Source organism: Pacificoceanicola niger, from assembly GCF_048553275.1.
Lineage (GTDB): Bacteria > Pseudomonadota > Alphaproteobacteria > Rhodobacterales > Rhodobacteraceae > Pacificoceanicola.
In genome coordinates this window covers 55,638-139,479 of sequence record NZ_JBLZMW010000016.1, presented here as the reverse complement: position 1 = coordinate 139,479, position 83,842 = coordinate 55,638, and the positions used below count along the sequence as shown (strand labels likewise).

The window sequence follows — 83,842 nt, the reverse complement described above, 5'->3', positions numbered from 1 at the left end:
AAGGTCGCTCATGTCACCGCTCCGTTTTTAGAGCCGTGAATCACGCAGCGCTTCGAAAATCAATGCATCCTGACCCTGGAGATGGCCGCATCAATTCTACGACAAGGCCCCCGCAAAAACAGGGGGTTACCATACGGGTCGGCAAAAATTCAAAGCCGCGCCATCAACTGGCTTACCATTCTATGAACGACAAGGCACGAGGTCCGCTCTTACGTGACATCGCTCCTGACGAGTCAGCCCGCTTCCAGACAAGGCTGACTATTCCGCACCGGCATTGCCAGCGTAATGTAGAAGTCGAGTTTGCGCGTGGTCCCTCGGACCACTTCCGCGCGCGCTGACTTTCGCGAAACGCGAAAGCGACCGATCGCAGAGCAGGATCAGCACGAGTTGCATGCGCCAGCCCCCTTCGCCACGGCGCGAGGCCGCCTTGCTACGTCGTTGAGCGAGCAGGTTGCCTGACCTCGGAAAATTTCCGTTCAACAGGCAAGGCAATGCAATGCGGTCGTCCTGCTCAAGGACAGGCGCGGAGCGCGGCTCCTCAATGCGATCCGCCGCGGCATGGACCAGTCCGGGCCGATCACGCGTGTCCTCCGGCACCTCCTTCTCCAACTGCGTGCGATTCTGCTCCTCGAGTGGGCCTATGAGTGGGGAACGAGGAAAGTTTCGCCCTGCTCTAACCGGAGGACCCGATCGTGCCCGAGTTCTGCATGCTCACTGACGGCCTCGATTATTTGCGGGTCCAACTTTAACCGAAGTGCAGAAAATATGTCTTGATGGCCTCGGCGCTCTCTCCTGCACCCAGCAGGGCAGACAGCAGCAGCCGCGATTTATAGGCAGATAGCGAGCCGCCAAGGATGCAACCCGCGTCTTCCAGCGTCGTCGCCCCGGAGTCATTGCCGTAGACCGCCATGGTCCGCCCTTCGGTGCAACGCGTGGCGATCACGACCGGAATCCCCATGCCAATCAGGCGTTCGGCTGCGTCGGCGAAGCCCATGGGGGCATTGCCCCGGCCGAAGGCAGAGATGACAACGCCGGTGACGCCACTCTCGGCACAGAAATCCAGCAGGCGCGGGGTGGTGCCGAGACCAGGTGCGATGAGTTCGACATCCGGATCAAGCCGCGGCGCGTCGATACGGACCCGCACAGCCGGTTTGCGGGTGACGTAGACCTTGCCCGCGTCCACATCCCCCAGCTTGCCGACACCCGGCGAGCGGAAGGTGTCGACGCGGGAGGCATGGACCTTGCTCACATCGCGCGCCGCGTGGATTTCGCCTTCGAAAAGGATGACCGGGCCAAGCCCGACAAGCGCCTCGGACGCCGCACATGTGAGTGCATCGCCCAGGTTTCGCGGCCCGTCCGTATCGGCCACCCCCGCATGGCGCTGCGCCCCGGTGAAGACCACCGGCTTGTCGGAGGCGACCAGCAGATCCGCGAGGAAGACGCTTTCCTCCATGGTGTCCGTGCCGTGGGTGACAACGACGCCCGCCACATCGCCATCGGCCAGCGTCTCGGTGATCTTTGCACAGAGCGCATGCACCGTCGCGAGATCGAGCGCATAGCTGCCGCGGGCCGGGAAATCCACGACCCTGACCGCGATGCCTTCCGGCCTTGCGTGCAGCGAGCCAAGCAGTCGTTCGCCCGCAAGGGCGGCATTGACCGGGCCGCCCGCATGGTCAGCGACCGACGCGATGGTCCCGCCGGTGGAGATGAGTACGACGTTTTTCATGAGTTTATCCTGCCCTGCGTCCCCGTGCGTCGCGGCCGCGGGCGGCTTTGGTCAGCTCTCCCCAGCGGCGTACAAGGAAATTGTGTTCGTCCATTGTCGTGTTCCAGACGGCGATGCGGCTGGCCCGGTCGCCGAAGGCGCCGCCGGAGCGGATTTCGCCGGCCCGGATGGCAGGCCGGCCCCGCGGGTCCGGCAGATCGCGGGCCGCAGGCTTGCCGCCGTACCAGTAGTCCCATTCGTCGGGATCGAGAACCGTACGCACCCGGTCGGGCACGGACATGTAATAGCCCTGCCGGGCCATGGTCGCCCCTGCCCATCCGGACAGGAACCAGTTCATCCAGGCATAGGCCATGTCGAGCTTTTGCCCCGACAACCGCGCCGAAAGGCACATGCCGCCATGCCAGGCGCGGTAACCTTCGACGGGCGTGGCCTGCCGTATCTTCAGGCCGCGCCCCTTCATCTCGACCACGGCGGGCGACCAGATCGAGGAAATCGCCAGTTCGCCGCTGGCGAAGCGATCGACCGGCTCCGTCGCCTGCCGCCAGAACGGCGCGAGGTGGCCGGACCGGGCCAGGTCCATGCCGTGGGTGAACATCTCTTCGATCTCTGCCACGGTCATGTTGCCGATGTCACGCACCTGCATCCGCCCGGCCGCCATCAGCGCCATGGTCAGGTCGAACGCCCCGATGGCCGGTTCATCAACCAGCGAGACGCGGCCGAACCAGCGGTCTTCCAGAAGCTCTGCCCAGCTGGTGATATCGCGGTCCACGTCGAGGTTTCCGACTTCGCTGTTAACCGCGAAACTGTCAAAGTTGTACACCGTGGGCAGCATGGAGATCCGCCCCGTCGGCGTATCGCCCAACGTTGCGTCGGATTGCACGTAAAGCCGCGAGGACGGCCTGTCCCCCGCACCGTTGAACGCCCCCTGCAAGGGGCTCTGGTCTATGCGGGCAAGGCCGTTCATTTCGTCCCATGTCTCGATACGGGCCACGTCGATCGGCTGGATCGCGCGCCAGTGCCAGACGATGTCGAGATTGTGAAAGCACTGGTCGTAGACATCGTAGCTGTCCGGGGACATCGCCGCCGTGCGCTGCGCGCCCACGAAATCCTGTTCCAGGAACTCCAGCTCGAATCCCAGGTCTTCCTCGGCCTGCGCTTTCAGGAGTCGCCAGGGCAGGATCTCGGTACACAGGATGCACAATTTTTCCATTCAGGCGGCCTCTTCCCCTTTGGCCGCTTGGGCCCCACGCGCGTCGTTCAACCGTATGAAGGCATGGAACGAGCGGCGGATCAACGCCGGGTCGAGCCCTTCGAGGATGAAAACCAGGCGCGAGTGCCGCGGCCCGTCCGGCCAGTGCTCCATGTGCACGGGCGCATGAACAAGGTGCTGCACGCCGTGGATGGCGACGGGACGCGTTTCGCCTGCAAGGGCGAGGATGCCCTTGACGCGGAAGATCCGGTCGCCGTGGCGATGCAGCAGCAGCGTCATCCAGATGCCGAAGTCCGTCCAGTCGAGCGGCTGTTCCACGGTCAGCGAAAAGGTCACGACACCAAGGGTTTCGTCGTGATGGTGATGCCCGTGGTGATCCCGGTGGTCATGATCGTGACCGTGCGGGTGATGCGCGCCGGGGGCATGGTCGTGTCCGCAGGTGCCGCAGGTCTCGGTTTCAGTCTCGGGCTCGATCAGGTCGCGCGTCGTGTCGAGATCGCCAAGGATCTCGGCCGCGCCCTGGTCGGAGGTCAGGACCCGCGCCACCGGGTTCACCCGTGCCAGCGCGGCGCGCAGATCGGTGACATCGCCGGACAGGTCGGTCTTTGTCAGCACGATGCGGTCGGCGGCAGCGATCTGGCGCACGGCCTCGGCGCGGTGGTCCATCTGGGCCGAGGCGTTCACCGCGTCCACCGTCGTCAGCACCCCACCCGACCGGAAGTGGCTGCGCAGCACGGGATGCGCCTGCAGGGTCTGCAACACCGGGTAGGGATCGGCCAGGCCCGTGGTCTCGATCACCACGCGGTCAAAGTCGATCTCGCCGCTTGCGCGCATCTCGTCGAGGTTGATCAGCGCGTCGGCCACCTCGCCGCGCACGGTGCAGCAAATGCAGCCGGACTTCATCAGCACGACGTTGTCGTCGATCCGGTCGAGCAACTGGTGATCCAGCCCGATCTCGCCGAATTCGTTGATCAACACGGCGGCGCGCGCCATGCCGGGATCGGTCAACAGCTTTTGCAGCAATGTCGTCTTGCCGGAACCGAGAAAGCCGGTCAGTAGCGTGACGGGTGTCAGGGCGGGCGTGGTCATTGGCGCTCCATGAAGGCGATCAGGTCTTCGTCCAGCGGATCGAAGCCACGCGGGGCAAGGGCCTCTGCCTCGGGCCAGAGGTGCGACAGCGCGTCGAACACCCGCGCCGCGCCGGTGGGGCTCTTGAGGACGTAGGACGTGCCGTGGAACTCGGCCATCTTGAGGCGGCGAAAGTCGAGCACGCGGTTCGCGGCCTTCAGCCGCCGGGCGCCTTCGCTGCGCCGGGAATGGCGATCGGTGTTGCGCGAGTAGACGCCTGGGCGGTCCACGGCGCTGGTCCAATGGTCGTCGCATCCGAGGATGCCGCAAAGCGAGCACATGCTGCCTACCTCCTGGAAGATCGGGGGAGCGTGGGCTGCTCCCCCGGGTTTGGCTCAGCGCGGGAAGCGCTTGTCGAAGTCGTCGGCCATTTCGTTCATGGTGACGAAACGCACGCCTTCCTTGCCCTTCATGTACTTGATCAGCCGTTCCAGCATCAAAAGAACCTGCGGGCGGCCGGACACGTCGGGGTGGATGGTGATCGGGAAAACGGCGTAGTCCATGTTCTCGTAGACCCAATCGAACTGGTCCTGCCACATCTGCTCGATGTCGCGCGGGTTCACGAAGCCATGGCTGTTCGGCGCGGCCTTGATGAACATCATCGGCGGCAGGTCGTCGAGATACCAGTTCGCCGGGATCTCGATCAGGTCGGTTTCCTCGCCACGCTCCAGCGGCTTCATCCAGTCCTCGGGCTTGCCGGAATAGTCGATCTTGGTCCATTTGTCGCCGACGCGCACGCGGTAGGGCGTAAAGTCGTTGTGCATCAGCGAGTGATCGTACTTGATGCCGCGTTCCAGCAGCAGCTCGTTGGTCACGTTGGAGAATTCCCACCACGGCGCAACATAGCCCGTAGGGCGCTTGCCGGAAATCTCGGTGATCAGCTCGATGCTCTTGTCGAGAACTGCCATTTCCTGCTCGCGGGTCATGGCGATCGGGTTCTCGTGGCTGTAGCCGTGAATGCCGATTTCATGGCCACGCGCCGCGACGTCCTTCATCTGCTCCGGGAACGTCTCGGCGGAGTGGCCGGGGATGAACCAGGTGGTCTTCAGCCCGGTCTTGTCGAAGAGATCGAGCAGACGCGGCGAGCCGACTTCGCCGGCGAACATGCCGCGCGAGATGTCATCGGGGCTGTCTTCGCCGCCGTAAGAGCCGAGCCAGCCGGCGACGGCGTCCACGTCGATGCCGAAGCCTACGAGAATATCCTTGGTCATTGGGTTTTCCTTCTTGGTCAATTGAGGTCAGGTGTTTCAGGATTGGATGAGCGTGACCGCCGAGGGATCGACGCCCAGCGTGATGGGTTGGCCCAGGGTCAGGGCCTGGGCGGCCGGGGTGGCGGCGTGGGTTTCGACGCTGATCTCGCGCTGATCCGCCAGGCGCACTCTCAGATGCCCCACCGAGCCGACCAGCGACTTGCCCGTGAGCGTGCCGTCCAGGAGGATCTCGTCGGGGATCCCTGCGGGCGTGATGCGGAAGGCCTCGGCCGGGATCACCGCCAGGTCACCTGCGCCATGCCCGTTCAGCAGGCCAAGCGGCGTGTCGATCCGGCCGGCACCTACGGCCCGCCCCGCGATCATCGTGTTGGAACCGATGAAGTCCGCGACGAAGCGGCTTGCCGGGCGGCGGTACAGCTCCTTGGGCGGAGAGACCTGCTCCACCACGCCGTTCGACATCACGACGACGCGGTCCGACAGGCCAAGCGCCTCGGACTGGGCGTGGGTGACGAAGATGAAGGTAATGCCCAGCTCGCGTTGCAGCAGCTTCAGCTCGTTCTGGATGATACGGCGCAGGTTCGCGTCCAGCGCGCCCAGCGGCTCGTCAAGCAGCAGGATTTCGGGCTCCACCACCAGCCCGCGCGCCAGCGCGATCCGCTGACGTTGCCCGCCCGAAAGCTTGTCCGCGCGGCGGTCCGCGAAATCGTTGAGGTCGAACATGTCGAGGATGCGGTCGACCTTGTCGTCCTTTTCGCGTTGCGGCATCTTCTTCAGATCGAGGCCAAAGGCCACGTTCTGCCGCACGGTCATATGCGGAAACAGCGCGTAGTTCTGAAAGATCATTGAGGTCGGGCGACGTTCCGGCGGCATCGTGGACACGTTGTGTCCCTTGATGAGGATCTCGCCGTTGGTGATGTCCTCGAAGCCCGCGATCATGCGCAGCGTGGTGGACTTGCCGCAGCCGGACGGCCCGAGGAAGGCGACGAATTCGCCCTTCTCCACCTTCAGGTCGAAATCCGACACCGCCACCGTGCCGTCGGGATAGGTCTTGCCGACCTGGATCAGTTCGAGATCGTGAAGCATCTTGGCCCCTCGTTGGATGGTGTGGGGGAAGGCACGCGCCCTCCCCCTTGTGTGCTCAGGCGTTGAGGAACTCGTCCCACTTCTGGATGAGGTGGTCGTATTCGTCGGGCCACTGGTGCCAGTAGGCGACGTTGGAGGAGCGTTCCTCGAGTGAGCCGCCGTCCCGAAGGTCGCCGGGGTTGATGCCGCGCTCGGGCTCGCCTTCCCAGGGCGCGCCCTCGTACCAGAAGGCGTATTTCTTGGGGTCCATGGCATCCTTGATCGAGGTCGAAGGCGAATAGTAGCCCTGCTCGGTCACGGTGATGCCCGGCTCGCCGGACAGCCAGTAATCGGCATAGGCGATGACCGCTTCGCGGTTCGGCGTGCCCTTGAGCATGGACGGGCCGATGGCCCAGCCGCGCGTGCCTTCCTTGGGTGTCGCATAGCGCGCGGGCTTGCCCTGTGCTTTGACGGCCATGACAGCGGGCTGCCACGCGTCGCAGACGACCATCTCGCCGGAAGCCATCAGGTTCACCAGCTCGCCGAAATCGCCCCAAAGTGCGCGAAACTGGCCGTCTTTCTTTTTCGAGATCAGGAACTTCGCCGCCTCGTCGATCTCTGCCATGGTCGGGTTGCCGGGGTTCTTGGCTTCCAGCATACCCAAGGCGTTCAGCGCCAGAATGGCCTGCCCGATGGCAATCAGCGGATCGACGTTAAGTCCCGAACGGCCCTTCCACTTTTCGTCAAAGAGCGCGGTCCATGTGTTGGCCTCTTCGTCGGACAGCACCTCGGGGTTGTAGCCGATGGAATCGAAATTGTAGACGGCCGGCACCATGTAAAGCTCAGTCTGGGCTTCATCGGCCCAGATCTGGCCAGCGATCTGCGCCTGCGGGGCCCACTTTGGGTCCGGCGTGGTGAAGGTGTCGCGGATCGAGTTCCAGTTCGACAGTGCCGAGGTCGGGATGGTCTCGACATTGTTCGTGGCGATCAGCGCCGGAAGACGCTCACCGATGATTTCCCAGCAGTCGTAATCCGCCGAACCGGAAAGGATCTTGGTCTGTGCGTCGGGGTAGGTTGCCGGGGTGCCTGAGACGGAGCTTACGCCGCTGGCCGCCTGAAAGGCGTTCAGGATACGGTCCTGAACGGTGGTCGACAGACCGGTGGTGCGCAGTTCCTGCGCCGAAAGGTTCTGCGCATAGGCCATGCGCGCCCAGGGGTGCAGCCCGGTGCCAAGTGCGGCGGCGCCGGCGGCGGCGCCATACTTGAGAAAGCTGCGGCGGTTCGTGGTCAGTGTCATGGTTGGTTATTTCCCTGTCGTTGTGCGTTGAGTCAGTAGCGGCCCGGAAGCAGGCCGCCATCGACCGTCACCACCTGACCGGTCAGGTAGGAGGCGTCGGAGGATGCGAGGAACCCGATGACCGAGGCGATCTCTTCCGGCTCGCCAAGGCGGCCCATCGGGATGTAGGGGGAGGCGATCTCGGCCGCCTTCGGGCCGAGGCTGTTCTGTTCGCTGAGCAGCTGGGCGGTGCGGATGTAACCCGGCGCGACGCCGTTCACCCGGATACCGCGCGGGGCCAGTTCCACCGCAAGGCCGCGCACGAAGCCCACGACCCCCGCCTTGGCGGAGGAGTAATGCACGTGTTCGTCCCAGCCATAGGCCACGCCCATGATGGAGCTCAGGCAGATGATGGACGCGCCTTCCTTCATCGCAGGCAGCGCCGGGCGCACGACGCGCAGCATCCCTTTCAGGTCGATGTCGAAGGTCTCGTCCCACTTCTCGTCCGTCATCTCGGACATGGGCACGCGGTGCGCGATGCCGGCGTTGGCCACGATCACGTCGATCCCGCCGTGCCGCGCCACCACGTCGGCGACCAGCGCATTGGCGGCCTCCGTGTCGCGCACGTTCAGCGGCTGGAACTCGGCGCTGCCGCCCTTGGCGACGATGGCATCCACCACCGCCCGGCCTTCTTCGGGCAGCACGTCGGTCACGACAACATGCGCGCCCTCACCGCCAAAACGCTCGGCCACGGCCTTGCCGATCCCGATGCCGGCACCGGTCACGAGTACGATTTTCTTGCTCATAGCATCACATCCCCGGAATTCGGGCCAAGTGTCTGGCCCACAAAAAGCGCCGCGTCGTCCGAACACAGGAAGGAGACGACGCCCGCAACCTCGGACGGCTCGCCGAAGCGGCCGAGCGGCAGTTCTGATTTCTTGACGGTCTTCCAGTCCTCGGAGAGGGCTTCGACCAGCGGTGTATTGATGGGTCCGGGTGCCACGGCGTTAACCCGCACGCCCTTGGCGGAAACCTCCCGCGCCAGCGATTTCGTCATGCCGATGATCGCCGCCTTGGCCCCGGCGTAGTGGGTCAGCTCGACCCCGCCGACCTGCCCCAGCTGGGAGGCGATGTTGACCACGATCCCCTGCCCCGCCTCGAGCATGGCAGGCAGGCAGGCGCGGGTGACAAGGAATGTGCCCCGTACATGCACCGCGAAGATGCGGTCGAACATCTCTGGCGCGATGTCCAGAAACAGCGCCTGGTGGCCGAAGCCCGCGTTGTTCACCACGATCTGAGGAGCGCCGAAGGTGGCGCGGATGTCCTCGACCATGGCGTTGACCGCCGCCTCGTCGCTGACATCCGCGGCAAAGCCCTTGGCCGTGCCGCCCGCCGCGGTGATCCGATACGCCACGGCCTGCGCCGCTTCGAGGTGAAGATCGTTTACGGCGACGCTGTGCCCGTCAGCGGCAAGGCGTTCCGCGATGGCCGCCCCGATGCCGGAGCCTGCGCCGGTGACCAGGGCGATCATGCCGCGTCCTCCTGGCCCTTGTAGCTGCCCGATTTCACGGCGGTGAACCGTTTCATCAACAGGCCGTAGACCACCAGCAATGTGAAGCTGAACAGCGTGGTCAGAACCCCGAAGGCGAAGAGGTTGGGATAGATCTCGACCGAGAAGGTGCCGTAGATCGACAGCGGAAGTGTCAATTCCCGCCCGGTTGTGAACAACGTCCGGGAGAATTCGTCATAGCTGAGCGTGAAGCTGAACAGCATGGCCGACAGGACACCCGGGAAGATGATCGGAAAGGTCACCCGGCGGAAGGTCTGCGCCGGAGAGACACCGAGCGAGAGGGAGGCTTCCTCCACCGTGCGGTCGAAGCGGTTGAAGATCGCCAGCATCACAAGGAACGCGAAGGGGTAGGTATAGACCACGTGCAGGACAAAGGCCGTGCCCCACCATGCCCGCGACACGCCGACGTAGTTCGACAGAAGCGCCATGCCGAGGCCCACAAGAACGCCCGGCACCATCATGCCGAGGATGATCAGGTAGAAGGCCGGGCCGGAGCCCTTGAACCGGGTGCGGAAGGCCTCGGCGCTCATCACGCCCAGGATGGTAGACACGACGGTGGTCATGAAGGCCAGCATGAGCGAGCGCAGCAGGCTTTCCCCCACGGGCAGCTGCGACACGCGGCTGGTTTCCGTGGCGCCGAACAGGTGCTGGTACCAGTAGGTGGACCATTCCTGGATCGGGAACTGCGGGCCGCCGTTCGGCCCCTGGAAGCTCAGGATCGCCAGCACGATCAGCGGCCCGTAGAGGAACAGAAGGAACAGCCCGGTGTAGGCGGCCAATGTCGGTTTGAGGAAGTTGGCGTTCATTGGATCACATCTCCTTGCGCAGATCCACGACCCGCAGGGCGAGCGCGATGGCAGCAGTGATGATGACGGTCAGGACGACGCCCGCGACCGCGGCAAAAGCCCATTTCAAAGAGCCGACCTGGCTGACGATGATGTTGCCCAGCAGGTTGACCTTGCGACCCGACAGCGAGGCTGCCGTGGCGAATTCACCCAGAACCATGACCGAGACGAAGATCGCACCCACGATCACGCCCGGCATGGACAGCGGCAGCACGATGCGGCGGAAGATCGTTCCGAAGGAGGCGCCAAGGTCGCGGGCCGCCTCGATGATGCTCTCGTCGATGCGTGAGATCATGAAGGTGATCGGACCGACCATGAACACGCAGTAGATCTGCGTCATGCCGACAAGCACCGAGAACTCCGAGAACAGAAGGAAGGTGAGCGGCTCCGAAATGATGCCGAGCTTCAGCAGGATCGTGTTGATCGCGCCCTCGGTGCCCAGCATCGGGCGCCATGCGATGACCCGGATCAGGAAGGAGGTCCAGAACGGGATGACGCAGGCCACCAGAAGCGCCGTCTGCACCGTCTGGTTTTTCACGAAGAGGCCGATGAACAGCGCCACCGGATAACCCACCAGCAGTGTCGCCACGAGCACGATCGCCCAGATCCGCAGTGTCGTGCCGATGGCACCGAGGTAGGTGGAGGACGACAGGAAACGCTCCCAGCTTTCCGTGGTCAGCGTGTCGTTCACGGCGAAGGTCGTCTGCGTCCAGAAGGAGACGTAGATCACCATCACCATGGGCAGAACCATGAAGAGGATCATCCACAGCAGGCCGGGCGACAGGAGCGTCAATGCACGGCGCCGGTCCTTGGCCTCGCGCTGTGTGGCGGGGCTGATCTCGGAAGTGTCGGTCATGTCTGTTGTCACCGTTGTCATGTAGCGGCCCCCTCGAACAGCAGCGCATCCTCGGGCGCATAGTGCAGCGCGTAGGTGCGGCCCTCGGTCAGCTCCGGCAGGCGCGGTTCCCCAAGATGGTCGACCACCTGGATCAGCGCGCCGTCAGGGGCCCGGAAAAAGGCAAGCGCGGTCGGGCCATTGAATTCACCCGTAACGTAACGGGCAGTGAAGTGGCTATGGCCACCGGGCACGGAGTCGGGGTCGGAAACGCCAAGCTGGTCAAAGCGCAGGGCGATCTGCCCCTGCGTCCCGTCGGCCAGGGTGCGCGGCAGCTGAAAGGACCCGGCGGGGGTTTCAAGCGCGCCGCCCCTGGCGGTACCGCCCAGCAGGTTCCACGCATTGAGATGGCGCGCCGCCGCGGCGTTCTGCGGGCGGGTGAACAACTTGGTCGACCCGTCCGCCTGCGCGATCTTGCCATCGGACAGCACCGCGACGGTATCGCCCATGGTCAGCGCCTCGGTTTCCGATCCGGTCACATGCAGGAAGCTGACCTTGAGCCGCTCGCGGATGGCGCGCAGCTCGTCGCACATCCGGTTGCGCAGGTTGGCGTCGAGCGCGCCCAGCGGCTCGTCGAGCAGGACGATGCGCGGCTCGGTCACCAGGGTGCGCGCCAACGCCACCCGCTGTTTCTGACCGCCGGAGATTTCACCCACACCGCGATGCCCGAAGCCATCAAGGCCGACGAGTTGCAGCGCCTCGGCGGCGCGGTCTGCCAGCTCCCTGGGATCGGTGCAGGCCGCGGTTTCGCGGTGCTTCAGCCCAAACTCGACGTTTTCCTGCACGCTGAGGTGCGGAAAGAGCGCGAAGTTCTGAAACACGAAGCCGATGTCGCGCTTGTGCGGCGCCTTGCCGTCAAGCCTTTCGCCATCCAGCCAAAGCTGGCCGGCGTCCGGCTCTTCAAAGCCGGCGATGAGCCGCAGCAGCGTCGTCTTGCCCGAGCCGGAGGCCCCGAGCAGCGACATGTAAGTGTCTTCCGGCACGATGAGGTTGAGGTCTTTTAACGCGACGGTATCGCCGTATCGCCGCGTGACCCCGCTGAGATTAAGCACGCTTCACTCCCGGTTTGGTGTTTTTTGCACACAAACATCGTTTTAGTTTTCAGGCAAGACATAAATGATCTTCGTGTGCAAAATTCATATTTTGCCAAAAAATTGCTCGCTTTGACCTGTGTAAAAGCGATAAAAGCAGCTTTTGATCTGCACCAACCTGCGTCTGATCTGTTTTCGGTAGATCACTGTCATGATCTTTGCACACAAAAATACATTCCAAAATCCGCCTTGGATCCGGTAAAACGTCCGTGCCCGACTCAACCGACCGTTAGTAAAGGACCCCCAGATGCCAGAGGATGCATTCGGCGCCCGTCGCAGCCCCTTGTTCGAGAGCACCGCCGACATCCTGCGCAGCAACATCGACAGCGGCACCCTGAAGCCCGGTCTCGTGGTGCAGGAAAGCGCCCTGTCCGAACGGCTTTCCGTGTCCCGTGCGACGGTCAAACGCGCGCTGACCCTCCTGGCCGAAGAAGGACGGTTGTGCCGTTTCGACGGACGCGGCTACCTTGTCGCCGGATCGGATCAGCCCCTGCGGCACGACCTGCGCGCCATTGACCTGGACCTTGACCAGTTCGAGGAGAGCGCAGGCAAGCCCAACTGGCTGCGGATCCAGGAAGAGATGGAGGCCGATCTCGCCCGCTGCCTCATCTTCGGTCGCTATCGGATCATCGAATCCCTCGTCGCCGAGCGCTTTGGCGTGAGCCGCACCGTTGTCCGAGACGTCCTGGGCCGCCTCCAGGAGCGTGGCCTCGTCACGAAGAGCAGCACCTCCCGCTGGGTGGTGGAGCCCCTGACCGCGCATCGTTTCCGCAACAAGTTCGAATTGGCCGCGGTCCTCGAAGTTGCGGCACTGGAAAGCGCCCAACCGAATTTCGAGGCGCTTGCCCGGCTGAGCGCCGACATCCGCTGCTTGCCCCAGGATGGCCCCGCTGACCCGGAAATTTGGTTCGAACTCGAGGGGCGCTTTTACGATCTCGCCATCCTGTCGACCGCGAACGACGATCTTGCCGAGTACGTGCGATCGAACCGCGCGGCATTGCGCTCATCACAGCGGGTCCTGTTTTCGCTCGGGTTGCCACCGGATCGACAGACGCTCACAGAGCAAGGCATGATCGTGGACCTGATTCTGGCGCGCACACGCCCTGCGGCGGCAAGCATGCTGTCGACGCATTTGGGCAACGCGTTGAAACGGACCATTGCCCAACTCAAAATCGTGTCCGTGATCGATCCGCCCGAAGACCTTGCCCCTTACCTGCAAGCAGGCTGAGACCCCGCCGGGCAGTTGGGCACGGGCCAGATCACCCGGCCCGTGCCCGTTTCCCAGTGAACGGGCACGCAAGATTGGCTCTGACTCAGTGTCGATGAACCTTTGCGACTATGATGCCGCGACAAGCCGAGCCTTGAGCAGGTCGGTATTCGCGCGACCATACATTTGGTGTAAATCGGCATGCCAAAATGGGTCGTGTCGCGGAAATGGTGGAAATTTGAGTATGGCGCAATCTCCGGATGGTCCAAAACTCACCCGAACCGGCGGATGCAACCGCCAGGGAGATTACACCATGAACCAGATTACCGAGCTCGCGAGCGTTTCGTCGCTCTCAGACGGGGCCAGCGTCGACCCTATCGAGGATCGCCTGCGTGCGGACGTCCGAGCCACCGTCGAAGCAATGTTCGAGGAGGAGATGGGATCGTCCGGCTTGCCGGCAAAATCCCATCCCTCATGCGAACAGTATTGTCTGCCCCTGTTCTTGTAATGACTGCAGTCTTTGGGCGGCGACCGAAGAGCTAAAGCCATCTTCAATGCCCGGATCGCCAGGTCCCGCTTCATCAAAGGCGCGGTATGTCTCTTGATCGCTGGTCAAATGCGATTTCTGCGCCTGACACCAATGTGCGGGGCCCGATAGGCCCGAACCGTAGGGCGTCGCCCCATTGAAGACCCTATAAATCCGCACGATGGACGCGTTGTGTTGCCAAAAAATTACGGCATGATCCCCGATTTTTCAGCAAATTTGCCCTCAAAACTTGATGTATGCCATTCTTGAATTGATCGCTTCTATTAATTTACGAAGCCTCGTCTCATGACCCCCAAAGACCTCGCCACCTTCCTGAAAGTTGCCGAAACCGGCTCCGACAGCTTGGTGGCGGACATGCTCGGCCGGTCCCAGCCCTCGGTCACGCGCTGCCTGAAGGACCTCGAGGAGACCCTCGGATTTCCTTTGGTCCAGCGTGTCGGCCGACGGATCCAGCTGACCGCCGAGGGCGTCGCCTTCGAGGAAGAGGCGGGTCGCCTTCTGTCCATGTTTCAGGACCTGCGCGCCCGCACCCTGGCCCGTGCCTCGGGAGGCGAGCAGCCATTGTCGATCTCGGCGACCTATGCGCTTGGCGCCGGGCTGGTGCCACATGCGCTGGCGCGCTGGCCCGAGACGGACCGACCGCGCGAAGTGCGTCTGATGCAGGCCGCACCCAACGCGGTCGCCCATGACCTGTTGAGCGGCAATGCAAGGGTCGGCTTTGCGTCGCTGCCGCTGGACGTGCCGGGCATCATCGCCAAACGCGTCTTTTCGGCCCCGCTGGTCGCCGCCCTGCCCGAAAGCCGGTCCGCGGAATTCCCAGAGGGCCAGCCGGTTTCCCTGGCTCAGGTCGCCACGGACACGGTGGTGACAATGCTGGACCAGACCCGTCTGCAGGGCCGCATCCGTCAGGCGCTGGAAACCGCGGGGGTACATCCTGCCCGCGCGATACGGGCCAATTCCTCGGTCTCTGCGCTGCAGTTCGCCCGGCTGACCGGGGCCACCGCCATCGTCGAGCCGGTGACAGCTTATGGCACTTGTTCCAACGGGGTCATCCTGCGGCCGCGGACCGAAAAGGTGGATTTCACCTTCGGATTCTTCTTCGCTGCCGGGGGCAATGCCGCCCGCGCGACGAAGGACTTCTTCGACCTGTGCGAAGCGGCCCTGTTCGACCTGACCCCCAGGTCCGCCGCCTCGACGAAACGCCTTCTCCCAAATCAGAGATTGACCATGACTGACACACGCAGCGGCCTATCGGCCCTGCTCGCCATTCCGTTCTACATCCTTGCGGGGAACCTGATGAACGCGGTCGGAATGACCGACAATTCTCCAACATTGCGCTCGCCCTGATCGGCAGCGTGCGCGCCGGCCTTGCCTATGTGAACGTCATCGCCTCGCTGATCTTCGCAGGCGTGTCGGGCGCGGCCACCGCCGATATCGCGGGGCCGGGCCAGATCGAGGTGCGCGCCATGCGCGAACGCGGATATTCGCATGAATTCGCCGCCGCGCTGACCGTCGCCACCTCGCTGGTCCGGCCCATCGTGCCGCCGTCAATCAGCCTGATCGTCTAAGCCTGGCTGGCCAATGAATCCGTCGCGCGCCTGTTCATTGCCGGGATCGTGCCAGGGCTTCTCGGGGCGATCTCCTTCATCGCCTACATCAGCGTGATGTGCGTCTTCCAGGAGATGCCGCGCGAAGCACCCCGAGTATGGCCTCGGTCAAGCGCGCAATCCGCGAAGGCGTCCCCGCCCTTGTCGCCCCCGCCATCATCCTCGGCGCCATCGTCTTCGGCTTTGCCACCGCCTCCGAGGCCGGCGTCATCGCCTGTGTCTACACCCTGCTGATCGGCCTGGCCTACCGCGTGCTGACGATTCAGATGCTGTGGCACCCGCTGAAGGAAAGCGCGCTGCTCTGAGCCCTGATCATGATGATCATCGGCGCGTCGCAGACCACGGGCTGAGGCCCTCGCGACGCATGATGTGTCACACCATGTGTCATACCCTGTGTCACAGGGCGGGTTACGGCATCTGGCTCGGGATGGCATGAACCCTAAAAGCCCTTGTTTTCAAGGGCCTCACGGCAGTGTTCTTCAATTTTTGGTAGCATTTGGCTGGGGTGGTAGGATTCGAACCTACGGTACACGGTACCAAAAACCGCTGCCTTACCACTTGGCTACACCCCAACTGTGGAGCGCTATCTACTTTGCGAATTGGCGGGGATCAAGCCCTTAAACCGGAAAAAATTCATTCTCCCGCCAGCATCGCGCCGCCCCCGGAATCTCCATCGTCCTGACGCGGATCATGGAACGAATATTGTGCCCGTCCGCCGCGTTTGGAGGCGTAAAGCGCCTGGTCAGCCAGCTCCAAAACGACACCGGGTAAAATCTCCTCGCTTCGTACGATCGTGATCCCGATACTCGCCGAAACATGGCAGGCCCGCCCGTCGTGAATCACTGGCCGTTCGATTCTCTCTATCAATCGTTCCGCAATCGCCGCGAGGCGCTCCCGGTTGGTCAATTCGGGAAAAATCAGAACGAATTCATCGCCACCGATGCGCGCGGCGGTATCGTCCTTGCGCGTCACATCCCGCATAATCTGGGCAACTTGCCGCAGCACCATGTCGCCCGCCGCATGACCGTAGGTGTCATTGACCTGCTTGAAGAAATCGAGATCCATATGCATGAGCGCAAAGGGCTGCCCCCCCCGGCACAGGCGCTCCAGCACCTGATCCAGCGCCGTGCGATTGACCAGGCCGGTGAGCCCATCGGTCGCAGCGCGCCGTTCTGCCTCCGTCTTGGCGCCCTGCAGCCGGGTATTCAGATGCAGTGACGAATTCATCGCAGCCGTTTTCGCCTCAACGAGGTAAAGCATCTCCACCGCCAGATCCGTCGCCGCGAAATCGGTGCTGGTGAGGGAATAGTCGCGCACCGCGTCGATCACCGATATGCCAAAAGACATGTTGACCACTGCGCCCCCCGCACCATCGGCGGCCACGACCCCCTTGAGCTGGGTGCGTTTCTGATTGCGCAAACGGATATGAAGTTTCCGGCCGCGCGCCGACAGGAGGTGCTCCATCGAAGCGATCCCGCGCGGACGGTACAGGTCAAAGGCTTCGAGGAAATACGCCCCTTTCAGCGGCGGCATTTGCAGCTTGGCAAGCGTCGCCCCCGAGCCGATGATCCGCCCCATCGGGTCAAGTGCGACATGCATCGGACAGAGCGCACTGAGAACATTTCTGCTGATGGTCATACCGACGTCCCCTGCGCCGCGCTCAGCTCGAAATTGCGGCCCTCCGCAAAGGCGGTCTCGACCACCGTGATCTCGATCCGCTGCAGGTTACTCGACTCGCACCCCTTGTGATCAAGAAGAACAAGCGCACCATAGTCGTCCGCCATCGCCCGCATGACGCCGACCATGACATAGGAAAAGGACTTCATGTTCCCGACCACGTTGAGCACGAAATGCGTCGGGTCCGCTTCGATCAGCTCCATCTCCGGCAACATGAGGTTGGGCACCGCCAGCCGCGCACGCCCCGGCAGATCGTCCAGCGAATGCAGGAACTCGATGAAATCGTCGCCACCAAACCGCAACAGTCGCCGCAGCCCCTCGCGGTTTGGATGCGACACAAGATAGGTGCCGATGTCTTCGAGAAATTGCACGCCAACCTTGCCAAGCACCTGCTCCGTCGAGCGAACCAGGGTCGCCAGGAGCTTGTGCTCGTAGCTCAGCATGGCCTCGAACTCCGACGGATCGAGATCAGCCGCTTCGGCGATCGCAATCCAGGTGTCCAAGCCATACGTGTCCTCGATAAACACCTGGAATGTCTTGAATATAAGCCCATGCATCATGGCGGCGCAAAAACCCTCTAATACCGGGCCTTTGTGCGCTGACGACTCTTAACATCGGCGTAACAGCGAAAATTGCAAGGAAATTTCGCCTTATTCCGGCAGGCGACCGCCACGCAGGCGCAGGAACAGGCTGGCTTCGTCGTTGTTGCGGAAGAAGGGCACCGAATCCGGCGGGCCCGGCTCATGCAACCGCGCCGCGACCTCGGCCAGCACCACCTCGGTGATGAACGGCAGATCAAAGCTGCGCACCTCATCAAGCGGGATCCATTGCAGATGCGACAGCTCGTCCGCCGCAGCGTCGAAATCGTCCAGATCCGACTGCAACGCCTCCGCATCCACGAGGAAGAACCGTGCGTCGAAGCGCCGGGGCCGGCCCGGTGGGGTGATGGCACGAAACACGAATTGCAGCGCGTCCGCAGCCGGGCGATGGCCGGTTCCGGCAAAGGTCAGCCAATCTTCGGGAATATCCGACGGCCAAGGCGCCGGAGCGCCAAGGATCTGCCCGGTTTCTTCCCAAAGCTCCCGCACGGCGGCCACGGCAAGCGCGGCGGCCCTTGCGCCGGGCGCCTCTTCCTGGAGCCGGCTTGCACAGAGCGGCGGCAACGGCCGCGCCAGCGCGACCTGCGCATCGCCGCTGTCCACGGCGCCGCCGGGGAAGACGAATTTATTCGGCATGAACGCGGCATTCGCGCCGCGCTGGCCCATCAACACGCTTGGACGCGCGCCACGATCGCGCACCACGATCACCGTCGCGGCATCACGGATGGCGGTCTTGTCGACCGGGTTCGCGGTTTCGGTGTCTGTGCTACTCATGGGCCCCCGGCGTCACGATGCTGGGGGTGCAAATCCATGCATGCCGCGCGCCCACTGGAAAGCCACGATCGCCCCTTTCAATCGTGGCAGAAGATAAAGCGACAATCCGACAGAGCCAACCGCAAAGATCGTGAACAGGATCAGCGGTTCGGGCCGAAACCGCGTGAAGACCATCAGCAGCAGCGGCGCCATCAGATGCCCCACGATGAGAATCGTAAGATAGGCCGGCCCGTCATCCGCGCGGTGGTGATGCAGATCTTCCCGGCAGACCGGACAATGATCGCGCACCTTGAGATACCCGGTCAGCAAGGGACCCGAGCCACATTTCGGACAACGGCGGCGCCAGCCCTTGTAAAGGGTCGGCCAGAACGGCCGCTCGGCATTCAATTCTTCTTCTGTCATGCGGTCCTCATCGGTCCAAGTTTACAAGTATGGGCAAACGTCCGCGTGAAAAGAAGGGTTCAAAATGTCCTTGCGGCGGGATGTCACACAGGCCCGTGATCCCTGCACCGAAGGCCTTTTGCAAAAAACTTTGCGCCGGAGCGACGGAACCTGCGGGCTGGCGCGTGTAAGCCTGCATGGACGCCCGAACGGGATGTCTTTCAATCCGCGAAAACGCGAGCAGGAAGGAACCTGAAAGATGACGATGAAGACCGCAAAGACTGTAGTGACCGGTGCGCTGGTCCTGATCCTGGGCACGGCTGGCATGGCACAGGCCCGTGGCGGCGACATGGAGCGCGGCTCCGGCATGCGCGGCGCCATGATGGAAACATGGTTCGCACAGGTCGATACCGACGGCGACGGCAAGATCACACCTGCGGAAATCGACGCCTTCAAGCAGGCCCGCTTCACCGCGGCCGATACCGACAAGGACGGCTTTCTCTCCGCCGAAGAAATGAGCGCCTATGCAGACAAGGCCCGCGCCGAGCGCGAAGCCGCCCGCAAGGCTGCCCGCGCCGATGCCATGCTCAAGCGCATGGACACCGACCAGGACGGCAAGATCAGCGCAGAAGAAGCGGCGGCGATGGGCCCGGGCCAGGACCGTATGCTCAAGAAGCTCGACGCCGATGAAGACGGTGCCGTGAGCCTCGAAGAAATCCAGTCCGCGCAATCGAAAATGCGCCACTGGGGCGGAAAGCGCGGCGATGGCGGAGAGCGTCAGCACAGCCGCTGGAACGGCCACGACAAAGACCATGGCGGCGAGCGCGGCCATGGCCGTATGGGCGGGGGCGACCGCGCGCCCTGGTGGATGCAGTAACCGCCCGCAGGGCCGGACCGCCCGCCCGTTCCCGCCGATGCCACCCATGCACCGGCGCGGCGGGCGCGTCCGGCCGGCGCAAAGCCAATCTTGCGCCGCGCCTCCGGGCGCGGTAGCGCGATGGAATGGACCCGATGCCCTATGACGCCATGAGCGATCTGAGCGACGACGCGCTGCTCGCGGCCTATGCGGCGGGCGATGCCATGGCGGCCCGCGCCTTGACTGCGCGTCTCGGCCCCCGGGTTTTTGCCCATGCGCTGCGGATGCTTGGCGGCGACCGCGCCGAGGCCGAGGACGTGGCCCAGGACGCATTGCTCAAGCTCTGGCGCATCGCGCCGGACTGGCGCGCGGGCGAGGCGCAGGTGACCACCTGGCTCTACCGGGTCACCGCCAACCTGTGCATCGACCGCCTGCGCAGGCGGCACGGCGGACCGGCGCTCGACGCCATTCCCGAGCCGGTGGACGAAACACCCTCGGCGGCAGCGGCCATGCAGAGCCGCGCCCGCGCGCAGGCGCTGCAAGGCGCGCTCGATCAGCTGCCGGACCGCCAGCGCCAGGCGGTCATCCTGCGTCACATCGAGGGGCTTTCGAACCCCGAGATCGCGCAGATCATGGACATAGGCCCGCGCGCGGTGGAAAGTCTCACCGCGCGCGGCAAACGGATGCTGGAGGCGCTGCTCTCGGGGCGGCGCGATGAATTGGGGTTTGAGGACGATGACGAAGCGCAAGGATGACAAGCTGTGGAGCGATGCTGCCGGGCTCGATGATTTCTTCGAGGCCGCGAAGGCCGACGCCCCTTTGCCGTCCGGTGATTTCATGGCCCGGATCGAGGCGCAGGCCGTGGCAGTCATGCCCGCGCCCCGCCGCGCGCCGCCCGCCCCCGCGCCCGGGCTGCTGCGCCAGCTTCTGCATACCTTCGGCGGCTGGCCCGGTGCCGCGGGCCTGGTCAGCGCCTGCGCGGTGGGTCTCTGGATCGGCATCAGCCCACCGGCGAGCCTCAGCGGCTATCTCGGTCTGGATGCGGCCGGGCTTGACAGCTACGGCGTCGAACCGATGTCAGGCTTTGACCTTGCGATGATGGAAGGCTGATCACATGATGGATGATCCAAAGCAGCCCGCCGATGGCGGCACCGGACCGGACAGGCCGACGGGCAAACGCCGCTGGCTGCGGGCGCTGCTTTTCGTGTCGCTCGCCCTCAATCTCGCGGTCATCGGCCTTGCCGTCGGCCTCATGCTGCGGGGCGCGCCCCCGCGTGGCCCCGAACGCGGCGGCGCAGATTATGTCATGCCCTACACCCGGGCGCTCGACGCAGATCAGCGGCGCGCGGTCTGGCGCGATCTGAAGCGCGATTTCTCCGAGCGGCGCGATCAGCACGGCAAGGATCGTCAGGATCTCATTCAGGATTATCGCGATGCCCTCGCGGTGCTGCGCGCCGACCGCTTCGACAGCGCGGCGATGATGGCAATCCTCGATCGCCAGAGCGCCCGCGCCACGGAGCGGCAGCAGGTGGGGCAGCAGGTGCTGAACGCCTACCTCGCCTCACTCACCCCCGAGGCACGCGCCGCCTATGCCGCACGGCTGGCGCGCGAAATCGACCATCTGCAGGAGCGCCGCAACCGCTGGCATTCGGACAAACAGCGCTGATCGCCTCGCCGGACCGGGAGCGCGGGCGCCGGATTCCGCCGCCCCGGAAACAAAATCCTCACACCCGGTCGGGTTGCGAGGACTGAACACATCACCAGCGCCACGAAACCAGGCGGATCAGCCGCCGCTCTTTACATCCCTCGGCTCTGTCCAGCCCAGCGCGCCGCCACCGCCGCCGGTATTCGGACCGGGAAAGCTCCGCCCCGGCGTGGAGCGCGTACGCTTTGACAAAACCGTCACCGTATCGGCCATGACAAGCGTGTTGCGCCCCTTGTTCTTGGCCGCATAGAGCGCCTGATCCGCGCCTTCGATCAATTGCATCGGCTCGTCGCCATGACCGGACCGTCCGATCGCCACGCCGATGCTCAGCGTCACGGTCAGCGTCTCTCCGGTCGGCAGGATGATCGGCCGATCCGCCATCACCCGGCACAGCCGCTCCGCCGTGCGCTGCGCCTGCTCGCGCGAGGTGTCCGGCATCGCCACCAGGAACTCTTCCCCGCCATAACGCGCCACGAGATCGGCGGCGCGCAGATTGTCGAGCAGGCGCTTGGACACCTCCTGCAACACCGCGTCTCCGGCGGCATGGCCGAACGTGTCATTGACCATCTTGAAGTGATCGAGATCCAGCAGCAGCAGCCCGTAATCGCGCCCCTGCGTATCCGCCCGCTCGGCCAGCCGCTGCAAATGCGGCATGGCATAGCGCCGGTTGTACAGCCCGGTCAGCGGATCGCAGACGGCCGCGCGCAGCCCGTCCTGCATATTGGCCCGCAACCGGTCATTGGTGCGCTTGCGGGCGATCTGCTTCTTGAGACGCAGACTCAGCTCTTCGGGGTCCGGTCCGGTGGCCAGAAGGTCGTTCGCCCCCATGTCCAACGCCGCCGCCGCCTCCTTGCGCTGCTCGGGCTGTGCCACGTAGATCAGCGCCGAATGGCGCAGCGTGCGGTTGGACCGGATCTGCGGCAGCAGCTTGAGCCCCTCGCCCTCGCCGGTCTCGCCTTCGACGATGACAAAGACATCGGGCACCGGGCCCATGATCTTCTGTGCCTCGTCCATGGGGCAAAGCTCGATGGTGTCGCGCATCCGGTGATGCAGCTCGACCTGAAGACGGCGCAGCGCGGTGCCCGTCCCGGCAGAGATCATCCGCACCAGCCCCGGCGTCTCGAATTCGCTTGCCTGCTCGCGCAGCCCGAGCGCCCTGCGGGTGTCGTCGCGCAACTGCAGCTCGGCCTCCGCATCACGCGCCCTCAGCAGCGAGCGCAGCCGCGCCAGCATCACCAGCTCGTCCAGCGGCTTGGACAGAACATCGTCCGCCCCCGCCGCCAGCGACATCAGCCGCTCGTTCACATCGTTGCTGTCATGCATGAGCACCACCGGCAGCCGCATGTCGCCCGCCAGGGTGCGAATCTTCTCGATCAGGGCGCGCCCCGACATGTCCGGCAGGCTGGCTGCTGCGATGACAACGTCTGGCCGGGCCTTGCGGAACATTTTCAGCGCCGCTTGACCGCTGGCGGCCTGCGACACCTCATAAAAGGCGGCAGAAAGCTTGACCCGCAGGATAATGCGGTTTGTCGGAACCGCATCGACAACCAGAATTCGTCCTGTCATTCAATTCATCCTAACAAAAACGCCCCTTGCGCTTGTACCTTTCCGCAGTGTCAGATTTGCTCCACATTGGTTAAGAAACCCTTTCGGAAATTGATCAAAATGAATGCAGAGCGAGAAACCGCCGACATGATCGGACTGCAAGCCGTGGCCTGGCTTGCGGGCAATGATGAGCTTTTACCGGTGTTTTTGGGCTCAACCGGCGCAAATATCAGCGATTTTCGCCAGAATCTCGAAGATCCCGCCTTCCAGGGATCGGTTCTCGACTTTCTGTTAATGAATGATGAATGGGTGATCGCTTTCTGCGACGCGGAATCGCTGCCCTACGATAGATTGATGCGCGCGCGCGCACTTCTACCCGGAGGAGACATGGTGCATTGGACATGACGCAACGCGCCGTCTCCGCGCTGCTCTTCGACAAGGACGGCACCCTCTTTCATTTCGGGGACACCTGGAACACCTGGGCCATTTCGGTCATCGACCATCTCTCGGATGGCGATCCGGACCGCAGGGCGACCCTGGCCCGGGCCACGCACTTCGATCTCGACAGCCAGAGCTTCGCCCCCAGCAGCCCGGTCATCGCCGGGACCAACCGCGAAGCCGCCGAATGCCTCTCCGCCGCCCTGCCCGATCACAGCCTGCCGCAGATCGAGGCGCTGCTGACGGACCTGGCCAAGGACGCGCCGCTGGCACCCACGGTGCCGCTTCCCGCGTTCTTCACAGCCCTCAAGACGCAGGGCTTCGCACTCGGGTTGATGACCAATGACACCGAAGAGGCGGCCCGCGCGCACCTCGACACCGCCGGGATCGCCCCGCTTTTCGATTTCATCGCCGGGTTCGACAGCGGCTTTGGCGCCAAACCCTCGCCCGCGCCGCTCCTCGCCTTCTCGGACGCCACCGGCCACGCGCCGGAGCGCTGCGTCATGGTCGGCGACAGCACCCACGACCTGATCGCGGGCCGCGCGGCGGGCATGAAGACAGTCGGGGTGCTCACCGGCCCCGCCCGCGCCTCGGCGCTGGCCCCCCATGCGGATGTGGTCCTGCCCGACATCGGACATCTTCCCGGCTGGCTCGGTGTCGACGTCGCGATGGACGACTGACCCACCCGCCGCCCCTGCAGCGGTCTCCGGGCTCTTGAGGGAAAGACACCTCTCGCCGCCCCCCCTCCCTTGAAGCCCGCGTCAGAAGGCGCAAAAAGGACACATGCTCAACACCCTGATCACCGGCTCCGCCACCGACGCCCCTCCCCTGCTGATCGTCCACGGGCTTTTCGGCTCGGGGCGCAACTGGGGAGTGATTGCCAAACGCCTGTCCGACGAACGGCAGGTCATAGCCCCCGACATGCGCAACCACGGCGACAGCTTTCGCTCGGAGAGCCACGGCTATCCCGATCTCGCGGACGATCTGGCCGAGGTGATCGAAGCCCACGGCGGGCGCGCCGATGTGGTTGGCCATTCCATGGGGGGCAAGGCCGCCATGGCGCTGGCGCTGACCCGGCCTGCGCTGGTCAACCGCCTGATCGTCGCCGATATCGCACCGGTCGCCTACAGCCACAGCCAGATGCAGTATATCGACGCCATGCGCGGCGTGGATCTTGCCCGGGTCGAAAAGCGGTCGGATGCCTCGGAGCAACTGGCCCGCTCGGTCCCGGACAAGACGCTGCAGAGCTTCTTCACCCAATCGCTGGACCTCAAGGAACGGCGCTGGAAGCTGAACCTCGATGTGCTGGCCGCAGAGATGCCGAAAATCCTGTCTTTCCCCGCGATTGACGGCACGTTCGACGGTCCGACGTTGTTCCTCTCCGGGGGCGAGAGCACCTATGTCCTGCCCGAGCATCGCCCCGCGATCCGGACCCTCTTTCCCAAGGCGCGCTTTGCCAAACTGCCCGGTGCGGGCCATTGGCTGCACGCGGAAAAGCCGCGCGATTTCGAAGCCTCGGTCCGCGCCTTCCTGACCATGGACGTCTGACAGGCCGCTGAATACCGCCGTCGCAGGCCCGATGTTGCCGGGATGAGCGCGCTTGACACGGCAGACAGCGATCAACGCCAGAAGGCCGCGCCGGGGTGGGGTTTCCATGTCGCTCGCCAATCGTCGCCGGAGTTTTGCGGCCCCCTGCCAAGCCCGCCATCGAAGCCGGCGCGCTGGCCCTGCTCAGAAACAGAGCAGCGCTCGCCGCATCTTCGATTTTTCGAAAACTCGCCGCCGCCTTTCCGAAAACAGCGCGGCGGCCCCTTGCGAGACGGCGACAAAGCCGCACCCTGTTCCGCAGCCCCCCGGAACCTGAGCCGCCGCATGCCCCGCCTAGCCCTCCAGAATACGCAGATCGCCGTCCAGCCACGGCAACCGCTCCAGCGCGGGCATCACCACCATTTCCCGGATCAGCATCCGCGCCGTGCGCGCCACATCCCGCGGCACCTCATCGGCCCAATCGGTCGAAGCCAGCAGCGAAATGCTGCGCGAAAACGGGCTGAAAGGCAGCGGGTGCACTTCCATACGGTCGTGGAACCGCGCCGCGCGCATGTAGCCCAGCGGCGTGGTGATCGTCCAGCCGACGCCGCGTGCCACAAGTGTCATCAAGGACAGGTGCGCGCCGATCTCGAAGCGCTCGGCAAAGCGCAGCTTGTGCCGTGCCAACTGCGCTTCCACCTGCTTTCCGATCAGCAGATCGCGGTCGTGACGCAGCAGCGGCAGATCCCGCATCACGCTGTCAAGGCTGCCTTTTTCGTCCCTCATCCCTTTCGGGCATACAAATATGAACGGATCGCGCACCAGCGGGTATTCGACCACCCCGTCCACCGCCCCGCTCGGCGCGGCCGCAATGGCCAGATGCAAACGCCGGGCCTTCATCTCCTCCACGATCTGATGGCTCGGGGCGGTCAGCAGGCGGAACCGGCACCGCGTCATGCTCTCCGCCAAAAGCGTCACCAACCGCGGCGTCAGGTCATTGTCGAAATCGTCGATCACCCCGAGGCTGAGCTGGCTCAGATGCGTCAAGTCCATCACCGTCAGCTCGTTCTGCGCCAGCCGCAACTGCGCCAGCACGCTGCGCGTCCGCTCCAGAAAGGCCCGCCCCGCCGGGGTCAGCTGCATCGGCCTGCGGGCATGATCCACCAGGTCGGCGCCCAAAGCCGTCTCCAGGTTGCGCATCTGCTGGCTCACCGCGGGCTGGCTCAGCCCGGTGGCCTCCGACGCGCCCGCCACCGATCCGCTCGCCGCCAGCGCCTCGAAAACCTCCAGCCCGCGCAGGGTCACGCCTTTCATCAGCATCGCACGCCCTCTCCCGGCTCCGGCTACCTTTGCGTTTTCCGAAACTGACCCGCCCCCGTCAAGGATTTCTCCCATGCCCCGCACAATCAAATCCGCCCCCGGCCTGCCCCCCGAGGCTCTGGGCGACATCCGCGACACCGTCCAGATCATGCTCGCCCGGATCAGAGCCGGCGGCGAAGCCACCGCGCAGGACTACGCCCGGACACTCGACGGCTGGACCCGCCCCATTCCGGTGCCGCAGCACGACATCACGGCCGCCGAAACCAAAATTCCCCCGGCCCTCAAGGAGGCGCTGCACTACGCGCATGACAACATCCGTGCCTTTGCCAAGGCCCAGCGCGCCTCGCTCACCGAATTCGAAACCGCCCTGCGCCCCGGCCTCATCGCGGGCCAGAAGGTCATCCCCGTCAGCGCGGCCGGCTGCTACGTCCCCGGCGGGCGCTACGCGCATATCGCCTCCGCGCTCATGACCATCGCCACCGCCAAGGCCGCCGGGGTTCGCCACATCACCGCCTGCGCGCCGCCCCGAGAGGGCGGCATCGACCCCGCCACGCTCTACGCCATGCGCCTCGCAGGGGCCGACACCATCCTCGCCATCGGCGGGGTGCAGGCCGTCGCTGCCATGGCCTTCGGCCTCTTCGGGACGCCGGAGGCGGATATCCTCTGCGGCCCCGGAAACGCCTATGTGGCTGAAGCCAAACGGCAACTCTTCGGCCCCACCGGCATCGACATGATCGCCGGTCCCACCGACATCGCCATCCTCGCCGACCAGACCGCCGATCCGCAGCGCCTCGCGCTCGACCTGATCGGACAGGCCGAACACGGCCCCACCTCGCCCTGCTGGCTGATCACCGACGACGCGGACACAGCCCGGCAAACCCTGCAGGCCATCCCGCAAACCCTTGCCTTGCTGCCCGAGCCGAACCGCACCGCCGCGCGCACCGCCTGGGACGCCATGGGAGAGATCCTCCTTTGCGCGGACCGCGAGGAGATGGCCCGCACCGCCGACCGCTACGCGCCCGAACACCTGCACGTGCAGGCCGCCGATCTGCCGTGGTGGCGGGACCGCCTCACGGCCTATGGCTCGCTGTTCCTTGGGGAGAACACCACCGTGGCCTTCGGCGACAAGGCATCAGGGCCGAACCACGTCCTGCCCACCTCCGGCGCCGCGCGGCACACCGGCGGCCTCTCGGTCCATAAATTCCTGAAAACCGTCACCTATCAGCGGGTGACCGACGCGGCCCTGCCGGACCTCGCAAGGGCCACCGCCACCATCTCCCACGCCGAAGGCATGACCGGCCACGCCCTCACCGCAGAGGCCCGCCTGCCGCGCCCGCCGCTGCCGCGCGTGGTCAATTCATGAAGGATCACAGCCCCTGACAGGTCTGCTCCGCGCGGGCGGCAAAGGCCTTGTAGCGTTTCCAAAAGGCTTCATTTCCGGGATTGTCCGACTGCCGGACCTCCTGCGCATGATGCGGGTCGGAAAAGAATTTGACCGCCGTGCGTTGATCCGAGCTGGACAGATCCCGGTTCGCAACCCCTTGAATGCACCCGCAAAGCCGCGCGTTCGCCGCCGACCGGCCAGAGCTCAGACAGGCCCGCGAAATCGGCCCGCTGGCAAAGCTCACCGTCGGCGCGCGGCTGATCACCGCCCCGCCGTAATTGCGCTTCATCCGGTCCCCCCCGCCACAGGCGGCAAGGCCCAGAACGGCCACCATCAGCAATCCAACTGTCTTCATTATACCTGTCTCATCGCTTCACGCCGCGCGGGTTTTCCCGTCTGTTCGGCTTGTCTGCCCTCGCTTGCGATCATGCCGCAAATCGCGGGAGGGATCAATTCGGGATTTGGTGAGCGGCGGGGCGGTTCACACCTCGACCGGATCTGTCATCGGCACGCCCACGGGAACACAATCGACAGCGTCGCCCGCGCCACCGAACAGCGTGTCGCGGTATTCGAGCAAAGTCTCAAGCCGTTTTCGAGCGCCGATATCATCGCCGGAGACGGTCCAGACCGCAGCGGCGAGAACCCCGAACAGGTTTGCCCCTCCCACCGTCATGGCTGCAATGCGCTTCCACGACTGCCCTTCAAGGTCCCGGATACGGGTGTTGGCCTCGGCCAACGCGCGCTCAAGCTCCGCCACCCGCGCACCAAGCCGCCCGATTTCCTCACGCATCGCCTGCTCGCTGGCATCGCTTCGCGCCTGTGAGGCGAGAATATCGCCAATGCGGGACAGCGACGCCGGGATCGCCTCCAACGGCTCCAGGACCTCCGGCGTCTGGTTCAGCCCGGTTTCCCGTCGGAACACCTCGAAATTGTGCACAATGGCCGTGGACGCCACGGAGACCTGCGCCACCACGCTCTTGGGATAATCAAAGAGAAAAGCGACATTATCCGGCTCGAACTCCGGGGCACGATTGGCATTCGCCGCCCGCTCCGCCCGCCAGTCCACTTCGATCCGCGCAATCTCGTCGGCAACCGCTTCTGCGCCCGCTTGCCAAATGGCATCGTCAATCAACGCCACCCGCCGCTGCAGCTCCCAGTCCAGCGGCTCTCCTCGCATGAAACCTTCGAACCAACGATACCAAAAAACACAGTACTCAGTTTTGCGTAATGCCAAAAGAGGGCTTTTCAGCGAGGCCTCCCAATCGCGATCGCGCAGATTCCAAAGATGGTAGTCATTGAGGCCGATATTGTTGGGCGACAAGAAGTCAACTTCGTCGCAATCAGAAACAACCTGCCGAAGCTCTTCAGGGCTTAACCAATCCAGCAATGAAACATAGGCTTGCATCCGAGCAGTGCGATCTGGCAGTACCGCCGTATGAGCCGCGAACTGCGCCGTAACGGTCGCTGCAGTGGTTGCAGCAAATTTGCTGAAGGCTCCTGCTCCAAATGCGGCCTGCAGAGCAGCCGACGTCAAACTATCGTCGTGGTCGAACTGGATAACTGTCCAAGCCGAGATAAGTGCCCGTGCACTTGGTAGAAAAGCACTTTGTCCCTCCAAAGTCACAAGTTCCTCTGCCGGACGCGAACTCGGAGAAATATCCGGGAGTTTTCTCAGCGCTGCGCGTAGGGAAACAATCGCCATATCGTCAAGTGACGAAAACGGCTCCTCGACTGCACTGCCGTCGTCTGAGAAACCACCAAACTTGCGCAAAACAAGCTCGCGAACCTGACGTTTTTCCAACTCCATTTCCCGCCTTCATAAACCGCCACTCCAGAACAGCTTATCGCCATCAACGTGTGAGACCAACCAAAGCTCTGCCGTGGTCGAAGTGCCACCGGCACTTTGGCTTCGCCTGTCTGCGTTTCAAAAGGTCCACTGGTCCTTTTGCCGCCCTTGGCGGGCATCATCAGACCTTGACCAAACCCCCAATCCACAGCATATCGCAAGGCATGAGCACACCCCTGTCCCACATCCGCAATTTCTCCATTGTTGCCCACATCGACCACGGGAAGTCCACCCTGGCCGACCGGCTGATCCAGTCCACGAACACCGTGTCCGAACGGGACATGAAGGCTCAGCTGCTCGACAGCATGGACATCGAGCGAGAACGCGGGATCACCATCAAGGCCAACACCGTCCGCATCGAGTATATCGCCAAGGACGGCGAGCTTTATGTGCTCAACCTGATCGACACGCCCGGACACGTGGACTTTGCCTACGAGGTCTCCCGCTCCATGCGCGCGGTCGAGGGCTCCCTGCTGGTCGTCGATGCCTCCCAGGGTGTCGAGGCGCAGACCCTTGCCAACGTCTACACCGCCATCGAGGCCGACCACGAGATCGTCCCCGTCCTCAACAAGGTCGACCTGCCCGCCGCCGAACCCGAGCGCGTGGCCGAACAGATCGAGGACGTCATCGGCATCGACGCCTCCAACGCCTGCCTGATCTCCGCCAAGACCGGCCTCGGCATTCCCGACGTTCTGGAGGCGATCGTCACCCGCCTGCCCCCGCCCCACGGCGGTGACCCGGACGCCCCGCTCAAGGCCATGCTCGTCGACAGCTGGTACGACCCCTACCTCGGCGTGGTCGTCCTGATCCGAGTCATGGACGGCACCATCCGCAAGGGCGACAACATCAAGATGATGCGCACCGGCGGCAAATACGGCGTCGACAAACTCGGCGTCTTCCGCCCCGCCATGCAGGACGTGAAGGAACTCGGCCCCGGCGAGATCGGCTTCTTTACCGGCTCCATCAAACAGGTCCGCGATACCAAGGTCGGCGACACCATCACCACCGAGAAGAAGGGCTGCGAAACGCCCCTCCCTGGTTTTAAACCGTCGCAGCCGGTGGTCTTCTGTGGTCTGTTCCCGGTCGATTCCAACGAATTCGAAGATCTGCGCGACGCCATCGAGAAACTCGCCCTCAACGACGCCTCCTTCTCCTACGAGATGGAAACCTCCGCCGCCCTCGGCTTTGGCTTCCGGTGCGGCTTCCTCGGCCTGCTGCACCTCGAAGTGATCCGCGACCGCATCGACCGCGAATACGACATCGACCTGATCACCACAGCGCCCTCCGTGATCTACCACGTCCACATGCGCGACGGCGAACAGCAGGACCTGCACAATCCCGCCGACATGCCCGACCCGTCGACCATCGACCACATCGAAGAGCCGCGCATCAAGGCCACCATCATGGTGCCCGACGACTACCTCGGCGACGTGCTCAAACTCTGCCAGGACCGCCGCGGCATCCAGCTTGACCTGACCTATGTGGGCGGGCGCGCCATGGCCGTCTACGACCTGCCGCTCAACGAAGTGGTCTTCGACTTCTACGACAGGCTCAAATCCGTAACGAAGGGGTACGCCAGCTTCGACTATCAACTCGAAGGCTACCGCGAGGACAACCTCGTCAAAATGTCGATCCTCGTCAACGACGAGCCGGTCGACGCCCTCTCCATGATGGTCCACCGGGACCGCGCCGAAATGCGTGGCCGCGCCATGTGCGAAAAGCTCAAGGAGCTGATCCCCCGCCACATGTTCAAGATCCCGATCCAGGCGGCCATCGGCGGCAAAGTCATCGCCCGCGAAACCCTCTCCGCCCTGCGCAAGGACGTGACCGCCAAATGCTACGGCGGCGACGCCACCCGGAAGAAGAAACTTCTGGAAAAGCAGAAGGCCGGCAAGAAGAAGATGCGCCAATTCGGCAAAGTCGACATCCCGCAGGAGGCGTTCATCTCGGCGCTCAAGATGGACAGCTGATTTTTTTTGCAACGAATTTTCAGAAGGGAATATCTTAGAGAAAAATAACTTTGAAAGACGGCCTAGATGTGGCACAAACAGATGCGAGGGCACAACATCTAGGCAACGTGATGGCAAAGCTTTTTCGATCTAGTAGAAAAATTGAATTTCTACGGTTAATTGAGAACTTGTCGACAGAGACTGACTCGATGCTCGCCCCATATTTGGAGAGCGGCAACCAGCATCCCAAAGTACGAATTCGATTCGATTTTCCATACAGCAAAACTGCTGTACGTAACGCAGTTGGTTTTCGGAATTTTATTAGCGCGAAGTACGGAACTAATCTTTATTTCCTTAAGCTCTTTGACGGATGCCTAATTGTCGACTTTGTCACAATCAAGGACTCCGATATACACCAGTTTTATGAGCAATGCAGGACGTCCGAATTTGACGAAATTGCAGGAACCTTTCGAATAGAATCTCTAGAGTTTTCCTCCAACCCGTCTCTTGGAAACATAACATTCGAGCCTCAATAATATGGAAGACAATTTGCGCCAGAAGGCGAACGAACGTAGAAAAAGAGTCAACGATCTGCCTGCGTTCGATATTAGAGTAGTAATTTTCACGGCGCTACATGACCCAGAACATGAGAGCTTAGAACGACATCTAGTAAATATTGGCGCCCAAAAGTTAAAAACTGATACATTTTTGCGCGGCGACTACTGGTGCTTCAAGAATGCTACAGGCGAGCTAATCGGTGTGTTTATAAAGTGCCTTCACGGTGCTGGAAACGGGCTTGCTGGTATAGAAGCTATGAGAGTATTTCCTGTTTTCCCCGCAGATCTAGTAGCATTTTGCGGAATTGGCGGAAGCTTGGATCCACAGACCTCACCACTTGGCAGCGTTGTAGTATCAAAAAAAGTTATCTGGCAAGGATTTGACAAAATCTACATCGATCCGAACCAGCCTCTTCACGAGAAAATGCGTGAGAAAGACCACTTTATTTACGTTTTAAACGGGCCTTTGAGTGATGCTCTGGATGACTTTATTCATTCAAAAAAACATGGAAGACCAAACTACACCCCGCTGGATTCAAATCCAGACCTTAGAGTTAGATGGGCTGAGGGCGTAACAAACTGGAAGAAAACTGAACGGTCGAAGGTAAAAGAAGACGTAGAATTTTTCGATCCTGATCGCATAACACGTGATTGGGACGTTCCTGTTAAACGCGGTGATGTACTGTCATGGGAGTACGTTCTTAATAGTAGGGCTCGTCGAGTGAGAATTCTGGCGGCAACCAAGACGTTTGCTGCAGTGGAAATGGAAAGTGGGGCAATCACCAGAGCATTAGACTACACTTTAAACGTTGGAGGCGCTTCAAAGTACCTTAGCGTTAGAGGAATATCCGATCTTTGCAGCCAAAAAACTGACGACATTTTTCGAGAGATCGGAAGTGACGCCGCAGCAGGCTTTTTGGTTTCGTTTCTTTTCTCTACGTTGACAACACAGTTAATCGGCGGCCGATAGGCCGGACCTTTCCGTGTATTTAAAAAGAACTCCGATCTGTGTTCCAGTCATCTAGAGTATACTTTCAACTAAAGAGAGTGATCAATCTCTCAGTCTCACTTTAAATCCGTCCATCTCCCGCGCGAGATCGTCTCACAAAGGATCGTGCGCCCGTGAAATCATTTACAACTTGCTCTCCTCAGCGCCCCCGGCGCCCTTCCCCTCCAGAAGCCGCTGCACCGCTTCCGCCGCCTTTACCCCCTTCCTTTAAAACCACCCATGCCCGATTGCCCAGCCCAGGACGATGATCGCGGCCAGCGCCAGCGCGAATTTCACCAGATAAAACGCCTCCGGTTCCGCCGGGTTCATCCGGTGCCATAGGTCCGCAAAAAGATCACGCATGCCGCCTCCTCTCTTCGTGACCCGCGCAAGACTGCGCAAGTCCATTTACTTCAGATGGCGCGCAGCCTGCGCTTCATCGGACGGCTCTGCAAGGGGGCTCACGCGCCCGTGTCGTCCGGCTGTCCGGTTTCCTCCCGCGTCGCAAATTGCAACGCCGGGCGATGCGGGCGCGCTGTGATCAGCACCGGGTCGTCTTTCCACGGGTCGCGCCCCTGATCGAGCATCCGTTGTTTGCGCGCCGTGGCGTCATCGCCGCCCACAAGCTTGCCCTCCACCATGCGCGCAATTTCCTCTGCCTCCTGCACCACCTTGGCCGCGCGAAAGCGGTGGTAGTCCCGCTCCACCTGCGCCACATGGCTGGTCTCCGACTTGCCCAGCACCGCGTCGAGCACTTTCATTTCGTGGAACGGGATCACGGCGGCGACGGGGGTGCCGTGGCGGGTCAGCCAGAGGTGGCCGCCCTGCCGCTCGACCCAACTCATGGATTTCCCCGCCTCCTGACGAAACTGTGAGACGGTCATTTTGCGAAAGTGGCTGTGCATGGCGTGTTCTCTTTGTCCTGGTTCGAGTTTTGTACCAAACACGCCGAGAATCGTACCAAAGTCCTGATCCGGGGCCCCACGGGGTCCGCGCGAGGGGCTGCATTTTGTACTGAACCCGGCGCATTTTGTACCATATCACCGTGCCAGAGCGGGACTGCCCGGGGTTTAACGCAGCGCTCGCTGCATTAAAAAGCCGCGCCCGGGGGGCCCCGGACGCGGCTATGATTGGTTAAGAGCGGTGCCTTAAGCGAGGTCGAAGCGATCCGCGTTCATCACCTTGACCCAGGCTTTCACGAAGTCCTTCGCGAACTTCTCGCCCGCGTCGTCCTGCGCGTAAACCTCTGCAATCGCCCGCAATTGCGAGTTGGAGCCGAACACCAGATCACAGCGCGTCCCGGTGCCGACGACCTCACCGGTGCTCCGGTCGCGCCCTTCATAAACGCCATCGCCCATCGGCTTCCATTCCGTATTCATATCCATGAGATTGCGGAAAAAGTCGTGGGAAAGCGTACCCTTACGGTCCGTGAGCACCCCATGGGCCAGATTCCCATGATTCGCCCCAAGCACCCGCAACCCACCAACCAGGACAGTCATTTCCGGCGCAGAGAGCGTCAGAAGCTGCGCCCGGTCGATCATAAGCTCTTCTGCGGCAACGGAAAATTCGCCCGCGAGGTAGTTGCGGAAGCCGTCGGCCTTCGGCTCCAGTGGTTCGAAGCTTTCGGCGTCGGTCTGCTCTTCAGAGGCGTCCATGCGGCCCGGAGTGAAGGGAACCTCGATGTCTAAGCCGCCCGCCTTGGCCGCCTGTTCGACCGCTGCGGAGCCGCCGAGCACGATCAGATCGGCGAGGGAGACCTTCTTGCCACCGGAGGCCGCGCCGTTAAAGTCGGACTGGATGCCTTCGAGTGTCTTCAGAACCCCTGAGAGCATGTCGGGCTCGTTGACATCCCAGCCTTTCTGCGGGGCAAGACGGATGCGCGCACCATTCGCGCCACCCCGGCGATCGGACCCCCGGAAGGTGGAGGCGGAGGCCCATGCGGTCTTGATCAGTTCCGACTCGGAAACATCGCTGGCAAGGATTTTCTCTTTCAGATCAGCGATGTCAGACGCGTCAATCAGCGGGTGATCGACCGCAGGGATCGGGTCCTGCCAGATCAGATCCTCATCCGGAACCTCTTTGCCCAGATAGCAAACCTTCGGACCCATGTCGCGGTGGGTCAGTTTGAACCACGCGCGGGCAAAAGCCTCGGCAAACGCCTCCGGGTCTTCATGGAAGCGCTTGGAAATCTTGCCGTATTCCGGATCCATGCGCATCGCCATGTCGGCGGTTGTCATCATGGGTGTGACCTTTTCGCCCGAACCGTCGACCTGTGGGGCGTGATCCTCGTCCTTGAGGTCCTTGGGGTGCCACTGCCACGCGCCAGCCGGGGATTTGACCAGCTCCCACTCATAGCCGAACAGCAGATCAAAATAGCCATTGTCCCACTTGATCGGGTTCGCCGTCCACGGACCTTCGATGCCGGAGGTCGTGGTGTGCACACCGCGCCCGGATTCAAAGGCGTTCTTCCAGCCAAAGCCCATGTCTTCCATGGCGCCCGCTTCGGGCTCGGACCCGACGAGACCGGCGTCGCCTGCCCCATGTGCCTTGCCGAAGGTGTGTCCGCCAGCGGTCAGCGCAACGGTTTCTTCATCGTTCATGGCCATCCTTGCGAAGGTTTCGCGGATGTCCTTGGCCGAGGCGAGCGGATCGGGGTTGCCGTCCGGACCTTCGGGGTTGACGTAGATGAGACCCATCTGCACGGCGGCCAGCGGGTTTTCCAGTTCGCGGTCACCGGTGTACCGGCTTCCCTCGGAGTCGGAAGTCGCAAGCCACTCCGCTTCGGAGCCCCAGTAGATGTCTTCTTCGGGCTCGAAGATATCCGCCCGACCGCCGCCGAAACCAAACGTGCGACCGCCCATCGACTCGATAGCGCAGTTGCCCGCGAGGATGAACAGGTCGGCCCAGCTCAACGCGTTGCCGTACTTCTTTTTCACCGGCCACAGCAAGCGGCGGGCCTTGTCGAGGTTGCCGTTGTCGGGCCAGGAGTTCAGCGGCGCAAAGCGCTGGTTTCCGGTGGAGCCACCGCCACGGCCATCAGCCGTGCGATAGGTCCCGGCACTGTGCCAGGCCATGCGGATGAAGAACGGACCATAATGGCCATAGTCGGCGGGCCACCACTCCTGGCTGTCGGTCATCAGCGCGTATAGATCCTGCTTGACCGCGTCGAGGTCGAGCGTCTTGAACGCCTCGCTGTAGTTGAAATCTTCGCCCAGCGGCGTCGTCGCGGGGGTGTTCTGCGCCAGAATTTTCAGGTTGAGCTGGTTCGGCCACCAATCGCGGTTGCCACGCACACCAAAGTTCGTCGCAAGCGGTTTCCCGTGCATAACCGGGCATTTGCCACCATCATTTCCGTCCATTGTGTTCTCCGTTCCTCTCTGTGATCCGGGCGCCGGGCTTTGCCCGACGCCAATAGTGCAAGAAAGCTCGTCCGTTGACGGGCTTTTTGTCGTGGAGGCCAGATAAGCTTCTGAAAACGAACGCGTCTTAGAAGCCGCTCTCTACCCCATCGAATCTGCTGTTTAGAATCTATCAAAAGAAAACGATCAGGTAAAATTGCATTACCTGATCGTTGCGATAATCCAGCCCTATGGAAATACATTCGGTTACAGGTTGCGCTTCATCCCGGCACGGCCCCCGCCCCCCGCGCGGCGGACGAGGCGCGTATGGTCTCCACAGGGCTCTGAACCCGCAAACCGGCACGTCGGAAAGACAGGCGATCAACGCCCGTCAGACCATCGGCGGAGAGAAGCGACCTGCAACCGCCTGTCTTTCACTTGCTCAGCGCCGACGGACCAGGCGGGTGCATCACTCCTCGCCGTCCAATTCGCCCCCGGCACCCGCCTTGCAGGCCGCGTGGAAGGCCTTGACCTGCGCTGCCGCGCCGGAAGCCAGAATGCGCGCATCGCCGGACACCGTGGTCATGTGGTACCCCCAGCTGACCGCACGCGCCGCGTAGTCGGGTGTGCCGCAATGCAGCGCGGCCTTCTTGCCATGCGCCTTGCAGGTGTCCGCGATACGCTGGAGCGCGGCGATCATTTCGGGCTCTTCGCGGTCGAAACCGGGGGCCAGCCTGCCATCGGAGAGGGAGAAACTCAGGTCGGCTGGGCCAACATAGATCCCGTCGAGCCCCGGCGTTGCCGCGATGGCGTCAAGGTTGGACATGGCTTCCTTGGTCTCGACCATGGCCCAGGCGATCACCTCGTCATTCGCCTGCTGCGCGATCCCGCTGCCCTGTGCATAGACCGCGCGTGTCGGGCCGAAACTGCGGTTCCCGACCGGCGGATAGCGCATGTAACTGATGAATTCCGCAGCCTGCTCCGGCGTGTTGATCATCGGACAGATGACCTGATAGACGCCGGCGTCCAGCATCTTCATGATCGCCGCAGGATCAAGCCACGGCACACGCGCGCCAAGTGTCACGCCACTGGCGCGCATGGCCTGCAACATCGGCAAGATATCGCTATAATCGAGCGCTCCATGCTGACCGTCGATGCTGATGGCGTCATACCCTTGTTCAGCCATGATTTCGGCCACGAAGGGGCTGCCGATGGACAGCCATCCGTGCAGCACGGGGCGACCTTCGGCCCAGATTGCCTTGAGCGGGTTCTTTTTCACGGGTTCAGACCTCCAAGAGCTGACATGTGCGCCCTGCGGCGATGAGTGCGAAACAGGCCGGGGCGCGTGCCTGGCCCCTGCCGTCGCGGCAGACCTCTGGCGCAAAGCGTACAGCCCGCGTTTTTGCGCTGGCCATGTGCAGACCAAAGCCGGGCAACGCGATTCTGGTCATTCCTGTCTCCCGAAGCGGTCGTGCAATGATCATTGCCAATCCGCTGCATTGTCAATCAGCGCGTCCCAGCCGATGGCAGCATGGTCCTTTCAGGATCGGCCGCTCCTCGACCGGCGCGCTGGAGTGGCAAACCCAAAGCGTTCTCGACCCGGTGATCGGGGATCCTGTCGCCAAAGCAGAACCCTCGCCCACGAGGCGGGACTTTACCTCGGCCTGTCCAGCTTGCGCGGGCAAGGAAGGCTGTGTCTCTCAAAGATGCCCGGGGTGTCAAAACCCGGCGGGCGGCCGCCCCCCGTCCCCACCCGGCATGAGCGAGAGTATGAAGGAACTTTTCCCCATTTCTGGCGTTCTTGTCAGGACTGTCGCGCAAATGCGTCTGCATGCGCCAAGATGACGGACCGAAACGCACAAGGGGAAGAACACGATGTCAGCCGCCGATCGCACCGCCGAACACCTCAAGGACGCCGCCGAAAGCACGGCCGCCGAAATGAAGCAGGCCGCCGAAAGCACGGCCGCCGACCTCCGCCAAGCCACGGAGGCCAAACTTGACGAAGGCGTCCGCAGCATACGCGATGATGTGACGGGACGGGGCGATGACATGGCAGACGCCGCCCGCAGCGCAGGACAGCAATTCCCCGCTGGCTCGATTGAAGAGCGCGCAATGCAGGAGGTGGCAAGCCGCATCGACGGAGCATTGGCCCACATCCGCGACAAGGGCTTTGACGAGTTGAGCGCCGATGTCGCCACCTTTGCCCGTCGCAACCCGCTGTTGTTTCTTGGCGGCGCCGCCCTTGCCGGGTTCGCCGCCGCACGGGTGCTGAAGGCCGAAACGCCGGAGCCTGCGCCCGCTGCCACCGACGATCCTTGGAGCGGCCACCTTGCGGCGCCTGCGGTTCGCACCGGAGAGCCGCAATGAATCAACCCCCCGAAACCCCGCGGGACACCATACGGGATCTGCCCGAGTTGCTGGCCGACCTGGCGTCGGAGCTGCGCAAGCTGTTCATGACGGAACTCGCCTTGGCCAAGGCAGAAATGTCCGAAAGCGCAAGAAGCGCGGCGCAGGGCATCGGGATGATCGTGGCCGCAGCACTCGTCACACTGATCGCGGTTCAGACGCTGGTCGTCGCCGCAGTGATCGGCCTCGCGCAGGCCGGGCTCGGCTGGCTGGCCGCGACGCTTATCGTCGGCGGTGTTCTTGTACTCGCAGCTCTTATTTTTGCGATGCTGGCCCGGAAACGGCTGTCCGGCAATGCCCTGAAACCAAAACGCACCGCAGAGCAAATCCGCAAGGATTTGTCCCTGACCGAGGAGATGACCCATGGCTAACCCTGAGATCGACCATCTTGAACGCGAAGCGAATGACCATCGTGCGAAGGTCAGTGACCTCGCGCACCGCCTGAAGGACACGGCCACCCCTGACGGCGCCGGACAGGAAGCATTGCGGACCGGGGCAGATTTCGCGCAGGACGCCGTGTCCTCCCTTGGCGACATGGCCAAGAAGAACCCCGCCGCCCTGGCCCTGATCGGCGCGGGCGCTGCCCTGCTGATTGCCCAAAATACGCGTCAGTCGCAGCCGAAGACTGAAACGCCGCCCGCCCCGGTCAAATCCGGGCCGAGCGCCCGCACGTTGGAGCAGTCGCTGGATCGCGGCCTTGAGAGGCTGCCGGAGGGCGCGCGCCGCCGGGTGATGGCTGCCCGCGCGCAGGCGCTCGAAGCGCAGCGCAAGCTGGAGCACCACGCCGCACGCATCGGCGAGACTGCCACGCGGACCCATCAGGAGCACCCCTTCACCACTGCGGCGCTTGCCATCGGGCTGGGCGCTATCGCTGGTGCCCTGTTGCCGTCTACCCGGCAGGAAGGCGCATTGCTCGGAGCGCGCCGCGATGCGGCCCTGCGCCGGGCAGAGGCGCTGTTGCACGAGGAAATCGACGCGCTTCAGGCGCGCGCCACCAAGGCAATGACCGATGGTGTGGAGGCGACGCGCCCAGATGTTTGACGCCAGTATGCGACCTTCGGGCCTGCGCCTCGCGCAGACCTGGAGCCTCGTGATCATCGCAGGGTTGCTCTTGGTAACCAGTTTGCGGCTCGCAGAGAGCTTTGTCGCACCGATCGCATTGGGGCTGGTGCTGTCACTGGTTCTCGCGCCGTCGGTGTCGATCCTGCAGCGCATGGGCGTACCCCGCGCCGTCAGCGCCACGGCCGCTCTCTTGATGGCCGGTTTTCTGGCGATCCTGCTGATTGCCTTGCTCGGACCGATCCTGATCGACGCCATGCAGCAAATGCCTCGCGTGGAGCAGGAAATCCAGATGTGGCTGCGCAACCTGACGTATTCCGTACGCGGGCTCGAAGGTGTGCGCGACGAAATCGAACGCAGCATTTCCGAAGGCGGCGAAAACGCCGTACCGACCATCATAGACATGATGTGGATGGCCCCCGATTTCCTCGGGCAAACCCTGATTTTCGCCGGGACCGTGTTCTTTTTCCTGATGACGCGCGACGATATCTATGCGCGTTTTGAACGCTTCAATCCCTCGCTGAAAAAGGCCGACCGCGCGGTATCGCATTACTTTGTTACGATCACGATGATCAACGCCGGCCTCGGTATCGCCACCGGCCTCGTGATGATGGCCCTCGGCGTAAGCTATCCGATGATCTGGGGCTTTGTCGCATTCATGCTGAATTTCCTGCTGTACCTTGGACCCATTGCGCTGATTGGCGCGCTGACCGTCGCCGGGATCACCCAGTTCAACGGCTTTTATTCCTTCCTCCCGCCGCTCTCGTTTCTGGCGTTGAACCTGACCGAAGCGCAGTTCGTCACGCCATTTCTCGTGGGACAGCGGCTGCAGATCAACCCGCTTGGCATCTTTCTCGGCATACTCTTCGGGCTGTGGCTCTGGGGGCCGATCGGCGGGATCGTTGCCATTCCCTTCATGATCTGGCTGACGACGTTCTGGATAGCCTCGCCGCGCTTCACCGCTCCGCAAGAACAGGCGCAACCCGTATGACGATCACTTTCGAGCCACTCCCCACGCCCGCCGGCGGATCTGCGCGGAAAACCGGCATAGAAATCGAGTTTTCCGGCCTGACCGAGGCACGCTGCGCCGAAATCGTGCAGCGTGAACTCGGCGGTGAAATCGAAACCGAAGGCACGCACACCTACCGTGTGAAGGGCAGCGCGCTTGGCGATGTCCGGGTCGAGCTCGACATCTTCTTGCGCAACAAGAAAGGCGGCAGGTGGCTGGAAAACGGGTTGGATCTGGCCCGCAACGTCGTGCCCGTGGAGATCATCACCGAGCCGTTGACCCCCGAGCAGATCGGCGCGCTGGATGCGCTGCGGGCGGTGCTGCGCGATGAGGGGGCCGCAGGCTCGACGCAGGGCGTCTTTCTGGGGTTTGGCGTACACCTGAACCCGGCGCTTTCCGGCGATGCGGCGCATGACTGCGCGACGATCCTCGCTTATGGACTGCTGGAAGACTACCTGCGCGAACGCTACCCAATCGACACAACACGCCGTCTCTTGCCTTTTGTGGATCCCTGGCCACGGGCGCTGGTGGATCGGCTGGCGGAGGTGCGCAGCACTGACATGTCCGAAATCATGGAGATTTATGCCGGTGAAACAACAAGCCGGAACCACGGTCTGGATCTGCTGCCGGTTTTCAAGGATGCGGCCCCGGATAATTTCGACAAGTCATTCAAGCATACCGACGGGCATGTTTCAGGTCGCCCGGCCTTTCATGTGCGCCTTCCGGACTGCCGCATCGACGAAGAGAGCTGGTCCCTGAAGGAAGCCTGGAACATGTGGCAGACCGTGGAACGGGTGGCGCAGAACCGCGCATTGATGGACGGTCTCTGCGAAGACCGCCTTGCGCTCAAAGAGCGTTTCCTGGCAACGCGCGGAAGCTGGTCTCAAACCGTCCGTACGCGTCTTGGCAACGCAGGAGAGACCGTATGACCCGGCCATTAATTGGGGTCACCACGTCGAGACGGTCGGGCTGGCGCGTATACCCGCTGGTCAACCTGAACCTTTGGCTCACGGGTGGGCGCGGCATTCGTTGGGGCGCCGGACGACCGGCCGATCTGACGACGGTCGATGGCATCATTATTGGCGGCGGGGACGATATCGCACCGGAGCTCTATGGCGGCAAGCTTGGCATTTCTGCCCGGCTCGATCGCGCCCGCGACGCCTTCGAACAAGACCTTGCAGAACAAGCCATCGCGCGCGGTATTCCGGTGCTTGGCATTTGCCGGGGTGCACAGATGCTCAATGTCGCGCTTGGCGGCTCATTGGATCAGACCGCCTGGCAAACCTATGGACAGCAGGAGGTGATCCGTACCGTCCTGCCCCGCCGCGCCATCGACATCGCACCGGGGAGCGTTCTTGAACGCATCGCCGGGCCGCAAGAAATGACCGTCAACGCGCTGCACACGCAGGCCATTGACCGGCTTGGAGAAGGGTTGCGCATCGTTGCGCGCGACAAGGAGGGCATGCCGCAAGCGGTTGAATACCCCCGTGATCCTTTTGCGCTCGGTGTGCAATGGCACCCCGAACACCTCTTCTATGCCCATCGGCAGCGGGCGATCTTTCGGGCTTTGGTCGAAGCCGCGCGGGCGCGCGCGGAGCAGCGTGCCGCGCTCCCGCTGGCTGCCGGCTGACGACGGCATCGCTCTCATCGCAGTCAAACGCAAAAGGCAGCGCCCACGGCGCTGCCTTTTTTCTTGTCATCCCGATCACATCACGCTGACGGGTCAAAACCACCGGCCAGAAAGCTGACCGAGTAGCGATAGAACTGCTCGCCGGACTCGGTCTCTTCCTGACCGTCGAGCTGCGTGACAAAGGCCCGCATCAGCGTACCGCCAAGCCCACCGCTTTCGGTTTCGTCCGCCTCCGGCGGCCGGATTGGCTCGCCGATGGTGTTCTCGATAGAAAACGTAACCGCGTTGGTGTCTTCTTCGACAGTCAGGTCGATTTTGATCACCGCGCTGCCATCGGGCAATTTGCCAACGTATTTGAGCGCATTGGTCAGTGCTTCAGCCAACAGCATGGACAGTGGCACCGCCTGATCCGGGAAGAGCTGCACATTCTGCAGGCTGGTTTCCACGCGCACGCTACCGTCGCCGGACAGGCCGGAGAGGTCCTTGACCATCGCCTGGATCATTTCGGCGCCATCTACCGTGCTGGTGTCCGGTTTGGTGTAGAGAGTGCGGTGAAGCGTCGCCAACCCGCGCACACGCCGCTGCAGCCCGGCCAGCATGCGCCGGGCCTCGGGCGTGCGGGCGGTGCGTGCTTGCATGTTCATGATCGACGCGATCAGCTGAAGATTGTTTTTGACCCTGTGGTGCACCTCACGCAAGAGCACTTCCTTGTCGCGCAGATCCTGCTCCTGCTGGGCCTCGGCCTGGGCCAGAAACAGAACCATGCGGTTGAAGGCCCGCGCCGTATCCGCGAGTTCCTCGGGCGGATTGTCCAGATCGACGCGCCCCCCGTGCAATTCGCCCAAGGCGTATTTGCGCATGGCAGACCGCAGTTCGGAGATGTGCCGGATCACCAATCTCTGGACGCTGATGTAGGCGACGGTCACCCCCGCGCCCCACATCAAGGCCGGGAACAGGATCGACAGGATCACACTGAACCGCGAGGCATTCTCATCGGCGCTGCTTTCGGGCCATGACCCCACGATCACAACGCTGCCCTGGATCATTTCGCTAACGGCAAAAACTCGGTCTTCGCCATTGCCCGCCACAGCATCGAATGTCTCGCCGATGCGGTCGCTCAGGGTGGACCACATCTGCGTGCTGGCCGGCATGAACTCCGCCGCGCTCTCGGCGCCACCACTGGCGGAAATCACTTGTCCCTTGGTGTTGATCGTCGCGAGCTTCAGGCCCACGTCCTCCGTGCTGTCGGACATCAGCGCATTGGCGAGGCGATGCGGAATAGAAATGCTGACATATCCGACCTGCTCACCATCCAGCCAGACCGGATGGCTTGCAATGATCACCTGCAAGCCGGTGACCGCGCCGGAGGCGCTGATCTCCACTGTCGGTTTTGGTTCGGACATGATCTGACGGAACATCGCGTTGTCAGAAAAATCCCGGACCACGCGCGCCGAGCTGCACTCCATCTGGCCCGAAGAGCGAACGAAGCCGGCAAACACGAATTGCGGATGGCTGTCGATGAATTGCGCCATGACATTGGTGCAGATGTCGGAGGGTGTGGCGAGAACCGCCGCCCCGAGCCCCTGCGCCGCACCGAGCGCCTCTCTGATCAATTCGCGTTCCGCCATGGCGGCCTCGACCGTGCGCCCCTTGAGCGAGGCGCGGTTGAGCGACCGCGCCTCGTTGAGCACAGCCTGCGTCTGGTACAAGGATATCACCCCGAGCGGCAAGAGCGCGAGGGACAACATGAACACCAGACGCGCCGGCAAGCTGCGAAGCTTAGCAATACGTCGCCTCACGCGCCGCTGCCTCCTTTGACTGTTACGCCTTTACAGATTTTTATCGGGCAAGGCCCGTCAGGCAGCACTCGGATTCTCCGCCACGATACCGGACGTCACGAGATCCGTCGCTTCGAGCGCGTCGTCTTCATGAAGTCCCATGAGTTCGGTCAGACGCGCACGCGCACGATTTACACGGCTCTTGATCGTGCCAACCTTCACGCCGCATGTCTCTGCTGCTTCCTCGTAGGAAAAACCACCCGCGCCCACCAGAACCAGCGCTTCCTTCTGCTCTTCGTTGAGCTGCGCGAAGGCGGTATTGAAGTCGCGCATCTGAAGCCGCCCGTCATGGTCGGGCTTCTGCGCCAGGTTTGCGGACATCGCGCCATCGCCGTCTTCAACCTCGCGACGCGCTTTGCGGAAGTGCGAGTAATACGTGTTGCGCAGGATCGTAAAGAGCCAGGCGCGCATGTTTGTGCCGGCCTCGAAGCTCTCGATCTTGGTCCACGCCTTGACCAGAGAATCCTGAACCATATCGTCGGCCAGGGCAGAGTTGCGCGTCAGGCTCATGGCAAAAGCGCGCATGGCCGGAATGTGCTCGACCAGTTCCTCACGCGGGTCACGCATCACTTTGCGACCCCTTGTTGTCCGTACCTGCATTCTGCAGCTGTGCAAGGAGTTGCGTGAAACGGTCCGGCACGTCCTCTTTGAGCACGTCGTTGTAGGCGCGTTTGAGGTTCGCGTCTATCTCGCGTTGCAGTCTCGAATTGTCATTGTCTCGCGTCATGTGATCAACTTGTCCGTATAAAATTTCCACGGTTGGCTGGGAACAAAACACGCAAGACGGCGTTTGGTTCCCAGATTATCGAAAAAAAGGACCGAAGAAAATGACTGAAGCCAACGGAGGGGATCTGGCGACAAAAGTCGGAAGAAACCTGCCATTCTTGAGACGGTACGCGCGCGCTTTGACAGGATCGCAACAGCGCGGTGATCAGTATGCAATGGCGACGCTTGAAGCCATCCTGAGCGACCCTTCGAGTTTCGATTCATCGCTTGCCCCCAAATGTGCGCTGTTCAAGGTGTTTCACTCGATCTGGGTAACGACCGGCGCGCCGCTGAGCGAGGATGAAACCGGATTGGCCAGCAGGGCGCAGGATCACTTGTCCCGCCTGACGTCCGGCACCCGCGAGGCCCTGTTGCTGCACACCATCGAAGAGCTCACCTTTGACGAGGTGGCCCAGATCATGGACGTGCCGACCTCCGAAGTCGAACAACTGGTGAGCATCGCCTACACCGAAATGGCCGAAAGCGTCTCTGGCCGCGTCATGATCATCGAAGACGAAGCAATCATCGCCGTCGATCTCGAAGCCATCACCGCCGAAATGGGCCACAAGGTCACGGGCGTTGCCCGCACAGAGTCCGCCGCAGTCGACCTTGCCGCGCGGGAAACTCCGGACCTGATCCTGTCGGACATCCAGCTTGCCGACAATTCCAGCGGTATTGACGCGGTGAACCGCATTCTCAAGGACGTGCCGAACACGCCGGTGATTTTCATCACCGCCTTCCCCGAACGCCTGCTGACGGGCGAAGGCCCGGAACCGGCCTTCCTGATCTCGAAGCCTTACACCGAAGATCAGGTGCGCTCCGCGATCAGCCAGGCGATGTTCTTTTCCTCGACCGAGACACTCAAAGTCTGATCCGGTCTGATTCGACGTCCTGAAAACGATCCCCCGACCAATCGGCCGGGGGATTTTTCGTGTGCTTGTCACGCGCCTGAGCTTGTTCAGCGTCAGGACTTCGCGGTTGCCCGCAGCATCCAGGCAGCCTGCTCATGGAATGCACTGCGTGCCGTGGCGAGATCCTCGGTCACCGGGTCATGACGCCCATCCAGCAGCCTGATCAGCGCATGCAAGCGGTGCGCGACGCGCTCGTGATCCTTTGCGAGATTTTCGACCATGTCGGCGGCCGTCAGGGCGCCCTCGGCATCCACGATCTGCGAGCGGGCCATGATGTCACTCATCTGCATCGGCGCCAGATGGCCCAGGGCCCGGATACGCTCGGCCAGATCATCCGCCGCTTCGAAGATGTTTTCATACTGCTCCTCTGTCAGCTTGTGCAGCGTGTAGAACAGCGGCCCTTCGACATTCCAGTGATAGGCGTGAGTTTTGAACATCAACCGGTACGTGTCCGCAAGAATGTTCGACAGGGCATCGGCGATCGCGCCGGTATCGCGCACGCCGGTCGCGATCTGATCGTCGGTCGGGGTAACGTTCAATGCGTCTTTCATTTCTACTCTCCAATGATTGCTCTTGGTTTGACTGATCAACTCCCGCCAGAGCGCCCTGTTCCGAAAACCATGAGATTGTTCGCCTCCTGCGGCCCGGGACCGATGACCCGCGCACAAAAAAAACGGAGCCATAAGGCCCCGTTTTTTCAGTGCAATCCGTGTGTGATGTCGCTCCTCAGGGTGTGCGCCCCTTGAGCGCGCGCACCACCATGGCGACGACGAAGAGGATGAGGAACAGAACAAAGAGGATCTGCGCCACACCGGCAGATGCGGATGCGATACCACCAAAACCAAAGACACCGGCGATGATGGCAACGATGAAGAAGAGAATGGCCCAATTCAGCATTGGTTTATCCTTTCGGTTGAGTTGCCGTTTTTTTCTTTCTGGTGTGTCAACCCCGCAAAAGCCGAAAAGGTTCCCATGCCGGTCGGCGTCAATGCGCGAAAGAAAGAACGGAACAAACCCGGGTCTTGACCGTTGTCGATGTGACACGAACCACGTGAAAGGAGATTTCCGATGACCACCGTTCATCCCATGGAAGCCGATACCCAAATCACCCGCGAGAGCGAGAACGACGGCGTTGCCGACCGTGCCCGCAAGAGCATTCAGGACGCTCGCCATCGCGCAAGCGAAACCGCGCACGACCTGCGGGAACGCGCTGACCAGACCGCCCATGATCTGCGGGATCGCGCCGAATTCGAGTACGAGCTTGGTAAAGAGCGCCTTGGCAACGTCAGCAGCGAAGCCGAACGCATGGTTCGCCGGAACCCCGTCCTCGCCATCGCCGGCGCCGTCGGTGTTGGCGTGCTCGTCGGGCTCGCGATGGGCAACCGTCGCCGCTGAATCGCCCGGTTGATCGGGCCAATAGCGCCGCAGCCTCGCAAAGAAAAAACAAGGCAGCGCCCGCGCGCTGCCTTTTATTTATGGCGCAAATTGAATATCGAACACCGCGCCGCCCGCATCGGGCACATAATCAATCTGCGCGCCATGTGCCTGCAGCAAAGTGCGCACAATGGTCAGCCCCATGCCCGTGCCGTCACTCTCTCGGCGCGTCGTGAAATAAGGATCGAAGATACGCGCGCGATTGCCATCGGAAATACCCGGTCCGTCATCGGCCACCCGCAGGACACGGGCGCCCCCGGCGTCCCGAACAGACAGATCGACGGTGCCTGCCCCATGCGCGGCGGCGTTGCCGATCAATTGTTCCAGAACGATCCGCAGCCCCGTCGCAGCCAGAGGCAGAGGCTTGTAAGCATCCTCGACCCCGACATGCACCGCAGGCAATAGTGCTTTCCGATCCGCCAGCGCCTCGGCGAGCGTGGAGCTCCCGACATGGCGGACATCCCGCGCGCGTGCGGCGCTGCGCAGCGCGCCAAGCTGCGCTTCGATCTGCCGCCCTGCACCGCCGACCTGCTCAACCAAAGCGCGATCCTGATCGCTTAACCCGACCCCGTCTTCAAGCAATTCAACTGCAGCGCGGATCGCTGCCACCGGCGTCTTGATCTCATGGGTGACGTGATCGGAGTAGCTGCGCAGGCTGCTTTCGCGATCCTTGAGAACCTTGGCCATCTCCATCACGCTGCGCGCCGTTGCGTGCAGTTCTTTCGTGCCAAAATGCGATGGCGGCGCGCTGTCGCCCCGGGGGTCGGCTTGAACCTGTGCCGCGTAATCCTGCAGCGCGTGGATGGGCCGCAGCAGCAACCGAACCAGAAGCCAGCCAAGCACCGCCGTCGCCCCGGCGATACACAGGCCCAGCAGCACCGCCGCGCGGCGATAGCCGATCTCCGGCCCGAGGTAGCGAAACAGCACCAGCCCGGCCAAAGAAATGACAAGCGTCCCGGCCAGCCCGCCGCCCAGCACGAACCCAAGCGATGGTCGCCAGCGTCGCTTGCTCATGCTTCGCCCAGCCGCATGCCGACGCCATGCACCGTTTCCAGTGCCTCGGGCGCGCCCGCATCCGCCAGTTTCCGGCGAAGATTGCGCAGGTGGCTGTCGAGCGTGCGATCCGACACCGGGCTGTTCGCGCCCCAATGCGCCGCGATCAATTGTCTGCGCGATCGCACCTGACCGGGATGTCGAACGAGATGATCGAGCAGGGCAAACTCTGTGGACGTCAGGGCAATTTCCGCCGCCCCGACCCAGGCGCGATGCGCCCCGCGATCAAGCCGCACAGTCCCATGGCGCGCCTCGCTCCGCTGACCGGCCCCCTGGGTGCGTTTGAGGATCGCCCGAACCCGCGCGACAAGCTCGCGCGGGCTGAACGGTTTGGTCACGTAATCATCCGCGCCCAGCTCCAGCCCGACAATCCGGTCCACTTCGTCATCACGCGCCGTCAGAAACAGGATCGGCACATCGGATGTGGTCCGGATCCGGCGGCAGACCTCGAACCCGTCCATCTCCGGCAGGCCGATATCGAGCACAATCAAATCCGGTGCCTCCCGCCCCGCATGGGTCAGCGCGCTTTGCCCGTCGCGGGCGGTGATAACGCTGTAATCGGCCCGCTCCAACGCCATGCGCACCAGCTCCCGCAGCCTTGGATCGTCGTCGACCAGAAGGATTTTCATGACCGTCTCCATTCTTCCCGGCGTTTATCGCGCAACCCGCCAAGCGCGAAAAGTCCAATCGCGCCAGCCATCGATGTGCGGCACGCGTTCCGCCGGGCAGTGGCGATACGAAATCTCATGGTCGATCTCTGCATTCTCCGCGCGCGCCAGTGCAACGGCGTCATGGGCCATCGGGCCAAGGCCGCAGACATAGCTTATGTCCAGATGCTCCACCGACGCGACCTCCCGCGAGAGCTGCTGCCGCGCGACGATCTCGGCGAAATTGACGAGACTTGCGCCATAGAGCGTGGCAAGGCCAAGCATGACAAGCCGCCCGCGCAACCAGCCATTGTCGCGCCCCCGCACGATTTGCCAGCCGATCAGCCCCAACCCCGCCGCCACCAGCGCCATCCAGATCATCGCATGCAGCCGCAGATAGGTCAGCCCGTAGGCCTCGACATACAACTCGAGGCGCAGTGCAGACGACGCACAAAGCGCCACATTCTGTGCGAGCCACAGCATCAGCAACGGCATCAGCGCCCTGTGTTCGCGGGCAAAGGGCCGCGCCATGAGGGCGAACACCCCCGCCAGCATCGCGGTCAACACCAAAGGATAGGCGCCGCGATGGGCGTATTCGGCATAGCTCATCCCCTCGGGAAGGCTGCCCCGGCCGACGAGGATACTCAGGTCCATCAGCGTCTGAACGCCAAGCAGCGCGTTGAACACCCAAAGCGCCCGAAGAACCGACCCGGAGTTGACGCCAAGGTTCAGGCGAACAGCCTTCGGCCCGGGAATGGCAAGCGACTTCGGTTGCGCCGTCAGGAGTGGCCAGACGAAGAGCGCAATTCCGGTCCAGAACACCATGCGAACCGTCATCTCGCTCGACAGGTCCCAAGCGATAATCTGGTTCAGACGCAGCTCAAGAACCGGATTCGCCTCGATCATCAAGCTCAGCAGGATCAACCCGCCGCCAACTGGCAACGCCCAGTTCCGGATCACCATCCGGACGGCGCTGCGGTCCGGGCGTGCGATCAGCCCCGCGTCGACCCGGCCGAGCCTGGCCATCGCCCGGATCGCGGCGATAAAGATGGCAAAAGGCGCAGCCATGAGTTTCAGGAACAGCCGCAGTGCCTGACCGATCAGAGTGTGCATCGCTGTCCCCAATGGCCAGCGCAGCAGTGCCAGCGCGCTGATCAGACCGCCCAAAAGGAACGCGACCGAGAGCAGCTGCACATGCTCGATCACCGGCACTGCGCCAAGCACCGAGATCAGGACCGGCAGTTTCCAATCCCGCCTGGCCTGCCCCAAGGCCAGAAATCCGCTCAGCACCGCCCAGGCATAGAGCGCCAGCGATACCCCGGCATTCTGTCTATAGAACAGCACATCCGCCACCACGATCAGCGCCAGAAGCACAAGGATCAGGCGGCGCGGCAAGCGGTCGATCCAATGCCGTGAGGCAGGCGGCTCAACACTGCCGCCCGTCTCCGCCGTGGTTTCGCTCATCAACCACCAACCGTCATGCGCCAAGGCACGCGGCACGCCGCGCAGGGTCAGAATATCCATGGGTGTCCCTCTTGTTATTTGTTTCTCTGCGAAAGGTGTCGCAGCAGAACCGGTCAGAGGGGGTGCACGGGATGTGCAGAAAATCCGCAGGCGGATCAGTCTGTCTTGTTTTTCCTCAGGAATTCCGAAGAGAGTACCCGCGTGGGATCGGCTTCGCAGGGCACCTCTGCAGCCCACTCCGCATAGAAGCCGGAACTCGCCCGCGCGTGCAGCGCCGCAAGGGCGCCGATGGGATCGCTGTCGTGATAATCCACGCGCAGGGTCATTGGCGCGTGCTCCGGGTGCAGGATCAGGAGAGCCGCCGACATCAGCCCCCGGCTGTCACTTCCGGCGCGCTCCCCGGCGCGCAGCGCGGCAATCAACCGCTCGGCCATGCCGCCCGGCGCCGTCTCATACCCCGCCGCCGCCGCCTCCAGAACCGCTTCGGAGGTCAGAAGATTGCCCGCCGCGATGCCACCCGGCAAAAGGCAATGCCCCATCGCGGGCGTGTTGTCCGCTCCGGTAAAGATCGCCGCCGTGCCAGTGCCATCAAGCGCCGTAAGCTGCCGCTGCGCCCGGCCCGGGTCCGCCTCCGTTACGGCCCGTACCGCACTGGGCGCACCCGCGCCTCCGGCCATGCGGTCCAGAACATCTTCGCCCCAGAACGTCGAAGGCGCCGCTCCCTGACTCGCCGACAGTCCAACCCCGACCCGCCCGCGCAACACCCAGCCCCCCACGCAAAGGCTGCCCGTGGTGGCAGCCCCTCCCAGCGTACCGGTTGCAGGGTCGCGGACGAGAATTGAGTAAGTCATGAACAGGCTTTCCTTATGGACGGCCAAATTTATCATGAAAAATTGACCGATGCAATTTATCATGATAATTTAGCCTCAAAGAACAATGACAGGGAGTCGCCAACAATGAACCTCTTTTCCATGACGCGCCGGACCTTGCTGGCCGCCGCAACCTCCACGCTGGCCCTTGGGTCACTGACCGTGCCAGCGCTTGCGCAAACGCCCGAAGGGGTGCTGATCGTCGGTCAGATCGCCGAGCCCAAATCGCTCGATCCCGCAGCGGTCACGGCGGTCAACGACTTCCGCATTCTGGTAAACCTTTACGAGGGTCTCGTGCGCTACAAGCCCGGCACGCTTGAGGTAGAGCCGGGGCTGGCGACGGCCTGGGAGATTTCCGAGGACGGCACCGAATACACCTTCACCCTGCGCGAAGGCGTGATGTTCCACGATGGCACGCCCTTCAACGCCGAGGCGGTGAAATTCAACTTCGACCGGATGCTGAACGAGGATCACCCCTATCACAACACCGGCCCCTTCCCGCTGGCCTTCTTCTTCAGCGCGGTGACGGAGACGACTGCCCTCGATGACTACACGGTGAAATTCACCCTCAACGGCCCCTATGCGCCGTTCCTGTCAAACCTTGCCTATCCAACCGGCCTCATGGTCTCGCCGGCGGCGGTCGAGGCCAATGGCGCGGATTTCGGCCGCAGCCCGGCCGGAACAGGCCCGTTCAAATTCACCGAATGGCGCTCGAATGAAGCCGTGGTTGTCGAGAAAAACCCCGATTATTGGGGCGATCCTGCGGGGACGGAGGCCGTTGTCTTCCGCCCGATCACAGACGCCAACACCCGTGTGGCGGAGATGCTCGCGGGTGGCATCGACATGATGGTCGAGGTGCCCCCGACGTCCCTGTCACAATTCACGGGCGATGACTTCAACGTGGTCGAACAGGCAGGCCCGCACGTTTGGTTCCTCATCCTGAACGCCAAGGAAGGCCCCTTCGCCGACAAAAAGGTGCGGCAGGCGGCAAACTACGCCATCAATAAGGAAGCCTTGGTGAACGACGTGCTGGAAGGCACCGCGGAGGTCGCTGCCGGTCCGACGCCGCCCGCCTTTGCATGGGCCTACAATGACGCGCTGGACCCCTACCCCTATGATCCCGAAAAGGCCAAGGCGCTGCTGGCCGAGGCCGGGGCCGAAGGGGCGGAGCTGACCTTCTTCGTGACCGAAGGCGGCTCTGGCATGCTCGATCCGGTTGCCATGGGCACCGCCATTCAGGCCGACCTTGCCGCCGTCGGCTTTGACGTGACGATTGAGACCTATGAGTGGAATACCTTCCTCGGCGAGGTGAACCCCGGTCTCGAAGGCAAGGCGGACATGGCGGAGATGGCCTGGATGACCAACGATCCCGACACCCTGCCCTACCTTGCGCTGCGCAGCGACGCCTGGCCGGACAAGGGCGGCTTCAACTCGGGCTATTATTCGAACCCGGAGGTCGACACCCTGCTCGAACAGGCGCGGGTGGCCACGGATCAATCCGAACGCGCGGCTCTCTACAAAGAAATGCAGGAGATCGTGCAGGACGATGCGCCCTGGGTCTTTGTCGCCAACTGGAAGCAGAACGCGGTGACCTCGGACCGCGTGGAGAATTTCAGCCTTGAGCCATCCTTCCTGCTGCAACTGGCGGATGTCGTGAAGAACTGAGGGGTCGCGGGCGCGCAAGCGCCCGCCCCACCGCCCCCTCCTGTCGGCATCGCCCTTTGCTTCAACGCACGACAAAGGCGGCAGCCGGGAGATTCTTCAGCCAAGATAAAACTCGGGCGCGGTCTCTTTCCAAACAGCCGCATGACCTGAACCATCCAACAGGGGATGTCCATGGGCGCCTATGTTCTCAAACGGTTGCTGTCGGCGGTTCCCGTGCTGCTCGGCATCACGGTGATCGTCTTCCTGATCATGGCGATGATCCCCGGCGATCCGGCGACGGCGATCCTTGGAAGCTATGCTACGCCGGAGAATGTCGAGAAGCTCAACCGCGATCTGGGCTTGGACAAGCCCCTCGTGGCGCGGTACTTCATCTGGCTCGGTAATATGCTGACCGGTGATTTCGGGCGCTCGTTCAGCCTCAATCGGCCCGTTCTGGACGAGATCCTGGAGCGATTTTCCGCAACGCTTGTACTGGCGGGTACGGCCTTCGTACTGTGCTCCGTGCTGGGCATCCTCGCAGGCGTCGTGTCGGCGGCACGGCAGTACAGCTGGGCCGACAAGGCCATCACCTTCACGGTGCTGATCGGCATTTCGGTGCCGTCCTTCTTCCTTGGCATGATGATGATCCTGCTCTTCGCCGTGAACCTGCGATGGCTGCCGGTTTCGGGGATGTACGCGATCTACGGCGGTGGCGACCTGCCCGATCTGGCGCGGCACCTTGTCATGCCCGCACTGGCCCTGGCCGCTGTGGCCACGGGCGTCGTGGCGCGGCTGTCGCGGTCTGCCATGCTTGAGGTGCTGCGGCAGGATTTCATCCGCACCGCCCGCGCCAAGGGCGTGCCAGAGCGCCGTGTGCTCTATGGTCATGCCCTGCGCGCCGCCATGGTCAGCATCATCCCGGTGCTGGGCATTCAGGCCGGGTTCGTGCTCTCCGGCGCAGTCTACATCGAGATGGTTTTTCAGTGGCCCGGCGTCGGACGCATGCTTGTCGACGCGATCTTGAAACGCGACATCCTGCTGGTGCAGGGCGGCGTGGTGTTTGTCGCCGCCTGCTATGTGCTCTTCAACATCGCGGTGGACGTGGCCCAAAGCCTGCTGGACCCGAGGATCAAGACATGAGCTTTCTGCGTCTGCTCTTCCGCAACCGCCTCGCCGCGCTTGGCGCGATTGTGCTCGGGGCAATCCTGTTGCTCGTGCTCCTGACGCCATTGCTGCCGCTGGCGGACCCGGATGTGATCGACACGGCGAACAAGTTCGCCCTGCCCCTCGGCGAGGCGGGCCTGCTCGGCACAGATCACCTGGGCCGCGATCTTCTGGCGCGCCTGCTCTATGGTACGCGGCTGAGCATTGCCGTCGGCATTGTCGCCGCCGTCGCCGCCGCCACCATCGGCAGCGCGATCGGCATCATCGCGGGCTACTATGGCGGGCGCACGGACAACATCATCATGCGCGTCGTCGACATGCTGATGGCGTTTCCCTACATCCTTCTGGCGCTGGCCATCGTGGCGGCGCTTGGCCCCGGCCTGATGAATGCGCTGATTGCCGTGGCCGCCGTCAACGTGCCGTTCTTCGCCCGCAATATCCGCGGCGTGACGGTCTCGCTCGCCGGGCGCGAGTTCGTCGATGCCGCCAAACTTGCAGGCATGGGCAACACCCGGATTATCCTGTCGGAAATCCTGCCCAATGTCCTGCCGGTGATCGTCATCGCCATGTCCACCACCGTGGGCTGGATGATCCTTGAAACCGCCGGTCTCTCCTTCCTCGGCCTTGGCAGTCAACCGCCCCAGGCGGACCTCGGCTCCATGCTCGGCGAAGCCCGTGCGGCGATGATCCGCGCGCCGCACACCTCCGTGGTGCCCGGCGTGATGATCTTCCTCATCGTGATGAGCGTGAACCTGCTTGGCGACGGTGTGCGCGATGCGCTCGATCCGCGCCTGAAATCCGGCGCGCTGAGCCGTCCGTTGGCCACGACCCGCGTCGACCGGCAGGGTCCGGTTCCGGCACAGAAAAACAAGGGCCTGCTGAACATTCAGGCGCTGGAGACACAGTTTCACGTCGGCGCACGCATCTATCGCGCGGTGAACAAGGTCTCGCTCCACGTCAAGCCGGGCGAATGCCTTGGCGTGATCGGCGAAAGCGGCTCTGGCAAGTCGGTCACCGCGCTGTCGGTCATGGGCCTCGTCGCCTCGCCCCCCGGCGTCATAACCGGCGGCGCGGTACGCTATGACGGCGAGGACCTGCTGAGCGGCAGCTATGCGGACCTGCGCCGAAAGCGCGGCGAGAACGTCGCCTATATCTTTCAGGACCCTCTGGCCACACTGCACCCGCTCTACCGCATCGGCGATCAACTGATCGAGGCAATCTCCTCGCATCATCGCATCAGCAGGGCCGAGGGCCGCGCGCGGGCGTTGGACCTTCTGAAATCGGTGCGCATTCCCAACGCCGAAAGCCGTCTCAACGATTATCCGCATGAGATGTCCGGCGGCATGCGGCAACGCGTCGGCATTGCCATGGCGCTGGCAAACGATCCGGACGTGATCATCGCGGATGAGCCAACCACGGCGCTGGATGTCACGGTGCAGGCGCAGATCCTCTCCCTGCTCAACGACCTGCGGCGCGAGCGCGGCCTCGCGATCATCTTCATCACCCATGACTTCGGCGTGGTGGCGCAGCTGTGCGATCGCGTTGCGGTGATGTACGCCGGACAAATCGTCGAGGAAGGCCCGACAAAAGCCGTGCTCGACGCACCCGCGCATCCCTACACCAAACGCCTGATCGCCTGCGTGCCCGAACTGGGCGGCGGCAGACGAACGCTGGCCGCGATCCCGGGCCTGCCGCCGGTGGTCGACAACCTGCCGGATGGCTGCGCTTTTGCCCCGCGCTGCCACAAGGCGCAGGACGCATGCACCCGGGCGGACATCGACCTCGGCGGCCAGGGTGCCCGCGCCGTGCGCTGCATCTTCCCCGAAGAGGACCTCACATGACCGCCCTCAACGTCGACGATCTGTCCAAGACCTTCCCCGTCAAGTCCGGCCTCTTTGGCACGTCCCGCGATGGCGTGCGGGCGGTGCGGCCCATGTCCTTCTCGGTAGAAACCGGCGAAACCCTCGGAATCGTCGGGGAGAGTGGCTGCGGGAAATCGACCCTCGCGCGCATGCTCGTCGGCCTGCTGGCGCCGACCACCGGTGCGATCGAAATCGCCGGAAAAGCCCTCGATACAGCTGATCCAGCCGTCTTCGGACGGCTCATCCAGTATGTCTTTCAGGACCCGATCAGCAGCCTCAACCCGCGCAAGACAATCCGCCAGATCATGGACGCGCCGCTGAAACGGCTCTACCACATGGACAGGGTGCAGCGGGATGCGCGCATCGCGGAAATCTTCGCCTCGGTGAACCTGCGCGAGGACTTCCTCAGCCGCTACCCGCATGAATTCTCCGGCGGTCAGGCACAAAGAATCGGCATTGCACGCGCCCTCGCCGCCTCGCCGGAGATCATCATACTGGATGAGCCGGTCTCGGCGCTCGATGTGTCGGTCCAGGCGCAGGTGCTGAACCTGCTGGCTGATCTCAAACAACAATTCGGCCTGACCTATCTCTTCATCAGTCACGATCTGGCCGTGGTCGAAGCGGTGTCTGACCGCGTCATGGTGCTCTATTTCGGCTCCGTCGTCGAAATCGGCAGGGCGGAGCGCATCTTCGCCGCTCCCAAACATCCCTATACCAAGCTGCTTGCGGACAGCGCACCGGTTGTCGGCCGCCCCTTGACCGCGCCCGAGCAAAAGGGCACGGAGCTGCCCGACCCGCTGAACCCGCCGCCGGGCTGCGCCTTTGCCTCGCGCTGCCCCAAGGCCACAGCGCTGTGCCGCAAAGAAACCCCCTTGCTGGTCGCCAGAGGAGAAGATCAGTTTGCCGCCTGCCATCACCCGCTCTAAGCTCGAAGCCAAACTCAGCCGGCCGGCACAGGTCGCCGAAGCGATCAAGGACTGGGTCGTCTCCGAGGGCCTGCGCGCCGGAGACCGCCTGCCCGGAGAGGTCGAGCTGATCGCGCGTTTCGGCATGGCAAAAGGCACAATCCGCGAAGCCATGCGCATTCTCGAAGCCCAGGGCCTGATCAAGACGCGCACCGGCCCCGGCGGCGGCAGCTTCGTGCACGAAGTCAGCCGCCAGCGCGCCAAGGCCCTGCTCGGCAACTACTTCTACTTCAAGGACCTGACCATCGACGACATCTACGGGCTTCGGGTCATCCTCGAACCGGACATGGTCGCGCAGTTGGCCGGACATCTCTCCGAAGAGACCCTGGCCGAGCTTGAAGCCAACACAACCGCCTACTCCGAACCCGCCCGCTCCCCCGACGAAGAACGCGCCCAACACATTGCCTCCCTTCGCTTTCACGCGCTGCTTGCCGAACAAGTCAACAACCCCTTGCTCAGCTTCATCCTCGATTTCATGATCAAGCTGCTCTCGGATCTGACCGTCTACCGCCAACTCTACGCCCCACCGAACGAAGAACTCTGGGCCAAGGGACGCGATTACCAATCCCGCCTGCTGATGGCCCTGCGCGAGGGCGACGCGGGAGCCGCACGGGCGATCATGAAGGCTCACATGGAAACCGCTTGGTCCTTGATGCGCGGCCAAGAAGCGGAAATGGCGCGCAGGTTCATCTCAGAATAATACCCGAATGCGCCAGTCACTTCCGCGCGGCAGCCTCCGGCGGGGATATTTACGACAGAGAAGAAGACAGGCCTATATCACCCAGTTTCTTCTCTGCGCAAATATCCCGGGGAGGCTCGCGCAGCGAGACGGGGCAGAGCCCCAAACCCACTCTAACGAATGACAAACACGGACTGGTTGGCGTGACGCACAACACGCGCCGCGTTCGGTCCGACAAGATAGTCGCGCAGCTCGGGGCGATGCGCGCCGACCACGATCGCATCCGCCTCGATCCTGTCCGCCGTGCGGAGGATCGTGTCATAGATATTGCCTTGCACCACGTGCAGATGCGGTGTGATTTCATTTGGAAGCACCTGCGCCGCCCAATCCATCAGTTGCGCCTGCGCCTCCTCGCGGATGCGCTCGGCGTGCTCAGGTCCAAGCGCTGCGCCGACCATGGCCATGCCGCTGTCCGGCACCACGTTCAGCACATGCAGTTCGGCATTATTGGCAATCGCCAGCTGACATGCGCCTTCTGCGGCGCGCCGTTTGCCTTTGGTCTGGTTCAGGTCGATGGCGAGAAGAATTTTCTTGAACATCTCTCTGGTCCCCTCAGAAGGCCGGTTGCGTGGCGCGCGGGCGCTGGATCATCACGACCCCCGCCAACAGCAACAGTGCCGGGATGAAGAACAGTTCCTTGGGCATGCGGTCGTTCTCGACCTGCACCTGAATGATACTCACCGGGGTGTCTCCGTAGTAGTCGTACTCCGTCCCAAGCGTTTCGAAGTGCGGCGTGCCAGGGAACGGCTCGTCGATCAGCAGCTGATCCCCCTCCTCCATCAGCGTCAAGCCTTCAGCATCGAGCGCGCCGAAGGCATCGCCCGGCACCGCCGGGATCTCGATCGTTGTGGGCCGCATCTTGCCGGTGTCGAAGTCCGGACCGTTGATGGTCAGCCGCAGCGCCTTGCCATCTTCCGCTCCTTCCATCAGCGCAATCGCAGCGGCGCCTTCCGCCGTGGTGTAGCGCTCGCTGATCTGGTCGAGGAAGAACCCCGGCCGGAACAGCATGAAGCAGATCACCAGCAACGCCGCGCTTTCCCACCATTTCGACTTGGCGATGAAGTAGCCCTGTGTCGCGGCCGCAAAGAGCAGCATGGCAATCAGGGAGATGAAGAATACCAGCACCGCATGCGGCAGCGTCACGTCGATCAGCAGAAGGTCGGTGTTGAAGATGAACAGGAACGGCAACAGCGCCGTGCGGATGTCATAGGCAAAGCCCTGGATGCCGGTCTTGATCGGATCGCCGCGCGAAATCGCAGCCGCCGCATAAGCCGCCAGGCCCACGGGCGGCGTGTCATCTGCCAGAATTCCGAAATAGAAGACGAACATGTGCACCGCGATCAGCGGCACGATCAGCCCCGCCTGCGCGCCGACGCTGACGATCACCGGCGCCATGAGCGAGGAGACAACGATATAGTTTGCCGTGGTCGGCAGGCCCATGCCAAGGATCAGCGACAGCACCGCAACCAGCACCAGAAGAATGATCAGGTTGCCGCCCGAGATCACCTCGATCACCTGGCCGATGACCTGGTGCGCGCCGGTGAGCGAGATGGTTCCGACGATAATGCCCGCCGCCCCGGTGGCGACGCCGATCCCGATCATGTTGCGCGCCCCAAGGATCAGGCCTTGGACAAAATCACCCCAGCCCGCGCGGGCCTCCGTGCCCACTTCTTTACCCCGGAACATCGCCTTGAGCGGGCGGTGGGTCAGCGCAATGATGATCATGAAGATCGTCGCCCAGAAGGCCGACAGCGCCGGCGACAGCCGGTCGAGCGTGTCGGTCCGCACCATCAGGTTCCACACCAGGATGAAAATCGGCAGCGCGAAATACAGCCCCCCGATAAGCGTCGGCGTCAGCCGCGGCGCCTTGGGCGGTGCGTCCGGATCGTCATCTTCCTGGATTTCCGGCAGCCCTGCCGCGACCTTCAGCAAAACGATATAGAGCACCGCCACCAGCGCCACCGCCGCATAGACACTGTCGCCCATGACCGGATCCAGCAGCGTGCGCAGTCCGATCATCAGGAAGGCGCAGAGGCCAAGGAAGATGAAGCCTGACAGGAACAGGATCGCGATCATGATCACGCCGATCTTCCGTCCCGGCTTTTCCAGCCCCTTGAGGCCCATCTTCAGCGATTCAAGATGCACGATATACAGCAGCGCCATGTAGGAAATGACCGCTGGCAGGAAGGCATGTTTGACCACGTCGATATAGGGAATGTTGACATATTCGACCATCAGGAAGGCCGCGGCCCCCATCACCGGGGGCGTCAACTGGCCGTTGGTTGAACTGGCCACCTCGACCGCCCCGGCCTTTTCCGCCGGAAAGCCGATCCGCTTCATCAGCGGAATGGTGAAGGTGCCGGTGGTCACGGTGTTTGCAATGGAGGAGCCGGAGATCATGCCGGTCATCATCGAACTCAGGACCGATGCCTTCGCCGGCCCGCCGCGCAGCGCACCCAGCAGGGCGATTGCCACCTGAATGAACCAGTTGCCGCCCCCCGCACGGTCCAGCAACGCGCCAAACAGCACGAACAGGAATATCATCGAGGTCGACACCCCGAGGGCCACGCCAAAGACACCCTCGGTCTGCATCCAGTAATGCCCCAGCGCCTTGGACAGCGAGGAGCCGCCGTAGTTGGTGATGTTCCGCGCCCATTCGCTGTACCCGCCGAAGAAGGCGAAGGCGATGAAGGCGGAGGCAATGATCACCAGTGGCAGGCCAAGCGAGCGATAGACCGAGATCATCAGGACGATCATCCCGGTGGCCGACATCACGATATCGGTCGTGCTCCACAATCCGGGCCTGTCCGCGATCGAGAACCGGAACACCACAAGGTAAAGACAGGCCGCGATCCCAAGTGCGGCAATCACCCAGTCATAGAGCGGGATGCGATCCCTCGGTGCCTTGGAGGTCAAAGGAAACGCCAGCGTTGCCAGCATGATAGCAAAGGCGAGGTGAACGAACCGTGCCTGTGCGACAATATTGGCAAAGATGCTCATGCCGGTCGCTTGCGCGACCATGCCGGGGATGCGGCTGGCAATGTAGAGCTGAAACACCGACCATGCGATGCAGGTCCCGATGATCAGCCTGGCCTGCCACACCACTGCCGGGTTGCGCGCCCCGGTGTCGGCCTCGGCCACCATATCATCTGCTGAGCGCTCTGTTGCGGCGTCTGTCATTTTGTGCCCCCTGATGGTTAATTCCGTCAAGGCTGCGCTCATGTTGTGCTTTGGTGCAAGGCAAAAGTTGCGTTTTTCGTACAATCAGATGCCGTCGCCTGCCACAACGGCACCCAAGAGCCAGACAAAAAGAGGCCGCGCACATGCACGGCCCCTTCACGATTGCCTTGCCGCATGCAAGCGGCGCAGAAGGTCAGTTCGTCTTTCGACGCCGCATCAGGCCAAACCCGCCAAGTCCAAGCATCAGCAACACGCCAGAGGCCGGAAGCGGCACCGCCGCCATGTCTGCAATCAAGACCAACCCGGCGAAATCGGTCGTTGATGGCGAGGTTTGAACATAATATTCATCGAAATTGCCCGCATGTTTGTATGCGCCCGTAAGGTGGCTATCGGAAAACCGGAACAGGGCGCGCGACTTTCCTTCCCAATAGTAACCACTCCATCCACCCTGAGAGTAGTAAGTGTAGACGTAGCTTGAATTGCCTTGATTGAAGACAGCCTCACCTTCGGCGGTTGTCGCAACGCGATACCCCGTGGGCGCTTCGTACGTATCGCCAGGCGACCAAACGTTGGATTGGGAAACCGCAAAATAAAACCGACCGTCGGTCGTGCTTTGGCGCAAACCACCCAGGGTATCGGTCTGAAGCCACCAATCCTCGACCGCGATGGTCGCGGCGGACAAACGTGCGGGAGACACACTTAGGAAAAACGCCAGGCCCAAAAGGGCCGGTAGAATAAAACGTTTCATAGATTATCCTTGGGAAACATCGAATCTAACTTCAGAAACTCAAAGCATAGTATTCATAGAATGTGCATTCATTTTTTCCGCTGATGACGGAAGTCGCCTTTCGTCTGCTCCGTTTGCTCTGTTGAAATTATGATCTTTCGTGCCTTACGGCGCGTAGATAGGCCCAATAGCGAACCGCTGTGAAATGCGTAGCGGCGGCGAGTTTCCCCGCCGCCGCTTCGTCTTCCGATACGCTCGAAGGTTATTCCATCAGGCCGAGTTCTTTATACGCCTTTGCCGCGCCCGGGTGCAGCGGGGCGGACAGGCCGTCCTTGACCATCTGCGCCGGGTCGAGGTTGGCGAATGCCGGGTGCAGTTGGCGGAAGTCGTCGATGTTTTCCATCACGGCCTTGGCCACAACATAAACCGTGTCTTCCGGGACATTCGCCGAGGTTACGAAGGTCGCGCCGACGCCAAAGGTGGTCACGTCTTCCGGATTGCCATCATACATGCCGCCCGGAATCGTCGCCACGCGGTAGTAGGGGTTGTCCGCAACCAGTTTGTCGATCGGCTCGCCGACCACGTCGACCAGTGTCACATCACAGGTGGTGGACGCTTCCTTGATCGCCGCAGCCGGGTGACCGATGGTGTAGATCATCGCGTCGATGTTGCCGTCGCAGAGCTGCGTGGCCATCTCCGAGCCCTTATATTCGGTCGCCAGCGAGAAGTCGTCCATGGTGATACCGAAGGCGTCCATGACAACTTCCATTGTGGCGCGCTGACCAGAGCCCGCGTTGCCGACGTTGACGCGCTTGCCCTTGAGATCCTCGAACTTCTCGATACCGGTGTCCGAGCGCGTGATCAGGGTAAAGGGCTCGGCATGCACAGAGAACACCGCGCGCAGTTCCGGGAAAGCCGCGTCACCCTCGAAATTGGACGTGCCGTTGTAGGCATGGTACTGCCAGTCGGACTGGGCCACGCCGAACTCAAGCTCACCGGCCTTGATGGTGTTGATGTTGTATACGGACCCGCCGGTGGATTCGACGGCGCAGCGGATGCCATGCTCCTTGCGCGATTTGTTCACAAGTCGGCAGATGGCACCACCGGTGGGATAGTAGACGCCGGTCACACCGCCGGTGCCGATGGAGATGAACTCCTGCGCGCTCGCCGCACCGCCAAAGGCCATGCCGACCGCGGCCGCGGCTCCGAGTACGTAATGTTTCATGTTGGTCTCCCTGTATCTGATCAGTCTTCGCAGAGGCGAAGGTTGGGTGAAACCAGTAGAACGCCTAATGAAATGTGTGGCAAGGTTGGTTCATCAAATTCCTGCGTGAAAAGAAGTTGACGCCATGTCCCAGCCCACCTCCCACGTCTTTCCCCGCAACTCCAAGACGCCGCCGCCGATGGTCTCCCACGGAGATGGCGTCTATCTGATTGACCGGAATGGCAAAAGATATCTGGACGGATCGGGCGGTGCAGCGGTCTCCTGCCTTGGCCATTCCGATGAGAAAGTCACGCAGGCGATCCGCGCGCAGCTGGACAAGGTGGCTTTCGCGCATACCGGATTCTTCACGTCCGAACCGGCGGAGGCGCTGGCTGACAAGCTGATCACCCATGCGCCCGCAGGGCTTGATCGGGTCTATTTGGTCTCCGGCGGGTCGGAGGCGATGGAGGCCGCGCTGAAACTTGCGCGCCAGTATGTCATCGAGATCGGCCAGCCCGAACGCACCCGCATCATCGCCCGGAAGCAGAGCTACCACGGAAACACCCTTGGCGCCTTGGCCGCGGGCGGCAACGCATGGCGCCGCGCGCCCTTCGCGCCGCTTCTGATCGACGTCAGCCACGTCTCCCCCTGCTATGCCTATCGCGGCCAACAGGCGGACGAGAGCGAGGCGCAATACTGCGACCGCCTGATCGCCGAACTGGAAACCGAAATCGCCCGCCACGGCGCCGAAACCGTCCTTGCCTTCGTGGCCGAGCCAGTCGTCGGCGCGACGCTGGGCGCGGTGCCACCCGTTGCAAACTACTACAAACGCATTCGCGACCTCTGCACCCGCCACGGTATCCTGCTGATCCTCGACGAAGTCATGTGTGGCATGGGCCGCACCGGCACACTGTTTGCCTGCGAGCAGGATGGCATCGCGCCGGACATCTGTGCCGTGGCCAAAGGCCTAGGCGCAGGCTACCAGCCGCTCGGCGCCATGCTCTGCACAGACACCATCCACGACGCCATCGAACACGGCTCCGGCTTTTTCCAGCACGGGCACACCTACATTGGCCACCCCACGGCCTGCGCGGCGGGTCTTGCGGTCCTCGAACGGCTGACCGATGATGACCTTGTCGCGCGGGTGGCCCCGATGGGCGCAGCCCTCAGCGAACGGCTTGCCGCACGCTTTGGCCAGCACCCCAATGTCGGCGACATTCGCGGCCGTGGCCTGTTCCTCGGGCTGGAACTGGTGGCAGACCGCGAGACAAAGGCACCGTTGGACCCGGCTTTGAAAACCCATGCCAAGCTGAAGAAGGCCGCCTTTGACGCCGGGCTGATCTGCTACCCGATGGGAGGGACGATCGACGGGCAATCCGGCGATCACATCCTGCTCGCGCCGCCGTTCATCCTCAGCGACGCGCAGGCAGACGAGATCACGGATAAACTCTGGACCGCCTTTCGCGCCATCGGGCTCTAGCCTCTGAATCCGTGCGAAACAGTGGGCCACAGAGCCGCCAGGTTGGCGGTCAGTTCAGCCGAACGGCGTCACTTGATGCACGGTCCGCGCTGGAAAAGCCGATTTCGTGAAGCCCGTAGTAGGCGGCCACCCCGATAAGAGCCGCTACCGCGAACCCGGTTATCATGGCTTTCATGAGCCAAATCCTTTCATTGTGTCGCCTCTTTCAGGAAAGCGATCAGATCGGCGCGGTCCTGTGCGCCGCTGATCACCTGCATCGGCATCTTAGATCCCGGGATATAGTGATCCGGGCCGGTTTCGAACAGGGCATCAATGGTTTCATCCGTCCACTGAATATCGAGTCCGGTCAGTGTCTGCGAATAAGCATAGCCCGGCAGGCTGCCCGCGTCCCGACCGAACACGCCGAACAGCGTCGGCCCTGCCTTTCGCGACGGTCCCGGCTCCAGCGCGTGGCAGATCGAACATTTGCGCATGAACTGTCGCTCGCCATTGCTCATTTTCTCCGGATCGCGAAGAAAGCTACGCTTTTGCCCCATCGCGGGATCGAAACTCTCGAGAAGCGCAACGGGCCAGGAGAACACCACGTCGTCGATGCCCCCTGCATGGATCACGTCGCCCTCGTTCGAGAAACTGAGCGCCCAGACGGGTCCCTCGCGGGCAGCACGGAAATCCCGGGTGATACGCCAGTCGCCGGTGTCGATCATCATTATATAGCCCTGCCCGTCGCCAACCGCGATCAATCCCGCCTGCGGGTGATGATCCATGGCGAGGATCGGCCGACGGTCGAGGGTGAAATCGCGCAAGTCCGCGCCGGTATTCGCGTCGATCACCCGCGTTGCACCATCGACCGCACCATAGGCCAGCCAGCCCTCGCCCAACACCAGTTCGTTAACGCCAAAGCCCTGCCGCGCCAGTGGCACGGGCGCGCGCCCGTCTACCGGATAGCGCAGCACATCCCCGGTCATGGTCGCTGCAAAAATCGTGCCATCCGCAGCGATGGCAATATCGTTGACCCCAGCTCCCGGAGCCGGAAGCGCCGCGCCTTCGGTGCCGTCCGGTTCCCAGCGCCGGATTGTCCCGTCCCAGCTCCCGGACAGCAACGCCCCGTCCGGGGCAAGCGCAAGAGCCGTCACCTTGCCAAGGTGATGACCCAGCACCCGACCCGCGCCATCGGTCCAGAGCCGGACAGAAAAGTCATCGCTGCCGGAGGCAACGCGCCCATCCGGCAGAGCCAGAACGACGGTCACCGCCGCCTCGTGCCCATCGAGCCAGACCGGCGCGCGGCCGGTCCAGATCCCCAAGGCATTGTCAAAGCTGCCCGTCACCACGCCGCCATCCGGCAAAACGTCAAGCGCCATGATCGGCCCGCCGTGCCCCTTGAGCGTGGTAAAGGATGTCTGCGCCGAGACGGCACCGGCGCAGATGATGACCAGCGAAAGTGCCAGCCCCCTCACGGGTTTATTCCGCAGGTGTGGCGCTGCCCTGAGCGCCCTGCTTCTCGCTTTCCTTGATCTCGTCGAGCCAGAGCGAATGGTGCTGATGCGCCCAGGCCTCGTCGACTTCGCCCGAGCCCATGGCGTCAAAGGCGCCCTCCATGCCGACGGTCCCGATGTAGATATGCGCCAGGATCACCGCCATCATGACAAAGGCGACGATGGCGTGCCACAGTTGCGCCAGTTGCATTTCCTCCTGTGGCGCCAGAGCGGTCGGCAGCGGCGCCATATCGACCCAGCCAGGAACGCCGATGTCATTCAGGATCGCGAATGTCTTGGCGAAAAGGGGCATTTCAAAGGGGAACAGCAGCGACAGGCCGGACACCGAAAGTGAAACCCCAAGCACGATCACGGACCAGAAGATGATCTTCTGACCGCCGTTGAATTTCTTGGCGGGCGGGTGCTTGTTGCCGATGATGCCGCCTGCCTGTGCAAACCATTTGATGTCGGTCTTGTCGGGAATGTTGTGCCAGACCCAAAGAACGAAGACGAGGATCAGCCCAAGCATGAAGGCCCAGGCGATATTGTTGTGGATCATCTTGGAGGCCACCAGCAGGTTGGCGTTGGTTTCCTTGCCCAGGTAGGGCGCGATGAACATGCGACCGAACAGCGTCAGCAAGCCGGTGATCCCGAGCAGGATGAAGGAGCCCGCAAGCAGCCAGTGCGAGAACCGCTCGAAGGCCTGAAAGCGGGTCACCGTACGGCCAGCCTTTTCACCGTCGATGCGAATGCGTCCGCGGATCAGGAAAAACAGACCGAGCACCACGATGGTACCGATCAGAAGCCAGCCGCCATATGTGGCCAGCGGGCCTTCGCGGAATTGGTACCACGCCATGCCGCCGTCCTGCACGAGCACCTTGCCCAGATCGCCCTGGGTCGAGACGGTCACATCGGCCTTGTTGTAGCGCAGAGCGCGCCACAGCGCCGGATCCGACGAAGTGCCGAGCGGTGCAAGGTTCGGAAGCGGTGTCGCATCATCGCCCACCAAATCGGAGCGGAAACTGTCGTCGATCGGAAGCCCCTGCTGACGCCGCAGAATATCCTCCAACGTCTGCGCGCCGCCTGTGGCGGAACGATCGACCGGGGAAACGACCGTTGCCGGATCGGTGAAGACGTCCTGCGCCGGGGCGACACCGGGCAGAGCCAGCGTGAGTGTGGCGAGGATAAGCAGTAGAAAGCGCGGCATCGTGAAAGCTCCGGGATATCGGATGGTTGCGCGGCGCGCAGTGCTGGGACCTTGTGGACCGGCGCGCGCGAAAACGGGGTAAGGCGGGGTAGATAACCCCGCCCTACAGAGCGTCGGTGCGTAGGGCGGGGTTATCTACCCCGCCCCTGCCAATGGGACGGCTCAGCCGCCCTTCTGGTCGTATGCCGTTCCCCAGCCCCAGGCGCCGGAGCCGAAGCCACGGGCCACGACGCGCTCGCGATAGACGGCGGACACGACGTCGCCATCGCCCGCAAGCAGGGCCTTGGTCGAGCACATCTCGGCGCAGATCGGCAGTTTGCCTTCCGCAATCCGGTTGCGCCCATACTTGGAGAACTCCGCGTTGGAGTTGTTCTCCTCCGGGCCACCGGCGCAGAAGGTGCACTTGTCCATCTTGCCGCGCGAGCCGAAGTTGCCGGCCTGCGGGTACTGCGGCGCGCCGAAGGGGCACGCGTAGAAGCAGTAGCCGCAGCCGATACACAGGTCCTTCGAGTGCAGGACGACACCTTCCTCGTTCTGGTAGAAGCAATCCACCGGGCAGACCGCCATGCACGGCGCGTCCGAGCAGTGCATGCAGGCGACAGAGATCGAGCGTTCGCCCGGCATGCCGTCCTGAATGGTCACCACACGGCGCCGGTTGATGCCCCAGGGCACCTCGTGCTCGTTCTTACAGGCCGTGACGCAGGCGTTGCACTCGATGCAGCGCTCGGCGTCACAGAGAAACTTTGCTCTTGCCATTCTCTTTTCTCCTTACGCTGGCATGATCTTGCAGAGAGTCGCTTTGGTCTCCTGCATCTGGGTCACGCTGTCATAGCCGTAGGTCTGCGCCGTGTTGGTGCTTTCCCCAAGGACATAGGGATCGGCGCCGTCCGGATACTTGGACCGCTGGTCCTCGCCCTGGAAGTGGCCGCCGAAGTGGAAAGGCATGAAGGCCACGCCTGTCCCAACCCGCTCGGTCACCATCGCCATGACCTTGACCTTGCCGCCTTCGGGACCTTCGACCCAGACCTGCGCCCCGTCGCGCACACCAAGATTGTTGGCATCACGCGGGTTGATCTCGATGAACATGTCCTGCTGCAGCTCGGCCAGCCACGGATTGGAGCGCGTCTCGTCGCCCCCGCCCTCATATTCGACCAGACGACCGGAGGTCAGGATGATCGGATACTCCTGGCTGAAGTCCTGCTTCTGGATAGACGCGTACATGGTCGGCACTCGCCAGAACTGACGATCCTCGTAAGTCGCGTATTTGTCCAGAAGATCGCGCCGGTTTGTGTAGAGCGGTTCGCGGTGCAGCGGCACCGGGTCCGGGAACGTCCAGACAACCGCCCGCGCCTTGGCATTGCCGAAGGGTGCGCAGCCGTGCTTGATGGCAACCCGCTGAATACCGCCCGACAGGTCGGTCTTCCAGTTCACGCCGCCAACCTTTTCAGCGTAATCGCTGGGCCGCTCTCCGGTTTGCGATGTCTCGCCAACCTCCTGCTCGCCGTTGCCGGTGCTGTCGACAGGCGCATAGCCCGCAACCTTTTCGATGACACTGCGCTCCTCGTCGGTCAGATCACCATCCCAGCCGAGATCCATCAGCATCTGCATGGTGAATTCGGGATAGCCATCCTGAATTTCAGAGCCGACACTGTAGACACCGTCCGCCAGCAGGTTGTCCCCGTCACGCTCCACGCCGAAACGCGCGCGGAAGGTCAGGCCGCCTTCGGCCACCGGCATGGACATATCATAGAGGTTGGCGGTGCCCGGGTGCTTCATCTCGGGCGTGCCCCAGCAAGGCCACGGCATGCCGTAGAAATCGCCATCGGCCGGACCACCGTTTGCGCGCAGGGTCGTGCGGTCAAAGGTGTGCTGGTTCTCCATGTGCAGCTTGATCCGCTCCGGCGACTGGCCGGTGTAGCCCACCGTCCACATGCCCCGGTTGAATTCGCGGGTCAGGTCTTCGATGTTAGGCTCGCCGTCCTCCACAGCGATATTGCGGAACAGGCGATCGGCAAAACCGAACTTCTCCGCGAACTTCGCTATGATGATATGATCCGGAAGGCTCTCGAACAGCGGATCGACCACCTGCTCGCGCCACTGGATCGACCGGTTGGAGGCCGTCACGGACCCGCGGGTCTCGAACTGTGTCGCCGCCGGCAGCAGGTAAACGCCATCGGTGCGATCATGCAGCACCGCCGACACGGTGGGATAGGGGTCGACCACGACAAGCATGTCGAGCTTTTCCATCGCGGTCTTCATCTCGACCATACGGGTCTGAGAGTTCGGCGCGTGGCCCCAGAGCACCATCGCCCGGGTGTTGTCCGGCTGATCGAGGTTTTCCTTGTCTTCAAGAACACCGTCGATCCAGCGGCTGACCGGTATGCCGGTCAGGTTCATCAGGGCCTTGTCCTTGCCGTCCTTGCCCTTGAGTGTGCCGAACCGGCTCTTCAGCCAATCGAGATCTTCTTCCCAGACCCGCGCCCAATGCGCCCAGGATCCTGCGGACAGGCCATAGTAGCCCGGCAGCGTATCGGCCAGAACGCCAAGGTCGGTTGCCCCCTGCACGTTGTCGTGGCCGCGGAAGATGTTGGTGCCGCCACCGGCGGTGCCCATGTTGCCCAGAGCCAGCTGCAGGATGCAGTAGGCACGGGTGTTGTTGTTGCCGTTGGAGTGCTGCGTGCCGCCCATGCACCAGATCACGGTGCCGGGACGGTTGTTCGCGAGCGTCCGCGCCACGCGTTCAAGCTGCGAACCCGGGGTGCCGGTCACGCGCTCGACCTCTTCGGGCGTCCACTTTGCAACTTCCTCGCGGATCTGATCCATGCCCCAGACACGGGTGCGGATGAACTCCTTGTCCTCCCAGCCGTTCTCGAAGATGTGCCACAGGATACCCCAAACCAGCGCCACATCCGAACCGGGACGGAAGCGGACATATTCATCCGCATGGGCCGCAGTGCGGGTAAAGCGCGGATCGCAGACGATCAGCGGCGCGTTGTTCTGCTCTTTTGCACGCAGAACATGCAGCAGGGAGACGGGATGCGCCTCTGCCGGGTTGCCGCCGATGATGAAGATCGCTCGGCTCTTGTGGATGTCGTTGTAGCTGTTGGTCATGGCGCCGTAGCCCCATGTATTCGCAACGCCCGCAACGGTGGTGGAGTGGCAAATCCGCGCCTGGTGATCGACGTTGTTCGTGCCCCAGTAGGCGGCGAACTTGCGGAACAGGTAGGCCTGTTCGTTGGAATGTTTGGCCGAGCCGAGCCAGTAGACCGAATCCGGGCCGCTTTCGTCGCGGATCGTCATCATCTGGTCGCCGATCTCGTTGATCGCCTGCTCCCAGGAAATGCGCTTCCACTCACCACCCTCTTTTTTCATCGGGTACTTGAGGCGGCGCTCGCCGTGGGCATGTTCGCGCACGGATGCCCCCTTGGCGCAATGGGCACCGAGGTTGAACGGGCTGTCCCAACCGGGCTCCTGCCCGATCCAGACGCCATCGCTGACTTCTGCGATCACGGTGCAGCCCACTGAACAATGGGTGCAAACCGATTTCTTCAGCTCAACCGCGCCGTTGGCGGCGGTCGCTGCGCTGGCTTGCTGTACGGTGCCGCCGGTCGCGGCAATCGCTGCGAGGCCACCAATGGCAAGGCCAGAGCCGCGCAGGAACGCGCGGCGATCAACCGAAGCGTTCGCCGCCTCGGACAGGATACTTGTCCGCTGGGGGCGTCGCGCAACCCCGTTGGTCTTTTTCCTAAGCATGTTTCCATCCTCCCTTGCTTGCTTGGGCTCGCTTGCCCGCGCTCGCTTGGTCACTACTTTCGGCTCTTGGCAGTCGGGCGTCACGCAACCAGTCGCTTTGGCCTTGGCACGTCCGGGCTCATCCCCGGGCGTCCCGTTGCGCGTCAGAAACGCACGCTGTCGAGATAGGCGCGGGTGTGCGCCGTGTCCTGCATCTTGTCTGATGACAGGTCGGGTTCAGCCGCTTGCGCCGCGCCGCCCGTGGTCGCAACCGCAACAGCCGCAACCGGCGCTGTCGTCGCAGCCACTTTCAGAAAGTCACGGCGCGTGGCCCCGTCCTTCTTTTCCATGAGAGTCCTCCTCTCTGCTAATGGACGGTCTCCCGCCCGCCATGCCCTTCCGAATCGGAAGGACGGTGAATTCAGGTGCTGCTCATGCGGAAGGCCTCGGCCTCGATCTGCATGAACTGCTTGCCCAACGTTCCGACCGGGGCATAGAACACGGAGTTCTTCGCTCCTTCGAGGTCGGAAAAGAAGTGTCCGGCCCAAGGTCCGATATGCCGGTTAAAAAAATCTCTCTGCTGGCCCAGACTCGCCGGCGCGCCGAACCGGCCAATGATCATCGCGCCCATCATCTCCATCAGGCTCGCAATATTATCCTCGGGCTCAAAGGTGTTCTCCGCCCGCGCCAGGCCGCGCGCCGTCATGTCCTGCCGCAGCAGCGCCAGCGGCTTTTCGTTGAGAAACCCGGTGAGATAATAGCTGGCATAGGGCAGAAGCTCGCCGCGCCCCAACCCGATGAACAGACGGTTGTACTCGCTCTCGACCGACACGGGCTTGGTCAGTTTCGCCAGCTTTCCTAGCGTCACGATCGCCTGCCCCAACTCGCTGTCATCGCCTTCGAGTCCGGCCGTCTGATCAAGCAGCATGCGATCCGGCGGCCGCGCCAGAATCACACCAAGATAATTGTAAAGATCGGCGCGCAGCCGATCCTCTTGAGCGATTTCGGCGCGCTCGGCGGTGACATTCATTCCTGGCTCATCCTCGCTGGCGTGGCTCAATTTCAGACCTCGGGATCGAACCGGAACCGCATACGCCGCGCGGACGCGGGTTGTGCATCTGCCGTATCGCCCTCAGAACCCGAAGGCTGCGCCATCGCTGTCCGGTCTTCTGACACGGCGGGCGCGGACGTCTCGGCGACAGATTGAACTGATTCTGGCTCCGCATCCTCCGGCGGCTCTGTGTCCGGTTCGGGCTCGGCGGGGTCGTCTCCCATTGTCAGCGCAGATTGCCGCGCTTTTTCTTCTGCGTCAAGGACATGCGCCAGCAAACCCTTCCCCACCTGGTAGGTGGTTTTCAGGTTCGGAACAGCCACGGCGGCGTCCGTAAAATCGTCGTCATAATCCACAAGCCCGTCGAGATTGGCCAACACCGGGTTGAGCCCCCAGAGCCGCCGCAGCGCCCGCCGCCGCAGCCTCTCAGGCAGCGCATCGGTCAGGAACTTCTTAATCATGTCCGGGTCGGTCACCGTATCCGGGTCCGGCAGGCCAAGCTCGGCCAGCAAAGCTTCGTCGGGACGCTCGGCCAGCGCCGCGTCGGCCTGCTGCTTCTCGCGCTCGGCCTCCGCTTTCCGCTCCGCCAAGGCCTCGGCCTCGACCGCGGCCTTGCGCTTTCCCCAAAATCCGCTCACTGCAACCGCCGTTTCTTCAAGCTCGGCGAGGCATAGACATCAGCCGCCGTGCCGATACGCGGATCGCCAATGCCGTCTTCCCTTGCGTCGATCCGCGTCTTGTCGCGGCGCCGTTTCACGAAAACCTCTTCCTTGTGGTAGGTCTCGACGAACTCCCGGACCCAAGCCAAAAGCCCCGGCGGCATCGGCACCTTCTCGACGATTTCCTCGCCGCTGTCCGAATAATCCTGCGCCTCATAGGGCGAGGCCGTAACCAGAACCATGTCCAGCGGGCTCTCGCCCAGGCCTTCGTCGCGCATCACCACGAAAACGCTTGGCACCTCGGCGCCAAGCCCATGCACGTAGGCTTCGGTCTCCGCCCCGTGCAGCTCCAGTGTCAGGCTCCCGGCGAGGTATTCGACCGCATCGCCCTCCTGACGCAACACCCGCCAATCCCCGTCGCTCACGCCCGGCAGCACCGCCACCGCGCGCCAGGCATATTTCGCCCACCGGGTCACCCCCGGCGTGCGCCGCAATACGATCCCGAGGGGCATGGTCTGGTACATCGCCGGATTGTGAATCACGCGCCGCTGTCCTTTTGAGTAAGACGTGTCAGACATCCTGATAACCCGGCGAAATAGAGGCAAGTCCGGGGAAAACAAACTTACGCGATCAAGGTATGTCGTTGCATAGCCCTAACATCTTTGATCGAATATAAAAAAACAAGTACAAAGCCGACGAACCGGGGCCCTCCGGACTGCCGGCGACCGGGGAGAACCATGGCCACACGCATCATCACCTGCACCTGCGAAGGCTCGCAGACCATCGACGCCGACGCATTGTCCCGTGTTACCGGCCTGCCGGTGTCCAAACCCTGCAACGCGCTGTGTACCAGCGAGATCGAATCCGCCGCGCGCGACATCGCATCGGGCGACGTCATGATCTGCTGCGCACAGGAAAGCCGCCTCTTCGAGGCCCTCGCCGAAGAACTGGATGTGCCAGCACCCGCCTTCGCCGATCTGCGCGACCGCGCGGGCTGGAGCGAGGAGGGGGACGCGGCCACGCCGAAGATGGCCGCGCTTCTGGCCGACGCGCTGATGCCCGCCAGCCCCGGAAAATCACTGGACGTAATCAGCGAAGGGCTTTGCCTTATCCTCGGCGCGCCGCAGATCGCCCTCTCTGCCGCAGAGGCGCTGAAGGATCATCTGGCCGTGACCGTCCTGCTCGACACCGCCGAGGACCTGCCCGTCACGCGCGATTTCGACGTGGTCGTGGGACAATTGCGCGGCGCCACCGGCGCACTTGGCGGCTTTTCCCTGCGCATCGACGCACTGCAAATGGTCGAACCGGGCGGGCGCGGCGGGTTCACCCTCTCCGAGCCGCGCGACGGCGGCCGCACCGAATGTGACATCGTGCTCGACTTGCGTGGCACCACGCCGCTGTTTTCCGCCCATGAGAAACGCGAGGGCTACCTGCGCTCCGACCCCGGGCATCCCGGCGCGGTCTCTGCGGCGATCCTCGCCGCCTCGCATCTCACCGGCACCTTTGAAAAACCGCTTTACGTGCGGATGGAGCCGACCCTTTGCGCCCATTCCCGCGCCGAGCAGACCGGGTGCACCCGCTGTCTCGATCTCTGCCCCACCGGCGCAATCACCCCCGCAGGCGAACACGTCACCGTCGATCCAATGATTTGCGCTGGCTGCGGTGCCTGTTCTGCCGCCTGCCCGTCCGGCGCCATCGGCTATGACGCCCCGCCCGTGGACCTGACCATGCGGCGGGTCCAATCGCTGGCCAAGACCTTCGTGGACGCGGGCGGCATCGCGCCCCGCCTTCTCGTCACCACCGAGCACGGCAGCGAAATGATCCGCCTCGCCGCGCGCTTTGGTCGCGGCCTGCCCGCCGATGTAATCCCCCTCGACGTGCCCGCGCTGAACCTCTTTGGCCACGCGGAGATGACCGCCGCCCTCGCGGCGGGCTTCGTCTCCGTTGGTCTCGTGCCCTCGCCGGGCACCGACCGCGAGGCGCTCGACGTACAGATCGCCTTGACCAATGCCATCGCCGGTCCGGACCGTGCGGTGCTGCTGGACCATGCGGACCCGGATGCCCTCTGTGACGCTCTCTTCGGGCAAGACGTCGCGGCCGCCGCAGTTGTGCAGCCCGTCCGCCCTATGGGGACCCGCCGCCAGATCACCCGCCAGGCCGCCCGCGCCTTGCATCCGGATCACAGCACGCTTCCTTTGCCCGAAGGTGCGCCCTATGGCGCGGTTCTGGTCGATACCGACGCCTGCACACTCTGTCTGTCCTGCGTCTCGCTCTGCCCCTCCGGCGCCCTCGGCGACAACCCCGACCGCCCGCAGTTGCTCTTTCAGGAGGACGCCTGCTTGCAATGCGGCCTTTGCGCCAACATCTGCCCGGAAACCGCCATCACGCTCCAGCCGCAGCTGGACCTGTCCGATGCCGCCCTCTCGCAGCGCATCCTGCACGAAGAAGAACCCTTTGCCTGCATCGAATGCGGCGCGCTGTTCGGGGTGAAATCGACCATCGACCGGATCACCGAAAAGCTCGCGTCGCATTCGATGTTCGCGGGCGGGGACAAGCTGCGGATGATCCAGATGTGCGACGATTGCCGCATCACCACACAATATCACTCGGACGACAGCCCGTTCAAAGGCCCCGACCGCCCGAAGCCCCGGACAACGGACGATTATCTGTCAAAGCGGCGGGATCATTGACGGCAGCGGCGGGATTTGCCTGAAAGGCCCATCGGTTTTCCTCGCCACAGGCGCACGCCCCGCCTAACCCTATAGCGCAGCGCTTGCGCAAATTGCCAAAAAGGGGCCGCGCAGCAATATTGCGCGGCCCCCTTCGGTAGATCGTGATGCACCGAAGGCGCTCGGCGCGATATCAGCCCTGCCGGGTCTCGCGGATGATCTTCAGGATGTCCTGCGCCGCTTCAGGGATGTTCGTTCCCGGACCAAAGATCGCCTTGACCCCGGCGTTGTACAGGAACTCGTAGTCCTGATGCGGGATCACCCCGCCGCAGATCACGATGATATCCCCTGCGCCCTGCGCCTTCAGTTCCTCAACCAACTGCGGTGCCAGCGTCTTGTGTCCGGCGGCCTGCGACGAGATCCCGATCACGTGCACATCGTTGTCGATGGCATCCTGCGCCGCCTCCGCAGGCGTCTGGAACAACGGGCCGACGTCCACGTCAAAGCCGATATCGGCAAAGGCCGTCGCGATCACCTTGGCGCCGCGGTCATGCCCGTCCTGCCCCATCTTGACCACCAACATGCGCGGGCGGCGGCCTTCGTCCTCGGCAAAATCATCCACGGCCTTCTGGATCGCCGCAAACCCTTCGTCGCCCTCGTAAGCCGCGCCATACACGCCGGCCAGGGTCCGCACCTCGGCGCGGTGACGGCCGAATTCCTTTTCCATCGCCATGCTGATTTCTCCAACAGTGGCCCGAGCCCGCGCTGCATCCACAGCCGCCTCAAGCAGGTTTCCTCCCTCCTTCGCGCGCCGTGTCAGCTCATCCAGAGCCGCTTGACAGGCCGCTGTATCGCGGCTGGCGCGGATCTTCTCCAGCGCCGCCACCTGGCCGACCCGAACCTTCGCGTTGTCGATGTCGAGAATGTCGAGATCGTCTTCCGTCTCAAGCCGGTACTTGTTGACCCCGACGATCACATCGCTGCCACGGTCGATATCCGCCTGACGCCGCGCCGCAGTCTCCTCGATGCGCAGCTTCGGCATGCCGCTCTCGACCGCGCGGGTCATGCCACCCATCTCGTCGACCTCTTCAATCAGCGCCCATGCGGCTTCGGCCAGATCATGGGTCAGCTTTTCGACGTAATACGACCCGGCCAGCGGATCGACCACCTTGGTCACGCCGGTCTCTTCCTGCAGGATAAGCTGCGTGTTCCGGGCGATCCGGGCACTGAATTCCGTCGGCAATGCAATGGCTTCATCCAGAGCGTTGGTGTGCAGCGACTGCGTCCCGCCAAGCACCGCGCTCATCGCCTCATAAGCCGTGCGGATGACGTTGTTGTACGGGTCCTGCTCGGTCAGCGACACGCCAGACGTCTGGCAATGGGTGCGCAGCATCTTCGAGCGGTCGTTCTTCGCGCCCAGATCGGTCATGATCCGGTGCCAGAGCATTCGCGCCGCACGCAGCTTGGCCACTTCCATGAAGAAATTCTTGCCAATGGCGAAGAAGAAGCTCAGCCGCCCGGCAAACTTGTCTACGTCCATGCCCGCTTCCATCGCGGTCTTCACGTATTCCTTGCCATCCGCGAGCGTGAAGGCCAGTTCCTGCACGAGGTTCGCGCCCGCTTCCTGCATGTGATAGCCGGAAATCGAGATCGAATTGAACTTCGGCATTTCGTTCGACGTATACTCGATAATGTCCGAAATGATCCGCATCGAGGGCGCCGGCGGATAGATATAGGTGTTGCGGACCATGAACTCCTTCAGAATGTCGTTCTGGATAGTCCCCGACAGCACGGCACGGTCATGGCCCTGCTCCTCGCCCGTCACGATGAAATTGGCGAGGATCGGGATCACCGCGCCGTTCATCGTCATCGACACCGACACCTTGTCGAGCGGAATGCCGTCGAAGAGGATCTTCATGTCCTCGACACTGTCGATCGCCACACCGGCCTTGCCCACATCGCCCACGACGCGCGGATGATCGCTGTCGTATCCGCGGTGCGTGGCCAGATCGAAGGCCACCGAAACCCCCTGCTGCCCCGCGGCCAACGCCTTGCGATAAAACGCGTTCGATTCCTCTGCGGTGGAAAAGCCTGCGTATTGCCGGATCGTCCAGGGACGGCCGGCGTACATCGTCGCCTTCACACCGCGCGTGAACGGCCCGATGCCGGGCACACCACCCATATGCGGCAGGTCCGCGACGTCGTCGGCAGTATAAAGCGGCTTGACCGGGATGCCCTCCAGCGTGTCCCAGGTCAGATCGTCCAGCGGCCGTCCCCGCAGTTCCTTTTCAGCGAGTTGGCGCCAGTCTTCGGGCAGATCCGTCATGTCCATGTCCTCTCAAGTCATGTCCCACGACCAGCGTTTTCGCCGTTTTCGCGGGCTCAGGGTCCTGTGTCAGTCGCGCCAATCCATCCGCCCCGGCGCGCAGCCAGAACAGATCATCGGCGTAGGCCTCGCGCAGCCGCGCGGCCTGGTCATCGGTGAAGGGCTGCCAGCGGCCGTCGCCGGTGGGCAGCAGGGTGGCGTCGCCGCCGCGCTGCTCTACCACCTGGCGCAATTTCGGCAGCAATGGCCGCTGGTTGAGCCAGAAAGCATCGGGGTTGCCGCCAAGCGGCCAATCCCGCCCCGCCATCTGTGAAAATAGCAGATCCGGCCGCGATCCGAAGACCTCGAAGGGCGAGACGATAATCTCGCTGTCCGGGCAGGCACAGGCCAGATCGGTGATCACATGACGCCAGCTTCGCGTGGCACTGGCGATCTGCTCCATGGCCGCCGCCGGGGGAATGCCGCCGCCGCGCGGCACCAGGAAGGCCATCACCGAAGCCCACCAATGATCGAGCGAGCGGACCTGCAGAACCACGCGGCTGACCGGGGCAAATGCCGCATGCAGCCGCGTCATGCGCAGGCCGATCTCAGGATACAGCGCGCGCGCCCGCAGGCACCGCCGGGGCGTGCCAATCAGGTTCTCGTCAGACACGATCAGCACGTTGGCGCCGCGCCGCTCCGCGCCATTCAGGTTGAGCCGGACCCGTCCCACACTGCGCCGCGCCTGTGCCGAGCTGACCGGCGCATCCGCCACGCCATGCAAGAGCCCCGTGCGTGTGCGCCCCGGCCCCCAAAACCCAACGCCATGACCGGCCAGCGGCCCGGCATGGGCGCGCATGAAGTGCTGAAAACTGGTCGAGGCTGTGCGATGCGCCCCGATATGCAAGATAACGTCCATGAACCTTCCAGACCGCACCCTGCACCCGGCCCCCTTGGCCCGGCTCATGTCGCGGATGCGCCATGATGGCAACACCGCCGTCACGATCCGGTTAAAGTTAAAATTTTCGCGGTCACCGACCCTGCAGCCCTGTGCAGCACGCCCATCACACCCTATATCAGAAGGCATGAAGCCCCTGTTTGCCTTTGCCTTTTCGGCCATGATGTTGTCGTTGACCCTGCCGGGTGCGACCCGCGCCGCTGAGGATGCGTTGCCCGATCCACCGATTTTGACCGCTGCGGAGACATCGCTCGAAGATTGGATATGGCTGAAACGGCCTGTGGTGGTCTTTGCCGACAATCCCGCCGATCCGCGATATGTCGAACAGATGCAGCTGATCGTCTCGCGCATGGATGCGCTTGTGCTGCGCGATGCGGTCGTGATCACCGACACGGATCCCGCAGCCCGATCCGACGTCCGCCTTGCTCTGCGCCCCCGAGGGTTCATGCTGGTCGTTCTGGCCAAGGATGGCTCCGTCGTGATCCGCAAACCGGCCCCGTGGGACGTGCGCGAGATAAGCCGCTCCATCGACAAGCTGCCGCTGCGCCAGCAGGAAGTGAAGGACCGCCGCGACGCGCTCCGCCGCCAGACGACGGACGAGACAACGGATGTGACCACGGAGTGAGCTAGCTCTTGGTGCGCACGAAAAACGCTTTGTTGAGAGGCCGGTAGAGCAGAACCAGCGCATAGTTGACCGGATCGTAGATCATCGTTGTGTCCGTCGACATCAGCACCGTAAAGGCATCCTGCGCAAACACATCGTCCATGCAGCGCTTGCCCGGGCCGATAAAGCTGCTCAAAAGGCCAAGCCCCTTGAACAGGTTGATCGACATCAGCTGCTCCGAAATCTGGTTCGGCGTCACGCCCGGCATGTCGAAGGCCACGACCTGCTTGTTCTCCAGATGCGGGATCGCTGCCCGCACGCTTTCCACCACGGCCGGTCCGCGGCGCGCCCTCAGCTCCGGCGAGATCGTGGAAAACCGCCCGATGGTGCAGTCGGCGTCCGAATGGAAGACCTCCGTTTCCGCCAGGAAAACCCAGCCCGCCATCAGCTGCCGCGCTTCTGCCTCGGTGTCCAACTGACAGCCCATCAGCACCGCCAAAGCGGTCACGAGCATTAACAATCGGCGCAGGAGCAGCGGACCCATCGGGCCTCCCTTCGGGCAGCGGTCCCGAAGCTATAGCCGCAAATCCTTGCGAATCCCTTTTCGGCAGAGCCGCGCTCATCCGCCCGGCCCTTGCATCGCCGTCTGCTGCGCGGCAAGCCCGCCAGCGGCAAATACGCCCGCCGCACAGATGACGAAGGCCTCGACCGCGCTGACGAACCCGCTGTAGATCAGCGCCGCCATCACCACAAATCCGGCCACGATCAGCCCAAAGGCGCCCCCGAACACTCGCCCCGGCGCAGTCCCGGCAAGCGTCCGCAGCAGCAGTGCATAGACCAGCGCCGCAAGAACCGTCGCCACGGCGGCAATCACCAGATGCCAGACAAGGGGCGAGCCTTTCAGCCCGGCAAAGAGGGCCACGCCCGCCTCGCCCGCGCCGAACAGCACGGCAAGCCCGGCCGCAAAGGCCAGAGTGTGCCGAAGCCAGAGCCCGCCCGCTGTCATCATTCGAATTCCATGATCACATCATCAACCGCCAGGCTGTCGCCCGCCGCCGCATTGACCTTGGAGACCACCCCTGTCTTCTCGGCGCGCAGGATATTCTCCATCTTCATCGCCTCGACGGTGCAGAGCGCCTGCCCTTCCTGAACCTCGTCGCCCGCCGCGACATTGACCTTCACGATCAATCCCGGCATCGGGCAAAGCAGCAGTTTGGAGGTGTCCGGTGGCAGTTTTTCGGGCATCAACGCGGCCAATTCCGCCTGACGCGGGGTGCGCACATGCACCTTCAGGTCCGCCCCGCGCGAGCGGATGCGGAAGCCGTGGGTGATCTTGTCGACCTTGAGCACCAGCGGCGTGCCGTTCACCGTCATCCGGGCCAGCGTATCTCCGGGCGTCCAATCGCCCTCGACGCGCACCGTGGTGCCATCCTCGAAGCTCACGTCAGAACCGCTCTTGTCTGCCTTGATGATGAGCGGCCAGGGCACTTCACCGCCCGCCTGCACAACCCAGCTTTCGCCGACCTTACGCTCGTGGTTGTCGATGGTTCCGGAAATCCGCGCCCGGCGAATCTCGGCCACGCGGTTCATGGCAGCCGCCGCCGCAGCAATCCGCTTCAAGGACTCCTCGCCCAGATCGACACCGTGGAACCCGTCCGGATATTCCTCGGCGATGAAGGCCGTTGTCATGTCCCCGCTGATAAATTTCGGATGATCCATGACCGCCGCGACGAAGGGCAGGTTGTGCCCGATGCCTTCGACTTCGAAACTGTCGAGCGCGTTGCGCATGGTCTCGATCGCCTCGCCACGCGTCTTGCCCCAGGTGCAGAGCTTGGCGATCATCGGGTCGTAATACATACTGATCTCGCCGCCCTCGAAGACGCCGGTGTCGTTGCGCACGATGCCATCGAGCAGAGCGCCTTCGGCGGGCGGACGGTAGCGGGTCAGACGGCCAATCGACGGCAGGAAGCCGCGATAGGGATCTTCGGCATAAAGCCGGTTTTCAATGGCCCAGCCGTTGATCTTCACATCGTCTTGGGTGATCGACAGCGGTTCGCCATTGGCCACGCGGATCATCTGCTCCACGAGGTCGACGCCGGTGATCAACTCCGTCACCGGATGCTCCACCTGCAGGCGGGTGTTCATCTCAAGGAAGTAGAAATTGCGATCCCCGTCCACGATGAATTCCACCGTACCTGCGCTGGCATAGCCCACGGCCTTGGCCAAGGCGACGGATTGCTCGCCCATGGCCTTGCGCGTGGCTTCGTCAAGGAACGGGCTCGGCGCTTCTTCGACGACCTTCTGGTTCCGGCGCTGGATCGAGCATTCGCGCTCGTTAAGGTAAATCCCATTGCCATGCGCGTCGCAGAGCACCTGGATCTCGATGTGGCGCGGCTGAGTCACGAATTTCTCGATGAAGATCCGATCATCGCCAAAGCTGCTGGCCGCTTCGTTCTTGGACGACTGGAAGCCCTCGCGCGCCTCTTCGTCGTTCCAGGCGATCCGCATGCCCTTTCCGCCGCCCCCGGCGCTGGCCTTGATCATCACCGGATAGCCGACCTCGCCCGAGATCTTCACCGCCTCGTCCGCGTCCTCGATCAGCCCCATGTAGCCCGGAACGGTCGAAACATTGGCTTCCTGCGCAATCTTCTTGGAGGTGATCTTGTCGCCCATCGCCTCGATCGCCTTCACCGGCGGCCCGATGAACGCCACACCGGCGGCCTCAAGCGCCTCGGCGAATTTCGGGTTCTCCGAAAGGAAGCCATACCCCGGATGCACCGCCTGAGCGCCAGATTGCCTGATCGCGTCCATGATCTTGTCGATTACGATATAGGACTGATTGGCCTGTGGCGGGCCGATGTGGATCGCCTCATCGGCCATTTCCACGTGCAGCGCGTTCTTGTCAGCGTCGGAGTAGACGGCAACCGTTTTGATGCCCATCTTGCGGGCGGTCTTGATGACCCGGCAGGCGATCTCGCCCCGGTTGGCGATCAGGATCTTGTCGAACATGTCTGTCCTCTCTTCTTCATTGGCCCTGCTGGGGCGTATGGGTCCGGGCATGAAAAAGCCGCCCACGGGACAAACCCGGGGCGGCCGTAACAAACCTATCCGGGCGAGCCGCGAGGCCCGCACCGGTCACGTCGGAAAATTTAGCGGTTGGCGCAGAGCGCCGGGGTGACGTCGTCACAGACAACGCCCGCCGTGCCGCCGATGGCCGCGCCCGCAGCCACGTTATTGCCGGTAGCCGCAGCCGTCGCCGCGCCGGTTCCGGCACCGATAACGCCGCGCTCAAGGTCGGTGCCTTCACAGGCAGCAAGACCGGCACAGGCAACAAGGGCGAGGGTGAAAGCTTTGGTACGCATAGGGTTTTCTCCGTCTGTCGGTAAGGTGCGATATGCACCATTGTCTGACGGGACAACGCATCCGCACAACGCTTCGTTCCAAGACGAAACGCAAATGCGCAGATCCTTGCATAGGGGGCGGCAGGACTACGCCGACGGCCCGAAAGGGATAGGAGAAAGAAGGTGCCGGGCGGGCCGCTTGGGGACGAAGAGCACCGCCCGGCGAGGGATGGATCACAGGCTTTATCGCTCAAAAACGCGATCGGGGACACCTGCGACAATCCTAAGATGTCCGAGTCTGCGCCCCCCGCAAGACCCGGCAAAAAGCCGCGCAGGGATTGAGCCTGTTTCTGCCCAACGGGATGCGCGGTCGGCAGGATCACGCCCAATCCTCCTCGTCGGCCTCAAAGGTCTCCGGAAACGCGGCCCGCGCCGCGGTCTCGTCGATGACCAGCATGGCCTCATAGCTTTCGGGATCGAAGGTGTCGGGATCCACGGGCCGCACCTCGCGCCCGAACAGCCACGACAGCCGTCCGGCGTCGAGATTGCCGCGCTCGAACGGCTCTGTGCCGAATTGCTCCCACAGCGCTTTCATGAAGCCCGCATCGGCGCGCTTGTCCGCCGGACGGCGGTCGCGGAAGCGCTCGCGGGGGGTGAGCGGGGTGGCGCCCTTGGGATTGGCGCGGCGCAAGGTGAACTGGAAATCCGTACCGGGCAGGCGGCCCGGGAAGCCGCGGTGCTTCAGCATGCCCCGCCCTCCTGAAGTTTGGTGGCGGGAAAACGAGACGCGCGGCACGGCATGTCCCGGTGGTGACAGGGCGAAGGCGGGACGGGCGAAACCGCCCGTCCCGACGTCGTTTTACTTGTACTTGCCGGTGTAGACGGGCTCGACCGAGATGGGCTCGGGATCGACCACGACGTACTCTTCTTCTTGCTGGCCGCAAGCCGAGAGGCCTGCAACAAAACCCAGCATGGCAAGAAGCTTGATGCTCTTGGACATCTGTTACTCCTGTCAATTTCGACGGGGCCCATGCGACGCGTACGCCTCAGGGAACCCCAGTTCGAGGTATCGATTGCTTGGGTGCAATCATCGTTAACGATAGCCCTGCCCGGATCGAAAAGATATGCCCGCACGCGGATGGCGGCCGGTTGTGTCACGAAAGCCTCAAAACCACCGCCACATGAGGAATGCACCGCAAGATGTTGTACACCCATCAAAACGCCTCCCAGATGCAGACCGCGCCATCGACGCTGTAGCTTTCGAAGAACTGCACGGCGTCGGGTGTCATCACGCCGAACTCAACCGGTTCGGACATCAGCGTAATGACAATCCGCCCTGGCTGCGGACCGGTTCCGGCCAATCGCGGCAACGCATATTCAGTGCACAGGGCCTCCATGTCGGCGGCCACCGTCTCATATTCGGTCTCGCCCTCTGCAATCTGCGGCGCCAGAAAGCGGAACCTGTAGGTCAGCCCGCTGCCCGGCTCGTCCCAGATCAAGTCATGAAATCGGACGTCGAGCCCCGACGGGACTGC

At 62.9% G+C, this 83,842-nt stretch carries 86 protein-coding genes, 1 tRNA gene and 1 pseudogene (1 of these 88 running past the window's edge); 31 read left to right on the top strand and 57 right to left on the bottom strand.

Annotated features, from left to right (window positions below):
• Window positions 1-745 precede the first annotated feature (745 nt).
• From ACN2XU_RS18695 to ACN2XU_RS18640, 12 genes are read right to left on the bottom strand one after another with little or no spacing between them, the layout of a single operon-like run.
• A complete protein-coding gene (locus ACN2XU_RS18695; RefSeq protein WP_419411984.1) occupies window positions 746-1,726 on the bottom strand; it encodes an asparaginase in 981 nt (326 codons plus the stop codon).
• Window positions 1,727-1,730: 4 nt separating this feature from the next.
• A complete protein-coding gene (locus ACN2XU_RS18690) occupies window positions 1,731-2,936 on the bottom strand; it encodes an ABC transporter substrate-binding protein (RefSeq protein WP_419411983.1) in 1,206 nt (401 codons plus the stop codon).
• Complete coding sequence (locus tag ACN2XU_RS18685) at window positions 2,937-4,025, bottom strand: CobW family GTP-binding protein (RefSeq protein ID WP_419411982.1); 1,089 nt, start codon at window positions 4,023-4,025, stop codon at window positions 2,937-2,939.
• A complete protein-coding gene (locus tag ACN2XU_RS18680; RefSeq protein WP_419411981.1) occupies window positions 4,022-4,345 on the bottom strand; it encodes a hypothetical protein in 324 nt (107 codons plus the stop codon). Before ACN2XU_RS18680 ends, ACN2XU_RS18685 begins: the two co-directional genes overlap by 4 nt.
• 54 nt (window positions 4,346-4,399) lie before the next feature.
• Complete coding sequence (locus ACN2XU_RS18675) at window positions 4,400-5,275, bottom strand: polysaccharide deacetylase family protein (protein WP_419411980.1); 876 nt, start codon at window positions 5,273-5,275, stop codon at window positions 4,400-4,402.
• A gap of 36 nt (window positions 5,276-5,311) precedes the next feature.
• Window positions 5,312-6,358 (bottom strand): ABC transporter ATP-binding protein, encoded by a 1,047-nt coding sequence (locus ACN2XU_RS18670; protein WP_419411979.1) that lies wholly within the window; start codon window positions 6,356-6,358, stop codon window positions 5,312-5,314.
• Between the two features lie 55 nt (window positions 6,359-6,413).
• Window positions 6,414-7,634 (bottom strand): ABC transporter substrate-binding protein, encoded by a 1,221-nt coding sequence (locus ACN2XU_RS18665; RefSeq protein ID WP_419411978.1) that lies wholly within the window; start codon window positions 7,632-7,634, stop codon window positions 6,414-6,416.
• Between the two features lie 32 nt (window positions 7,635-7,666).
• On the bottom strand, window positions 7,667-8,419 hold the full coding sequence (locus ACN2XU_RS18660; RefSeq protein WP_419411977.1) for an SDR family NAD(P)-dependent oxidoreductase: 753 nt from the start codon (window positions 8,417-8,419) through the stop codon (window positions 7,667-7,669).
• Window positions 8,416-9,144, bottom strand: coding sequence for an SDR family NAD(P)-dependent oxidoreductase (locus ACN2XU_RS18655; protein ID WP_419411976.1), 729 nt, complete (start codon window positions 9,142-9,144; stop codon window positions 8,416-8,418). The genes ACN2XU_RS18660 and ACN2XU_RS18655 overlap by 4 nt, the downstream gene beginning before the upstream one ends.
• The gene (locus ACN2XU_RS18650; RefSeq protein ID WP_419411975.1) at window positions 9,141-9,989 is read right to left on the bottom strand and encodes an ABC transporter permease; all 849 of its coding nucleotides are present in this window, start codon (window positions 9,987-9,989) and stop codon (window positions 9,141-9,143) included. The genes ACN2XU_RS18655 and ACN2XU_RS18650 overlap by 4 nt, the downstream gene beginning before the upstream one ends.
• A 4-nt stretch (window positions 9,990-9,993) precedes the next feature.
• Window positions 9,994-10,905, bottom strand: a complete 912-nt coding sequence (locus tag ACN2XU_RS18645; RefSeq protein WP_419411974.1) for an ABC transporter permease — start codon at window positions 10,903-10,905, stop codon at window positions 9,994-9,996.
• Complete coding sequence (locus ACN2XU_RS18640) at window positions 10,902-11,975, bottom strand: ABC transporter ATP-binding protein (protein WP_419411973.1); 1,074 nt, start codon at window positions 11,973-11,975, stop codon at window positions 10,902-10,904. Before ACN2XU_RS18640 ends, ACN2XU_RS18645 begins: the two co-directional genes overlap by 4 nt.
• A gap of 286 nt (window positions 11,976-12,261) precedes the next feature.
• On the opposite strand from ACN2XU_RS18640, the gene ACN2XU_RS18635 reads away from it, so the two are divergent.
• The 5 genes and pseudogenes from ACN2XU_RS18635 to ACN2XU_RS18615 all read left to right on the top strand — a co-directional run bounded on the left by ACN2XU_RS18635 (window position 12,262) and on the right by ACN2XU_RS18615 (window position 15,680).
• Window positions 12,262-13,242, top strand: a complete 981-nt coding sequence (locus ACN2XU_RS18635; RefSeq protein ID WP_419411972.1) for a GntR family transcriptional regulator — start codon at window positions 12,262-12,264, stop codon at window positions 13,240-13,242.
• A gap of 292 nt (window positions 13,243-13,534) precedes the next feature.
• A pseudogene (locus tag ACN2XU_RS18630) lies at window positions 13,535-13,660 on the top strand (IS256 family transposase); the annotation flags it as partial.
• 393 nt (window positions 13,661-14,053) lie between these two features.
• On the top strand, window positions 14,054-15,115 hold the full coding sequence (locus ACN2XU_RS18625; protein ID WP_419411971.1) for a LysR family transcriptional regulator: 1,062 nt from the start codon (window positions 14,054-14,056) through the stop codon (window positions 15,113-15,115).
• An 8-nt stretch (window positions 15,116-15,123) separates the two neighbouring features.
• A complete protein-coding gene (locus ACN2XU_RS18620; protein WP_419411970.1) occupies window positions 15,124-15,336 on the top strand; it encodes a TRAP transporter large permease subunit in 213 nt (70 codons plus the stop codon).
• Window positions 15,337-15,434: 98 nt separating this feature from the next.
• Window positions 15,435-15,680, top strand: a complete 246-nt coding sequence (locus ACN2XU_RS18615; RefSeq protein ID WP_419411969.1) for a TRAP transporter large permease subunit — start codon at window positions 15,435-15,437, stop codon at window positions 15,678-15,680.
• 192 nt (window positions 15,681-15,872) lie between these two features.
• Here the strand turns inward: ACN2XU_RS18615 and ACN2XU_RS18610 are convergent.
• The 5 genes from ACN2XU_RS18610 to ACN2XU_RS18590 all read right to left on the bottom strand — a co-directional run bounded on the left by ACN2XU_RS18610 (window position 15,873) and on the right by ACN2XU_RS18590 (window position 18,827).
• Window positions 15,873-15,947 (bottom strand) — tRNA-Gln (locus ACN2XU_RS18610).
• Window positions 15,948-16,008: 61 nt separating this feature from the next.
• Window positions 16,009-17,013, bottom strand: a complete 1,005-nt coding sequence (locus ACN2XU_RS18605; protein ID WP_419411968.1) for a diguanylate cyclase domain-containing protein — start codon at window positions 17,011-17,013, stop codon at window positions 16,009-16,011.
• Entirely contained in the window at window positions 17,010-17,609 is a 600-nt protein-coding gene (locus ACN2XU_RS18600; protein WP_419411987.1) for a heme NO-binding domain-containing protein, read from the bottom strand. Before ACN2XU_RS18600 ends, ACN2XU_RS18605 begins: the two co-directional genes overlap by 4 nt.
• Before the next feature lie 93 nt (window positions 17,610-17,702).
• On the bottom strand, window positions 17,703-18,425 hold the full coding sequence (locus tag ACN2XU_RS18595) for an NUDIX hydrolase (RefSeq protein WP_419411967.1): 723 nt from the start codon (window positions 18,423-18,425) through the stop codon (window positions 17,703-17,705).
• Between the two features lie 12 nt (window positions 18,426-18,437).
• Window positions 18,438-18,827 (bottom strand): DUF983 domain-containing protein, encoded by a 390-nt coding sequence (locus tag ACN2XU_RS18590; RefSeq protein ID WP_419411966.1) that lies wholly within the window; start codon window positions 18,825-18,827, stop codon window positions 18,438-18,440.
• 238 nt (window positions 18,828-19,065) lie between these two features.
• On the opposite strand from ACN2XU_RS18590, the gene ACN2XU_RS18585 reads away from it, so the two are divergent.
• The 4 genes from ACN2XU_RS18585 (at window position 19,066) to ACN2XU_RS18570 (ending at window position 21,328) form a co-directional block, all read left to right on the top strand.
• Entirely contained in the window at window positions 19,066-19,683 is a 618-nt protein-coding gene (locus ACN2XU_RS18585; protein ID WP_419411965.1) for an EF-hand domain-containing protein, read from the top strand.
• Window positions 19,684-19,817: 134 nt separating this feature from the next.
• Window positions 19,818-20,417, top strand: coding sequence for an RNA polymerase sigma factor (locus ACN2XU_RS18580; RefSeq protein ID WP_419411964.1), 600 nt, complete (start codon window positions 19,818-19,820; stop codon window positions 20,415-20,417).
• Window positions 20,398-20,772 carry a hypothetical protein gene (locus tag ACN2XU_RS18575; RefSeq protein WP_419411963.1) on the top strand — a complete coding sequence of 125 codons (375 nt, stop codon included), beginning with the start codon at window positions 20,398-20,400 and terminating at the stop codon, window positions 20,770-20,772. Before ACN2XU_RS18580 ends, ACN2XU_RS18575 begins: the two co-directional genes overlap by 20 nt.
• A gap of 4 nt (window positions 20,773-20,776) precedes the next feature.
• A complete protein-coding gene (locus tag ACN2XU_RS18570; RefSeq protein WP_419411962.1) occupies window positions 20,777-21,328 on the top strand; it encodes a periplasmic heavy metal sensor in 552 nt (183 codons plus the stop codon).
• 117 nt (window positions 21,329-21,445) lie between these two features.
• On the opposite strand, the gene ACN2XU_RS18565 is transcribed toward ACN2XU_RS18570, so the two are convergent.
• Window positions 21,446-22,933, bottom strand: coding sequence for a diguanylate cyclase (locus ACN2XU_RS18565; RefSeq protein WP_419411961.1), 1,488 nt, complete (start codon window positions 22,931-22,933; stop codon window positions 21,446-21,448).
• Between the two features lie 99 nt (window positions 22,934-23,032).
• Here ACN2XU_RS18565 and ACN2XU_RS18560 point away from each other — a divergent pair, with 99 nt between their 5' ends.
• From ACN2XU_RS18560 to ACN2XU_RS18550, 3 genes are all read left to right on the top strand, one after another.
• Window positions 23,033-23,317 (top strand): DUF3572 domain-containing protein, encoded by a 285-nt coding sequence (locus ACN2XU_RS18560; protein ID WP_419411960.1) that lies wholly within the window; start codon window positions 23,033-23,035, stop codon window positions 23,315-23,317.
• The gene (locus ACN2XU_RS18555; RefSeq protein ID WP_419411959.1) at window positions 23,314-24,030 is read left to right on the top strand and encodes an HAD family hydrolase; all 717 of its coding nucleotides are present in this window, start codon (window positions 23,314-23,316) and stop codon (window positions 24,028-24,030) included. Before ACN2XU_RS18560 ends, ACN2XU_RS18555 begins: the two co-directional genes overlap by 4 nt.
• Window positions 24,031-24,133: 103 nt before the next feature.
• A complete protein-coding gene (locus ACN2XU_RS18550) occupies window positions 24,134-24,898 on the top strand; it encodes an alpha/beta fold hydrolase (RefSeq protein WP_419411958.1) in 765 nt (254 codons plus the stop codon).
• Between the two features lie 333 nt (window positions 24,899-25,231).
• Here the strand turns inward: ACN2XU_RS18550 and ACN2XU_RS18545 are convergent, their stop codons facing one another.
• Window positions 25,232-26,197, bottom strand: coding sequence for a LysR family transcriptional regulator (locus ACN2XU_RS18545; protein ID WP_419411957.1), 966 nt, complete (start codon window positions 26,195-26,197; stop codon window positions 25,232-25,234).
• Window positions 26,198-26,270: 73 nt separating this feature from the next.
• On the opposite strand from ACN2XU_RS18545, the gene hisD reads away from it, so the two are divergent.
• A complete protein-coding gene (gene hisD / locus ACN2XU_RS18540) occupies window positions 26,271-27,560 on the top strand; it encodes a histidinol dehydrogenase (protein ID WP_419411956.1) in 1,290 nt (429 codons plus the stop codon).
• Window positions 27,561-27,564: 4 nt separating this feature from the next.
• On the opposite strand, the gene ACN2XU_RS18535 is transcribed toward hisD, so the two are convergent.
• Complete coding sequence (locus ACN2XU_RS18535) at window positions 27,565-27,936, bottom strand: arginine transporter (RefSeq protein WP_419411955.1); 372 nt, start codon at window positions 27,934-27,936, stop codon at window positions 27,565-27,567.
• A 126-nt stretch (window positions 27,937-28,062) separates the two neighbouring features.
• Window positions 28,063-29,382: a hypothetical protein gene (locus ACN2XU_RS18530; RefSeq protein ID WP_419411954.1), complete on the bottom strand. Its 1,320-nt coding sequence runs from the start codon at window positions 29,380-29,382 to the stop codon at window positions 28,063-28,065.
• A gap of 209 nt (window positions 29,383-29,591) precedes the next feature.
• On the opposite strand from ACN2XU_RS18530, the gene lepA reads away from it, so the two are divergent.
• Window positions 29,592-31,397: a translation elongation factor 4 gene (lepA, locus tag ACN2XU_RS18525; protein ID WP_419411953.1), complete on the top strand. Its 1,806-nt coding sequence runs from the start codon at window positions 29,592-29,594 to the stop codon at window positions 31,395-31,397.
• A gap of 516 nt (window positions 31,398-31,913) precedes the next feature.
• A complete protein-coding gene (locus tag ACN2XU_RS18520; RefSeq protein ID WP_419411952.1) occupies window positions 31,914-32,903 on the top strand; it encodes a phosphorylase family protein in 990 nt (329 codons plus the stop codon).
• A gap of 246 nt (window positions 32,904-33,149) precedes the next feature.
• Here the strand turns inward: ACN2XU_RS18520 and ACN2XU_RS18515 are convergent, their stop codons facing one another.
• The 5 genes from ACN2XU_RS18515 to ACN2XU_RS18495 all read right to left on the bottom strand — a co-directional run bounded on the left by ACN2XU_RS18515 (window position 33,150) and on the right by ACN2XU_RS18495 (window position 37,710).
• Window positions 33,150-33,284, bottom strand: a complete 135-nt coding sequence (locus tag ACN2XU_RS18515) for a hypothetical protein (protein WP_419411951.1) — start codon at window positions 33,282-33,284, stop codon at window positions 33,150-33,152.
• 98 nt (window positions 33,285-33,382) lie between these two features.
• Window positions 33,383-33,766: a hypothetical protein gene (locus ACN2XU_RS18510; RefSeq protein ID WP_419411950.1), complete on the bottom strand. Its 384-nt coding sequence runs from the start codon at window positions 33,764-33,766 to the stop codon at window positions 33,383-33,385.
• A gap of 303 nt (window positions 33,767-34,069) precedes the next feature.
• Window positions 34,070-36,280, bottom strand: coding sequence for a catalase/peroxidase HPI (gene katG, locus ACN2XU_RS18505; protein WP_419411949.1), 2,211 nt, complete (start codon window positions 36,278-36,280; stop codon window positions 34,070-34,072).
• A 448-nt stretch (window positions 36,281-36,728) separates the two neighbouring features.
• Window positions 36,729-37,538, bottom strand: a complete 810-nt coding sequence (locus ACN2XU_RS18500; protein ID WP_419411948.1) for an HpcH/HpaI aldolase family protein — start codon at window positions 37,536-37,538, stop codon at window positions 36,729-36,731.
• Window positions 37,539-37,542: 4 nt separating this feature from the next.
• Window positions 37,543-37,710: a hypothetical protein gene (locus tag ACN2XU_RS18495; RefSeq protein WP_419411947.1), complete on the bottom strand. Its 168-nt coding sequence runs from the start codon at window positions 37,708-37,710 to the stop codon at window positions 37,543-37,545.
• A 424-nt stretch (window positions 37,711-38,134) separates the two neighbouring features.
• On the opposite strand from ACN2XU_RS18495, the gene ACN2XU_RS18490 reads away from it, so the two are divergent.
• The 6 genes from ACN2XU_RS18490 to ACN2XU_RS18465 are packed head-to-tail and all read left to right on the top strand — an operon-like array spanning window position 38,135 to window position 42,363.
• On the top strand, window positions 38,135-38,626 hold the full coding sequence (locus ACN2XU_RS18490; RefSeq protein ID WP_419411946.1) for a hypothetical protein: 492 nt from the start codon (window positions 38,135-38,137) through the stop codon (window positions 38,624-38,626).
• Window positions 38,623-39,036, top strand: a complete 414-nt coding sequence (locus ACN2XU_RS18485) for a phage holin family protein (RefSeq protein ID WP_419411945.1) — start codon at window positions 38,623-38,625, stop codon at window positions 39,034-39,036. Before ACN2XU_RS18490 ends, ACN2XU_RS18485 begins: the two co-directional genes overlap by 4 nt.
• Window positions 39,029-39,706, top strand: a complete 678-nt coding sequence (locus ACN2XU_RS18480) for a hypothetical protein (RefSeq protein ID WP_419411944.1) — start codon at window positions 39,029-39,031, stop codon at window positions 39,704-39,706. Before ACN2XU_RS18485 ends, ACN2XU_RS18480 begins: the two co-directional genes overlap by 8 nt.
• Window positions 39,699-40,715, top strand: coding sequence for an AI-2E family transporter (locus tag ACN2XU_RS18475; protein WP_419411943.1), 1,017 nt, complete (start codon window positions 39,699-39,701; stop codon window positions 40,713-40,715). Before ACN2XU_RS18480 ends, ACN2XU_RS18475 begins: the two co-directional genes overlap by 8 nt.
• Window positions 40,712-41,662 (top strand): amidoligase family protein, encoded by a 951-nt coding sequence (locus ACN2XU_RS18470; RefSeq protein ID WP_419411942.1) that lies wholly within the window; start codon window positions 40,712-40,714, stop codon window positions 41,660-41,662. The genes ACN2XU_RS18475 and ACN2XU_RS18470 overlap by 4 nt, the downstream gene beginning before the upstream one ends.
• A complete protein-coding gene (locus tag ACN2XU_RS18465; protein WP_419411941.1) occupies window positions 41,659-42,363 on the top strand; it encodes a gamma-glutamyl-gamma-aminobutyrate hydrolase family protein in 705 nt (234 codons plus the stop codon). Before ACN2XU_RS18470 ends, ACN2XU_RS18465 begins: the two co-directional genes overlap by 4 nt.
• Window positions 42,364-42,443: 80 nt before the next feature.
• Here ACN2XU_RS18465 and ACN2XU_RS18460 read toward each other — a convergent pair whose 3' ends face one another.
• The 3 genes from ACN2XU_RS18460 to ACN2XU_RS18450 are packed head-to-tail and all read right to left on the bottom strand — an operon-like array spanning window position 42,444 to window position 44,928.
• A complete protein-coding gene (locus ACN2XU_RS18460) occupies window positions 42,444-44,162 on the bottom strand; it encodes a sensor histidine kinase (protein WP_419411940.1) in 1,719 nt (572 codons plus the stop codon).
• A gap of 57 nt (window positions 44,163-44,219) precedes the next feature.
• A complete protein-coding gene (locus ACN2XU_RS18455; protein WP_419411939.1) occupies window positions 44,220-44,768 on the bottom strand; it encodes an RNA polymerase sigma factor in 549 nt (182 codons plus the stop codon).
• Window positions 44,761-44,928, bottom strand: a complete 168-nt coding sequence (locus ACN2XU_RS18450) for a NepR family anti-sigma factor (protein ID WP_419411938.1) — start codon at window positions 44,926-44,928, stop codon at window positions 44,761-44,763. The genes ACN2XU_RS18455 and ACN2XU_RS18450 overlap by 8 nt, the downstream gene beginning before the upstream one ends.
• Before the next feature lie 100 nt (window positions 44,929-45,028).
• On the opposite strand from ACN2XU_RS18450, the gene ACN2XU_RS18445 reads away from it, so the two are divergent.
• Window positions 45,029-45,838, top strand: coding sequence for a response regulator (locus tag ACN2XU_RS18445; RefSeq protein ID WP_419411937.1), 810 nt, complete (start codon window positions 45,029-45,031; stop codon window positions 45,836-45,838).
• A gap of 92 nt (window positions 45,839-45,930) precedes the next feature.
• On the opposite strand, the gene ACN2XU_RS18440 is transcribed toward ACN2XU_RS18445, so the two are convergent.
• Together ACN2XU_RS18440 and ACN2XU_RS18435 are read right to left on the bottom strand one after the other, a co-directional pair.
• On the bottom strand, window positions 45,931-46,428 hold the full coding sequence (locus ACN2XU_RS18440) for a Dps family protein (protein ID WP_419411936.1): 498 nt from the start codon (window positions 46,426-46,428) through the stop codon (window positions 45,931-45,933).
• Window positions 46,429-46,603: 175 nt separating this feature from the next.
• Window positions 46,604-46,774: a DUF1328 domain-containing protein gene (locus ACN2XU_RS18435; protein WP_419411935.1), complete on the bottom strand. Its 171-nt coding sequence runs from the start codon at window positions 46,772-46,774 to the stop codon at window positions 46,604-46,606.
• Window positions 46,775-46,945: 171 nt separating this feature from the next.
• Between ACN2XU_RS18435 and ACN2XU_RS18430 the strand changes: the two genes are divergently transcribed.
• The gene (locus ACN2XU_RS18430; protein WP_419411934.1) at window positions 46,946-47,272 is read left to right on the top strand and encodes a hypothetical protein; all 327 of its coding nucleotides are present in this window, start codon (window positions 46,946-46,948) and stop codon (window positions 47,270-47,272) included.
• Window positions 47,273-47,350: 78 nt separating this feature from the next.
• Here ACN2XU_RS18430 and ACN2XU_RS18425 read toward each other — a convergent pair whose 3' ends face one another.
• The 4 genes from ACN2XU_RS18425 to ACN2XU_RS18410 form a co-directional block, all read right to left on the bottom strand.
• Complete coding sequence (locus ACN2XU_RS18425; RefSeq protein ID WP_419411933.1) at window positions 47,351-48,325, bottom strand: sensor histidine kinase; 975 nt, start codon at window positions 48,323-48,325, stop codon at window positions 47,351-47,353.
• Window positions 48,322-48,993 carry a response regulator transcription factor gene (locus ACN2XU_RS18420; RefSeq protein WP_419411932.1) on the bottom strand — a complete coding sequence of 224 codons (672 nt, stop codon included), beginning with the start codon at window positions 48,991-48,993 and terminating at the stop codon, window positions 48,322-48,324. Before ACN2XU_RS18420 ends, ACN2XU_RS18425 begins: the two co-directional genes overlap by 4 nt.
• Window positions 48,994-49,017: 24 nt before the next feature.
• A complete protein-coding gene (locus ACN2XU_RS18415) occupies window positions 49,018-50,535 on the bottom strand; it encodes a DUF4153 domain-containing protein (RefSeq protein ID WP_419411931.1) in 1,518 nt (505 codons plus the stop codon).
• A gap of 95 nt (window positions 50,536-50,630) precedes the next feature.
• A complete protein-coding gene (locus tag ACN2XU_RS18410) occupies window positions 50,631-51,326 on the bottom strand; it encodes a DUF1028 domain-containing protein (protein ID WP_419411930.1) in 696 nt (231 codons plus the stop codon).
• Between the two features lie 105 nt (window positions 51,327-51,431).
• Between ACN2XU_RS18410 and ACN2XU_RS18405 the strand changes: the two genes are divergently transcribed.
• From ACN2XU_RS18405 to ACN2XU_RS18385, 5 genes are all read left to right on the top strand, one after another.
• Window positions 51,432-53,009, top strand: coding sequence for an ABC transporter substrate-binding protein (locus ACN2XU_RS18405; RefSeq protein ID WP_419411929.1), 1,578 nt, complete (start codon window positions 51,432-51,434; stop codon window positions 53,007-53,009).
• Window positions 53,010-53,180: 171 nt separating this feature from the next.
• Window positions 53,181-54,128: an ABC transporter permease gene (locus tag ACN2XU_RS18400; protein ID WP_419411928.1), complete on the top strand. Its 948-nt coding sequence runs from the start codon at window positions 53,181-53,183 to the stop codon at window positions 54,126-54,128.
• Window positions 54,125-55,993, top strand: coding sequence for a dipeptide/oligopeptide/nickel ABC transporter permease/ATP-binding protein (locus ACN2XU_RS18395; protein WP_419411927.1), 1,869 nt, complete (start codon window positions 54,125-54,127; stop codon window positions 55,991-55,993). Before ACN2XU_RS18400 ends, ACN2XU_RS18395 begins: the two co-directional genes overlap by 4 nt.
• Window positions 55,990-56,940, top strand: coding sequence for an ABC transporter ATP-binding protein (locus ACN2XU_RS18390; RefSeq protein WP_419411926.1), 951 nt, complete (start codon window positions 55,990-55,992; stop codon window positions 56,938-56,940). Before ACN2XU_RS18395 ends, ACN2XU_RS18390 begins: the two co-directional genes overlap by 4 nt.
• Window positions 56,915-57,679: a FadR/GntR family transcriptional regulator gene (locus ACN2XU_RS18385; RefSeq protein WP_419411925.1), complete on the top strand. Its 765-nt coding sequence runs from the start codon at window positions 56,915-56,917 to the stop codon at window positions 57,677-57,679. Before ACN2XU_RS18390 ends, ACN2XU_RS18385 begins: the two co-directional genes overlap by 26 nt.
• 152 nt (window positions 57,680-57,831) lie before the next feature.
• Here ACN2XU_RS18385 and ACN2XU_RS18380 read toward each other — a convergent pair whose 3' ends face one another.
• The 4 genes from ACN2XU_RS18380 to ACN2XU_RS18365 all read right to left on the bottom strand — a co-directional run bounded on the left by ACN2XU_RS18380 (window position 57,832) and on the right by ACN2XU_RS18365 (window position 62,850).
• Window positions 57,832-58,257, bottom strand: a complete 426-nt coding sequence (locus ACN2XU_RS18380) for a universal stress protein (protein ID WP_419411924.1) — start codon at window positions 58,255-58,257, stop codon at window positions 57,832-57,834.
• Window positions 58,258-58,270: 13 nt separating this feature from the next.
• Window positions 58,271-60,898, bottom strand: a complete 2,628-nt coding sequence (locus tag ACN2XU_RS18375) for a TRAP transporter permease (RefSeq protein WP_419411923.1) — start codon at window positions 60,896-60,898, stop codon at window positions 58,271-58,273.
• Window positions 60,899-61,091: 193 nt separating this feature from the next.
• Complete coding sequence (locus ACN2XU_RS18370) at window positions 61,092-61,646, bottom strand: VPLPA-CTERM sorting domain-containing protein (protein WP_419411922.1); 555 nt, start codon at window positions 61,644-61,646, stop codon at window positions 61,092-61,094.
• Window positions 61,647-61,887: 241 nt separating this feature from the next.
• Window positions 61,888-62,850, bottom strand: coding sequence for a TAXI family TRAP transporter solute-binding subunit (locus tag ACN2XU_RS18365; RefSeq protein WP_419411921.1), 963 nt, complete (start codon window positions 62,848-62,850; stop codon window positions 61,888-61,890).
• Window positions 62,851-62,974: 124 nt separating this feature from the next.
• On the opposite strand from ACN2XU_RS18365, the gene ACN2XU_RS18360 reads away from it, so the two are divergent.
• On the top strand, window positions 62,975-64,309 hold the full coding sequence (locus ACN2XU_RS18360; protein ID WP_419411920.1) for an aspartate aminotransferase family protein: 1,335 nt from the start codon (window positions 62,975-62,977) through the stop codon (window positions 64,307-64,309).
• Between the two features lie 49 nt (window positions 64,310-64,358).
• On the opposite strand, the gene ACN2XU_RS18355 is transcribed toward ACN2XU_RS18360, so the two are convergent.
• The 9 genes from ACN2XU_RS18355 to ACN2XU_RS18315 form a co-directional block, all read right to left on the bottom strand.
• Window positions 64,359-64,484 (bottom strand): hypothetical protein, encoded by a 126-nt coding sequence (locus ACN2XU_RS18355; protein ID WP_419411919.1) that lies wholly within the window; start codon window positions 64,482-64,484, stop codon window positions 64,359-64,361.
• Window positions 64,485-64,497: 13 nt separating this feature from the next.
• On the bottom strand, window positions 64,498-65,763 hold the full coding sequence (locus ACN2XU_RS18350) for a c-type cytochrome (RefSeq protein ID WP_419411918.1): 1,266 nt from the start codon (window positions 65,761-65,763) through the stop codon (window positions 64,498-64,500).
• Between the two features lie 4 nt (window positions 65,764-65,767).
• A complete protein-coding gene (locus ACN2XU_RS18345; protein ID WP_419411917.1) occupies window positions 65,768-66,988 on the bottom strand; it encodes a formate dehydrogenase subunit gamma in 1,221 nt (406 codons plus the stop codon).
• Between the two features lie 162 nt (window positions 66,989-67,150).
• Window positions 67,151-67,744, bottom strand: coding sequence for a formate dehydrogenase FDH3 subunit beta (fdh3B, locus tag ACN2XU_RS18340; protein WP_419411916.1), 594 nt, complete (start codon window positions 67,742-67,744; stop codon window positions 67,151-67,153).
• Window positions 67,745-67,756: 12 nt separating this feature from the next.
• Window positions 67,757-70,741 (bottom strand): formate dehydrogenase subunit alpha, encoded by a 2,985-nt coding sequence (locus ACN2XU_RS18335; protein ID WP_419411915.1) that lies wholly within the window; start codon window positions 70,739-70,741, stop codon window positions 67,757-67,759.
• 143 nt (window positions 70,742-70,884) lie between these two features.
• Entirely contained in the window at window positions 70,885-71,070 is a 186-nt protein-coding gene (locus ACN2XU_RS18330; RefSeq protein ID WP_419411914.1) for a twin-arginine translocation pathway signal protein, read from the bottom strand.
• 71 nt (window positions 71,071-71,141) lie between these two features.
• Window positions 71,142-71,750: a TorD/DmsD family molecular chaperone gene (locus ACN2XU_RS18325; RefSeq protein ID WP_419411913.1), complete on the bottom strand. Its 609-nt coding sequence runs from the start codon at window positions 71,748-71,750 to the stop codon at window positions 71,142-71,144.
• Between the two features lie 32 nt (window positions 71,751-71,782).
• Window positions 71,783-72,409, bottom strand: a complete 627-nt coding sequence (locus tag ACN2XU_RS18320; protein ID WP_419411912.1) for a DUF3306 domain-containing protein — start codon at window positions 72,407-72,409, stop codon at window positions 71,783-71,785.
• Window positions 72,406-72,942 carry a DUF3305 domain-containing protein gene (locus ACN2XU_RS18315; protein WP_419411986.1) on the bottom strand — a complete coding sequence of 179 codons (537 nt, stop codon included), beginning with the start codon at window positions 72,940-72,942 and terminating at the stop codon, window positions 72,406-72,408. The genes ACN2XU_RS18320 and ACN2XU_RS18315 overlap by 4 nt, the downstream gene beginning before the upstream one ends.
• A 225-nt stretch (window positions 72,943-73,167) precedes the next feature.
• Between ACN2XU_RS18315 and ACN2XU_RS18310 the strand changes: the two genes are divergently transcribed.
• Window positions 73,168-75,120: a 4Fe-4S binding protein gene (locus ACN2XU_RS18310; protein ID WP_419411911.1), complete on the top strand. Its 1,953-nt coding sequence runs from the start codon at window positions 73,168-73,170 to the stop codon at window positions 75,118-75,120.
• 172 nt (window positions 75,121-75,292) lie between these two features.
• Here the strand turns inward: ACN2XU_RS18310 and scpA are convergent, their stop codons facing one another.
• Together scpA and ACN2XU_RS18300 are read right to left on the bottom strand one after the other, a co-directional pair.
• On the bottom strand, window positions 75,293-77,425 hold the full coding sequence (gene scpA, locus ACN2XU_RS18305; protein WP_419411910.1) for a methylmalonyl-CoA mutase: 2,133 nt from the start codon (window positions 77,423-77,425) through the stop codon (window positions 75,293-75,295).
• Window positions 77,388-78,323: a hypothetical protein gene (locus ACN2XU_RS18300; protein ID WP_419411909.1), complete on the bottom strand. Its 936-nt coding sequence runs from the start codon at window positions 78,321-78,323 to the stop codon at window positions 77,388-77,390. Before ACN2XU_RS18300 ends, scpA begins: the two co-directional genes overlap by 38 nt.
• 166 nt (window positions 78,324-78,489) lie before the next feature.
• Here ACN2XU_RS18300 and ACN2XU_RS18295 point away from each other — a divergent pair, with 166 nt between their 5' ends.
• Window positions 78,490-78,987 (top strand): DUF4174 domain-containing protein, encoded by a 498-nt coding sequence (locus ACN2XU_RS18295; protein ID WP_419411908.1) that lies wholly within the window; start codon window positions 78,490-78,492, stop codon window positions 78,985-78,987.
• 1 nt (window position 78,988) lies between these two features.
• Here the strand turns inward: ACN2XU_RS18295 and ACN2XU_RS18290 are convergent, their stop codons facing one another.
• From ACN2XU_RS18290 to ACN2XU_RS18260, 7 genes are all read right to left on the bottom strand, one after another.
• Window positions 78,989-79,510 (bottom strand): hypothetical protein, encoded by a 522-nt coding sequence (locus ACN2XU_RS18290; RefSeq protein WP_419411907.1) that lies wholly within the window; start codon window positions 79,508-79,510, stop codon window positions 78,989-78,991.
• A 75-nt stretch (window positions 79,511-79,585) separates the two neighbouring features.
• Complete coding sequence (locus ACN2XU_RS18285) at window positions 79,586-79,975, bottom strand: hypothetical protein (RefSeq protein ID WP_419411906.1); 390 nt, start codon at window positions 79,973-79,975, stop codon at window positions 79,586-79,588.
• On the bottom strand, window positions 79,972-81,975 hold the full coding sequence (locus tag ACN2XU_RS18280) for an acetyl-CoA carboxylase biotin carboxylase subunit (RefSeq protein ID WP_419411905.1): 2,004 nt from the start codon (window positions 81,973-81,975) through the stop codon (window positions 79,972-79,974). The genes ACN2XU_RS18285 and ACN2XU_RS18280 overlap by 4 nt, the downstream gene beginning before the upstream one ends.
• A 140-nt stretch (window positions 81,976-82,115) precedes the next feature.
• Window positions 82,116-82,328, bottom strand: a complete 213-nt coding sequence (locus tag ACN2XU_RS18275) for a hypothetical protein (protein WP_419411904.1) — start codon at window positions 82,326-82,328, stop codon at window positions 82,116-82,118.
• A 358-nt stretch (window positions 82,329-82,686) separates the two neighbouring features.
• Window positions 82,687-83,055, bottom strand: a complete 369-nt coding sequence (locus ACN2XU_RS18270; protein ID WP_419411903.1) for a hypothetical protein — start codon at window positions 83,053-83,055, stop codon at window positions 82,687-82,689.
• Window positions 83,056-83,166: 111 nt separating this feature from the next.
• Complete coding sequence (locus ACN2XU_RS18265) at window positions 83,167-83,307, bottom strand: hypothetical protein (protein ID WP_419411902.1); 141 nt, start codon at window positions 83,305-83,307, stop codon at window positions 83,167-83,169.
• A gap of 214 nt (window positions 83,308-83,521) precedes the next feature.
• On the bottom strand, window positions 83,522-83,842 hold the 3' portion of the coding sequence (locus tag ACN2XU_RS18260) for a DUF6497 family protein (RefSeq protein WP_419411901.1). It continues 207 nt past the right edge of the window; only the last 321 of its 528 coding nucleotides appear in the window; the start codon falls outside the window, past its right edge; it ends in the stop codon at window positions 83,522-83,524.

Excerpts from the sequence above, each read along its gene's own strand:
- ACN2XU_RS18655 (WP_419411976.1), bottom strand. The coding sequence starts at position 9,144 with ATGATCGCCCTGGTCACCGGCGCAGGCTCCGGCATCGGGGCGGCCATC.
- ACN2XU_RS18480 (WP_419411944.1), top strand. The coding sequence starts at position 39,029 with ATGGCTAACCCTGAGATCGACCATCTTGAACGCGAAGCGAATGACCAT.
- ACN2XU_RS18555 (WP_419411959.1), top strand. The coding sequence starts at position 23,314 with ATGACGCAACGCGCCGTCTCCGCGCTGCTCTTCGACAAGGACGGCACC.
- ACN2XU_RS18575 (WP_419411963.1), top strand. The coding sequence starts at position 20,398 with ATGACGAAGCGCAAGGATGACAAGCTGTGGAGCGATGCTGCCGGGCTC.
- ACN2XU_RS18495 (WP_419411947.1), bottom strand. The coding sequence starts at position 37,710 with ATGACCAGAATCGCGTTGCCCGGCTTTGGTCTGCACATGGCCAGCGCA.
- ACN2XU_RS18375 (WP_419411923.1), bottom strand. The coding sequence starts at position 60,898 with ATGACAGACGCCGCAACAGAGCGCTCAGCAGATGATATGGTGGCCGAG.
- ACN2XU_RS18625 (WP_419411971.1), top strand. The coding sequence starts at position 14,054 with ATGACCCCCAAAGACCTCGCCACCTTCCTGAAAGTTGCCGAAACCGGC.
- ACN2XU_RS18535 (WP_419411955.1), bottom strand. The coding sequence starts at position 27,936 with ATGAAGACAGTTGGATTGCTGATGGTGGCCGTTCTGGGCCTTGCCGCC.
- ACN2XU_RS18345 (WP_419411917.1), bottom strand. The coding sequence starts at position 66,988 with ATGCCGCGCTTTCTACTGCTTATCCTCGCCACACTCACGCTGGCTCTG.
- ACN2XU_RS18565 (WP_419411961.1), bottom strand. The coding sequence starts at position 22,933 with ATGACAGGACGAATTCTGGTTGTCGATGCGGTTCCGACAAACCGCATT.
- scpA (WP_419411910.1), bottom strand. The coding sequence starts at position 77,425 with ATGACGGATCTGCCCGAAGACTGGCGCCAACTCGCTGAAAAGGAACTG.
- ACN2XU_RS18520 (WP_419411952.1), top strand. The coding sequence starts at position 31,914 with ATGGAAGACAATTTGCGCCAGAAGGCGAACGAACGTAGAAAAAGAGTC.
- ACN2XU_RS18475 (WP_419411943.1), top strand. The coding sequence starts at position 39,699 with ATGTTTGACGCCAGTATGCGACCTTCGGGCCTGCGCCTCGCGCAGACC.
- ACN2XU_RS18365 (WP_419411921.1), bottom strand. The coding sequence starts at position 62,850 with ATGAAACATTACGTACTCGGAGCCGCGGCCGCGGTCGGCATGGCCTTT.
- ACN2XU_RS18355 (WP_419411919.1), bottom strand. The coding sequence starts at position 64,484 with ATGAAAGCCATGATAACCGGGTTCGCGGTAGCGGCTCTTATCGGGGTG.
- ACN2XU_RS18390 (WP_419411926.1), top strand. The coding sequence starts at position 55,990 with ATGACCGCCCTCAACGTCGACGATCTGTCCAAGACCTTCCCCGTCAAG.
- ACN2XU_RS18570 (WP_419411962.1), top strand. The coding sequence starts at position 20,777 with ATGATGGATGATCCAAAGCAGCCCGCCGATGGCGGCACCGGACCGGAC.
- fdh3B (WP_419411916.1), bottom strand. The coding sequence starts at position 67,744 with ATGGCAAGAGCAAAGTTTCTCTGTGACGCCGAGCGCTGCATCGAGTGC.
- ACN2XU_RS18295 (WP_419411908.1), top strand. The coding sequence starts at position 78,490 with ATGAAGCCCCTGTTTGCCTTTGCCTTTTCGGCCATGATGTTGTCGTTG.
- ACN2XU_RS18585 (WP_419411965.1), top strand. The coding sequence starts at position 19,066 with ATGACGATGAAGACCGCAAAGACTGTAGTGACCGGTGCGCTGGTCCTG.
- ACN2XU_RS18315 (WP_419411986.1), bottom strand. The coding sequence starts at position 72,942 with ATGCCCCTCGGGATCGTATTGCGGCGCACGCCGGGGGTGACCCGGTGG.
- ACN2XU_RS18465 (WP_419411941.1), top strand. The coding sequence starts at position 41,659 with ATGACCCGGCCATTAATTGGGGTCACCACGTCGAGACGGTCGGGCTGG.
- ACN2XU_RS18405 (WP_419411929.1), top strand. The coding sequence starts at position 51,432 with ATGAACCTCTTTTCCATGACGCGCCGGACCTTGCTGGCCGCCGCAACC.
- ACN2XU_RS18430 (WP_419411934.1), top strand. The coding sequence starts at position 46,946 with ATGACCACCGTTCATCCCATGGAAGCCGATACCCAAATCACCCGCGAG.
- ACN2XU_RS18435 (WP_419411935.1), bottom strand. The coding sequence starts at position 46,774 with ATGCTGAATTGGGCCATTCTCTTCTTCATCGTTGCCATCATCGCCGGT.
- ACN2XU_RS18550 (WP_419411958.1), top strand. The coding sequence starts at position 24,134 with ATGCTCAACACCCTGATCACCGGCTCCGCCACCGACGCCCCTCCCCTG.
- ACN2XU_RS18275 (WP_419411904.1), bottom strand. The coding sequence starts at position 82,328 with ATGCGTACCAAAGCTTTCACCCTCGCCCTTGTTGCCTGTGCCGGTCTT.
- ACN2XU_RS18695 (WP_419411984.1), bottom strand. The coding sequence starts at position 1,726 with ATGAAAAACGTCGTACTCATCTCCACCGGCGGGACCATCGCGTCGGTC.
- ACN2XU_RS18415 (WP_419411931.1), bottom strand. The coding sequence starts at position 50,535 with ATGGATATTCTGACCCTGCGCGGCGTGCCGCGTGCCTTGGCGCATGAC.
- ACN2XU_RS18445 (WP_419411937.1), top strand. The coding sequence starts at position 45,029 with ATGACTGAAGCCAACGGAGGGGATCTGGCGACAAAAGTCGGAAGAAAC.
- ACN2XU_RS18645 (WP_419411974.1), bottom strand. The coding sequence starts at position 10,905 with ATGACAACGGTGACAACAGACATGACCGACACTTCCGAGATCAGCCCC.
- ACN2XU_RS18680 (WP_419411981.1), bottom strand. The coding sequence starts at position 4,345 with ATGTGCTCGCTTTGCGGCATCCTCGGATGCGACGACCATTGGACCAGC.
- ACN2XU_RS18590 (WP_419411966.1), bottom strand. The coding sequence starts at position 18,827 with ATGACAGAAGAAGAATTGAATGCCGAGCGGCCGTTCTGGCCGACCCTT.
- ACN2XU_RS18300 (WP_419411909.1), bottom strand. The coding sequence starts at position 78,323 with ATGGACGTTATCTTGCATATCGGGGCGCATCGCACAGCCTCGACCAGT.
- ACN2XU_RS18450 (WP_419411938.1), bottom strand. The coding sequence starts at position 44,928 with ATGACGCGAGACAATGACAATTCGAGACTGCAACGCGAGATAGACGCG.
- ACN2XU_RS18330 (WP_419411914.1), bottom strand. The coding sequence starts at position 71,070 with ATGGAAAAGAAGGACGGGGCCACGCGCCGTGACTTTCTGAAAGTGGCT.
- ACN2XU_RS18485 (WP_419411945.1), top strand. The coding sequence starts at position 38,623 with ATGAATCAACCCCCCGAAACCCCGCGGGACACCATACGGGATCTGCCC.
- ACN2XU_RS18690 (WP_419411983.1), bottom strand. The coding sequence starts at position 2,936 with ATGGAAAAATTGTGCATCCTGTGTACCGAGATCCTGCCCTGGCGACTC.
- ACN2XU_RS18560 (WP_419411960.1), top strand. The coding sequence starts at position 23,033 with ATGAATGCAGAGCGAGAAACCGCCGACATGATCGGACTGCAAGCCGTG.
- ACN2XU_RS18685 (WP_419411982.1), bottom strand. The coding sequence starts at position 4,025 with ATGACCACGCCCGCCCTGACACCCGTCACGCTACTGACCGGCTTTCTC.
- ACN2XU_RS18650 (WP_419411975.1), bottom strand. The coding sequence starts at position 9,989 with ATGAACGCCAACTTCCTCAAACCGACATTGGCCGCCTACACCGGGCTG.
- ACN2XU_RS18660 (WP_419411977.1), bottom strand. The coding sequence starts at position 8,419 with ATGAGCAAGAAAATCGTACTCGTGACCGGTGCCGGCATCGGGATCGGC.
- ACN2XU_RS18510 (WP_419411950.1), bottom strand. The coding sequence starts at position 33,766 with ATGAGTTGGGTCGAGCGGCAGGGCGGCCACCTCTGGCTGACCCGCCAC.
- ACN2XU_RS18425 (WP_419411933.1), bottom strand. The coding sequence starts at position 48,325 with ATGAGCAAGCGACGCTGGCGACCATCGCTTGGGTTCGTGCTGGGCGGC.
- ACN2XU_RS18325 (WP_419411913.1), bottom strand. The coding sequence starts at position 71,750 with ATGAATGTCACCGCCGAGCGCGCCGAAATCGCTCAAGAGGATCGGCTG.
- ACN2XU_RS18280 (WP_419411905.1), bottom strand. The coding sequence starts at position 81,975 with ATGTTCGACAAGATCCTGATCGCCAACCGGGGCGAGATCGCCTGCCGG.
- lepA (WP_419411953.1), top strand. The coding sequence starts at position 29,592 with ATGAGCACACCCCTGTCCCACATCCGCAATTTCTCCATTGTTGCCCAC.
- ACN2XU_RS18635 (WP_419411972.1), top strand. The coding sequence starts at position 12,262 with ATGCCAGAGGATGCATTCGGCGCCCGTCGCAGCCCCTTGTTCGAGAGC.
- hisD (WP_419411956.1), top strand. The coding sequence starts at position 26,271 with ATGCCCCGCACAATCAAATCCGCCCCCGGCCTGCCCCCCGAGGCTCTG.
- ACN2XU_RS18670 (WP_419411979.1), bottom strand. The coding sequence starts at position 6,358 with ATGCTTCACGATCTCGAACTGATCCAGGTCGGCAAGACCTATCCCGAC.
- ACN2XU_RS18370 (WP_419411922.1), bottom strand. The coding sequence starts at position 61,646 with ATGAAACGTTTTATTCTACCGGCCCTTTTGGGCCTGGCGTTTTTCCTA.
- ACN2XU_RS18675 (WP_419411980.1), bottom strand. The coding sequence starts at position 5,275 with ATGACCAAGGATATTCTCGTAGGCTTCGGCATCGACGTGGACGCCGTC.
- ACN2XU_RS18665 (WP_419411978.1), bottom strand. The coding sequence starts at position 7,634 with ATGACACTGACCACGAACCGCCGCAGCTTTCTCAAGTATGGCGCCGCC.
- ACN2XU_RS18490 (WP_419411946.1), top strand. The coding sequence starts at position 38,135 with ATGTCAGCCGCCGATCGCACCGCCGAACACCTCAAGGACGCCGCCGAA.
- ACN2XU_RS18285 (WP_419411906.1), bottom strand. The coding sequence starts at position 79,975 with ATGATGACAGCGGGCGGGCTCTGGCTTCGGCACACTCTGGCCTTTGCG.
- ACN2XU_RS18595 (WP_419411967.1), bottom strand. The coding sequence starts at position 18,425 with ATGAGTAGCACAGACACCGAAACCGCGAACCCGGTCGACAAGACCGCC.
- ACN2XU_RS18420 (WP_419411932.1), bottom strand. The coding sequence starts at position 48,993 with ATGAAAATCCTTCTGGTCGACGACGATCCAAGGCTGCGGGAGCTGGTG.
- ACN2XU_RS18380 (WP_419411924.1), bottom strand. The coding sequence starts at position 58,257 with ATGTTCAAGAAAATTCTTCTCGCCATCGACCTGAACCAGACCAAAGGC.
- ACN2XU_RS18410 (WP_419411930.1), bottom strand. The coding sequence starts at position 51,326 with ATGACTTACTCAATTCTCGTCCGCGACCCTGCAACCGGTACGCTGGGA.
- ACN2XU_RS18605 (WP_419411968.1), bottom strand. The coding sequence starts at position 17,013 with ATGACCATCAGCAGAAATGTTCTCAGTGCGCTCTGTCCGATGCATGTC.
- ACN2XU_RS18470 (WP_419411942.1), top strand. The coding sequence starts at position 40,712 with ATGACGATCACTTTCGAGCCACTCCCCACGCCCGCCGGCGGATCTGCG.
- ACN2XU_RS18455 (WP_419411939.1), bottom strand. The coding sequence starts at position 44,768 with ATGCGTGACCCGCGTGAGGAACTGGTCGAGCACATTCCGGCCATGCGC.
- ACN2XU_RS18310 (WP_419411911.1), top strand. The coding sequence starts at position 73,168 with ATGGCCACACGCATCATCACCTGCACCTGCGAAGGCTCGCAGACCATC.
- ACN2XU_RS18400 (WP_419411928.1), top strand. The coding sequence starts at position 53,181 with ATGGGCGCCTATGTTCTCAAACGGTTGCTGTCGGCGGTTCCCGTGCTG.
- ACN2XU_RS18265 (WP_419411902.1), bottom strand. The coding sequence starts at position 83,307 with ATGTCCAAGAGCATCAAGCTTCTTGCCATGCTGGGTTTTGTTGCAGGC.
- ACN2XU_RS18515 (WP_419411951.1), bottom strand. The coding sequence starts at position 33,284 with ATGCGTGATCTTTTTGCGGACCTATGGCACCGGATGAACCCGGCGGAA.
- ACN2XU_RS18335 (WP_419411915.1), bottom strand. The coding sequence starts at position 70,741 with ATGCTTAGGAAAAAGACCAACGGGGTTGCGCGACGCCCCCAGCGGACA.
- ACN2XU_RS18270 (WP_419411903.1), bottom strand. The coding sequence starts at position 83,055 with ATGCTGAAGCACCGCGGCTTCCCGGGCCGCCTGCCCGGTACGGATTTC.
- ACN2XU_RS18360 (WP_419411920.1), top strand. The coding sequence starts at position 62,975 with ATGTCCCAGCCCACCTCCCACGTCTTTCCCCGCAACTCCAAGACGCCG.
- ACN2XU_RS18545 (WP_419411957.1), bottom strand. The coding sequence starts at position 26,197 with ATGCTGATGAAAGGCGTGACCCTGCGCGGGCTGGAGGTTTTCGAGGCG.
- ACN2XU_RS18600 (WP_419411987.1), bottom strand. The coding sequence starts at position 17,609 with ATGCATGGGCTTATATTCAAGACATTCCAGGTGTTTATCGAGGACACG.
- ACN2XU_RS18440 (WP_419411936.1), bottom strand. The coding sequence starts at position 46,428 with ATGAAAGACGCATTGAACGTTACCCCGACCGACGATCAGATCGCGACC.
- ACN2XU_RS18580 (WP_419411964.1), top strand. The coding sequence starts at position 19,818 with ATGCCCTATGACGCCATGAGCGATCTGAGCGACGACGCGCTGCTCGCG.
- ACN2XU_RS18290 (WP_419411907.1), bottom strand. The coding sequence starts at position 79,510 with ATGGGTCCGCTGCTCCTGCGCCGATTGTTAATGCTCGTGACCGCTTTG.
- katG (WP_419411949.1), bottom strand. The coding sequence starts at position 36,280 with ATGGACGGAAATGATGGTGGCAAATGCCCGGTTATGCACGGGAAACCG.
- ACN2XU_RS18395 (WP_419411927.1), top strand. The coding sequence starts at position 54,125 with ATGAGCTTTCTGCGTCTGCTCTTCCGCAACCGCCTCGCCGCGCTTGGC.